Here is a 115,343-nt window from a genome sequence, read left to right as displayed (position 1 = left end):
TATTTGGAAATCTCCCCCTCCAAATGAACCAACTCTTCGATTTGTCGAAGAAACCACTTATCGATTTTTGTTAGGTCATGAATTGTCCGGAAAGAGATTCCGAGTTTGAAAGCATCATAGATATGAAACAATCTGTTCCAGCTCGGATTTGCAAGGGAGTAAAGAATCTGAGCTTGATCTTTAAGTTCTTTGCCGTCAGCTCCCAGTCCATTTCGCTTGATTTCAAGGGACTGACAAGCTTTTTGCAAGGCTTCCTGGAAGTTGCGGCCGATTCCCATCACTTCACCTACCGACTTCATCGACAATCCCAATTTGCGGTCGGAGCCTTTGAACTTGTCAAAGTTCCATCGAGGGATTTTCACGATCACGTAGTCGATCGTAGGTTCAAAGAATGCAGAGGTGGTCTTGGTGATCGAGTTGCTCAGCTCATCGAGGTTGTACCCGATAGCAAGCTTGGCAGCCACCTTGGCGATGGGATATCCGGTAGCTTTAGATGCCAAAGCTGACGATCTCGATACCCGAGGGTTAATCTCAATCCCGATGATGGTCTTGTTGTCAGGACTTACAGCAAACTGCACATTGCAACCACCGGCAAAGTTCCCGATGCTGTTCATCATCTTGATCGCGTGATTTCTCATTTGCTGATACACTGTATCAGGAAGGGTCAAGGCAGGCGCTACAGTGATCGAATCTCCCGTGTGCACTCCGCAAGGATCAAAATTTTCAATGGAACAGATCACAATCATGTTGCCGATATTGTCCCGCATCACTTCCAGCTCGTATTCCTTCCAGCCCATGATGCTTTGCTCGATTAGCACTTCATGAACGGGGGAAGCTTGAAGTCCCGCCACAAGATATTTCTCAAAATCTTCTTCTTTTTCAACAAATGCTCCACCTGCACCACCAAGGGTGTAAGAAGCACGAATAATCAGAGGAAATCCTATCTCCTGTGCGATTTCTTTACCCTGAAGGAAAGAAGTGGCTGTGTCTCCTTTGCACACCCCAACGCCGATCTCTTCCATCAGCGCTTTGAATTTTTCGCGGTTTTCGGCAGTATCGATCGCTGCGATATCCACACCGATCATGCGCACTCCAAACTTTTCCCAAATACCTGCCTTGTCGCAGTCGATGGCCAGGTTAAGAGCCGTCTGCCCTCCCATGGTAGGTAAAACCGCATCAATATCGGGATGATCAGTTAATATTTTCTTGATGGATTTCTTATCCAGAGGAAGCAGGTACACATTATCTGCGGTGACCGGGTCGGTCATAATCGTAGCCGGATTCGAGTTGATCAGCGTTACTATAATACCTTCTTCACGAAGGGAACGAGCTGCCTGAGAGCCTGCATAGTCAAATTCGCAAGCTTGACCAATGACGATGGGACCTGAACCGATGATGAGAACGTGCTTGATGCTACTGTCTTTAGGCATTTCGAGGTGGGATAGGGAGAGATAAAATACTTACGTCCAAATTGGCGCAAAATTAGAAAAATAATCCGAAGGGGGAAGGATTAACTTGGAGATTTGGGAAAAGAGCTAGGAAAAAAGTGAAAATCAACCATACAAATTCTCAGGTCGGAATTATCAATTTTGATTTAATAATTTCACAGAATGAACTGGAATACATTTGAGTTTTTTCCTGTAATGGGAGAAAAACTGACAACAGAAAATACACTTTCACTGGATTTTACAGCCGCTAATCAGGAGTTGGAGGCGGTTGATCTGAGTAACACATCAGCCTTCGACCGTTATGTTTTTGGAAAATTAAATCAGGCGAGAAAAAAGTATGGAATTGGGGGCTACCTGGAGAAAAGAGCGATCTACCGCCGGAGTGAGGTCTTCGCAACAGGAGAATCAAACTTTCGAAATATACATTTGGGAGTAGATATCTGGACTGAGGCAGGAGCAGAGGTTTTTGTTCCCTTTACTGGTAAAATCCATAGCTTTCAGGACAACGCAGGCTTTGGCAACTATGGACCGACGATCATTTTGGAGCATGAGATTCAAGGGAAAAAGCTCTTCTCACTCTTTGGACATCTTTTCCGTAGTGATCTGGAAAATCTGGAAGTCGGAAAATTTTTCCAAGCTGGAGAAATCCTGTGTCATGTTGGACCTTTCCCGGAAAACGGAGATTGGCCACCCCATCTCCACTTTCAATTGATGTGGGATATGGGCGGAAACTGGGGGGATTATCCGGGAGTGGCAGCGGAAAAGGATTTGGAGTTTTACCGAGAAAATTGCCCGGATCCGAATTTGATTCTTAATTTCTAAAACTAAACAGCCTTTCTGTTATTTTCTTCACCCTATTTTTTTAGCTTATATCCACTTTTAGCTATAGCATGAAAACGATTTTTGTAAAAAGCGGCATTTGGAAAAAGCAAGGGCTTGTCTTGCTAGAGTTTGGATTTGACCACCAATTGAAGGAGCTGGTCAAAACTCTCCCCGGAGCGGTATGGAATGGAAGGAGAAAAGCCTGGATTCTTCCCTACCAAGATGGCCTTCTGGTTCGGATAAAGCACCTTTTCCAAGGCAAAGCCAACTTGGATCTTTCGGGCTTTCGAAAGATTCTTCCTGAGGAGCTGCCAGCAAAATTCCCCGATTTGAGTCCGAATTTGGAACAGGAAATCCAAAAGTTTGGCGAATGGATGCAAAACCGTCGCTATGCCGAGTCGACCGTGAAGACCTATAGCCAAAGCCTCAGCCTTTTTTTCCGATTTATGAGGAATAAAAATCCTGAAGAAATCACAACTGAAGACTTGGAAAACTTTCATCAAAATTATATTCTTAGGAGAAAATACTCGGTTGCGTTTCAATCCCAGGTGATCAATGCTGTAAAGCTCTATTTTTCGACTAAACTGAAGCGAAAACTCGAGCCAACCCAGGTCGAACGGCCCAAGAAGCCGAGAATTTTACCCCATGTCCTAAGTAAAGAAAAAGTGAAAGCAATCCTTCAAGCCCATAAAAATATCAAACATAAGACTATGCTTAGCCTAATCTATGCCTGTGGACTCAGAAGATCAGAACTGCTCAACCTGAAACTTGCAGATGTGGATTCCAAGCGGGGACTCCTGCGGATCAACCAAGCCAAGGGAGCGAAAGACCGGCTAGTTCCAATCAGCGAAAAGACAATAGAAATGCTGAGAGCGTACTACAAATCCGAAAGGCCAAAGGTGTACTTGTTTGAAGGAAGCATGGAAGGAAAGCCCTACTCAGCCAAAAGTCTGGAGAATGTATTAAAACAGGCGGTGGAGAAATCAGGTATCAAAAGGAAACCGTCTTTACACTGGCTTCGTCATAGTTATGCCACTCATTTATTGGAAGGTGGAACCGATCTTAGATTTATTCAGGAACTTTTGGGGCACCAAAGCAGCAAAACAACTGAAATATATACCCACGTTTCTACAAGAAGCCTCCAACAAATCAAATCACCCTTCGATGAATTATAAAAAAATAACCGCCACTGATTTTGGCGTTTTATGGCGCTTAGCCATCCAAAATAGAATTATAAGCGCAAGTTTATGGCGCAAATAAACAAGTTAGCGGTCAGCTTAAAAGACGACAATGAAACAGATAATCTACATATTGACATTTTTAATTTTAACAGGTTGCGGACAAACCAATTCTGAACAGAATTCTAATATCTCTAAAGACACAATCACTGACAAAGTTTCGGACACAACCATTTTAGACAATAAACAAATTACGAGACAAACCATCACAGACGAAAATCAGACCGAAGAGTATAGAAAACAATCTTTAAATGGATTTGAAAAAGCAGCACTTTATAAACTGACAGACACAATAACTGCTGACTTTAACGGAGACGGAATTTTGGACAAAGCATTTTATAAGAAAGAAAATCAAAATTCAGGAATTATAATCAAACACGGACAGACAAACGAAGTAGTAAAGATTGGTTTCGGTAAACAATTCGCACATATGACAGAATTCGATTGGGTTGACTATTGGGGATTAGTTGAAGACAAAGAAACAAGTGAAACAACATTTACAGAAGATGGTGACGTTTTAGGAAGTAAAGATGTGAAACTTCAAAATCCTTCAATAGTTTTAGGTGCTGACGAAGTTGGTGGCGGACTAATAACATTCATAGATAGAAAATATGTGTGGATACACCAAGCTGACTAAAGAAGAAAGCCGAACCGCTAACACGGGTTTTGCGTCATGCGGGGTGAAGTGCAAACTTGGAGCTTTGTGCTTCTATTCAAGTGTAGTGCAGGTTGACAGTTTTGTGCTCCGAATCCATCCCGAACGCAAAGCCCGAAAACGTTAGCAGTAACCTTTCTACACGACTCAGAAAAAAAACTCATGAAAAAACACTATCTGATTTTTGCTCTTTTATTTTTAGCTAGTTGCAGCAATGATCATCGCTACACATTATATTCAAACGATAAAAAACAATCGATAACTATAATAAGTGATGGAAATATTAGATATATCATTAATGGAGATTGTGAAGAAGTTCCTGAAAAAAATTATGTAAAAGTTGATTTGAGTTCTACTCCTATGAACAACAATGATGAGCTTGTTGGACGCTGGAAAACTAATAAGTATGAATGGGAAATAATAAATGATGGTGTGACTGTTTTAGAAAACAAATTAGATTCAATAAGATTTAAATTTGGAACTAAGTTTCCTGAAGACAAGAATGGAATTCCAACCTTAATAGATTTTTATAATAAGCCAAATTGTTTTGACGTAGGGTTTGAATATAATAAGATTTTAAATATGCGTGGAGAAGTAAAAATAGAATAAAAAAGGCTACTGCTAACAGCCGTTTCTCGCAATTGCGAATTATGTGGTAAGTTCACGTTCACGTTTCGCAAGAATTTTTATCTTTAACAGAAAATAATTCGTTCCGAAGTTCGCAACTGACGAGAAGCGGCGGAACGTTGTGTCCAACCCTAAATAAAACCTGAACAACAAATATGAATAGGAATGCCAAAATATTAGGACTTTTGATTTTGGTAATAATCTATTCTTGTGGAAGAAAAGAATCAGGTAATAATATAGAAAAGGCAAAAGTTGAAATACCGAATGTTGTTTATAATCTGGGGAATGACTCTGTTAGAAATAAGTTATTTGAAATTGCCTACAAAAATGGAGATTCATCATCTCCTAGCTACCTTGTATTCATTGCGAAAAATTTAAACACGGGAGAAATAAAAGAAATTTGTTCCGAAGCCCCTCTTTTATCTGGTGCTATGCACCATGAATTTGGAATGGGTTACGACCTCAAAAGTTCACAGTTTATTGACAGTTTGATTTTGGGCAACTCAAAGAGAATTTTTGAATTTAAAGAAAGAAAAGCACTTGAAAACATAAGCTTTAACGAATACCCAAGTAAAGAAAGAATTGAAGTATTAGCTTCAAAGTTAGATTTGAAGGATTTCATGAAGGATTTCGGAAATAATGAAACTGTTAAGTATATGGAATTTAAAGAAGATGAATATTTTCTTCAATTGTCATTTTCGCATATAATGTTTAAGTGTGGAATAATAACGAGTAGAAGTAGTGTAGGAGGTAACACAATTTGGTTTGGCTATCCAAGCATAAGAGCACCTGAAATTCCAGATATAGATTAATGATTAAGTAAAGTAAAAGGGAAAGGCAGGACACAACATCACCTTGGATACAGCTGGCGGTTCCTAGTAAAAATGAAAATCAGAAACTTAAAGAAGCAAAGAGAAACCTTGAAGGGCACGGCTCAGAATGCCCGCCGTTTCCAAGCTGAATCACGTTGTGTGCAAGCATAAAGAACGACAATGAAAAGATTAACCATCATATTGACCTTAATATTTTTCTGCCAAGTTTCACTTGGACAGAATAAGTCTGAACAGACTTTTCAAAAAGTGATAAAAGAAGGGTTTTCAACAGCTCCTGATTTTGTTGTTCTGACAGTAAAGAATTCTAATACAGAACAAATTAAAGAGATAATAACCGATGTGACTTCCTTATTTGAAGCTTATAGAATAGAACAACAGATACAGGATTATGACAGAATTTCGGAGTATTTAATTAAAAATGCAGAATCAAGAGTATTTGAATTTAGAACAAAAGAAGCACTTGAACGGCTAAATTTTGACAATTACGAAATGAAATCAGCCGATAAAATTGAAAAGTTAATAAGTAAAGAAAATATCATTGATAGCCTTCCAAAAATAACTAAGCAAAGAGAATTGATTTCTGTAAAATTCTATGAATACTCAGACCAGAGAGAAGAGATACTTGAAGAGATAAAAGACAGTATTCAGACTAAGCGAGCGTTGACAAATGAAGAAATAAAAATCCTTTCAGACCTTACCGACCAATATTACGATTACCACTATAACGAATATGCTGAAATATCAAATCAAGGAAAAGCATTAATGAAAATATGGAATTCCAAAATAAAGCCCTATAATATGGAATATAAAAAACACACAGCCGAACTTGATAGACTTGAGAATAAGTTTTTTAGAAAACATTATGCAAAATACGGTCTGAATTTTTGTCATATAGTATTTAAATATGGCGTAATTTTCAACTCAAACTGTGAGAATGGAATGATGGAATTCAACCAAGTAATAGATTGAAAAGCGAGAATGCCAGCACACAACAGCGTATATAACTTATGGCGGAGAAAGTGGTAAATTCAAGTTTTGTGCTTTTAAGTAAATTTAGTACCAGCCGACAAGAAAGTGCTTCGAAAACCGCCACAAGTCATATACGCAAAACGTTATAGGTAAGTGTAAAAGACGACACAACGACAAATGAGTATAGACTTTGACAACATATTTCAACACGTAATTCCGATGGACGACTTTCGACTGAAATGGCGTTTTACAGAAGAGAAATATGACAAATTACCCGACCAACATCTTGACAAATTAAAGCCATTGGACAAAGAAGCCGCTAAATTTTTGTGGGACTATATTGCAAAGACAAATTTGCACAATGACACACCATTTAAAAAGGACTTCTTTCAGACAATTGACAAGGCAAGAATTTTAGATGGTAACAAAAAGGAAATTAAAAAGTGGCTTTACCATCGTGGACTTCCTTTTGACAAGCCCATTTTTCTATCTTGGGACGAGACAGACGCAATGATTGTTCCTTGGAAACTTTTAATAAAATACTTCGACAGTTTTTATTATGGCGGCTCAGACGACTTGACTATTATTGACCAAAGTTTGAACTGGGCATTACTATTTTTTCACGAAGACGAAATTTATTTTGGAACTAAAAAAGACTTTAAATCAAGTGAAACATTTACAGACATTGACTTTATATATTAATCATAACGACACGGTGGAAAGAACGCCTACCTATAACAAGCGTTTGGCAAAAAAGCGGGTTCAGTGCTTAAATAAAGCTTTGTGCTTCGTATCAAGTTCAGTGCTGGTAGACAGTTTAGTGCTTCGAAATCCGCTTCTTCGCCAAGCGCCAAAACGTTATGGGCAAGGATAACAGACGACACGACAATGAAAATAAATCTACTGACATTATTACTTTTAATAACTACACTAACAGCTTGCGGACAAAAGAAAATGGAAAATAAGTTTTTCACTTGGGACAACTTTGTAGACAATTTTGGAAAAGAAATGTTGTCAGCAGAAGACGTTCACAATAATATGGTTAAAAGCGGACTGAAAGATAACTGTCTAACAAAAATGGACTTCACTTTTATTTCTGACAAAAAAGAGAATTTGATAAAATTAGGAGAGTTTATAAAAGCTCATTATCCATATACAATTAAAGAAGTAAAAAAGTATGAAGACCTTTGGGAAATTAGCGGGGAGACTAACGAAATTCCGATAACAGCGGACAATTTGCTTTATTGGGCTTTGGATATGTATAAAAGAGGTTATGAGTTTGATGCAAAACTTGACGCATACGGTGGACCGTTCGACCCAAAAGACCAAAAGTTTCCAAACTTAGACACTTCAAAAGCGGACTATTATTTTGACAAAGGTGTTGAGTGTTACGAAAAAGGAGACTTAAGTGGTTCAATTATTAATTGGTCGCTAACCTTGAATATCAATCCAAAGGAACCTAATTCTTATTACTCAAGAGCAATTGTAAAAAACGAACTTCATACGTGGAAATCTGCACTGAGAGACTATGACAAAGCAATTGAAATCGCACCAGACTTTGTTAGTGCTTTGACAAATCGTGGTAGTTTAAAAGATGAAAACGGTGATTATTCAGGAGCAATTGACGACTACAATAAAGTCCTGTCAATGGACAAAGTAGATTTAGAAAATAAACAACAAGCGTATTTTAATCGAGGAAACTCAAAATTTAATTTGAAAGATAAAAAAGGAGCTTGTGAGGACTGGAAAAAAGCTCTTGAACTTGGAGCAGAATATGCAAAAGAACGACTTGATGAGAATTGCAAATAGAAAAAACCCAGCCCATAACAGCACCTACAAGAAATTGGCGGTTCAGTAGTTGAATGAAGCTTTGTGCTTCGTATCAAGTTCAGTGGTGGCAGACAGTTTAGTGCTTCGAAATCCGCTTCTTCGCCAAGCGCCAAAACGTTAGCGTGCATTGCATTGGACAAAGAAATCATGAATAAAGGACTTCTGACAATTTTCATATTCGTAGTGACAATTGGACAATCATTTGGACAAGTGAAACGCAATGACATTACCGGTGACTGGGAAACTGACAACAAGGACAGTCTATATTACAAGAGCGACACAATTGAATTTATTCAGGACGCTAATTGGCCGTACCGCAATCAGACCTGCGACATTGTAGTGTTAAGGATATCTAAGTCTGATTTCAAATTTATCAATTCATACTTGTGCACCGAACCAGGAAGAGAACGCTGGACAAATGGTAAACAATCAATAAAGATTAAAAAAAGTAAAACTGGACAAACAATTGAAATCAAAATTCTTAACAAAGTAGAAACCTTTGAAATTATAGACTACAAAGAGGAAAGAGTTGAGCGATATCCGTGGGACATTAAGAAACTTAAATTAAAGAGAGTGTAAATGCAACTAACGCTAACAGCACCTACCCAAAAGTGGCAGTTCAGTGGATAAAACAAGCTTTGTGCTTCTATCAAATTTTCTGCTTGGTTGACAGTGAAGCGCTTCGAAATCGCCACCTTCGGGTAGCTGCAAAACGTCATAGGCAATGTTAAACAACAAACAACTAAAAGACATTATCCAATGAATTCAAAACTCTTTTACCATTTTTTCTTTCATATCCTTGTATTGACAATATTGTTGTTTTTAGCATTTAACGAAAAAGAAAATGGCGATATGAATGTTGTGGTTTTTGGGACTTTTCTATACTTGCCATACATTTTTATATTGACAGCACTAAATTTGTTACTTATTACACTTGGATTGAAATGGATAACAAAAAAACCATTTGTATGGTTGACAACAATTTTTACAAGTATCGTTTTGACAATTTGGAGTCTGTTAAGTGGCGGACAAATAACAATAAGATATTGGACATTAGCTCTGTCTGAATTTGTAAAATTAAACATCGTAATTTTGACACTAAATATCTTGACGTTAATTTGGCTTATCAGGGAAAAAAAAAGTGAAATAAATTGACTTATAAAATAGAAAAAAACACATCCTATAACAGCGGTTTGGCACAATAGCTACTTTTAGTTTTAACAACAACGTTCGATTTTCCGCTGGAAAATCTTATATTAGCAAGAAAAAATACGTTCACGCAGCCGCTACTGCGCCAAGCCGCGGAACGTTAAATTCCCCTACTTCCTTGGATGAAATTCCGTCAGCACCTGCCTTAAATAATCCCGATCCAGGTGTGTATAAATCTCCGTGGTCGTGATGCTCTCATGCCCGAGCATTTCCTGTACGGCACGAAGATCCGCTCCTCCTTCGATCAGATGTGTCGCAAACGAATGCCGGAAGGTATGCGGACTGATGTTCTTTTTGATTCCGGCCTGCTCTGCGGTTTTCTTGATAATCAGGAAAACCATCACCCGGGTGAGTTTTTGCCCCCGCCGGTTTAAAAATACATATTCCTCATGGCCCCTCGCCGGAGTCTGATGCACGCGAACTTCCTCTTCATAGATTTTCAGATATCGCAAGGCATCCCTTCCGATAGGAACCAACCGTTCTTTATTCCCTTTACCCACCACTCTTAGGAATCCGACATCAGAAAAAATCTGTCCCTTTTTCAGTTCAACCAGTTCAGTCACCCGAAGACCGGAACTGTACAGCATTTCCAGCATGGCACGGTTGCGATGACCCTCGGATTCTCCTAGCGGAATCGCTTCCAGCAACTGCTCAATTTCGGTATAGCTCAGGGTGTCTGGAAGTTTACGGCCGAGTTTGGGTGCTTCGAGGAGTTGGGCGGGATCTTCCTTGATTCGGTCTTCATACATCAAAAAGCGATAGAATGCCTTGATCCCGGAAATGATTCTAGCCTGGGAATAAGCAGAAATTTCCAGCGCAGCAAGGGCATTGACGAAGCGACGCAAATGCTCCAATTCGAGCTCAAGCGGACCTTTACCGGCAAATTCTCTTTCGGCAAAAGCCGACAGCTTTTCCACGTCGCGGGTGTAGGCCTCGATGGAATTTTCGCTTAGTGATCGCTCCAGCTTGAGGTAATGACGAAATTGGCGGATAAGGGGACTCCACATGTAATTGGAAATGGAAAGCTTGCAAAGTGGAAAGGTTGCCCCAACTTTCCAATATTAAAATATTTCAACCTTTCAACTTTTTTAAATCCTTGTCATACATAAGCCTCACTTTCCCGATTAAGTAGTGTAAATGAACCGAAGCCAACTTGAAACTTTTCTACGACAGTATCACCGAGAAGCCTTTCTATGGGCCCGACAGTGCTGCGGATTTGATGGAGAATTGGCCAAAGATGTGATTCAGCAGGTTTATTTAAAAGTCTTGGAAGGGAAAGCCCGACTGAAAACCGAAGAGCATCCCAAAACTTGGCTGTTTTCTGTGGTCCGTTTCACAGCACTGGACGAGCTCCGAGGAAAAGGAAAATGGGTGGCAGTAGAAATAGAGGAAGATATGGTTTGGGAATCAGAACCTACGGAAATGGAAAGTCATGAGGACCTGATTCGCCGACTTCCCAAAATGCAGCAGGAAGTATTGCTGATGGTCTTTTACCACGACATGACACTGGAGGAAACCGCTAAAGTGCTCCAATTGCATATCGGCACCATCCGAACCCACTACGACCGGGGAAAGAAAAAACTGAAAGAGTGGATTGAACTCCGGCGATCCGTTGAGGTAACCAAGACCTCGAAGGATTCAAAATGAAAAAATCATCTGTGCTATCAGAAAGAAAAATGAACATCGATAAAGACCCCGAACTAAGCTCTTTTTTCCAAGAGCTAAAGGAAAATGATCAGAAAATCCCCACACCGGAGTTTCCGGAAATGGCTCGCCAAGGAAGCATTACTTGGTGGATTCCTTTGGGCATTGCCGCTTCTTTGGCTTTGGGATTTTTCCTTTGGCCAAGTGAAGAACCTTCACCGGATCCTCCTGCAGAGGTAATTATCATTACACTTCAAGAGGATGAAAACAAAGAACAACAAATCCTAATCGAGGAAAAAACCTACCTGGAAACCTGGGAATCTCCAACCGCTTCGCTTTTGGCGGAATATTGATTCAAGACATTTAAAAAACTAAATACTAGAAAGAATGATGAAACGAAGTCTTTTTCTGCTCCTATTCCTGACTTCAAGCCTGACCCAGGCGCAAGACATGTTTCAGGAATACCTCTATTCTGCCGACCTGGTAATGAAAAACCGGGACAAAATCTCCCTTTCGGATACTCAGGCAGACAAGATCAAGAAAATCCATAGCACCAATGCCGCCGACTTCAGTACCTTAAAATGGGATCTGGATGCCGCTACGGAGAAGTTGAAAAAGCTCCTCGAGCAGCCCAAGCCCGATGCGGCAGCCGTTTCCCGACAGATGGACGAAGTGCTGGAACTGGAAAATCAGCTGAAAAAAAAGCAACTCACTACACTGGTCGCCATAAAAAATGAACTGACCGAAAGCCAGCAAAGTGAACTCAAAAAAACCAAGGTAATGGGCAGAGTTACCTCTTGGGAATATGCTCCCGGAGGAACTACGGCAACTTTTCCCCAATCTTCTTTTCAATACAGAATCAGTAAAGAGTCACCAACAGCTACAATAAATGGGACAACAAGAGTCTACGGAACAGATAAATCAACGGTATATATCCAAAGCCCGAATTCCCCAGAATCAAGTCCTGCTTATTACATTAAAAAGGACACGCAATACATGAAAGTCCCAAGCGTCAGCGAGATTAAGCCAGAAGACATCGAGTCAATTGAAGTTTGGAAGGGCGAAAAGGCCATTGAAAAGTTCGGGCAAAACGGCAAAAACGGAGCGATCATCATCACCCTAAAACAGAAGCCAGGTGATGCACCTTTGGAATTCTGATCTTAAATTTAGACCTGATTGATAAAATCCCTGAGCTATGAACACGGAACTTTCTTTTACGGATCCAGGTGCCCTTCTTGGAAAAACTTTTCTCAAAATCGGTCAGGTATTTCTGGCGATTATGGCAATTGGAAGTGGTTACATAGCCTATTTGGCTTCTGAGGGATTGTTTTCAGATTGGGACATTGAAGTGGATTCCGACTTGACTTGGTTGTTTCCTAGCGTGAGACCTGATGAATGGATCTTTTACGTTGCTATTTCCTTAAGTCTTAAATTTCTCCTTTGGCTGGGAATCTTGGCTTGGCTCGAGCGAAAGATTTAGATTCTTCTTTTAGTTTGTTTCTATTTGAATAGCTTAACCACCCGATTGAGAACTTAAGCATTTGCCTTCAGGAGATTCATAAAAAAGCCCAAATCGAAAGATTTGGGCTTTTTCTTAATTCTACATTTTCAATTCTTCATTTTTTACTCTCCGCCACTGCGTGATGGGCTGCCCTTGCTGCAAAAGCCATGTAAGTAAGCGAAGGGTTTTGGGTGGAAGTGGAGGTCATGGAAGCACCATCTGTCACGTAGACGTTTGGAACGGCATGCAGCTGATGGTTAGCATTGAGCAGGGAGGTTTTTGGGTCCTTACCCATGCGTACGCCGCCCATTTCGTGGATATCCAAACCTGGCGCCTGCTTGCTGTCGTTGGACTGAATATTGGTAAATCCAGCCTTGGTGAACATCTCGGTCATCTGCTCGATGTAATCCTTGACCATCTTCTCGTCGTTGTCGTCGTAGTCCACACTGATTTTGAGCTGAGGCATACCCCATTCGTCCTTCAGATTTGGATCCAATGCCACGTAATTCGTTTCCTTCGGAATCGTCTCTCCCATCATGTGAGACCCTACCCTCCAAGGACCATATTTATCCGGGTTGAGCAGGCTGTTTTTCAGATCCATGCCGATTCCGCTGGTATCCGGACCTACGCCTCGACCAGCAGAAAATCCTGCTGCATAACCTCTGAGAAAGTCGGTTTCCTGCTTGTATACATTTCGGAATCTTGGGAAATAGCCGCTGGTTGGCCGGCCACCAGAGGTGGTGTATTCAGAGTGTCCTTCGTACTCTCCTGAAACTCTTGCCCGGTAATTGTGGAACGCCACATATTTTCCAAGCAATCCGCTGTCATTGCCCAAACCGTTGGGGAAACGGTTGGAAGTGGAATTCAGCAATAGCGCATTGGTATTGAGTGCTGCCGCATTGATGAAAATTACATCGGCATAAAACTCTTCCGTCTCTTTGGTCAATCGGTCGATGATCCTGACTCCGGTAGCCTTTCCTTTTTCCTCGTCATAAATGACTGATTGCACCACCGCATCAGGACGGATGGTCAGATTGCCGGTTTTCAAAGCCCATGGAATGGTGGAGGAATTGGAACTGAAATAGCCTCCAAATGGGCACCCTCGCTGACACAGGTTCCGGTTTTGGCACAAAGCCCGACCTTGTTGTGCATAAAATTCAGCGTTTCCGTGAATGTGAGCACAGCGAGAGGAGATCATGTGCCGGTCATTGCCATAGTGTTTTTTGAGCTGCTCGGCAAAATACTTTTCCACCACATTCAGCTCATAGCCTGGCAAGAACTCCCCATCAGGTAAGTGGGCCAAACCATCCTTGTTTCCGGAAACCCCGGCAAATTTTTCCACATGGCTATACCATTTTTCAATGTCTTTGTATCGGATCGGCCAGTCCACGGCGAATCCATCCCGGGCCGGACCCTCGAAGTCAAAGTCTGACCAACGCTGCACCTGTCTTGCCCAAAGTAGGGATTTACCGCCTACCTGATAGCCGCGAATCCAGTCAAAGGGCTTTTCCTGAACATAAGGATGCTCGGTGTCTTTGACGAAAAAGTGCATAGCGTCCTCCCGGAAGGCATAGCAACGGCTGATTACTGGATTTTCCTCCTGGATTTTCTGAGGAATTTGTCCCCGATGCTCAAATTCATATGGAAGAAGATTGGTCGTAGGGTAATCTTTGATATGCTCCACATTTCGACCGCGTTCGATCATGAGCGTTTTCACACCCAAGTCGCATAGTTCCTTAGCAGCCCAGGCGCCACTGATTCCCGAACCAACAACGATGGCTTGGTAAGTTCGTTCCTGTCTGCTGCGAATATTCAGATTAGCCATTGATTCGTGGTTTTTGTAGGTCAGAGATCAGGACAGCGCCATTGTATTCTCCGGGGATGAGGGAATAAGGAATAATTTCGGTTTGGATGTATTCGGAGGCCATGTAGCCTTGGATGGTGAATCGCTTGGTGGAATTCAGGAAGTACGAAAGATTGCCTCGCTCCTTTCCTTCCGGCGTGTCATCTCCTTCAAGTTTGGTTCCGTTGAGGATTAGTTCTTCTTTCTCTTTGGTGGAAAGGGCCTCAAATTTTTTGCCTGCGGTCTTCTGGACATAATCAGGGAATGCCGTGAGTCCTGCAGTAAATTTGTCCTGATTTTCTTTGGTAAAGCAGTCATTCACCATCACCAAAATAAAGTCAGGAACTTCCAAATTGAGTGCTCCTTTGATTTCTCCGGCCGGAATTATCGTATCAGAAATAGCCCCCAAAAGGGCTTTCTGGGATGCGGTTACTTTGAGGTTTTCGTAGGCGGCAAGGATGTCCTCTTTGCTGAAGTCGCAGGAAGGAATCAAAGCTAGTCCTCCGGAAATCAGCGCGATATGCCGCAAAGCATGGCGTCTGTTCATAGGTGTAAATTGGGTTTAAAGCAAATAGAGTTAGAAAGTAGGGAATTTTTCCTGAATTCCACAGCCGGAAATATAAATGGCAATAAAAGCGAATCAACGGGTTAAAATTCCAAATTCTCCAAAAGTTGAAGGATTTCCATCAGTGGTCCTCAGTCCCTTCAATTTGACAAAGCGAGCGGGAATCGGATCAAATCGGACTGTCTGCTCGATCGGGCTGTTTTGGATATTCGAAAACTCACCGCGTGCGGCTGATTTCCAGCTTTTTCCATCCAAGCTCACTTCCAGCCCATACTCGGCGATGTAGCCGCTTGGATATCTCGCTTGCATGGGCAGGTAGGTGAATCCTTTCAGCGAAATTTCTTTTCCCAGATCCAGAATCAGTTCATTTTTTGAAGAGGTCCAGTAAGACTGTGGATTTTCGTCAATGGATTTCACGGCGTTTGAGTCGGCTTGTACAGGTTTCCAGCTTCCTTTTGCCAGATCAAAATCCACCCTACCCAGCCCTGAACTTTTTCCAGTTTTGGGATCTACTGCAATAGCCTGCACGGTGGCGGCATCTGGAACGTCGAACTCACCGGAATAGCGATTTACTTCCGGTTTTGGAGCGCTTCCATCTGTGGTAAAGTAGATGTCGAGGTTTTCCTCGGCGGCAGTGAGGGTTACTTTTCCGGCCGGAGTTCGGCTTATTTTGGGAGGAAAAAGCAAGGCGGGGGCTGAATAAACTCCGATTTCTGAAATGACCGGAATTCCTTTTCCATCCAGAAAATTGACCCGGATTTTTTGCGCTTCGGTATCGGCAAATCTCAAAATCCGCTTATGGCCGATGGTGGTGCCTTCGGCTATTTTTTCCCAAGTGCCATTCACCTCTTTTTCCAAGGAGAAAGCCTTCACCCGCTGTCCCAGATTTACAAATTCCTGGAGCAAAAGCCGATTGAAGGAAACAGGTTTTCCAAAATCCAACTCGACTGAAGCCTGAATCTGACCATCCGGCGTAGTCCAGTAGGTATCAAAATTCCCATCGTTCAGATTTTCGACTTCGTAGCCATTTCCCCGATCTGAACTAGCCTCGAAAGAGGCTTCCTGGGCCAGATTTACTGAGAAATCTTCCTTGATTTTCGCCGCCAGTTGAAGAATAGCCTCCACATCTTTTTCATGAATCAGCCCACGACGATCCACCGGAAAGTTGATCAAAAGGGAGCTGTTTTGTCCGATGCTTTTGTAATAAATCTCCATCAGTTCAGGCAGCGTCTTCACCTTGTGATCTTCATAGGCATGATAATACCATCCCGGACGGATGCTGACGTCAGACTCAGCGGGAACCCAATGCGTTCCGTTTTCCTGACCGCTAGCCCACTTGTCAAAATCAGGCATACCGGCATAGACCGAATCCCGCATAAGATTGGACCAGGTGGTCTCGTACGCAAACCCGTGTTCATTTCCCACCCAGCGCACGTCCGGCCCGGCGTCACTGAACATCATCGCATTGGGCTGGAGTTTTCGGACCAACTCATGAGTCGCAGGCCAATCGTAATAGCTGAATTTGTCCACCTTCCGCTCTTCATTGGCTCCCCCGTACCAGCCGGTTCCGCCGTTTGCCCCGTCAAACCATACCTCATAGATTTCTCCATAGTTGGTCAACAATTCAGTGAGTTGATTGCGCATATAGGTGATGTATTCGGACTTTCCGTAGTCGGGGTGATTCCGGTCCCAAGGCGAATAGTAAATCCCTACTTTCAAACCATATTCCCGGCAGGCATCGACAAATTCCCTGATCAAATCGCCCTTTCCGTCACGCCAAGGGCTGTTTTTCACCGAATGCTCGGTATAGGCTGATGGCCAAAGTACAAACCCGTCGTGGTGCTTGGCCGTGATGATCAATCCTTTCATCCCAGATTCTTTGGCCACTCGGGCCCACTGCCTGGCATCAAGGGCTGTGGGGTTAAACTGCTCCGGTTTTTCGTCCCCAAATCCCCATTCCCGGTCGGAAAAAGTGTTCATGTTGAAATGGACAAAACCATAGAATTCAAGTTCCTGCCAGCCGATCTGGCGCTCGTGGGGAACAGGCAAAACAGGCTCAGGTGGAGCTACTTTCTCCTGGCAAAAACTAAGTCCCAATGCAAAAAAAGGCCAAACAAACTTCTTCATAAGCGGATAATTGGGGGAAAACCTACCGATTTTAAATCAGATTTTATAGAAAAAATTAAGGGAAGTGTATTGGGCTTATTGTAAATATTAAAAAAATCCGAAGGTTTCATTTTCCATTGGCTTCTGAAGATTAGCCGGATGAAAATGATCAGGTCTCAGAGTTTTAAATGGCTATTTCTTTTTTTGTTCAAACACAAAGATTCCTTTCTTGTTGGCAATGACCACATCGGTCAATCCGTCTTTGTTTATGTCCTCCGCTACCACATTCAGTCCGACACCTGAGTCGTCATCAATCTGATGAGCCAGCCATTGGGGTTCTTCGCCAGGGACAAATTCAAACCAATATAGATAGGCAGGTTCCAATGCTCCGGTTCCCTGACGCATGTGGGCATAGTAGCGCTTGCCTGTCACAAAGTCTTTTTTTTCATCACCATTAATGTCTGTAAAGGCTATTGCATGAGTCTCAGACATTTCTTCGGTAAGTGTATGCCGGTTGAATTTCTGGCTGGATCCATCCCCTTCATTTTCATGCCACCAGATTCCGCGCTCATGGGCAGAAGCAGTGAATACATCGAGATGCCCGTCCTGATTGAAATCAAACGTGTACATGTGGGAACTCGGTTCACCCAAGTTTGCTGGATGCCAAGTCCAATTCGCCTGGGAGGGATCTCCGGGATTTTCCCACCATCCTTCACGGATTATCACATCTGACCTATTGTCCCCATTGATATCGGCGTAGCCCAGTCCGTGGGAAAAGTTTTCAGATCCCGGTGTTCCGGGTTGGCTAATCGTGTACTTTTTCCAAGCTACCTCGCCCTTTACTGTAGGGGATTTCAGCCAGATCATTTGCTTGTTGGCTACGTCGCCGCAAAGGATGTCCTTTCTCCCGTCTCCGTCAACATCGACAAAATTGGGTGATTCATTACCCACTGTCTCGTGGATCAGGTGCTCCTTCCAGTGGTTGTCTTTTCCCTGAGGATTTTCATGCCAGTAAACAGCCTTGCCGGGGAAATCCACCCGGACAAAATCCACCCAGCCGTCCTGGTTGACATCCAGAGAAAAGTTGAGCATCGAGTTGCTCCATTCTTTTTCGGCCACGTAGAGCTTGGGGATATAGATTTCGTGACGCTTCCAAGTTGGTGCTTCAAACCAAAACGGACCTGCCATCACGTCGATTTTTCCGTCATTGTTAACGTCTCCCACAGCCACTCCCTCCGACACAAAATCAGAAAAGAGCACCGTTTTTTGAAATGGGATATCCTGGCTTTTGTCCCGATTGGCCATCATCTGCCCTTCGCAACTCAGGGAAAAGCCCAATCCAAAAATTTCAATCAGAAGGAAGGAAATGGAGGTTTTCATAAGGTTCAGGTCTAATCTATTGGTATGAAATTTATTTCTGGGTGAGTAAGTAACCGATCAGAGCATCGAAGTCTTCCTCCGAGAGCGTCTCGCCAAAATTGTCAGGCATTAGGGTGTACTGGGAAGCTTTTTTCTCTTTAATGTCTTCTTTGGCGACCGAAAATTCCTGTCCGGTGGTACTTGCATAGATTTCCAGTTCCCCTTCGCTTCTTCGGAATAAGCCATTCAGGACTTTGCCGTCATTCAGGGTCAAGGTGTAGGTTTTGAATGCCTGCGAAATGTTCCGGTTTGGATCCAGGATTTTTTCGGCAAGGGACCGCCGACCCCAATTCCCGATTCCATCCAGCTGAGGGCCGATGATTCCTCCCTGACCGTTGATTTGGTGACAGACCGTACAGGTATTTGCAAAGATTGCCTTGCCTTTTTCCACATCCGGCTTGGGATCAAATCTGGCCAATCGGGCTTCGATCAGTTTTTGTCGTTCTTCCAGCATGGTGTCCATCCCGGCAGTCAGTGCATCATATTCCTTCTTTTGTCCGGGTGTCAGTTTGGCCAGCAGCTGTTCATTGATTCTTCGGTCCATCAGGATTCTGGGTGACATATTGCCGTCTTTTGCGGCCCGGAGCAAATTGCTTCTACCTTCAGCCGAATTGACAAATACCGAGGCAATTGCCACTTGCAATCCACTCGGCGCATCCTTTAAAGATTGGTTGAGAAGGGAGGTCACTCCCGAATAGGTCGAGGTGCCAATGGTGCGGGCCAGTTCCTCCCGGAACGCCTGTTCCGATGTGTTATCATTAAGTTTTTCAGCTACCAGATCAAAATTTTTGGAAGGGTTGATGTCCAAAAGTGCTTTGGCAGCCATTGCCCTTGCCCTGTTTTTTGCCCACGTAGCATTTAGTAAGTTCTGCAATCCGCTTTCATAAGCCATTAATTTGTTTGCACTGGCAACGTTTGCGGCAAATACCTGCCGACGGGAAATTTCCTCAAAGAATTCGTACTCCTCGTCCACATGGGCGGTAGGCTTATCGGCAACAGGCTCAGGTTTGTTTTCCAGATTTTTCAGAAAATCTCCTGCGAAACTGATGGCCCAGTCAGTCATTTGTTTCTTGTTGACCGATCCACCCCGCTGACCAATTCCTGTTTCGATGGTTGTATAAAGGGTGTACTGTGCAGGAGCATCTGACTTAAATTTTTCTCGGATAAAATCAATCGCTTGAGTCAGTTGGTTTTCTGGAATAAACCTTCCCACATGCTCCAGGTAAACAACCGTTCGATCAGTTGGGGTCTGATATTTTTTCAGATTGGCAAACAGAAATTCTGAAGCAATTGGGGATTGCACATCCGTTAGTACATCCATGATGAGTTTGGTTTCCTGTTCTGTCCAAGTCTGTGCAACGGTCGATTTTAGAATATCCGGTTCCTTTAGGTGATCCCTCAAGGCAATCATCAGCGTATACTTCAGGTGAGTATCCGAGAGTGGTACACTCTGAGCCACAGAAACCATTGGCTTGATCTGATCGGAATGGTGATGCCTGACCAACACATCTGCTGCCGCCCGCTGGGTATGCGGGTCTGTATGCCGCATTCCTTCCAAAACCAAAGCCCGTTGTTTTGCATCCAGAGATTCGTATTCCGTCAAAATCCTATAAGCATGGACTCTCACTTCCTGGTCTTTTCCCTTGGCGGCTTGGGCAAGTTCTTCAAAACTCAGGGCATTCAATCTTTTGAGTACCCACAAGGCATGGGCTTTTTGGTGAGAAGAAGCCTTCGAGTCTTTGATCAGACTCTTTAGAGGAGCTACTGCCTCTTTTCCCTGGTAATCCACCAGTCGATTGGAAGCCATCATTCGCTGACTGAAGGTGCTGCTTCCCAAGCCCTTCAAAAGTTCATCCAGATTGGCTTTGGACCAATCGATCTTTTCATCGGTTTGGCCTTTGTAGGTTATCCTCCAGATACGGCCGCTTTTTCGGTCTCGTCCGGGATGGTCCAGAGGAACCTCATAATGCCCGATGATCCGGTTGTAAAAGTCGGCGATGTACAGCGCTCCGTCGGGACCGATTTTGATGTCTACGGGTCTGAACCAAGGATCTTCACTGACCAGAAAGTCTTTTTCTTGCTTGGCCTGAGGAGTAGATCCTGTGAATGAAACAGTATTTCTGCTTACCCTGGAAGCAACCACATCACCTGAATAGAAGCTGTTGCGGTACGCTTCGGGGAATGCAGGTCCGTTGTAATAGGCAAGTCCTGACAGAGCGGTGGAGCCGATTTGGTAGTCCATCATCTGTGGTCCAAAACCCAAACCGGGGGCTTTTTTTCCAAAATGTGGATAATCACCCTGATTAATCGTCTGATAAATCGGCATTGAATGGCAATCTGCGGAATAGAGATAGCCCAAATCATCCACCGCAAATCCAAAAGGATTGACCCGACCGTAGGTAGTTTGTTCCACATGACTTCCATCGATTTTAAATCGGAAGGTGTTTCCGGAGGTCATATTAATGGAGTCTTGGTCCGCGCCGGCTACATTCGAAGTATTTCTGAATCCGTGAGAGGAATATATCCACCCATCCAATCCTCTGAAAAAGTTGTTGATCATGCCATGGGTATCCTCGTGTCCAAAAGGCCCCAATAGGACACGCTTTTCGTCGTATCGGTCATCCCCGTTTTTATCCTCAAAAAAATAAATGTTTGGTATGCTGAAAGCCACGGCTCCGCCTTTTACGGGCATAATGCCAATGGGAATGTTTAAGTCGCTGGCAAAATCCGTGAATTTGTCTGCCTTCCCATCTCCGTCTGTATCTTCCAAGATGGTGATTTTATCCTGTCCGGACCCAGTCGAGGCTTCATAGGGATATTCAATGGAGTGGGTCACCCACAGCCTTCCTTGGTCATCAAACTCCATGTTGATTGGTTTGGTGATGTCCGGTTCGGAAGCGAAAAGGTTGATTTCAAAACCCGGAGGTAAATGAAAACCGGCCAATTCCTGCTCAGGAGTCTGAAAATCCGTGCTGCGGATATGATCCTTGAAAAGCTCGGGATTGATAAAAGCATCCGGGTCGTATTCGTCTTCCTTTGGGGTGTTTTTGCAAGAAATAATCAGAAAGGCTCCCAGGATTACAGGTATGAAATACTTCATAAAATTTCAGGATAGGTGATTATGGGATGGGCAAATCTTCTGTGAAATTTGATTCTTTCCATAGAAAATTTCACAGAAATTATCTTTTTAAATCGAATTCTCAAAACCAGACCATCGAGCTTTCTATATCTTTGGAGTGGATAATCCAAAAACCTTTTATTCCTAAAGAGCAAAAAGAAACCATTAAGAGTGTTTCTGGCTTTTGTCTGCAAGTTTCCTCTTAATTTTCCTGCATGAAAAAGACACTTACCCTGTTATTCCTTATAATCAGTTTCGGGCTTCAAGCCCAAATCCAGTTTAAAATCACCGATCAGGTTTCAGGTATTCCCTTGGAAAACGTTCGGGTAAAAGCCGGAAAAGACAAAATCCTACGCACCAATTCCTCCGGAATTATCGCCATTCCCGGCAGTGAACCGATCCGAGTTTCTTTTGCGCTGGAAGGGTATGAAAGCAGAGAAGAGGAATATGGACCGGGGGAGTATGAGGTGAAACTCAACCCGACCATTTTCAATCTTGGGACAGTGACCGTTTCCGCTTTTGAAAGCGAAAGACCGCTTTTGGAACAATCAGCTGCCATTGTTCAGGTTTCGGAGCGGGATTTCAATCGCTTCAACGAAACCTCCCCCGTCAATGCATTTAATACCAAACCAGGAATCCGAATTGAAGAACGGGCTCCGGCCAGCTACCGCGTGTCGATCCGGGGAAGCTCCCTTCGGTCTCCGTTTGGAGTGAGAAATGTGAAAGTCTACTGGAACGAGGTGCCTTTCACTTCTCCGGATGGAACCACCGCGCTCAATCTCCTTGACCTTGCCAACATCAAAACTTCCGAAGTAGTCAAAGGTCCCTCAGGAAGCATCTATGGCGCCGGAAACGGCGGAGCAATTTCCCTGTTCAGCCAGCCTGAAATCTCCGGAAACCGAATTTCCACCGATTACCTGGCGGGAGATTTTGGATTGAGTCGATTCAGACTGGGCCTTTCCCAGCAAGTCGGCGATGGCGGAATCGAAGCCTCCTTCGTCAGTCAAAAATCCGATGGCTATCGGGACCATTCTGCGGTGGATCGTCAGGTATTTCAATTGGGAGGGTTTTTTCCGGTTTCAGAAAAGCAGGAAATCCGAACCCAACTGTTGATTTCCGATCTGGATTACCAAATTCCCGGCGCACTGAATGCTGCCCAAGTTGCCGAAAATCCACGTCAGGCACGACCGGGTTCTGTTGCTCAAAACAGCTCCATTTCCCAGCAGGCAGTATTGCTTTCACTCGGGCATTTGTATCGGTTTTCGGAAAAAACCAGCAACAACACAACGATTTACCTCAACACCAACAACTTTGAAAATCCCTTCATCCTGGATTACAAAAAGGAACTGGGCTTTGGGTACGGCCTTAGAACAAAGTTTGTCCATGACGGAAAATTGGCTGGTAAAGCCCTTCGTCTGATCGCGGGAGCGGAGTACCAAAATGGCTTGACCGATGCGCAGAACTTTGGGAACCGGGCTGGAGTCGCGGATACGGTACGATTTTCTGACAAGCTGAGAGCCTACCAGGGATTCTTTTTCCAGCAGGCAGAATGGAATCTGAGTACCAAAATGCTTTTCACCCTCGGCTTGAGTGAAAACTTCTCCGGGTATGAAGTGGACCGACAGATCGATGCCACCGGAGGACCGACAGGACTTCAGACTCGAACCTTTGACCCAATCGTAGTGCCGCGGGTTGCGTTGAATTACAAGCTCAATTCCTTCAGTTCAGTCTATGGATCGCTCAGCAGCGGATTTTCACCTCCCACCATAGACGAAGTCCGCACCAATGAGGGAAGTCTAAATCTTGATTTGGAAGCGGAAAAAGGAGTCAATTATGAAGTCGGCTATCGTCTTGGCCTAGCGCGGCTAAATGTGGATTTGACTGCTTATTACCTCAAATTAAACGAGACCATTACGACTTACACCAATGAAAACGGCGTGGTGCTCTTCCGCAATGCTGGTTCGACTGATCAAAAGGGAATCGAAGCTGCTGTGGATTATGCCATTTTGAGAAACTCCGGCGGGTTTATCAAAGACCTCTTGATCGGAACTGCCTACACGGGTCAGTTTTTCAAGTTTGTGGATTATGCGAAGCAGACCAATGATTTTTCAGGAAATGACCTGACTGGTGTCCCTCCTCACAACCTGGTAAGCCGATTGGACTTGAGAACCTCAATTGGTTTCTACTTCAATTTTACTCATCAGTTTACAGACAAACTTCCGCTGAATGATGCCAATACGGTGTATCAAGAGGCTTACGATCTGGTCAATCTGCGATTTGGCTACGCCCGAACCTTTGGGAACTGGGATCTGGAGGCTTTTGCCGGCGTGGACAATTTGCTGGATGAAAGCTACTCGCTCGGAAATGACCTGAATGCTTTCGGTGGAAGATTCTATCAGCCGGCACCGACTCGAAATTGGTATGGGGGAATTAAAGTGGGATTTAATTACTAGATATTAGTTTAAAGACACAAGATATTAGCCTACCCAAAGAACGAGTTCGGAAATTAATCCTGACCTATCTCAGAAGATGGTTAGACCACCTTCTTTCACATTCAACAGCCGTTATGAAAAGACTTTTCCTATTTCCAATTTTAGTGTTCTTGCTTTCAACGGGAATCTCATTTTCCCAAGAGGAAAAAAGCGAAACAAAATGGGTCCCTCGGGAACCTCAAAAGTTTGAATCGGTACATACCGGCACCTTTAACGGGCAAAAAATCAGCTTCAAGGCCATTGTCGGAGAGACCTTTCTCAAGAACAGCAAAGGGGAAGTAACAGGATCGATGTGGTCAACGAGCTACCTCCGGGAAGGCGTCGACTCTTCCAAAAGACCGGTACTTTTCATTTTCAACGGAGGGCCTGGCTCGGCGTCCGTTTGGCTGCACATGGGATTCTTTGGTCCCAAGGTGGTCAAGACAGATTCAGAAGCCAAAACCGATGACGGTGCAGCGCCATACAAATTTGTGGAAAACAACCAGGCCTTACTGGACTTGACTGATTTGGTGTTTATCGATCCCATCGGGACGGGATTTAGCCAAGTCGAAGGAGTCGGGAAAACATCCGATTTCTGGGGATTGAATCAAGATGCGGAATCCATTGCCCAGTTTATGCGCCTATGGGTGACTAAAAACGGTCGCTGGCAAGCTCCAAAATTCATGGCAGGAGAAAGCTTTGGCACCACTCGAGCGGCCAAAGTAGCCGAAGTTTTGGAAGGCGGAGGCCAAAGCATGGCCCTGAATGGAATTATCCTGATTTCTCAGGCTTTGGATTATGCAGGATCCTCGAGTTGGGCGGATAACCTGACCTCCTTTTTTACCTACCTACCTTCTCAGGCTGTGACTGCGTGGTATCATGGCAAAGCCGGGCAAGGTAAAACCCTGGAAGTTTTTGTGCAGGAAGCGCGGGATTTCGCATATGGGGATTATTTGAAGTCGCTTTACCTCGGGGAAAAACAAACCCCGGCCCAGAAAGAGGCAATCGCCGAAAAACTGGCCTATTTCACCGGTCTGGATAAGAATTACATCCTTCACTCCGACAATCAGATCCTGATGCACCGGTTCAAAAAAGAGCTGCTGCGTGAAGAAGGGAAAGCCATAGGGACTCTGGATGGAAGATATCTGGCAGAGGAAACAGACAAAATCGCAGAAGGACCGGTCTTGGGTGATCCAGCGAGCTATATGACTGGCTCGGCCTACACGGCTGTATTCAACGATTACCTGATGCGGGAGTTAAAGGTGAATCTGGACAGGCCTTACTTTACCTCAGCCGAGGGAATGGGAGGGAGCTGGAACTGGAAGCCTGTGCCGGATGGGGCTTATTGGGAACCGACTTATGTGAGCACAGCAAGGTCTTTGAGCGAAGCTATGCACCGCAATACCAAACTTCAAGTCTTGGTTGCCAACGGGTATTACGATCTGATCACTCCCTTTTTTGATGCGGAATACACCTTTGCACGACATGACTTCCCACAGGAAAGGATTCAAATGACTTATTATGAAGCTGGCCATATGATGTACAACAGACAGGAAGATTTTGACGCGTTGGCGATAGATGTGCGGAAGTTTTTGGAGGGCATGTTGAAATAATATTTGTGGCTAAAGGAACAAAAACAAGGAAGAATTTACTTGAATGTAAAAATCAGAAATAATGCAAAGACCCGATTTCAATACCGAAGAAGTAACCAAAATCATCCGTGGACGTCGATCCATGTTTGTCGCCCAATTCAAAGAAAATGATCCTGTAGATGACTCCATCATCGAGGAAATTCTGGAAAATGCCAACTGGGCACCGACTCACAAAGTCACTCAACCTTGGAGATTCATCGTCTACACCGGTGCAGGCTTGAAGAAATTCGCGGATTACCAAGCGGAGATGTATAAAATGCGGGCTGAGAAAAACGGAACCCCTTTCATCGAGGCCACCTACCAGAAATTCAAGGAACAGCCATTGAAAGCTTCTCACGTGATTGCCATTCTGATGAAGCGAACGGAGGGTTCGGGCATTCCGGTGATGGAAGAAATCGCCGCCACAGCCATGGCTGTTCAAAACATGTACTTAACTGCCTGTGCGCACGGTTTGGCATGCTACTGGGGTACCGGCGGACCAACATTCTGGGGCGAAGCTAGAGAAGATTTCGGACTGGAAGGGGAGGATATGCTGATGGGATTCTTCTACGTCGCAAAGCCAGCTACCGATAACTGGCCGGAAGGCAAGCGCCAGCCGATTGCCGATAAAGTGGGGTGGATTAGGGAGTAGTCCTCATCGCGAGGTAGGAAGCGATCTTAATAAGGAATGTAAAAAGGAAGGTGAGAGCCTTCCTTTATTTTTGATTTACGAAGTACGATTTACGAGATCAAGTAAGATTTTAAGCTCCATACAATTTTTAATCGACAGGAGTCCTGAAATTTTCAAATTTTTCAATCTTCCAGTTTTTCAATTCACAAACTCCCCCACCCAAAATATCCCTGTTCCAAAAATCTCAGTGATCCCCTCCGGCACCTCCAACTGTGTCAGGTAAACAAGAGGAAGCATGAGTTTGCCGTTTTCATTGGAAATTTCCACAGGTAATCCTTCTTTTCCCAAAAGTCGAATGGTGCTTTCTGCAAACCACTTTTTGAATTTCCCACTTTTGACGGGATAGTATTTCCAACCTCCATCGATGACTGTCAGGTCAAACTGGTTCAGCTTTTCCTCCAAATTATGACAAGTCAAATGCGAGACACCCACCAAATGTGCCGCCGGATGCTTGGTGGCCAAAAGGTATTGCAGACCTTCTTCGAGTGGTTTTTCATTCAATAAAGTAAGAAACTTGACGGGATATTGGGACTCCAGCAGCTGGAGGTTTTCCTGTTGAAACTCTTCCGTGGTCAGGATCACATCGACCTTGATACCCCAACTCAGGACCTCGTCCAGGCATTCCTGCCAAACCAAGACCGTTGGCACCCACTCCAAAAGCGGTGCAACCGAATCGAAACTCAGGCCTTCCGTACCCAAAATGAATACGGCCGGTTCCTGCTGTTCTTTGACGAAATGATGACTGGACATCAGTTCCAGAGTTTTTGGTAAAAATTATAAACGTTTTCAAAGGCCAGTTTGCGGAGCTGGGATTCATTCAAATCATGACTCAAGGCTTCCAAAAGTGACGGGTATTTTCCGGCATTTTCGGCCAATGAGAAGTAGAAGGGATGTCTGCTTTTATCCGGAAAATTCTTCGTGTAAAAGAAATCTGCTCCAAAACAGATGGAATCCGCGCTTAGTTTGGCGCCATAGAGCAAGTGCTCGAATAGCCGCTCCGGCACTTCCCGGTCCAGAAATTCCCGCAGAAAATTCACACCGATGATTCCTCCCCGATGGATGATTTCCTGTGCAAATTCATCACTCAGGTTTCGCTTGTGATCCCAGATCGTCCGGAAATTCGAATGGCTGGCCATCACCGGAATCGGCAGGTGGTGGCGGTCGATGTGATTCAAAATCCCCGCCGCCAATGCGTCGGAAGTATGAGAGAGGTCAATCGGAATCCGCTTGCCGGCCATGTATTCCAGGAGTCGCTTTCCGTCCTCTTTAAGTCCGATGCCTTCTGTATAATTTCCTCCGCCAAAGCGGTTTCCGGTATGGTGGGTCAGACTGATGTAGGCTAAGTGCCCAACTTTATTGACCAGCGCGTCAAACTGGGCATAAATCTCCGGCCAAGTCGCTTTTTCATGACCGAATCCGGCCGCGTTTTCCACAGCGGCAATGATGCCGATTCGTGAGTCTGCAGTTGGATCTTTGAGGAATTTGGAATCGAAAAATCTGACCGTTTTTTCTTCTTTTTGAAGAAGATGGGAGAAAATCTCCGCCTGCCGGAGGGCTAGCTGCATACTTCCCGGCTCTACGGTCGTGTAGATCGCCATCACCTGCATCGACACTCCCCCTTCCTGCATCCAGGGAAAAGCACAAGGGATCTGTTCCTTGGAAAAAGGATTTGCACCAGGTACCACTGCCAAAAATGATAGGAGGTCACAGTGCAAGTCAGCGATGGGGAAATTCATGATTTTAAAGGGGATTTTGAGCAAAATAAGCCAAAAAAAGCACAGGTTTTTTAATACTTTTAGGCCCCTCAGGAGTTAAAACAAATCAAATTCATCCAAAATCTGATACAAATGGCCGTTGCAAAACCCTTCAATTTCAAAAAGTGGATTGACGATAACCGTCATTTGCTCAAGCCCCCAGTCGGAAATCAGCAGGTCTATAAAGGCAACGATGACTTCATCGTCATGGTCGTAGGTGGACCCAATAGCCGAAAGGATTATCATTACGACGAAGGCGAGGAGTTTTTCTATCAGTTGGAAGGGGACATCGTCCTGAAAATCATCGAAGACGGCAAGCCCAAAGACATCGAAATCAAAGAAGGGGAAATCTTTCTTTTACCCGCAAAAGTTCCGCACTCTCCCCGCCGTCCGGCCAATACCATCGGCTTAGTGATCGAACGATACCGAAGAGCGGGAGAAAAAGACGGCTTCATTTGGCACTGCGAAAACTGCGGTGAGCGTCTTCACGAAGAATATGTGGAACTCACCGACATTGTCACCCAACTTCCACTGGTCATGGAGCGCTTCTGGTCCAGTTTGGATCGGAGGACTTGCAAAAGCTGCGGTACGGTGATGGAAAAGTAAGGTCAACAGTCCACTGTCGACGGCAAGATAAATCAGAATTCAACATATATTTTCAAGGGCGGTGGACGGTAGTTCATTTACCCTTGACAAGAAAAATCATGAACCCAAATACATTCCAATACTCAGAATCTTTTGCCCGTGAAATGGATGCAAAAGATCCACTTTCAAAGTTCAGATCCCGATTTCACTTTCCCAAAGTAAACGGCAGGGAAGCCATTTACTTCTGCGGAAATTCACTTGGCCTCCAACCCAAATCAGTCAAAGATTACCTCGAAAAAGAACTGAATAACTGGGCGGATTTGGCAGTGGATGGGCATTTTCACGGGGAAGATGCCTGGTATCATATCCGCAAAAAGTCCAAACCGGCCCTGGCTGAAATCCTTGGGGCCCAGGAGCACGAGGTGGTGGCTATGAATAACCTTTCGGTCAACCTCCACCTGCTAATGGTGTCTTTTTATCAGCCGACCGAGGAGCGATACAAAATCATTGTGGAAGCGGGCGCATTCCCTTCCGACCAATACATGCTCGAGACCCAGATCAAATTCCATGGATTGGATCCCTTGGATGTGTTGGTAGAATTGGCGCCCAGACCGGGAGAATTCACCCTTAGGACAGAGGATATTCTGGAGGAAATTTACCGACAGGGTGAATCCTTGGCGATGGTCAATATGGCCGGGATTCAATATTACACCGGACAGTTTTTTGATCTGAAAGCCATCACAGAGGCTGCCCATGCTGTTGGAGCTTTGGCCGGGTTTGATTTGGCCCATGCCGCAGGAAATGCGGTCTTGAAACTTCACGATTGGGATGTGGATTTTGCCACCTGGTGCAGCTATAAATACCTGAATTCAGGTCCTGGGAATATTTCCGGGATTTTTGTGAATGAGCGGTACGCTGAGCGGCCTGACTTGCCCCGATTTGGAGGCTGGTGGGGACATGATGAGGGCGAGAGGTTCAAAATGGAAAAAGGCTTTGTTCCAATGTACGGAGCCGACGGTTGGCAATTGGCCAATACAAATGTTTTGGCCTTGGCTGCGCATCAGGCTTCATTGGATATTTTTCAGGAAGCCGGCATAGAAAATCTCCGTGAAAAAAGTGAAAAACTAACCGGCTATCTGGAGTTTCTAATCCGCCAAATCAGCGGAGAATCAGGAGTTTTGGAAATAATAACTCCCAAAAACCCCCAAGAAAGAGGCTGTCAGTTATCTTTGCTGATTCATCGGGGAGGCAAAGCCGTCTTCGATGAGTTTTACAAACATGGTGTAGTAGGTGACTGGAGAAATCCCAATGTGATCCGCCTGGCCCCTACTCCACTGTATAACAGCTTCTTGGATGTGTTCCGATTTGCGAAAATTTTGGAACAATCCCTGGAGAAATTCGCTTAAAGAAGCGTGGATAAACCTATCCGATGAAAAAAAACGAAATCACCATCTTGGGCGCCGGATTGATCGGAAGCCTGATGGCCATTTATCTCAAGCGCCAGGGTTTGGATGTGTCTGTATATGACAAGCGGCCCGATAAGCGCAAAAATCCCTATTTAGAAGCTGGTAGATCCATTAACATGGCCCTTAGCCATCGGGGATGGAAAAGTCTTGAGCAAGTCGGGCTGAAAGACAAGGTCATGCCTTTGGCTATTCCCATGTATGGAAGAAAAGTCCATGATGAGCATGGAGGAACCACTTTTATTCCTTACGGAAAGGCTAATCAGGCCATCTATTCCATTTCCAGAGGAAAATTCAACCAATTGCTTGCTGAGGAAGCCGAGCGATTGGGAGCTGAAATACACTTCGATCATAAGTGTGTTGAGGTGGATTTCAGAACTCATGAAGTAACCTTTGAAACTACCGAAGGAGAAAAGAAACTGAACCCAAAAGTGGTCATCGGAGCGGATGGAGCCTATTCCTCCCTGAGAATGGCGATGCAAAAGCAAATTCGGTTTAACTATAAGCAGGAGTATATTTCGCATGGGTATAAGGAACTGACGATTCCGGCTACACCTTCCGGTGAGTTTGCCATGGATCCAAATGCCCTGCACATTTGGCCTAGGGGAAAATTTATGTTGATTGCACTTCCCAATCCGGATAAGTCATTTACCTGTACGCTTTTCCTTCCTTTCGAAGGTTCAAAAATTTGCTTTGACAAAATCAAGGATGAAAAAGACTTGGAGACTGTCTTCAGGGCTTACTTCGACGATGCGTATCAGCTGATGCCGGATTTGAAGAACGAGTTTTTCAAAAATCCTACAGCAGCCCTAATCAATATCGAATGCTATCCTTGGGTTCAGGGAAATGCACTCCTGTTGGGTGATGCTTCCCATGCCATGGTACCTTTTTATGGTCAGGGCATGAATTGCGGCTTTGAGGATTGCTTTATTCTGAACGGACTCATTGAAAAACTGGGCACCAATGCTTGGGATTTGGTTTTTGAAAAATTTCAGAAAAAACGTAAGCCCGATACCGATGCCATTTGCCAGTTGGCAATGGAAAACTTCATCGAGATGCGGGATTCAGTTGCCGATCCAAAGTTTTTGCTCCGCAAAAAAATTGAAGCCAAACTTCATGAACTCTACCCAAAGGAGTGGATTCCGCTCTACACGATGGTGACGTTCACTGATATGGGTTATGCGGAAGCTTATGCTCAGGGCAAACTTCAGGAAGCAATCATGAACAAGGTGATGGCCGATCCGCTGATCACCGAAAACTGGAATAAGCTCGACTACGAGGATATTATCTATCAGATGGAAACCTCAAAAGCAGTATAGACCAATTAAAACTTATAATTAAAGGCCTGTCAGGATTTGAAAACCTGACAGGCCTTTATTTTTCCTGCCTCACAAATCAAACAACATTCCGCTGGCTCCTGTTGGTTTGATTTTCAAGTGTTTGTATGCCAATTCGGTAGCCATTCGCCCTCTTGAAGTGCGCTTCATATAGCCTTCCTGGATCAGAAATGGCTCGTAAACCTCCTCAATAGTCTCGGCTTCTTCCCCACAGGCTGTAGCGATGGTACTCAGGCCCACCGGTCCGCCTTTGAACTTTTCGATAATGGTCAGCAGGATTCGATTATCCATTTCGTCCAAGCCATTTTCATCCACGTCCAAGGCATTCAAGGCAATTTTGGCGATTTCGAGCGTGATGGTTCCATTGCCTTTTACTTCCGCAAAGTCACGGGTTCGGCGAAGCAGCATATTTGCAATTCGGGGAGTACCACGGCTGCGTCGGGCAATTTCAAAGGCAGCTACTTCATCGATTGGAGTTTGAAGGATTCCAGCTGATCGGGTAACGATATCCGTCAGCAATTTGGCATCGTAATATTCCAATCGGGAATTGATCCCAAATCGCGCCCGGAGCGGAGAAGTCAACAAGCCGGATCGCGTAGTAGCCCCGATCAGGGTAAACGGACTGAGTGAAATCTGCACTGAGCGGGCATTTGGCCCACTGTCCAGCATGATATCGATCCGAAAGTCTTCCATAGCGGAATAGAGATATTCCTCCACGATGGGATTCAGGCGGTGAATTTCATCGATGAAAAGCACATCGCCTTCTTCAAGATTGGTCAGCAATCCAGCCAAATCGGAAGGTTTATCCAATACAGGACCGGAGGTAATTTTGATCCCAGCTTGGAGTTCATTTGCGATGATATTGCTCAGGGTGGTTTTTCCCAGACCAGGAGGGCCGTGCAACAGAACATGGTCCAGTGGCTCTTTCCGCTTTTTGGCAGCATGCACGAAAACCTTGAGATTCTCAATGATTTTGGCCTGACCGGAAAAATCCTCAAAACTCAACGGCCTTAAGGCGCGCTCAAACTCCCGGTCTTTTGGGCTTAATTCTTCCTCATCTCCTCTCAGATAATCTTCTCTCATGACTTTTGGGGTACACACAAATATAAACAAAACCCCATGCGGAGATCTTTTCCATTTTACCTGTACTGACAAAAAATGACCTAAATTCGCCTGAAAATTGAGTTGAAATGAATTCCAACGCACGGAAAAACATCATCTATTCCCTTGTACTTTTTGCACTCGTGGTTTTGGTCTATGCCTACAGGACCAGGGAAGGGAAACCTGAAGCCGAAGAATTGCCAAAATCCGAATCAGGCAAGGTTTCATTTTCGGGCAAAACTATGGGGACGGATTATCAAGTCACCTATCTGGATGAGGAAAACCGAAACTTTCAAGCCTCAGTGGATTCGCTTCTGAAGGTCTTTAATCAGAGCATTTCCGTCTATGAGCCCACTTCGGAAATCAATCAACTCAATCTCAGGGACACCTTGCTCTCTCCTTCTCCAATCCTAGTAAGTGTACTCACTGAGGCTGACCGGATGTATGGCCTTACGAGTGGGGCGCTGGATCCAACTCAACAAGCCATTGAAAAAATCTGGACTTTTTCACCTTCCGGAGCTCGACTTCAGGACAGTACCGATGTGGGCAAGGTACTTTCTATGGTAGGATTGAAAAAAGTCATTGTGACAGACACGCTCATCCGAAAAACCAATTCGGGGATTTTTCTTGATTTTTCCAGATCAGGCAAAGGCTATGCGGTGGATCTGATCGCAGGATTATTGGAAAGAAAAGGGATTAAAAACTACCTGATTCAAATCGGCGGGGAAAACCTGGCAAAGGGACTAAACGAAAAAGATGAACTCTGGAAAATTGGGCTGCTTTATCTTGCAGACAGTATGGGTAAAAAGGCGGAGGGCGTTGTGGCACTTCAGGATAAGGCAATCTCGACGACAGGAAATTTTGAGCAATTCTACACCAAAGATTCAGTGCGGCTTTCTTTTACGCTTGACCCGCGAACAGGCTATCCTGTGACTCATGGATTGTTGGGAGCAACTGTCATCGGGCCGGATGCAAAAACCGCCGATGCAATGGCCGATGCACTTATGGTCTTGGGCTGGCGGGAGGCAGTACGATTGGATTCCAGCCGGACCGATCTGGAAATGCTGTTGATTTACAATGAAAAGGGCGGAAAATTGAAGCAATATGTCAGTCCTGAGCTCACCCGTTATTTATCTTTTCAGGTAAAGTAATAAAGCTAAATGCAACATTATTGAATTTTATTACCTTTGCGGAGGTTATCACCGACAAGAGCTGTTCCGATGACAAATAGGAATGGCTCAAATTCACAATGGGAATAAACTTTCTGCTTCTTTTTCTTACTGCAATGATTGCGGGCTTGTTGGTGTTTTTTGCCCCTGCTTTCAGAGAGCGCTATTTCAAATTGGTATTGGTATTTGCGGGATCTTACCTCTTTTCCATTACCATTTTGCACATCATTCCGGAGTTGTTCAGTACGGGATACGACCACGGCCGAATGGGATTATATATCCTATTGGGCTTTTTATTGCAGCAGGTGTTGGAATTTTGGTCCTCAGGAATCGAGCACGGACACATTCATAAGCACAGTTCGGAGACTTCCAAAGGCGTCATCACCCTCATGGTTGGGCTTTTCATCCATGCTTTTTTGGAAGGAACACTGCTGTCTCACGGCACGGTAGTGATTGGAGATGCCATCGCATCCACACATGCACACAGTGACAAGACGGTTTTGTTGGGAATTATTATGCACAAAGGACCGGCGGCATTTGCATTGACAGCAGTTCTCTCTGCCTCCTTGAGTAAGAAGTGGACAATTCTGCTGTTAACGGTTTTTGCTTTGGCTTCTCCGATGGGGATGCTGTCGAGCTCGTTCTTTATTTCACAGGGGGTACTCTCCAAAGAAGGAATCGGTTTGCTCTATGGATTGGTGACCGGAGGGTTTTTGCATATTTCCACAACCATCTTTTTTGAAAGCAGCCCACATCACAAATTTCAGATGAATAAGCTCATGGTTACTTTTTTAGCCGCTGCACTGGCTATGGCATCGGAGTATTTGGTGTGATTTCGTAGTCTTCAAGAAATCAAGGAGATTTTTTCAAATACCGAACTTATTCCGCTAAGTTTTTGAACATGCTTCGGGTTGTTTCTAAAAAAATTCGGTTTTTAATGGAAAAGAGTTTGGATTCTGTCTCCAGATTCAAGTATTTCATTTTTGATTTTGAAGTCGAAAAATTCTATGGTCAAAAAGTATTTTCGACCTTCAAATAAGTTGCTTTTTATATCCTAAACCCAAAATACTATGCCTCAAAAGACTGATAGAATGTCTGTCTATTGGAAGAAAAATCTGCGGACACTTCTGATTTTACTCCTGGTTTGGTTTGTGGTCTCCTTTGGGTTTGGAATCATATTAGTCGAGCCACTCAATCAAATCAAAATCGGTGGGTATCCTCTTGGTTTTTGGTTTGCCCAGCAGGGTGCTATTTATTCGTTCATCGTACTGATTTTCATTTATGTGGTTCGGATGAATAAGCTGGATAGGGAATTTGACGTTCACGAAGACTGATTCTCGGATATGGATATTCTTACTTGGACCTATTTACTTGTCGGGCTTTCTTTCGCTCTTTACATCGCCATCGCAATCTGGACCCGTGCGGGGTCAACAAAGGAGTTTTATGTAGCCGGTGGAGGAGTTTCCCCTTTGGCCAACGGCATGGCTACAGCGGCTGACTGGATGTCTGCAGCTTCTTTTATTTCGATGGCCGGTTTGATTTCTTTTGCCGGATACGATGGTTCAGTCTACCTGATGGGCTGGACTGGGGGCTATGTGTTACTCGCCTTGTTGCTGGCTCCTTATCTGAGAAAATTTGGAAAATTCACCGTGCCTGACTTTGTGGGTGATCGCTATTACTCGAATAAAGCGCGAGTGGTAGCGGTGATTTGCGCACTTTTCATTTCCTTCATCTATGTGGCAGGTCAGATGCGCGGGGTTGGTATTGTCTTTTCGCGATACCTCGAAATTCCGATTGAATGGGGGGTAGTCATCGGCATGGCGATTGTCTTTTTCTATGCGGTGATGGGCGGAATGAAAGGAATCACCTACACCCAAGTGGCTCAGTTTTGTGTGTTGATTTTTGCATACATGGTGCCTGCAATTTTCATCTCCATGCAGCTGACTGGCAATCCTATTCCTCAGTTGGGATTGGGAGGAGAAGTTGCAGACGGGACGCCTTTGCTGGAAAAGCTGGACGGTGTATTAGCCGACTTGGGATTCAGTGAATACACCTCCGGTCGGAAAGGAATGACTGATATGCTGATGATCACCTTGGCCCTAATGGTGGGTACAGCAGGTTTGCCACACGTCATTGTCCGGTTTTTTACCGTGCCCAAAGTAAAGGATGCTCGGCTTTCGGCAGGATATGCCTTGATTTTTATCGCGATTTTGTACACGACTGCTCCGGCGATGGCGGCTTTCGGAATTTACAATGTGATCAATTCGACCTCGGAAAAAAACATTTCAGAACTCCCGGCATGGGTTCAAAACTGGCAAAAAACCAACCTCATAAACGTAGACGATAAAAACGGAGATGGAAAGGTCCAATATTTGGCAGATCCTGTTGCAAATGAACTCACCATTGACAAAGACATCATGGTGCTGGCCACTCCTGAGATTGCGCAACTTCCCAACTGGGTAGTCGGATTGGTTGCGGCAGGCGCCATGGCGGCAGCCCTATCTACCGCCGCAGGTTTGCTATTGGTGATTTCCACTTCCGTTTCCCGTGATCTGGTCAAAAACTTCAATCCCGAAATTTCTGAAAAAAAGGAACTTCAGATCGCCCGGCTTTCTGCTGCAGGTGCAGTAATTTTTGCCGGGTATTTTGGAGTAAATCCTCCCGGATTTGTAGCAGAGGTTGTTGCATTCGCCTTTGGTTTGGCGGCTGCTTCCTTTTTCCCGGTAATCATACTTGGAATATTTTCGACGCGGATCAATAAAGAAGGGGCCATCGCAGGGATGATTACTGGTCTCATTTTTACCGTTTCCTACATCACCTATTTCAAGTTTATCAATCCGGGGATAAATTCTGAGGATCACTGGTGGTTTGGAATTTCTCCGGAAGGAATAGGTTCCATCGGGATGCTTTTAAATTTTCTGGTGTGCTATTTCGTTTCGAAATTTACTCCAGCACCACCGCAGCATGTACAGGACCTGATTCAGGAGATCCGGATTCCAAAAGGAGCCGGTGAAGCACAAGATCATTAGAACGAGAAGTACCCATAACCTTACCCTATCATGAGTGACCGATTACATACCCTCAGTGGCTATCTCTACGAATACCAAAAAAGCATAGCCCAGCCTGAAGAATTTTGGGCTAGAATAGCGGATTCCTTTCACTGGAGAAAGCGCTGGGATAAAGTCCTAAAATGGAATTTTGAAGGACCGGATGTCAAATGGTTTGTAAATGCAAAGCTGAATATCACTGAGAATATTTTTGAACGACATCTCTACACGATCGGAGACCGACCGGCGATTGTCTGGGAACCCAATGAACCGGGCGAAGCAACTCGAACCTTAACTTATCGGGAGCTTTTCAGGGAGGTTTGTCGATTTGCCAATGCGCTGAAAAGTAAAGGAATCCAAAAAGGTGACCGGGTAATTATCTACATGCCCATGGTGCCGGAGGCAGCCATTGCCATGCTTGCCTGCGCCCGGATAGGAGCCATTCATTCCGTCGTATTTGCTGGTTTTTCCAGTTCTTCCCTCGCGGATCGGATCATCGATTGCGAAGCAAAAGCTGTCTTGACCTCCGATGGAAACTTCCGAGGAAATAAAAAAATCGGAATAAAATCCGTTGTGGATGAAGCTCTTGAAAAATCTTCAGTGGAAACGGTCATCGTCTATCGCCGCACAGGTCAGGAAACTGAAATGAAATCAGGTCGGGATTTTTGGTGGCATCAGGTATTGGAAGGCCAATCCGATGTCTGCCCGGCTGAAGAAATGGACAGCGAAGACATGCTGTTTATCCTCTACACTTCCGGCTCGACAGGAAAACCCAAAGGGGTGGTTCATACCACTGGTGGCTACATGGTGTATACCAAGTATTCCTTTGACAATGTCTTTCAGTATTCCGCAGGAGATGTGTATTGGTGTACCGCCGACATTGGTTGGATAACGGGCCACTCCTACATCGTTTACGGTCCGCTTTTGGCGGGTGCCACCACGCTCATGTTTGAGGGAGTTCCCACTTACCCGGGTCCCGGCCGTTTTTGGGAAGTCATCGAAAAGCATAAAGTCAATATCTTTTATACAGCTCCAACCGCGATCCGCGCTCTGCAAGCCTTTGGTACAGATCCGATTCAAGGGTGTGATCTCAGTTCACTTAAAGTGCTAGGCTCCGTAGGCGAGCCGATCAACGAAGAAGCCTGGCATTGGTACCATACCCATATCGGAAAAGGGAAATGTCCGATTGTCGACACCTGGTGGCAGACTGAAACAGGTGGAATCATGGTTTCTCCTTTGGCGGGCATCACACCAACCAAGCCTGCTTATGCCACCTTGCCCCTGCCGGGGATTCAGCTTTGTATCGTGGATGCTGAAGGGAATGAGCTAACTGGTAACTCTGTGGAAGGCAATCTTTGCATCAAATTTCCTTGGCCGTCCATGATCCGAACTACCTATGGCGATCATGAGCGATGCAAACAAACCTACTTTTCGACTTATCAAAACATGTATTTCACCGGAGATGGGGTGAAACGCGATCACGATGGTTATTACAGAATACTCGGCCGAGTAGACGATGTGATCAATGTGTCAGGCCATCGAATGGGTACCGCTGAAGTGGAAAACGCGATTAACGAACATCCAAAAGTCATCGAATCTGCTGTGGTGGGCTATCCTCATGAGGTCAAAGGTCAGGGCATTTACGCCTTTGTGATTTGCGACATGACCAACCGTACTGAGGACAATTTGATCAATGAAATCAAGGATATGGTTTCCAAAATCATAGGTCCGATTGCCAAGCCGGATAAGATTCAGATCGTGCCTGGACTTCCAAAAACCCGCTCCGGAAAAATCATGCGACGGATTCTGAGGAAAGTAGCTGAAGGTCAGCTAGATTCCATGGGTGATACTTCGACCTTGCTCGATCCAGATGTGGTAGAGAAAATTGTCGAAGGAAGGAAGTAAGATAATAGTCAAAAAGAAGAGCCAAGATATCTTGGCTCTTTCCTATAATATCAGTCTTTTGGAGAAGAGTCTTCCTCCTCAGCATCTATTTCAATGGATGACACAATCGAATCTGGAGAATCCATTTCTTGCTTGTAAAAATTGTGAACACCAACCATAAAGGCTACAATCAAGGCCCAAATCACTTGGCGAATTGGTTGGAAAATTTTGGTAACCCTCATAGTTGTAATATCTTGATTATTAACTATTCAAGATGAATACCAAAAAGAAACTTGTCAAAATGGCAGGAAAATAAAATCCTGCTTTCTTTTAATGGCCAACGTCATCGTCAATCGGGTTGCGGAGTTCCTTCGCAGATTTCCTCCTTTTTCATTTTTGGGAAAGGACGACCTTGCCTCTGTGGCCAGAAGTGTGGAAGTACTATATCTGGAAAAGGGGGAAATCCTTTTTCGACAAGGGGAAGCTGCACAGCCCCATTTTTTTGTACTGAAAGAAGGGACCATTCATTTGGTACAAAACTCAGTTCAGGGAGAGGAAATCAGGGAGGTTTGTGACGAAGGTGATGTCTTTGGCGTGTTGGCCTTACTGGGTAAAAGGCCCTATTTGCTTACTTCCAAAGTCATCGAAAATAGCCTGATTTATGCCATTCCGGTAGCTGTTTTTGAAAAAATCCTGGAGGAAAACAGTCGCGTAGCACTCTTTTTCGCAGCCGGGTTTGCGGCAGGACAGGTAGTGGTTAGGCAGGATCTTTCCCATGGCCAAAAGGCTCGGGGAGAATTCAAAAATACCTCCGGTGATCATTCCCTGATGATTTTTTCGGACCAGTCTGAAGTCAAAGTATCTGAAAAAGTAGTGAGTTGTGCTCCGGAAGCTTCCATCCACCAAGCCTCAAAATTGATGGCAGAAGCTCAGGTCAGCTCCATCATCATCTGTGATGATCAAGGCTTTCCAAAGGGAATAGTGACTGACAAAGATTTGCGAAATCGGGTGCTGGCATCCGGTATTTCACCACAGCAACCTGTTTCATCGGTCATGACCAGCCCTGTCATTACCCGAAAAAAGCAGGATGGGTTTTCGGATTTATACCTCACGATGATCCGCAATCGACTCCATCATTTGGTATTGACCAATGATGGATCAGATCAAAGTCCGGTTTGTGGGATAATCTCTGATCATGACATTTTCCTGTCCATGGGCAATAGTCCTGCAGTGCTCATCCACGGGTTGATCAATACGGTGGAGGTAAGTGAAATGCGAAAAATCCGGGACCGTGCCGAACAAATGCTCCGGTATTACTTGGAAAATGAAGTTTCGATGGAGTTCGTCTCCTCTGTGATGACAGAAATCAACGACGTGATCATCCGTCAGGCTTTGGCATTAGTGCAAAACCAACTTCTATCGGACTATCCCGAAATGGCAACTGTCCGATTTTGCTTTTTGTCGATGGGGAGTGAAGGGCGTGAAGAGCAGCTGCTCCGAACGGATCTGGACAATGCGATTCTCTACGAAGATGTGACTGCAGAATTGCACGACAAGGCAGCAGAATACTTCCTCAAACTTGGGGAAGGAATTGTGGAAGTCCTTTTGGCCTGTGGTTTTGATCCATGTCCGGGTAAAATCATGGCTAGCAATCCGGAATGGGTTCAACCACTTTCCGTTTGGAAAAAATACTTTTCCGAGTGGATTCTTCATCCTTCTCCGGAAGCTTTGGTTAAGGTTTCGATATTTTTCGATTACAGGGCCGTGGCAGGAAGCAAGACATTGGCCGAAGAACTCACACATCATATCTATCAGGAAATCGGTAATAAGCAGATTTTCCTGAATTTCTTGGCTCAAAATGCCCTGACAAATCCTCCGCCGCTAGGGTTTTTCAAAGACTTCATGGTGGAAAAATCCGGTGAACATCGGGACCAATTTGATATCAAGGCGAGGGCGATGCTGCCATTGACAGACCTTGCCCGGTTGCTGGTGCTAAGCCATCAAGTCGTAGGAATCAACAATACCTTTCGCCGTTTTGAAAAGCTTGCCGAATTGGAACCGAATTATGCGGAGCTTTTTGCCCAAGCCGGAAAAGCCTATGAAATCCTCATGCGTATGAGAGCTCTGGAGGGACTTCAAAACCAAAACAGCGGAAGATACATCCAACCCAAATCTTTGGGCAAACTTCAACGTCAACTTCTGAAAAACACTTTTTCCCCGATTTCAGAACTTCAGGAGATTGTTAATATCCGGTTTCAGCTTGACTATTTCAGAAAATGAGTTGGTGGGAATTTTGGAAGCCAAAAAAAGAGAGGCTGGATTTCATCCGGCAATTTTTGGAACTGAATGCACAGTCTATTCCCGGAATTCGGGGAATTGACCAGCTGAATTTTACGGTTTTGGACACCGAGACCACCGGATTTGATCCGGTAAAGGATTCCATTTTATCCTTTGGAGCGGTTCAGATTTCCGGGATGAAAATTCAAATTTCAACAGCCGTCGAATGGTATCCACTGACAGAAAATACAAGTCGAAAAACTGCTCCGATTCATGGGTTGGTTGAAATCGCTCACCCGCTAGAAGTAGAGGATTTTTCAAAAAGACTTTTGGAATATTTCGGAAACTCCATTCTGGTAGGACATCATGTAAGCTTTGATCTCCAGATGCTCGGAAAGCTTTTGGCCCATTATGGGATATCCCAGTTTCCAAACCCTGTAATAGATACGCTTCGTTTGGCCATTAGATTGGAACATGGTCCGAATGCAGACTTAAGCAGAATCAACATGGAATCCTACAGCTTGGATGAGCTTTGCAAGCGCTACGGAATCGAGACCGATGACAGACACACTGCTGCCGGAGATGCATTTTTAACTGCACAGCTTTTTTTGAAATTGCTGAAAAACTGCTCCAAAAAAGGGATTTTTAATTTTAAAGATTTGATGAAAAATTACTAGCAGAAATAGAGCTTTAAGTAATAAATTTCACTTAAAGATGATTGATTTTTAATATTTTGTGATAAATTCAGGTAGTTTTTTGTTTCACATTTTTAAATTAGTCCTATGTCAAAACTCAAAATTGACCCCACTATTGTTAGGACAGACCTGAACCTGGAGGCAATCAAAGATTTGCTCAAAGTTCAGCATCCTATTACCCAGAAGTATCAATCTCTGGGTGGTTCCGGTGGCTGGTTAGGCCCAAGCACAACTCCAATCACCAAGTGTCCGGATGGAGTAGGCAGCTACCAGCATTATGCAAATGGATCGATTTACTATCATCCATCAACGGGAGCCCATGAAGTTCATGGGTTGATTCGAGCCCGCTGGCAGTCTTTAGGCTGGGAACGGAGCTTTTTGGGATACCCTCTTACCGATGAAACAGCCACTCCGGATGGAGTAGGCCGATACAATCATTTCCAGGGAGGGAGTATTTATTGGAGCCCTGCCACAGGAGCATGGGAAGTGCATGGTGCCATCCGAACGAAGTATTCCAGTTTAGGATGGGAGCGAAGTTTTTTAGGTTATCCTTTGACGAATGAAAATACCACTCCTGATGGGGTGGGTCGGTACAATCATTTTCAGGGAGGTAGCATCTACTGGACGCCAAGTACAGGAGCCTATGAAGTTCATGGAGCTATTCGCGAACAGTGGAAAAACATGGGATGGGAAAGGAGTAGCTTAGGATATCCCACCTCGGATGAATTGATTGTTTTTGGCGGAGCCGGGAGAATTTCACATTTCCAAAGAGGGAGTATCTATTGGTCACCGACAGCAGGAGTAAGAGTCCTTCAGGAGCGAGTTAGAGTTCATGTGAAGATTTTGGATAATCCAGTTTCTTTTACCTTGAATGAACAGTTTGCGGCCATGCAGGAAGTATTTTCAATTGCTGGAATCCGTGTGGATTGGGTCACCACAGAGAATCTTAATTTACCCTCTCTGGCCGATGTGGATGTTGGGGGTTGTTTCATGGGACAAACTACAACGGAGCAAAATTTACTTTTCAGAAATCGGAATTTCATGAGCGGAAATGATCTGGTCGTGTATTATGTCCGAAGTACAGTGCCCGGCTACAACGGTTGTGCAGCATTTCCAGCTGGAAGGCCAGGTTGTGTAGTGGTTCGGTCTGCAAGCAGATGGACTCTTGGTCATGAATTTGGCCATGTTTTGGGTCTTAGTCATGTGAATAACAATAACCAACTCATGACCGGTGGTGGGACTTTCAATATTACCAACCCCCCACCTGACCTTACTTCCGGTGAGTCCACAACAATGCGTAATTCTAATCTCAGCACTCCACTTTAATTCTTTCAATCATGGCACAAAATCGAACAACCGCCGGTAGTTTTTCAACTGATGAACTGCTGGCCTTTCTCAGACAGGATGAACTAGACTATCCTGCAGCTGCTTTGAAATTTGGAAAGGATTCTCTTTCTTTTCTAAAGGAATTGGTGGAAAGCAGTGATGAAAATCTCGCTACCAAAGCAGCTTATTTGGTAGGGTACATTGAAGGTGAGGAGGCGGATAAAATCCTCGAGGGAGCCGCATCAACTGGTCCCGCTCCAGTTCGTGTTGCAGCTGCTTTTGGAGCCCAAAAGCGAAACTCTCCTGTAGCAGAAAAAATCCTTCAGAGATCTTTGGAAGACAATGACCCCTCTGTGGTAAAATTTGCGCTGCTGTCAGTAAAGGTCAAAAAGCTGGAAAAAAACCTCAAATCCAAAATTGATCGAATCTCCAAAAACTTTATGGACGATACCATCAAAATGGCAGCAGGTGAAATGCTCAGAAAAATCAATTAATCAATTCTTCCAACAGTTCAGAGCGGTCCGAAAGGCCCGCTCTTTTTATTTCCAGCTAACGTCCACCTTTCCGGTTGCCTTAAGCTGAACTTCCAGGCCTGTGGCGGTTGGATAAAATCCGTCAGGATAGATTTCTAAATCTGCGATCTTCAAATCTGCAAAGGGAGTTTGAAGAGCAAGGCGCTCACGGATTCCTCCCAGACTTTCTTCCATTACTTCTGCCATCGGGAATCGGAGTTTCTGATTGAGTTGACGGATGATTTTTCCCTTTTTCAAAGCTGCAGCAGTTTTTGCTTTTGGGCTGTCACTTTCCAGGTGAAAATTGACCTGATCAAAAATCAAAACCTGTTGCTCAGTGTCATAAGTCGGTAAGCCAACCAAAAACAATTCCCCTTTGATTTCTTTTCCAGTTTCCTGAACGGCAACAAAATCCATTTGGATCGCCAGTCTTCCTCCATAGGCTTTTGACTTGAAATTTCCCGGCCGGAACACTGTTTTTTTGTTTACCCGGATTGCCTGATTTCCGAATTTTTCAAGAAGGAGTTGATCGATTTCAGCGTAGGTCAATCGAAGTGGAATTCGTATTTCGAGACCGTTTTCCGTACTCGAGTTTTCGCTCAGTTTCGGTAAGGGAAAAGGTCGGCTGGGAGCAGCACCAGCCGGGTGGGAATTTACTTTTCCACTCAGTCCAAGATTGAGGTTAAAGCTTTCGTTTGGAGTAAAACTTTCAGAAAGTTTTACCGAATCCGGCTGAATCGAAAAGGCCATCTTTTTGCCCTGAAAATCCACAAAAACCGGCTTTCCGACCTGATTCCACGCCTGGTCCACCAAAGGTTTGAGGGGAATGAGGTCCGGTTTGGATGTGAGGTTTCTTGATGCAAAATCCCGAATTTCTTTTCGGATCAACTGACTTAGGTCCAATTCCATTCCGAGCACATTAAAGCTCATTTTTCCACCCAAATCCATCAATTCAAATTCTGAAATGCCCAAAGACCAATTGGGATTCACTTGAGGATTGATCAGGAAAACAGGCGCAAAGGATTGATTCAATGGAATTTTTGATTGAAACAAATTTCGAAGTCCTCCCGGCTTGAGTCCCACTTCACCTTGTACCCTAATTGGAAGAGTGACTTGGATTCGTTGTGAATCCACTGCTTCGATTTTTGCCATTCCGTTTCTGGAAAAATTCAGATCCCCGATGATCCCGTTACCCATATCTATCCCGCTATCCTCGAAAAGAATAGGAGGAATTCGCTGATTGAGCAGGTAATCCAGCGTTTGAATCGGAATTTGGACAGGAACATTTACCTTGGAATATGCCAAAGGCACAGGTACAAGCGCCGGATTGAGTGTTGGATCCAGACTTTTACAGGCACCTGAAATTAAAAAAAGGACCAGAATCAGGTAAGAAAAAAAAGGACTTCGGACTTCAACAGGCATTTGCATAGCGGTAATTTCAGGAGGATAAAAGGAACTATTTTTCCCTTGCAACAATTGCCCCAAAAGTAAGCATTCACGATCATGAACTGGAAAAAACTGACTGAAGCATCTCAACTTGAGGAAATCAAGGAATTGAGCAAAACGAAGCCCGTTTTGATTTTTAAACACAGTACCCGCTGCTCTATCAGTAGTATGTCTCTTGACCGGCTACTCCGAAACTGGAAAACCGAGGATGGAGAGAAGGTAGTTCCGTATTTTTTGGATTTGATTGCCTACAGGAAATTATCCGATCAGGTCGAGGAGGAATTTGGTGTTCCGCATGAGTCGCCTCAAGTACTAATAATTCGGGATAGCAAAGCAGTATACGACAACAGCCATTATGGGATCTCCTATCCGGAAATAATGGCTCAGGTTTAGTGTCTCTTATTTTTATAAAAGATTTTTAGACCATCCATCCCCACTAATATCCATTCCAATTTTAAAGGAATTCGGACTTAAACCATTGACATTAGGATTCAGTCAAAGTGTTGAACTTTGCACTGATATGAAAAAAATCTACGTTTTTATTGTACTGATTTTTAGCCTTTTGCTTGATCATCAGGCTTACGGGCAGCGACCTACTGAGCAGGGAAGACCCGAGAGGAAATTTACCGGAAAGGTAATTGATGGAGTAGCCAATACTCCCATGATCGGAGCCAACGTGCTGATCAAGACGGTGACCGATTCGCTTCTTCGGGGTACGGTGACTGGCTCAAATGGTGAATTTGAATTGGCACGCCCCTCTATACCGGAAGTCAAGCTGGAAATAACCTTCCTAGGATACAAGACCATTACCAAAATTCACAGCTTTCGCGATCCGGTAGAATTGGGAGAGTTGATTTTGCTGGAGGACACCAAAGTTCTGGGTGAGGTCGTCATCGAAGGTCAAAATGTGACCGGTGAGCAAAAAGGAGATACCACTTCTTTCAATGCCAATGCCTTTAAAACGCAACAAAATGCCCAGGCAGAAGATCTGATCAGAAAGATGCCCGGCATTACCATGCAAAACGGACAGCTACAAGCCCAAGGCGAACAGGTTCAAAAAATCCTGGTCGATGGGCGTGAGTTTTTTGGAAGTGATCCAAGCATCGCTTTAAGAAATCTACCTGCAGATGCAATCGAGCGGGTGGAAGTGTTGGATCAGCGCTCTGACCAAAGTAGATTGACGGGCTTTGATGACGGAAACTACTCCAAGACCATCAACATCATTTTGAGGGAGGATCGCAAAAACGGTTCTTTCGGCCGAGCCTACGGAGGATACGGTACAGATGACCGATACTCCGCAGGAGGAAGTTTGAATTTGTTCAAAGGAGATCAGCGTTTTTCGATTCTTGGCCTGTTTAACAACATCAATCAGCAGAACTTTTCCAGTCAGGACCTTGCCGGTGTCACTGCCAATACCTCAGGAGGAGGAGGTGGAATGAGAGGAATGGGTGGAGGACGACCTGGAGGTGGAGGTGGTGGCGGCCAATGGGGTGGCGGAGGAAACAATAATTTCTTTGTGGGAAACACAGGAGGAATTGTCACCACCAATGCATTGGGCCTGAACTACTCCGATAAATGGGGCAAAAAAGTCAATTTCACAGGAAGCTATTTCTTCAACAATACCACCAATACACTTCAGCAAATCACCAATCGGGAGACTGTGGTGAATGAAAATATCCGCCAATACTATCAGGAAAACCTCATCAACACGGTAGACAATTACAATCACCGGGCAAATGCGAGAATTGAAGCGGATCTGAATGATAAAAATTCCATCATTTTGACGCCAAGTCTATCCTTCCAAACCAATAATACCTTCAGCGACCGGGATGCCTTGACCTTGGCAAGTACAGGGGATTCACTCTCTGCCTTGAGATCAATCACCAATGCCGAAACTCAGGCTTTCAATATTTCCAACAATTTGACCTACCGATATAAATTCGAGAAAAAGGGAAGAACTTTCTCTACCGATATTTTCACAGCATGGAACAACCGCGATCAGCTGTCGGATCTGTTGGCAGCCAGTAGGGATTTTCAACGAAATCTGATCGATACCACGCTTCAAGAGACCGATGCCTTGAACGACGGGTTCAATTACCGGATCAATGCCACCTGGACCGAACCCCTGGGGGAAAAGTCCATTGGTACTTTTGGCTATCAAGTCGGGAATAATAAGACCCGCGCTGACCAAAAGACTTTTGTTCTGGATGAGGAGCGCAGACCTATTTTGGATACCGCTTTGTCCAATGAATTTGACAACAAGTTCATCACGCAACGACTCCGGTCGGGTTATGCCTACAACAGCGGCAACTGGAACGTCAACCTGAATTTGGATTACCAATATGCCCGCTTGGACAACGAGGCCTTTTTCCCTGAAGAAAGAGTCTTTACCAGAGATTTTAACAATCTCTTGCCGAGTGCTAACGTCAACTTCCGAAACCGTGAAACAGGCCTGTCGTGGAGATTCAGATATCGGACAGACACGGACGAACCAAGTGTGACCGAACTGCAAAACGTGGTAAACAACCAGAACCCTTTGAATTTGAGTGTGGGAAATCCAACCTTGGCTCAAAGCTACAACCATAATTTCTTCGGAAATGTCAGCAAGGTCAATCTGGAGAAGTCGCGCACGCTGTTTATGTTTTTGAATTATTCTGCCACGAATAACTACATCGGAAGCAATACATTCATTACGGCAACCGATACCCTCATCAACGGACAGATTTTGCTCCGTCCGGGTGGACAAATCACCCAGCCGGTAAACTTGGAGGGGAACTGGAGAAGTTCATTTTTCCTGACCTATGGGGCTCCGATCAAAGGAATCAAAACCCAGTTTAATACGAATACCCGGGTAAGTTTCAACCGAATTCCGGGAATTATCAACGGAGAGAAAAACCTGAACGACAATTTGGGCCTTAGCCAAGGGCTGACTTTCAGCTCCAACATCAGCAAAAACGTGGATTTCTCCATTCAGACGACGGGTACTTACAACATTGTCAATTCGAGCCTGCAGCAGGATCTGGACAACAATTATTACCAGCAGGAATCAAATATCAGACTCTACCTCTCCTCACAAAACGGAAAAGTTTTTGTCGGAAACAATGTGGCCCACACGCTCTATACCGGACTTTCGGAAGGATTTAACCAGAATTTCTGGTTGTGGAACATCGAAGGAGGCTACCGCTTTGCAAAAAACAACAAGGCAGAATTGAAAGTGGTCGTCTTCGATTTGCTGAATCAGAACAACAGCATCAGTCGAACCATCTCCGATGTGGCGGTTACAGACGTCTTCACCAATGTCCTCACCCGTTATGGCATGCTGACGTTCACTTACATCATCGGCAACTTTAAGCAGCCGGCCGCCGAGCCTCAGCAGCCTTGGCAAATGGGAAGACCTCCGGGAGGAAGAACTTGGTAGAAGTTAAGCTGAAGCAGCCTGAAATAAGAAAAAGCCGCTTGAAATTGAATTCAAGCGGCTTTTGGGTTTTAAAAACAAGCGTTTTGCTTACATTTTAGGAAGCACTACCGTGTCCACCGAGTGAATTACCCCGTTGGATTGGAACACATCGGCAATGGTCACCTTGGATTTTCCTCCGTTTTCATCTGTGATGTAAAGGTCTTTGCCTTGCATCCAAGCTGTGAGTTTTCCTCCCTGCACAGTGGTAAGCACTGCCTTTCCGTTTCCTTTTTTGATCGCCTCGGCTATTTCTTTGGAGCCCATTTTTCCGGCCACCACGTGATAAGTTAGCACCGCTGTCAGTTGACCTTTGTTCTCAGGCTTCAGAAGGGTTTCAACAGTTCCGGTAGGGAGTTTTAGAAACGCTGCATTATCCGGTGCAAAAACGGTGAACGGACCTTTACCCTGAAGTGTCTCTACCAATCCGGCAGCTTTTACTGCGGCTACCAAAGTGGTATGATCTGCGGAATTCACAGCGTTTTCCACAATGTTTTTGGAGGGGTACATCGGTGCGCCGCCTACTTCCACGGTTTTTTCCATCTGAGCAAAAGCCAAATTGGCTGTCAAGAATGCGAAGGCTGCGAAAGCCACTTTAAATAGTTTGTTCATGTGATGTATTGTTTTGGTTTTTTTGATTTGGAGGCATTTACGAGGTGCTTTTGGAAGCTGGATTGACTCCGGATGAAAAAAAATCAGGAATTCTTTTTTGGGAGCAGAGTTGCATCCCGACCGTTACCCAAAAAAGCCCAAAACTCTTAGCTTTGTGACCTGATTAATTTTCAATCATGTACCAGGAAAAAATCGAATCGATCAAAGCAGCCATTGCAGCAGCAGATGCCACTACCCCGGATCAACTGGAAGCCTATCGCATGGAGTTCATCTCAAAGAAAAGTGTAGTAGGAGAGCTTTTCGCTGCCATGGGACAGATCCCCAACGAGGAAAAACGTGCCTACGGTCAGCTGGTCAATGCCGTAAAGCAATTGGCTGAGGAGAAATTTCAGGAGCTGATTGAAAAAGTAAATGCCTCAACCAAAAAGTCGAAATCCGCCGATATAGACTTGACCTTGCCTCCTTCCAACTATCCGTTGGGAGGCATTCATCCCTTGACTGCAACCCGTCAGCGGATCATCGAGATCTTTGAGCGAATCGGTTTCAACCTTTCCGAAGGTCCAGAAATCGAAGACGACTGGCACAACTTTACCGCACTGAATTTCCCGGAAAACCATCCAGCGCGAGAGATGCAGGATACGTTTTTTATCGAGAAAAATCCCGACATCGCCCTGAGAACCCACACTTCCTCCGTTCAGGTGCGGGTGATGGAAAATCAGAAACCTCCGATTCGGACGCTTTCACCGGGACGGGTTTACCGAAACGAAGCCATTTCTGCCCGCGCCCACTGCATCTTCCATCAGGTAGAGGGTCTTTACGTGGATGAAAATGTAGGCTTTGCTGATTTGAAGAATACCCTGTACCACTTCGCAAAGGAGATGTTTGGCAAGGAAACCAAGGTTCGGTTCCGTCCATCCTTCTTCCCTTTCACCGAACCAAGTGCTGAAATTGATATTTCCTGCTTGATCTGTGGGGGAAAAGGTTGCAATGTCTGCAAGCAAAGTGGCTGGGTTGAAATCGGCGGTAGTGGCATGGTTGACCCCAATGTGCTTGAAAACTGCGGAATTGACTCCAAAAAATACACTGGTTTCGCCTTCGGCATGGGAATCGAGCGAATCGCGATGCTGAAGTATCAGATCCGTGATCTACGCTTGTTTACCGAAAATGATGTGCGATTCCTGCGGCAGTTTAGGCCGATGTTATAGAAAAAAGAAAAAGGCTGATCGAAAGATTGGCCTTTTTTGATTTTTGAATTTCCCGCAGATTTTGACTGATTATTTTCGCGGATTGGCGCAGATTTTCCACTTGCCATGGATTGGTTCAAGTTTTCAAACTTGGACCAATCATAATGCAATCTTCGGACTGCCTAAAATTATTTTCAATACGGATTAGGTCCAAGTCAGGAGACTTGAACCATTTTTAAATCAGCGTTCAATTGCTGCTTTTTCTGCGGAGATCTGCGGGAGAAATAATCAAAAAGAAGCCCGATAGGACTCCAGTCCACTTACCTCCAACTTAACTAAAAAGACATCCCCGCTCTGCGGATTTTTTTTGAGATCATCAGGTGTCAGATTCTCCTGGGCTGTAGTAATCAGCATCAAATCTAGGTTTTCCCCTCCAAAACAGCAGGAAGTCACATGCGGAACGGGCAATTCGATTTTGTTTACTAGTTCACCAGTATTGGGATTCCATCGGTAAACCCCCGAACCCGCATAATGCGCAACCCATAGCATCCCTTCCAGATCGATGCACATCCCATCCGGAAAGCCCAAACCCTCCGAAATCTCGACTGCAATTCGTCGAAATTCAATGGCTCCGGTTTCCGGATCAAAGGCAAATTCCTGGATTTTCTTGGTTGGGGTATCGATAAAGTAATAGGTCTTCTGATCGGCTGTCCAGGCCATTCCGTTGGAAATGGTGAGGTTTTTAAGTGTGACTTCAGGCTTCAAATCAGTTCCGATCCGATACAGCGAACCCGCACCTTCGGTAAAAAGTGTACTCAGTGTTCCGATCCAGATTCGGCCTTGGGGATCCACTTTCCCGTCATTGAAGCGATTCAAAGTCAAATCTGCTTCCACCTCACAGAGTTCTTCGATCTCCTGAGTTTCCCAATCGTAACGCACCAGCTTCCGATCCAAACCCAAAATCAGCTTTCCGTTTTGCCCCTCTAAGACTACCGCCAATCGATGAGGAAAATGCCTGATTTCGAGTTTTTCAGTAGCCAAATGATAGCGATGCAGGTTGCCCTTTTCGATATCTACCCAGAAAAAACAACCGAGCTTTGCGATCCACAGTGGGCCTTCGCCAAGGAAGCATTGGGAGGGGATGGTTGTAAAGTTGGAAGTTTGCAAAGTTCGAAAGTTTAAATGTCAACGGTCCACAGTCCATGGACCACAGCCGCTTCGTTAAAATGGTTTAAGCTCAAATCCAATCGGTATTTTTTTGCGGTCGTCTGTCGACCGTGGACTACTTATGCCAATACTGCGCAATTTTCTTCTTCAAATAGGCCACACTGCGCTCCAGTTGATCCATGCCGTCCACTCCATCTTCGATGCTTATCCAATTGTCAAAACCAACCCGCTTGAGTTCGGTGAAAATGGCATCGTAATCATTCATCCCTTTGCCGATTTCCCCGTGGCTGAGTCGCTTGGCATAACCGACTGCGCCGCCTTCTTCTTTTCTCAGGTCTTCGATCGTTCCGTATTTCAAAAACCGGTCGCTCGCATGCATAGTCACCACCCGTTCAGACACGTCATACAATAAATCCAACGGATCCTCGCCTGCCAAGAAGGCATTGCTCGGATCGTAATTGACACCAAAGTTGGGGTGATGGATGGAGTTGACCAGCTTGGTGAAGATAGCCCGCTTCTGCGCAAACTCCGGAAATTCCCAAAAGTCGTCCTTGTAGTGATTTTCGATGATCAGGGTGATTCCAAGGCTTTGGGCATAGGGAAGACAAGCTTCAATGCAGTCTTTGGCGAGTTTGATACCTTCTTCTATGGATAGCTCAGGTCGGTATTGACCGGAAAGCACGCGGCAATATTTTCCTCCCAGCACATCGGTCATCTCGATCCAGCGCTTTTGCTTTTGGATTTCAATTTCCCGAAAAGCCTTATCTCTGTGGGTAAAATCAGGAGAGCAGCACATCATGGGGATAACCATACCTTCGTTTTCGACCATTCGGCGGAATTTGGGCCAGTTTTTTTCATCAGCCATCTCCAGGAATCCGGCATACCACTCCAATCCATCGAGCTGAAGCGGGGTGGCAAGCTTGACCCAGTCGGCAATTTTCATACTCCCATCCTTGCAGAGCTGCTGCATAAAAGCTTTGGGAAAGGCGGCTAATTTGGGCATAGATCAGTGAATGGTAGAGGTGTCTTTGGGGGCGTTTCGCCCGATCATGGGGTATTGCTCCAGATCAACGACTTGACCGGAAATTGGACCGGCTTCATCTGAAAGCCAATACATACATGCCGCGGCAATCTCCTCAGGCCAGAGAATCCGCCCGGCGGGGGCGTACATTTTGGGTAGGTCTTCATACCAGGTCTCGGATAGACCATGATCTTTTTTGCGTTCCTTTTCCCGCTCCGTCAGCACCCATCCCGGATTGATTTGATTGACCCGGACGCCGTGATCACGGATCAGGGAATCGCCCAAATTACGGGTCATGGTCATCAGGGCTCCTTTGGAAATTGAGTAGGCTAGAAGATTCGGTTCTCCGCTCCAGGCGTTGACCGAGCCGATATTGAGGACGCATCCTCTGGCTTTGGCAAGTTCTGGAAGAGCTGCCTGAATCAGGAGAAAAGGGGAAATGGCATTGATATCTAGGACTTTTTGGAGAAAAGCCCGGTCTGTGTTTTCGATATTGGACTGGATCACCCAAGCAGCATTGTTGACTACTGCATCGAGCTTTCCAAAGCGATCTACAGCCAACTTGACCAAACGCTCTGGACAGCCCTCGGCGGAAATATCCTCTTGATGAAAAACAGCATGTTCCGCACCGATCTCCTCCAATACTTCCTCACCCAGAAATCCTTCCAATCCGTGCAATACCACTTTGGCACCTTCAGCTGCACATCGCTTGGCGATGGCTTTGCCGATGCCTGTGGTGCTTCCGGTGACGATAATGACTTTGTCCTTGAGTCGCATGTTAGACAGGCTTTAAAACCGACTTCACCACCTGTCCGGAGTGCATTTTTTCAAAAGCGGTATGCCATTCGGTAATTGGCCAAACGCCTCCGATAATCGGTTTGACATTCAAGGCACCGCTTGCCAGCAAAGAAATCACACGCTCCCAGATGGGCCAGTTGTGACTGAAACTTCCCTGGAGACGTACATTTTTCTGAACGATCGGATCGATGGAGAAATTTAAAGGCTGCGGCCCCCACCCTACTTTGGTGATTTGACCGTTGGGCCGAACCAGCTTCATGGCGATTTTCAGTGTATTGCTATGTCCGGCTGCATCCACAATCAGATCAGCTCCCAATCCATCCCGCTTTTTTGCCCAAGCCTCTGCAGCATCTTCTCCGATCAGCGGATCGCATCCGTAGGCATTTCTGGCAATTTCCAATCTACCCTTGTCAGCTTCCAACCCAAGAATTGCCACCTCAGCTCCGCAAAGTCTGGCCATAGCCGCACACAAAATCCCGATTGTTCCCGGACCAATCACTACTACCCGATCGCCGGGTTTGATGCTTGAATTTCCTACGACCGAATTGTAGGCCACGCAGCAAGGTTCGGTCAGACAGGCTTCTTCGAAAGACAGATTTTCGGGGACCGTGTGCAAGCATCTGGCTGGCACTCTCACAAATCGGGTCATGGCTCCATTGACTCCATAGCCAAAGCCTTTACGGGTGGGATCTAGGTTATAGAGCCCCACTTTGCTCATGGGATTTTGGGTATCGATCACGGCTGCAGTTTCGGAAACCACTCTGTCCCCAACTTTCCAACCAGCCACCCGAGTCCCAAGAGCGGCGATTTTTCCACCAAACTCATGACCCAATACGACCGGATAGTTCACCGGCCAGCTGTGATCTGAGGTCCACTGATGGAGGTCGCTGCCGCAAACTCCCACATTTTCGACCTCAAGGAGAATGTCCTCCTCACCGATTTCAGGAATGGGAATTTCACGGATTTCTACCGAATGTTTTTGCTCGGAATAGTTGACTACTGCTGCTGATTTGGTGCTGGACATGGCTATTATCTTTTGGGTGAAATGGTTTCTTGGGCGTGAATGGCAGCGCAGATCATTCGAAGGGACTCCTCGAGATTACCGTCTGCGGTCTTGAAAGAATCCGCATCGATGGTCAAAGGCGCACCCAATACCACCAATGGGGCTCCATATTGAGGACATTTGATTGCCTGCTCGAGCGAAAGTCCACCCACTGCCTGTACAGGGATATTCACAGCTGCCACCACTTCCCGGAGTTGATCCAATGGACTTGGCATCCGATGTCCGGCAGCGGCAATTCCCCTTCGCTCGTCATAGCCGATGTGGTGTATGACATAATCACAGCCCAAGTCTTCCAAAAATTTGGCACCTTCGACCATATCCGGGCAGATCATATTGTCTCCCATGACTTGGACTCCGAAGTCCTTTCCGGCTTTGACTACACATTTGATCGTCTCGGCGTGGGCACGGGCCATGACCACGACATGGGTGGCACCTGCCTTGGCCATCATCTCGGCTTCAAGGTAACCGCCGTCCATGGTTTTAAGGTCGGCGACTATTGGAACTCCCGGAAAGGCCTCCCTGAGTTTTCTGACTCCATGCAGGCCTTCTGCCAAAATCAGGGGAGTGCCTGCCTCCAGCCAGTCTACTCCAGCCCGCATGGCCAGAGCGGCTGTTTCCAGCGCCTCATCGATATTCGTCAGATCAAGAGAGATCTGTACAATAGGTTTCATAGTTATGGGTTTAAGGTTGCTTTGAATATAAAATTTTTCCGGCCTTTTCTATTCAAATACTGGATGAAAGGACTACCAATTGATTGGACTGGCTTTAAATATTTGTACTTTCTGAACTGAAATAGAAACAACCCAAAAGTGCCAATCCCAATTAACCTTAGCTATGGCCGAAAAGCGAAAAATCACCCTTAAGGACATTGCCAGAGAATTAAAGCTTTCTCCATCCACAGTATCCCGTGCGCTAAATGGATATGCTTCCCTTTCTGAAGAAACCATACGCCAAGTCAAGGAATATGCTGAAAAACACAGCTATGTCCCCAATGCCCTTGCGGTCAATTTTCGGAAAAACAGAACTTCCATCATCGGTCTGATTGTCCCGGAAATCGTCCATCATTTTTTTTCAACCACAATCAGCGGGGCGCTGGAAACGGCAAAAAAACATGGCTATCATGTCTTAGTAGCCCAGTCCGGAGACATCCTAAGTGGGGAGGTCTTTGCCTGTCGGACCATGTTAGGATTGGGTGTGGATGGATTGTTGATTTCAATTTCCAATGAAACGGTAGAGGGTGATCACATTCAGGATTTTTTGGAAGAAGGTAAGCCCGTCGTGCAGTTTGACAAAATAACTGATCAGTTGGTGACGCCAAAAGTGGTTGTAGATGATTTCAACGGAGCCTATGAAGCTGTAAATCACCTGATTTCAGAAGGCTATCGTAAAATCGCCCACCTCAGCGGAAGAATGGAGGTCAAAAATGCGCACGAGCGGTTTTTGGGCTATAAAAAAGCCGTCGAAGATCACGGATTGGATTTCAGGGAGGATTGGGTTAAGAACTGCTCGGCTATTTCGGAGCAGGAAGGGTATGATTTTACCAAGCAACTGATGGAAAGCGCGAACCCTCCCGATGCGATCTTTTGTATCACGGACTTAGTGGCTCTGGGAGCAATGAACTACCTGAAATCAGCCAGATATGAGGTGCCAGGTCAGGTGGGCTTGATGGGATTCAGCAACTGGATGCTGTCAGAGTACACAAGTCCAAACCTCAGTTCGGTGGATCAACATGGCTTTGAAATGGGACAAAAAGCCACTGAACTTCTGATCGAATTGATCAAAAATCACGACTTGGGAGATAATGAAACGGTGGTGATGAAAACAGACCTGATGATACGGCAATCTTCACTTGGTAAATGAAAAAAGTCGGATGAGGATCCGACTTTTAGGTTTCATTTTGGTTCAAGAATTAAAAACGCGTAAGGCTCCAAAATCAGGTGTTCGTGATCCGGTCCGATCATAAACTCCCTCCCACTCCAGTGATCCACCAGTTTTTGTGCTCCCTCTCCCTGCTCCCGAAAAGCATACCAGGTAAGGTAAGCCGCTTTGTCCGAGAAGTTGAAAAGACAATACATCCGCTCGTTGCCCATTCGGCGGATAAATCCCGCCACATGAATGTTGTGCGGACTCATCCAGGAAATATTACTCAAGTCACTAAACACCCCATTGGCCTTTCGAATCGCAAGCAGTTTTTTGGTTCCGGCGAAAATCTGATGCTCTACAGTTCCTTCTACCTTTTTGCGGTTGACCTTTTCCCAATCGATCACCGGGCGGTGCATCCAGCGGTTGTCATAACTTTTGCCGGGATCATTTTGGTAGCTGTAGTCATTGGTATAGCCGACTTCATCCCCATAGAAGAGCATCGGCAAACCGCCCAAAAAAATCGAATGGGCCTGCATCATCAGGATTTTTTGGCTGCTTTGGTCGATGGCCGGACCATTGCCTTCGATCAGGGCTTTTTCCAATCCGCAAAGTGAGGCCAAAGTCCCGCTGATCCGGGCATCGCCTGTTTTGGGATTGGAAGAGAATAGTGCACCCCTCGCCGGGCTCATCCATTGATCGCCCGAGAACGAGTAGTATTCTTTCAGAAACTTCCGATGTTGAAAGGGATTTTTTCCAGCCTTAGCGATCATGTAGTCATCGTATCCGAGTCCGATATCGTCGTGACATCGCGTGTAGGTGATCCAAGAAGTCCCGTACGGTTTTTGCAAAATCTCATGTTGGGCATTGAGCATAACACGGGTTTCACCGGAAGCCAGCATGTCCCATTGAAGTGCCATTTGGGTGGCATTGTAAGCAAAATCACACTCCTGGGCGATGAATTCACCCGTACCAAAGTACTTCATGATTTCAGTTGGAGCCACGATGGCCTCCCCCAATAGGGCCATTCCGGGAGTGGCCACTTGGACACACTGCTTGATCAGGCGAAGCAGGGTATGTGCTTCCGGGAGGTTTTGCGAGGTGGTACCAGTCTTTTTCCAGATAAAAGCCGGCGCATCAATCCGAAGCAGATCCACTCCCAGATTTCCATAGAACAGGATGTTTTCCATCATTTCCCGAAAAACCACGGGATTGGTATAATTCAAGTCCCACTGATAGGTGTGGAATACAGTCATTACCCATTTTCCCATTTCCTCATTCCAGGTAAAATTACCCGGTGCACTCTCCGGAAAAATGTCCGGCATCGTCTCATCAAACTCGTTTGGAATCCAGCGGTTGTCGTAGGTGTAGAAGAAATTCTGGTAGTAAGGATCTCCTGCTTTGGCTTTTTGGGCCCATTCGTGGTGGTGGGAGGTGTGATTGAGCACGATGTCTAGCATGAGGTACATGCCTTGGTTGTGCATTTTTTTCCGAAGGGCTATCAAATCCTCCAAGGTCCCAAATCGCTCATCGACTTTTCGAAAATTGGATACGGCATAGCCTCCATCGCTTTCCCCGGCGGGGCTTTCGAAAATCGGCATCAGGTGGAGAAAATTTACCCCCAAATCCTCCAGGTAAGGAAGCTTTCCGGGCATATTTTTCAGACTACCACAAAAGCGATCCACGTAAAGACTCATTCCAGCCAGTTGGTTGGAAAGAAACCAAATTCCCTTATTGGCTTTTTCTTCATCTCTCTGGCGGAGACTTTTTTCCCGGTTTTGGTAGCCTTGGATCAGACTTCCGAGGAGTTGGTAAAACTGGGACTCTGCCTCCGGATGGGATGCGTAAATTTCTCCAAAAAGGCGATGAATAAGCGGCAAATGCCTGGAAAGTCGTTCGGTAAAAGCGTGGTCTTTTCCTGTGGGATCCAAGCCAGCAGCCTGCATAAGTCCAAGAGCTTTTTCCTGAAAATTGGATTCGGTTTTCATGACCGGAATTCTGAATATGTTGATTTTTGAAATTAATGTCCTACCGAAACCGGGGCTGCGTTAGGGTCGATGGATTTATTTTCCTTGATTCGAAGGGTAGCTAAGGCAGCGATCAGCAGAAGTACACCCCCAAAAATGATGGCCTGTCCGGCATCGTTGTTTAGGAAGTTTTTGGAGATAAATCCAAAGGTCAGTGTCTGGAGAATCATCGGGATCACAATCATCATATTGATGATACCCATGTAGACCCCATAGCGCTCCTTGGGGATTTCATTGACGACCAGAAGGTAAGGAACCCCCATCATACTCGCCCAAGCAATCCCAAAACCAGTCATGGGGGCAAAGAGCAGATACTTGTTTTCCAGCATCGGGAAAATGATCAATCCCACTCCTGCCATCAGCAAACAGATAAAATGCACCTTTTTCGGACCAAATCGTTGTGCCATTTTCGCGAGGAAAAAAGCAGACAAAAAGGTGACGATATTATACCAGCCATTGACCAGGCCTGCCCAACCGACAGCTTCCTCATACTTGGCAGGATCACTTGACGGGGTCGCATCCCAAACGGAAAGGGCAATACTTTTGGCAGCATTTTGCCAATAGCAGAAGAGCGCATACCACTGAAAGAGGTAGACCAGCGCCAACTTCCACATCACGGAAGGCATGTGAATAATAGACTCAATGATTTCCAGATTTTGGGCAAAAAGTACCCGGGTCGTAGGATTACTTTCTGCCCAATGCATGGTTTTCCGAATGAGTTGACGGTCAAAAATGGAAGGGATCAAGAGGAGCAAAAAAACCAAATAAGCTATCAGCGTAGTCAGGATCGAAAGGAAGAATTGAATTGCGGGATGGGGCATTCCTTTGTTTCGCTCCTTCAATGCCGCCAATTCCTGTGCTGAGGGTGGATATTCAGGTGTTTTGGAAATACTCCACATCACTGACGTAATCGAGCAAACCGTCCCGAGGAAAAAGGAAGCATATACCCACATCGGCAGCGAACCGATTGTTCCTTTGAAAAATATCTGAAAGACAAAAAGTGAAATATTGGCAAGCGTGATTCCAAGACCTGTAAAAAAGCTTTGGGTTAGGAATCCCTTACCATATTGTTCCTCAGGCAAGGTATCTGCGATCAATGCCCGATAGGGTTCCATCGCGGTGTTGTTGGCTGCATCCAAAACCCAAAGTAAGCCGGCTGCCATCCACAGGGAACTACTGAACGGGTAGAAAAAAAGGCAAATACTGCACATCAGGGCGCCGATGAAAAAGTAAGGCTTTCTCCTCCCATATTTTTCACTCCAGGTACTGTCACTTAGGGCACCGATGATCGGCTGAATCAGAAGTCCAGTCATCGGACCTGCTAAGTTCAGGAGAGGGATTTCATCAGGGGCAGCACCGAGCATATCATAGATCGGGTTGACCGCACTTTGCTGAAGGCCAAAGCTGTATTGGATCCCAAAAAAACCAACGTTCATGTTGATGATTTGGGAAAAAGAGAGATTGGGTTTTCGCATTGGGTTAGCTTGGGTTAATCAAAAAAGGAGCAGAAATCACTTTTGATTTTGAAAAAATACAAAGTTTCGGAATTGGAAATTCTCTCCAAAAAAGGGTAACACCAGCCTAAGCGCAGAAAACCTCAAGGAAATCGATTGATAACTCAAAAAAAAAATTTAAATATTTTTTCATGAAAAATTAAAAATGAAATTCACTTCGGTCTTCCCCTTCCTTACCACTTATGTCCATCATCCAATTAATCAAGAAAAACTACCGAAAGTCGAGACTAAAAAGATGGAATCGGCTCTACGACCAGAGTCATGTGACACGGGTGGAAAATGGATTGAAAGTATTGGCTAGTCAGGGAAGAACGCTGTCTCCGCAGGATTCAAAAAAAGCTGAAGAATACGCCAAGACAGTATTGGGGTCGATTGACTTTGCTCCCTGGCTGAAATTGTACACAGCTTATCGGGGAGAGTTTTTGGAGGGTTGGATTCCTGACAATTACCTGGGACGAGTAGTATGCCCAGCTGTCAATGGCAATTTGAGATCCTTGGGACAATACAAAACACTTTCAAAAAAAATCCTTCAAACCGAAAGCCTACCCGATTTAGCCTATTTTATCAAGGGAAGTTGGATCACGATAGCAGGCAACCCTTCTTCAAAAGAGGAGGTGAGATCCATTTGCTTTGACCAATACCCCTATGTTTTTCTGAAAAAGGATTTTTCATTTCAGGGAAACGGGGTGATCAAATTGGACCCCACAGGGTTCGCAACTTTCGACTTCTCCAATGCCGGTGATTTTGTCATTCAGGCCCCGATTTTCCAGCATCCCTTGCTGGAGGAATTCAGCCCAGGTGCGGTGGCCACCCTTCGTATTACAACGGTCAAGCCGCCGGGACAACTTGCCAAAAACCGACTATGTGCGTTACGGATTGGACGAAAAGGGATGGAATACATTTATACCAAAGATTGTATCCGAGTACCCATTTGGCCTGAAGATGGAAGACTTTTTCCGAATGCCACCTCGGCTGACTGGACAATTATGGAAAAACATCCCGACACCGGAGCCCATTTCGCAGGAAAGTCAATCCCCTCTTTTCACCAAGCTGTCCGACTTTGCGAAAATCTCCATGACCGGGTACCTCATTTTCAGTTGATCGGATGGGATGCCACCATCGATACCCATGGGGAAGTAAAATTGATGGAGTGGAATACCGATGAACCTGGTATCGTTTTTTCTGAACCCACCACAGGTCCTCATTTCAAAGGCTTGGGTTGGGAAGAACTCTGGAAAAATGCAACTAACCTCTCCCGGTAAAAATGGGCCTACTTTCTATCGCAAAAACACTTTTTCGCAAGAATCAAAAAGAAAAAAGAGATGCTGCCACCGATTTTTACTTCAACCAAAAAGCCGGGGAAGCCTATTCGGGAGTCATCGCCCAAAATCCGAAAAAAAAGCTCAGCCAATCGCAAGAGAAACAGGTAAAAGAATATGCTTTGGATGTTTTCGGAGCGGAGTCGTGCATCCCATGGCTTAGAGTATACACCGCCTTTAGAGGAGAGTTTCTGGAAGGGTGGATGCCTGTCAACTTTTGGGGTAGGGTGGTATGCCCATCACTTAATGGGGATTTGCAACTTCTTGGAAGGATAAAAACGCTCACCAGAAAGTTTCTTAGATCGGATGCTCTTCCCGATTTGATCTATTATGTCAATGGAACTTGGATCAGTGTGGAGGGAGAGTCTCTGGACAAGAAAAGTGCGGAGGACTTCGCTTTTGCAAACAGTGCAGTTGTTTTTTTGAAAAAAGACCATACTGGGCAGGGCCACGGACTAATTAAATTAAACAGGGAGGAGTTTCAGAAATTAGACTTTTCCAAAACAGGGGATTTTGTCCTTCAGGCCCCCATCACGCAGCATGCTTTTTTTGAAACACTTAGTCCGGGAAGTGTCGCGAGCTTACGGATTACGACATACAAGGTCCCGGGGAAAATGGCTAATACCCATCAGTCCAGCATCCGTGTGGGTCGCTTGGGAACTTCCTTTATTGTCGGAGACGATTGTGTGAGGTTGCCCATTTGGGAAAATGAGGGGCGTTTATACGATTTTGGGTTCAGCGGAACATGGGAACTGATGGACCGCCATCCGGATACAGGCGTTCGATTTTTTGGTTTGAAAATTCCAAACTTTGACTCTATCAAGCAATTCTGCCAAACCCTTCATGACCAAAATCCTCACTTTCCGCTTATCGCGTGGGATGTCATTCTAAATCAGGATAATCAAATTCAGATTATGGAGTGGAATACCGTAACCCCTACAATCGGGATTTCAGAGGCGGCAACAGGGCCCCATTTTAAGGGTTTGGGATTTGAGAACCTCCGGAAATAAAACTACCCCAGCCTCTGAGGGAAACTGGGGTAGTTTAGATATTGGTAGCTTTTACTGAAGTCTAGCCTGAATTTCCTGAATCAAGCCGTCGTACTTTTTCAGAATTCGGGCCCAATCTTCAAATTTTTCGTCATCCTTTACGGTCACCTGAGTTTGTCCATCAAGAAATGCCTCCTGACTGATCAACTTTACTGCGTAAGCCAACTGATCAGAATTTCCTCCACTGGAAACTATCACGCGGGTTCGGATGATACTGGACTGGAAATTTTGGACCTGCCATGAAGTGGTCAGGTATCCGGTATTGTAGTCCACTGTTTCCAGGATATCAAAGTAACCGGTGATAATTGAGCTAAGGATTTTCCAAGCCTCTTCAGGTGCAATTCCAGCTTTTACAGGAACGGTAATTCTTACGTTTGCCAAATCTGAAGAAACTGAAGATGTGTAGGCTTCATCCACCTGCAATTCAAGGAAGTCAGAAGCAGGTGGCTCCTGCATATTGGTCTGATTGCAGTAGTTTTTGATATAGCGAACAAACCCATCTTTGCTTACCCGGATTTCCACACAGGAATTTTTTGGCACTTTCAAATCATATGCCCCATTACCTACTCGCTTACCTCCGATCTCGATCGCGGCATCATTTGGTGCAGTGGTGATTTTAACTAGTCGGTCTTCCAAAAGCACCTTATCCCGTACCGGTGGTTCGGCATCTCCTTCTTTGTTGCAGATCACTTTTTCGTAATTGACAAAACCGTCCTTGGTAACCGTCACAGTAACGCAATCTCCGAATGGAATCTTGACGTCCTGATTGCCTTTTCCCAAAGTGATCCCATTAGCAGCAACCGTGGCATCAGCCGGGGAAACCTCAAGTCGAACTTGGCGGTCTTTCAGGATAAAATGGTCCTTCATCGGAGGGGTTTCCTTGTCAGGCTGATTGTAATACACTTTGGTAGCAGTGACAAACCCCGGTTTTTTCACCTCTACGGTAAGGAAGCGATCCTTTTGAATGTAGAGGTAAATCGCTTTAGTGCCAATCATCCGCCCGTCAACAAATATCTCGGCATCGAATGGTTCAGCTGTAATGTCTACCTGCCGGGTGTCGAGAACGATTTTTTGTTCCTTATCCCACTTGAGGTCTTTGTTATACTCCTTGATGACAGGCTGATAACCAGGTTTTGTGATTTTAACACGGTTTTTAGAGTCTTTTTCCAACTTCAGCTCTACAGTCCCAGTACCCAATTCCTGCAAATCCGAATCGTCATAGTCATTAAGCAAAGTAAACTTTGCATCGGAGTGATTGGCGTTTAACAGGATTTTTTGGGAGTAGGATGAAAAAGCAAAAAGGGTGAAAAAAGAGAAAAGAAGTAAATGTTTGTATTGCATATGCTTTCATTTGGGTAATTGAGATCGGCAAATAATTCAATAAGAATTATTTATGCAAATCAATATTTTCAGAATAGTTCAATAATTCTTAGGTCAGGACCAAGCCTTCTTCAAAAAGTTCAACCAGTTTTGGGACATGACTTTTTCAATGTCAGTTTCACTGTACCCTCTTTTTTGAAGGATATCAGGGATTTTCTGCAGGTCAGCTATGGTTTGGAGATCAGCGGGACTCTGCTCAGTGCCAAAAGCACCGTCCAAATCCGAACCAATTCCAATGTGGTTGGCATTGCCGGCAAGTTGACAAATGTGATCAAAGTGATCGATCACAGTAGCAATCGTCACATTTCGTTCCTGCGGAGTGGACTTTCCCCTGACCCATCCCGGACTAAGCATCCAGGCATCAAATGCTCCCCCAATCACTGCTCCCCGGTCAATCAGGGCTTTGATCATCTCATCGGAAAACTGCCGGTTGTGATCGACTAAGGCCCGACAGTTATTATGACTGGCCCACACAGGACCCTGGTAAATCTCCAAGGCATCCCAAAAAGCCAAATCGCAAAGATGAGTCGCATCCAGAATGATCCCGAGTTCGTCCATTTTCTTCACCAATTCTTTGCCTTGATTACTCAAAGGTGCTGAGGAATCTGTTCCGAAAGCATAGCGTCCCGGTCCATAATGCGCCGGACCCAAAGCCCGAAGTCCTCTTTCGTAGGCTTTTTCCAGATAATCGAGATTCACGATCGAGTCGGCTCCTTCCAGCGAAAGGATAAATCCTACGGGCTTTTGGCTTTTATCGTCTCCCTGATTCCAATGGGCCAAATGCGCCTCCAGCTCGGTCCAATTCCGGATTTGGGTCATTTCCCCTTTTTCGACCATGGCCTGGTACCAAGCCAATTGACCTTGAGTTTGTGCCCAAGCTTGTTCTGGAGAGTGCCAGCCCGGAAGTGGATTGTCAAGTGCAACATAGCGTCCGATCTGGGTAGCAACGACTAGACCGATGTTTCCTTTGCGAAGCTCAGGGAGAGATACAGTGGCATTTCCCCGATCGGGTTTGTCGGTCATCCCTTTTTCCCGGGAGTTTATTTCAGAGACAGGACGAGTTAGGTCACGGTTCCATTCGAGCGCATTCATGCTCAAATCAAGGTGGGCATCAACAGTAAACATGGCTTAGAAGGCTTGAAGGACAAAAACAGTTGGGATTTTATGAAGGTCGACCGGATAGTTTTTCCAATCGGCAACGGGCTTAGTTTGGATAAACTCATCCACTGAAGTGAGGTTTTTGGCGATACAGAGCTTGGTATGGGGTGCCAAAGTCGTTAGCAAATCCTCCAGGAGTTGATTGTTGCGAAATGGGGTTTCCATAAAAATCTGGGCACGTTTCTCTTTGATGGATTCTGCCTCCAGTTTTTTTAAAGCGACGGCACGGTCTTTTTTATCGATAGGCAGGTACCCATGAAAAGCGAAAGACTGCCCGGAAAAACCCGAACCCATCAGCGCCAAAAACATGGAGCTAGGCCCGGAAATCGGTACGACTTGAATTCCCTTTTGGTGGGCATAGGCTACGGCCAATGCTCCCGGATCGGCGATTCCGGGGCAACCCGCCTCCGAAATTACTCCGATATCTGCCCCATTCATAAGAGGCTGCATCAGGCGTGGAAGTTGCTCGGGTTTAGTTTCTTTGTCCAACACTTCCATGTGCACCTCTTCGAGATTGACACCAAGTTTAAGGCTGGAAATGTAGCGCCGGGCAGATCGGGGATTTTCAACCAAAAATATCTTGGTATGCGCGATGACCTCCTGAACTTGGGGCGAAATCACCCAATGGGCAGTGTTATCTGCCAAGACATTGGGGATTAAGAAAAGCTTTCCTTTTGGCATTTTGGGATCGTGGAGAATGGGGCGAAAGATAAAATTTAACATCCAAAATCATTACCTTTTTAGCGTTTATCACCATTCCTATTTCTTAGTATGAAAATTCGCCTTTCTATTTTAGGACTTCTGCTACTACTCTCAATCCAGACCATGTCCCAACAGGTCAAAGCTTTGGTCGGAGGTACCCTAATCGACGGCTTCGGAGGCACTCCCATCCGCAATTCCGTCATCATTGTTGAAGGGGAACGAATCAAAGCCATAGGCCAAGTGGGAAGCTTGGCCATTCCTGAAGGTGCAGAGGTCATTTCCACCGAGGGGATGAGTGTACTTCCAGGGCTCTGGGACATGCATGTGCACCTGATGCTGAACGGACACAGCGACTACACGCATTGGGACAGTACATATATCGATGTCTTTGAATCAGTCATCATGCCCTCCTCCGCACATCAGTTGCTGATGGCTGGTGTGACCAGCGCCAGAGATTTAGGTGCTCCACTGGAAGCGAGTATTAATGTTCGCGAGCGGATCAAGCGAGGGGAAATCCCCGGTCCGACGATCTATGTATCCGGTCCATTTATCCAAAAAGCACCCTATCCCGGCACGGAAGCCTTCCGCTGGGGAGTGAATGGGGCCGCCGATGCACGGGCGAAAGTCAAAAAACTCATAGACGCTGGTGTGGATGTGATCAAGCTGATCGATCAGGATCAAATGACCCTCGAGGAAGCCAAGGCAGTAGTCGATGAAGCGCATAAGTACGGGAAAATGGTCGTCGGTCACTCCCACCGGCCTGACGAAATCCGAATCGGATTGCAGATCGGCGTGGACAACTTTGAACATACAGGGCTGAGTTCAGCTCCGGAATATCCCGAAGATATCATGCTAATGATGAAGGAAAGAGCAGCCAAAATGAACTTGGGGCCACTCTTCTGGACCCCAACCGTAGAGGGGCTGTTCAACTACGAATATGTCCGGGACAATCCCGAAAAGCTGGACGATACTTCCTGGCACTTAGGTTTGCCGGATTCGATCATTCGGGATATCCGGGCTTCCCTTCGCTTTCCAGGACGGATGAGCTATTTCCAGTTGACTCCCGTGAGGAAGCCAACCTTGGATCGCAAGTTTGCCCAATTAAAGGAAAGCGGCGTGGTGATGTTGGTGGGTACGGACAGTGGCATACCCATGAAATTTCACAGCCAAAGTACCTGGAACGAACTCGATGTCTGGGTCAATCACTTCGGCATGGATCCGCTATTGACGATCAAAGCAGCGACTTACTGGCCTGCCGTGGCGATGAAAGTGGATAAAGACTATGGCACAATTTCCGAAGGAAAATACGCCGACATCATTGCCGTGCGCGGAGATGTCCTACGCTACATCAACCTATTACAGGATGTGGACATGGTGATGAAGCATGGAAAGAAAGTCAAGTGATCAGTAGACAGTCGAATTAAAGTAAAAGGGGTGAAATCCGATTGAGATTCACCCCTTGATTTTTTCACCCCAAAAATCTCCTCATTGCCTCCACTACCGCATGAGGCTGCTCAGCATGGAGCCAATGGCCGGCGTTAGGGATAAATTCCAGTTCATAGTTCGGAAAGTGGGACTCCAAATCGGGAAGGTCTTTTTGCTGGATGTAATTGGAATTGGCTCCAGCGAGAAATAGAGTCGGCCCCTTGAAAACAGCGCCCTCAGCCAAGGCTTCACCAACATTTTCAATCTTCTCGGTGATTACCTTCAGGTTAATCTTCCAGGCAAATCCCTCACTGTCCCGAGTAAGGCTTTTCAGCAAAAACTGACGGACACCGAGTTCCGGAATATAAGCAGCCAACTGATCATCGGCTTCTTTTCGGGATTTGATTTCTTTCAGATTTAGGGAATTCAATCCCTCCAGAATTGTCTGATGGTGGATGGGGTAAAACCGTGGTGCGATATCGGCCACAATTAATTTTTCCACTAGTTCTGGGTATTTCACTGCAAAGTTCATCACCGTTTTTCCACCCATGGAGTGACCCATAAGGTAGATATTTTCCAAACCTTCGGCATCGATAAGTTCCTTTAAATCCTCCACCATCACGGCATAGTTCCATTCTTCCGAATGCGCGGAATCCCCATGATTCCGCTGATCGATGAGGTATAGGGTGTAGTGCTCGACCAGTTCCTTGGCGATGGAAAACCAGTTGTCCAGCGAACCAAAAAGTCCATGGAGAATGACTAAAGGTGGGCCGGAGCCGGATTTTTTATAGTTGAGGTTCATAGTTTAGTTTGTCAACGGTCGACGGTCCACAGACGACAGCCGAGCAGCGATATTTTAAAATTTCGAATTGAGGATTAAAGTTTTTTATACTGGGCCGTGGACTGTGGTCTGTCGACCGTTGACTATATCTCAAGCTGCCTCCTATACATCTGAATCGTATTTTCCAATCCATAATAAAGCGCATCGCAGATCAGGGCATGGCCGATGGAGACTTCTTCCAGAAAGGGAATGCTTTGATGCAAAAAGGCCAAATTGTGCAAGTCCAAATCATGTCCTGCATTCAGACCCAAGCCCAATTCCCGGGCAAGATGGGAAACTTCCACATAAGGTTTCACTGCCTTTTCCCGATCTTGATGATAGTGGGAGGCATAAGGTTCGGTATAGAGTTCGACCCGGTCGGTACCTGTCCGCTTTGCCGGTTCGAAGTATTTCGCTTCGGGATTGATGAAGATGGACACACGGGTGCCAATTTCTTTGAGTTCAGCGACGATATCACTAAGGAGACTCTGATGGGTGATGGTATCCCAACCGGTATTTGAGGTAATCGCATCCGGCGGATCAGGTACAAGGGTAGCTTGTGCAGGTTTTACTTCGCGGATTAGTTGCATAAATCGCTGATCAGGATAGCCTTCGATATTGAATTCAGTGGTCACAACTTTGGAAAGATCCAAGACATCCTGATATCGAATATGCCGCTCGTCAGGACGGGGATGCACCGTAATTCCCTGAGCACCAAATCGCTCACAATCCAAGGCTACCTTGACTACATTGGGATTATTGGCTCCCCGGGCGTTGCGCAGGGTGGCAATCTTGTTAATATTTACGCTGAGTTGGGTCATATCCGTAGTGAAAAAGGGTATTTTTACCCCGTATTTTTGATATAACACAAACTTAGGACGAATGGCTTTAAAGCAGAAAGTAGAAGGCGAAATAAAATCCGCCATGATCGCAAAAGACAAGGTGCGACTGACCGCATTGAGAGCAATCAAATCCCTGATCCTGTTGGAGGAAACCAAGGAAGGATTTTCGGGAGAACTCAGTGCCGATGATGAAATGAAGTTATTGACCAAGGCAGCCAAGCAGCGGAAGGATTCGGCTGAAATCTATGAAAAGCAAGGCCGCGCTGACCTGCTTGAAGTCGAATTGGCAGAGCTTGCCGTCATTCAGGAGTTTTTACCTAAAGCCCTAACCGATGAAGAGTTGACTTTTGCAATACAGGAAATCATCAATGTCACCGGTGCTGCAGGTCCAAAGGACATGGGTAAAGTGATGGGTGTAGCCAGTAAGCAACTGGCAGGAAAAGCAGACGGAAAAGCAATTTCTGAAAAAGTAAAATCCTTGCTCAACAGCTAATTGGCACCGGTAGATATCATCATTCTGATTTTAATTGCATTGGGAGCCTATGAGGGCTACAAGAAAGGCCTGTTGCTGAGTATTGTGGGACTTATAGGCTTCGTTTTGGCGATTGCTTTGGGGGTCTACTTCATGGATCCCGTAAGTAAATTTTTGGCAAAGCATCTGGACGAAATCACATTTGCTTTTCCGATTATGGCTTTTTTGATCGTTTTTTTACTTACCCTAATGTTGGTTGGAGCTGCGGGGTGGGTTCTAAAGCGAGTAATGGATATGGTACTTTTGGGCGGACTGGATAGCATCGCAGGTGCGATATTGGGAATTGTTAAATCCGCCTTCTTCATCAGCTTGTTCATGTGGCTTTCTCTCCAGTTTGACATGAAAATGCCCCGGGAATGGCGTGCAAAAAGCGAATACCTGCAATACATTGAACCACTAGCTCCGAGCGTGATTGGGGTTTTGGAACCTGTATCACCCAAGTTGAAAGAATTGCAAAAGACGATGGAGGATATTGTGGAGGAGTTTAAGGATGCTGCTGCTGATTGACAATTTTGATTCCTTTAGTCATATCCTCGCCGATCTGATCCGACAAACGGGTGAAGAATTGACGATTCTGAGGAGTGACGCTACTCCTGAAAAAGTTGAGAAAATTGAATTCCAGGGACTAATTCTATCGCCGGGACCCGGAAAACCTTCCGATTCGGGGAATCTGATGCATATTTTTAAAGCGTACCATGATCGAATTCCTGTCCTCGGAATCTGTTTGGGGCATCAGGCCATCGGGGAATTTTTTGGGGCAGAGCTGGTGAAAAATCAAGTTCCAACTCATGGGAAGGTTCATCCTGTCCGAAAAACCAACCCTCACCATTTCACTCATAACCTGCCTGAACAATTCCAGGTGACCCGCTATCATTCCCTTCAGTTAAAAAATCTTCCAGACTTTCTTGAATCGATTTTAGAAACCGAAAGCGGGGAGATCATGGGAATTGCTCATCGGTCATTGCCCATTTTGGGAATTCAATATCATCCGGAGGCTTTTTTAACGGAATTTGGACTGGAAATCATCCAAAATTGGATCAAATCTGTGCACCACTTAAAGTATTGATCTCTAGAGGTTATTATAAAAAAGCTTACCTCAAGTCAATCACCTCGATACCCGGATATTTTTTGGGATCAAAGACAAAATAGGTCGCAGGCAGACTGGGTGCAGCTTTTAGATTTTTGAACGAGTAGGAAAACATGCCTCCTTGTCCGTCATACATCTCCCAACCCAACAAATCCTTGGTCGCTTTGTCCACCATCAGCTTCACTTGCTTGAAAGGGGCATTTGGCTTTTGGGCAGTCAACTCTACTACATTGACCACTTTTCCCTGGTAAGTTTTGTCTGCTAAAAGCTTGTAATTAAAGCCCGTCTGGTACATTTTGTAAATGTTGGAAGGAGTAAGTTCACCTTCCATCTGGGCCACGTCGTTTATGGTCACCTCTTTGTAGGTATCAGTTTGGATAAAAGTCCAGACCGTTTTACCGTCGTTGTAGATTTCCTGATCGGGAAGTTTGAGTCGGTATTTTTCCCCGCTGACAGCAATTTCTCCGGTTTGACGGTCCCCAGTACCTCCACCGTCTTGAAAGGTGTAATCAAAACTTGCCGTAAAACCCTTCATGCTTTGATACTTTTGGCTCATGCCATCTAGCACCACTTTGGCTTTGGGATCTTTCTGAGCAATCGCCTCAAAACCTATAAAAAACACGAAAAAAAGAAGAGAAACTAAGGAATTGAATTTCATGAAACCGGGCTGCGGGAACTACTAAAACAGCGATTACAAACTATTCAATAACCGTTCCAAACTGGCTTCATCCTGGATCAGGACTTCTCGTGCTTTGGAACCCTCAAAAGGTCCAACTATTCCTGCTGCTTCCAGCTGGTCTACAATTCTTCCGGCTCGGTTGTAGCCCAATTTTAACTTTCGTTGGATCAAAGAAGTGCTTCCCTGCTGATGCAAAACAATCAAGCGTGCTGCCTCATCAAACAGAGGGTCTCGGTCAGAAAGATCCACGGAAGACAAGGAACCCTCACCATCTTCTCCCACAAACTCGGGCAATAGATAGGCATCGGAGTATCCCTTTTGCTCACCGATCCAATCACAAATTGCATCTACCTCCGGAGTATCGAGGAAGGCACATTGGATACGTGTCATTTCAGAACCCAGGGAAAGCAGCATATCACCCTGACCGATCAATTGGTCAGCTCCCCCGGCATCCAGGATGGTTCGGGAGTCAATCTTGGAAGTGACACGGAAAGAGAGACGGGCCGGGAAATTGGCTTTGATAATACCGGTGATGACGTTTACTGAAGGTCTCTGTGTAGCCACCACCAAGTGAATTCCGATAGCTCGGGCCAACTGCGCCAGTCGGGCAATAGGAGCTTCGATCTCTTTTCCTGCAGTCATCATCAAGTCGGCTAATTCATCAATCACCAGGACGATGTATGGCATGAAATAATGGCCTTTGTCCGGATTGAGTTTACGAGCGATGAATTTCGCATTGTACTCTTTCAAATTTCGGCAACCCGCATCTTTAAGCAGATTATAGCGATTATCCATCTCAATGCAGAGCGAATTGAGCGTATAGATTACTTTTTTGGTATCTGTGATGATCGCTTCTTCCGAACCAGGGAGCTTTGCGAGGAAGTGCCGCTCGATTTTGTTGAAAAGTGTGAGTTCCACTTTCTTCGGATCAACCAGCACAAACTTCAACTGGGAAGGATGCTTCTTGTAAATCAAAGAAGCCAAAATCATATTCAGACCAACAGACTTGCCCTGACCGGTGGCACCTGCCATCAGGAGGTGAGGCATTTTCGCCAAGTCAGCCACAAAGACTTCATTGGAAATGGTCTTGCCCAAGGCAATCGGGAGATCTTTGTCGGACTTCATGAATTTTTCCGTTCCCAATACCGCACGGGCAGGCACAAGCTCACGGTTTTTGTTGGGAACTTCGATACCGATGGTTCCCTTTCCCGGGATTGGAGCAATGATTCGAATTCCTAGTGCAGCCAAACTTAGGGCGATGTCATCCTCAAGATTTTTGATTTTTGAAATCTTCACTCCAGGATCCGGGACGATTTCATACAAGGTGACCGTAGGACCGATTGTTGCCTGTATCCCCTGAATTCCAATCTGGAAATTCTTCAGGGTAGTCACGATTTTATCCTTGTTCTCCTGAAGTTCCTGCATAGACACGGTCACCTTTTTGATGTCGTATTCATTTAGCAAATCCAGAGTTGGATACTTGTATCTTGGCAAATCCAAAGTTGGATCGTAAGGATCCAGATTTTCTACTTCCTGAGCAGTTTTTTCTTCTTCAGGAGCCTTTTTTACAGAGAAATTCCCCTCCTTAACAATGGTCTTTCCTGGTCCTTCTTCCAATAAATTAACCTGAGGAACATCAAAAATATCCTCTTCCTCCTCGGGTAAATCAGAAGTAAGATCAAATGGCAATTCTGGCTCCAACTCATCTGGAAGGCTGCTTTTCACCTCCCAAGCACTTCCATCGTCATCAAATTCTTCCTCCTCTTCAGTTAAATCATCCTCCATCGCTTCATCCGAATTGAATGGATTGACCTGCTTGGTTTTTCGTCCTGAAACGGAAGAAAATTCAGATTCATCTTCAACTCCTGCCTTTGATGCAAACCAGTTGAGCTGCTCCAAGCCGAAGAAAAGAACCACAAAAATCAGAAACGCTCCGACAATGAGAATGAATGTTCCCATTCCCAAGAAATCACTCGATAGTTTGGCCAATTCATATCCAAATCCACCCGACAGGAAACTCCAGTAGGAATACCCTTCAACCAAAATCACAATGTATCCCGTGAGCAATCCAAGCCATGCCGTGAAAAAGAGTGCAAAAACCGAGTATCGGGTAAGTGAAATCAGCGAAAACTTAAATGTCCACCTGAATCCAACCAGAAAAAGAAAAGGAGGCAACAAAAAGGCAGCAATCCCAAACCATCGGTAAATCAACCAATGGGAGGCTTGAGCTCCTAAAAAACCAACCCAGTTTTGAGATTCACGTGCAGAATCACGGATTTCCTGATCCAGATTGTTCATCACGAGACTCTGGTCTTCAGGCCCGTTGATCAGGTAGCTGATGAAGGCAATTAATAGAAAAATACTTGCCGAAATCAAGATGATTCCCAAGGTAAGGGTCAGTTGCTTGGTTTTGATGCTACCAAACGAAAAACCCGGTCCCTTCGGAGCCGAGGGCGCCTTTTTAGGGTTTTCAGATTTCTTTCGAAAAGTATTTTTGCCGGGAGATTCTGATGCCATTTAAGCCTGAAAGTACAATTTTAATTTTAGCCAGAAGGCGATTGAAAGACAACTTACCGGGAAAAGTACTCCAGAAGTCCTTTTTTGATTTTTTTGATCAAACCTGGTCCCTCATAAATCATGCCCGAGTAAACCTGAATCAGACTGGCACCGGCTTCCAACTTTTCAATCGCATCTTCCGCTGAGAAAATACCACCCACACCGACAATAGGAAATGCCCCATTCGACTTCTGATGGAGATATCGGATCACTTCAGTGCTTCTTTTTGCCAAAACTTTCCCGCTCACCCCTCCTGCGCCGATCGCGTCCACCTCTGTTTTGGGAGTGCTCAAAACCGAACGGTCAATGGTCGTATTGGTCGCAATCACGCCGGAAATTCCGGTTTCCAGGACGATCTCCACGATATCATCCAACTGCCCGTCTGTAAGGTCCGGAGCGATTTTCAACAGAATCGGTTTTGGGTTTTGCTTTTTGTCGTTTGCCGATTTTACTGCTTGGAGGAGTTGTTTGAGCGGCTCTTTTTCTTGCAAATCCCGAAGATTGGGGGTATTTGGAGAACTCACATTCACTACAAAATAATCAACATAAGGATGCAGGGCCTCCAGGCAAAACAGGTAATCATCTACCGCATTTTCATTTGCTGTGACTTTGTTTTTGCCGATGTTTCCTCCGACAATCACTTGGGATTTGCGCTTTTTCAGTCGCTCCACTGCCGCCAGCACCCCGCCGTTGTTGAATCCCATGCGGTTGATCAAGGCCTCATCTTGGGGAAGTCTAAACAACCTCGGGAGTGGATTTCCTTCCTGCGGCTTTGGCGTCAGGGTTCCGATTTCAATAAATCCAAAGCCTAGCATCGCCATCTCATCGATGAGTTTGGCGTCTTTGTCAAACCCCGCAGCGAGCCCTACCGGATTTTTGAATTTCAACCCAAAAACTTCCCGCTCCAGTTTTGGATCTTCCAATTCAAACGTGGACTTCACCATCGAACTGACCACTGGAAGATTGAACGTCAACTTGGTCAGGTCAAAAGTTAGGTGGTGGGCATCTTCCGGTTTTTTGAGAAAAAGCAGAGGCTTAAGCAGGGATTTGTACACGTCGTCGAGGTTGGATTTCGGTTCCAAATTTAGACAATGCAGAATTGAAAAAAGGGGGAATGCAAAAATTGCGTCCCCTTTTCCTAAGATTCCTGACTGTTGGCCTCCGTGATCAATCTCAGTCCTTCCAAGGTCAGGTTTCGATCCACCTCATCGAAAGTTTTTTCCAAATTGGTCAAAATCGCGGACAGTCCGCCTGTCGCGATGATGGTGAATTTCAGCCCGGTTTCCTGTTCAATTGTTTCGATCATTCCCTTGACCAGGCCGGTGTAGCCATACAATACGCCCGCCTGGATGGCATGAATGGTGTTTTTCCCCAAGGCAGATTCCGGAAGCTTCAAATCCACTTCTGGAAGTTTGGAAGTATTCGAAAAAAGGGCCCGAATGGCTGTTTTCAGACCGGGGACGATATTGACTCCGAGGATTTCTCCGGTGGCATCAACCGCAGTGAACGTCAGTGCGGTGCCAAAATCCACAACCATGACCGGTCCGGCAGTTCTGGAAAAGGCCGCCATGACATTGCACATCAGATCGGATCCGATTTCATTGGGCCTGAGTGCCTTGATGGGTAGTTTGGCGTAGCTTTTTGGATTGATCAGGAAAGGAGACAGCCCAAAATAGCTGTGGCAAAACTGCTCAATTATGGAATTGATCTCTGGCACGACAGAACTGAATCCTATTTTTTCAATCTGGGAAACCTGGATATCATGTTCCAAAAAATAGAGCGGGACTTTTTTACTCAGCTGGGAGATCAGCTTGGGAGTTTTGGTTTCAAGGCGGAATTGATTGGTCCATCTTCCGCTTTTTTGGTCAAAAAGTGCAAAAACTACGTTTGAATTGCCTGCATCGATGGCTAAAAACATTTGGTGCTTAGGTTTTGACTAATTTAGGCCATCCTAAAAGGAAAAACCAAATCAACCTTTATACAATCTGCTTATGTACTCGCTTAGAGAAGGTAAACTTGAAGACTTGCCCCGTGTTTTGGAATTGATCAAAGAACTAGCGCATTATGAAAAAGCGCCTGAGCAAGTCACCAACACGCTGGATTTGATGAAAGAAGATGGCTTCGGGCCAAATCCAGTGTATGGTCTTTATGTATGCGAAAAAGACAGCACCGGAGAAATTATAGGAATTGCCATCTATTACTACCGATACAGTACTTGGAAAGGCAAGCGGCTCTATTTGGAAGACATTGTAGTCACAGAGTCCGAGCGGGGAAATGGTGCCGGTAAAATGCTGTTTGACCGGGTGATGGCCAAGTGCCTGGAGTCTAATTGCACGGGAATGATGTGGCAGGTGCTCGACTGGAATGAGCCTGCAATTAATTTTTACAAAAAATACGGTGCTACCCTTGAGGCCGGCTGGCTCAACGCTCACTTGCAGGATTATGAGATAAAGAAATTGCTGGGTGCATGATGTTCAATGACCGATGCGTCTTCCATACTACATCGGTCATCCCACATAATCCCCTACCTTTGTGATTCATTATGAGAAAGAAGCCATTTACCGTTGTCTATGAGGACAACCACCTCCTGATCGTCAACAAAGCAGCGGGCATCCTGGTACAGGGTGACAAAACCGGTGACAAAACGTTGACTGATTATTGCAAAGAATACATTGCCGAAAAATATGACAAGCCCGGAGACGTGTTTCTTCATCCTGTCCATCGGCTGGACCGTCCGGTGAGTGGATTGGTTGCTTTTGCCCGTACTTCCAAAGGATTGGAGCGGATGATGGAGCTGTTCCGTAAGCGGGATATTCACAAAGTATATTGGGCCATTGTCAAGCGCAGACCAAAAGAGGAGCAGGGAAAGCTTACCCATTGGCTCACCAAAGATGAATTCAAAAACGTGGTTACAGCTCATGAAAGAGAAGTTCCGGGTTCGCAAAAAGCGGAATTGAATTATAAGACCCTGGGCTACATGAATGACCACTGGTTGCTGGAAGTACGTCCGATTTCCGGTCGTCCCCATCAGATTCGGGTGCAGTTAGCATCCATGGGTTGTCCAATCCGGGGCGATGTCAAATATGGTTTTGCCAAGCCTAATCCTGACGGAAGCATCAACCTACATGCATTTCATTTGGTTTTTGTCCACCCGACCCGAAAAGAAAAACTCTTCATGAGGGCGGCACTCCCTGAAAATGAGTTTTGGGAGCAGTTCCTAGAATTCGAAGAGATCAAAGCCAAAGATCAGCATCTGGACAATACCTTTTCAGGGTAACCATATTTGATAGCTTCGCGGATGGAAAAAGATAGGTCTATCTCCAAGATAAGCCCAAAATCTGGCGAAGCTTATCTCAATCTCGCATAGCCTACACCGATAAACTATGAAAAACCTATTCCTTTTTTTTGGCCTCATCCTGATTCTTGGAGCCTGCACTTCCCAAAACTCCCCAAAAACAATCTACATCGTCCGTCATGCTGAAAAACAGCTTGAGGGCAATGACCCTGAATTGGCTTATGTCGGTGGCGTGAGAGCAAAAAAGCTGGCTCAGATCCTACAGGATCAGCAGATTAAGCATGTCTTTTCTACTGATTTCAAAAGAACAAGACTTACCGCGGAACCAACCGCCTTGGCTGCCGGAGTGGAAATTCAATCCTACGACCCGAAAAACAGCGAGGCATTTGCAGAACAGTTGAGAGGTCTGGAGGGGAATGTTTTAGTCGTGGGTCACAGTAATACTGTCAGCCAACTTGCCAATAGTTTTGTGGGAGATGGGGAAAAATACGCTGATCTGACCGATCTGGAATATGATTTCATCTACGTGGTCACACTAGAATCCAATTCTTCTTCGGTTGTACGGAAACTTTACAAGGATTTTTAACCTGAATTTTTATTTGGAGTGGCAATTCCTTTATCTTGAAAAGACAAGAACTGGAATGCATGAATCGGGAAGAAAATCTCAACCAACTCCAAAATTCTGATAAAATCTGGGACATCGCTGTCATAGGCGGAGGCTCCTCCGGATTGGGTGTTGCTCTGGATGCTGTTTCCAGAGGTCTTTCAGTTGCACTTTTTGAAAAAGCGGATTTTGCTAAAGGCACTTCCAGTCGAAGCACCAAACTGCTGCACGGGGGAGTGCGCTACCTTGCTCAGGGTGATATTTTTCTGGTGTTGGAAGCCCTTCGGGAAAGAGGGAGATTGCTCAAAAATGCACCTCACCTAACCCATAATCAGGCATTTATCATCCCTGTTTATAACCGATGGGACCGGATTCAATACAGTGCCGGACTCAAAATGTACGACTACATGTCGGCAAATCTTAGCTTGGGATCTTCCCGGTACATTTCCAAAGAAGAAACCCTTCTCCGGATGCCGGGGATCAATTCCACGGGGCTTTTCGGCGGAATAGTGTACCATGATGGGCAGTTTGACGATGCCCGATTGGCACTTTCGATTGCTCAAACAGCAGATCAGGCAGGAGCCTGCTTGCTCAATTACTCAAAGGTGGTCTCCTTGGAAAAAGACCCGGGAGGAAAGCTGAAAGGCTTAGTCGTTCAGGATATTTTTTCCAAAAAAAAATACTCTGTTTCAGCCCGAATGGTGGTCAATGCCACAGGTGTTTTTGCTGATAAAATCCTCCAAATGGACAATCCGGAGGCCCCAAAAACCATCCAGCCCAGCCAAGGAATCCATCTAGTGTTGGATTTGGATTTCTTGGGAGGACAAGATGCCCTCATGATTCCAAAGACTAGGGACGGACGCGTACTCTTCGCTGTGCCATGGCATGGCAAACTGGTCGTAGGCACAACCGATACCCTTCGGGAAAATGCCAAACTTGAGCCGGAGGCCCTTCAAAAAGAAATTGATTTCGTCTTGGAAACTGCCGCAGGATATTTGACCAGAAAGCCCACCCGGGAGGATGTCAAAGCGGTATTTGCAGGTCTTCGGCCCCTGGCAAGGCCTAAAGAGGGAAGCACCAAAACCAAGGAAATTTCCAGATCGCACAAAGTGATTGTCTCGGCAAGCGGCCTGGTATCCATCACCGGCGGAAAATGGACCACTTTCCGAAAAATGGGGGAAGACACCGTGGCCTATTTCCAAGAGATTACCGGACAACCGTTGGCAGAATCACGCTCCAAAGACATTTTGCTTCATGGATATACCAAAGCGATTCCTGAGGGACATTGGTCGGTCTATGGTTCTGACACCGTTTTGATTCAGGATATGGCAAAGATTGACCCCCGGCTTTCCGAAAAAATCCATCCCGATTTCCCAAATATTCTTGCTGAGGTGATCTGGGCAGTTCGAAATGAAATGGCCATGAAAGTGGAGGATGTACTCGCCAGAAGAATCCGGATGTTGATTTTAGATGCCAAAGCGGCTTCGGAATCTGCCGAAAAAGTAGCCCGGTTGATGGCTTCCGAGTTGGGAAAAGACGAATCATGGATACAAAACGAACTGGCTGATTTTCAAAAAACGGCCGAAAAATATGTGATAAAAAATAACCCAAAATGACCCAAAACAAACCCTACTTAATGGCTCTGGATCAAGGAACGACTAGTTCCAGAGCCATTGTTTTTAACAAACAGGGCCAGATCGTCTCAGTGGCTCAAAAAGAATTCAAGCAGTATTTTCCCAAGCAAGGCTGGGTCGAGCATGACCCCGACGAAATCTGGTCCAGTCAGTCTTCGGTGATGATTGAGGCCCTCCTCAATAAAGATCTACGTCCAGATCAACTTGCCGCAATCGGGATCACTAATCAGCGGGAAACCACCATCGTCTGGGAACGAAAAACAGGCAAGGCAATCTACAAAGCTATCGTGTGGCAAGATAGAAGGACAGCTTCTTATTGCAACGACCTGAAGGAAAAGGGCATGGCAGACCTAATCGCTGCCAAGACGGGGTTGATCATAGATGCCTATTTTTCCGCAACTAAGGTTCGATGGATTCTGGAAAATGTGAAAGGAGCCAGGGCAAAGGCAGAAGCCGGGGAACTGGCCTTTGGGACTGTGGACTCCTGGCTAATCTGGAAGCTTACCTCAGGTCAGTCACACTTGACCGACATCACCAATGCCAGTCGCACGATGCTTTTCAACATCCACACCCAAGAATGGGATCAGGAGCTTTTGGATTTGTTTGAAATCCCTACATCCATGCTGCCTGAGGTCAAAAGCTGCAGTGAAGTCTATTGCGAAACCGCCGGAGACGTCCTGAATGTCAAAATTCCAATAGCCGGAGTGGCAGGAGATCAGCAGGCGGCACTTTTTGGCCAACTTTGCATAGAGCCTGGTATGGCAAAAACGACGTACGGAACAGGCTGCTTTTTGGTGATGAATACTGGAAAAGAAGCCGTTCGCTCTCAAAATCAACTGCTGACAACTGTTGCCTGGAAGATCGGAAATGAGATTAATTATGCCTTGGAAGGTTCTGTTTTTATAGGCGGAGCTGCAGTCCAATGGCTTCGGGATGGCTTGGAGCTATTCAAAAAAGCATCTGAAACCGAAAAATTAGCCATGAGTCTGGAGGACAATGACGGAGTGTATTTTGTCCCTGCACTTTCCGGATTGGGTGCCCCGCACTGGGATCAGGATGCCCGAGGGGCTTTCTTTGGCATTACCCGAGGCACGACCATCGCACACATGACTAGGGCGGCTTTGGAGGCTATTGCCTATCAAGTCTATGATGTGCTCAAAGCGATGGAAAAAGACAGCGGTAAGCCAACTCAGGAGCTTCGGGTAGACGGCGGTGCCACTGCCAATAACTTTCTGATGCAATTCCAGGCAGACCTGCTGGGCTGCGAAATCAAGCGCCCAAAAATCATCGAAACCACCGCCATAGGAGCTGCTTTCCTTGCCGGATTGGCAGTAGGATTTTGGAAAAATCAGGAGGAACTTCAGGAGCTTTGGACAGCAGACCGAAGTTTCAGACCGGAAATGCCAGCAGAAAAACAGGAAAAATTGATACATTTTTGGCACAAAGCGGTAGACCGCTCAAAACACTGGGTAGAATAATTTGAAATGCCCATGAGAAAAATTTCTCGCACAGAGGAATGATTACTCAGGACATTCCATGTTGCCATTGAAAATAAAATTATAAACAGATGAATCCATATATCGCAGAATTTATCGGAACCGGAATCCTTATCCTTCTTGGAACAGGAGTGGTTGCCAATGTGCTATTACCTCAAACCAAAGGACACGCAGGAGGACTGATGGCCATAACCACAGCTTGGGCTTTGGCTGTTTTTTGTGGAGTTGTCGTAGCAGGTCCCTACAGCGGAGCGCATTTGAATCCGGCAGTTACCATCGGGCTTGGAATTGCAGGAAAATTTGATTGGGCTATGGCCCCTGGATATATGCTAGCGCAACTTGGTGGTGCGATGCTGGGCTCAAGCTTGGCCTGGCTGATGTACCGGGAGCATTTTGATTTGGAAAATGACCCCGGATTAAAGCGTGCCCCGTTTTGTACCGATCCAGCCATCCGGAATTTCAATACGAGTTTGATGTCTGAGATTATCGGAACCTTTGTTCTGATTTTTGTGATTCTGTACATCTCAGGCGCCAAACTGGAAAGTGCAGAAGCCACTCCTATTGGCTTGGGATCAATCGGAGGATTACCGGTAGCGTTATTGGTTTGGGTGATTGGTTTGGCTCTTGGCGGCACGACTGGCTATGCGATAAATCCTGCCCGTGACTTAGGACCGAGAATTATGCATCAGATTCTCCCGATCAAAGGAAAGGGGAGTTCGGACTGGGGATATGCTTGGGTTCCGGTAGTCGGGCCGATCATTGGCTGTGCTTTGGCTGCCATCCTGTATTTGGCTGTCGGAGCTTGAAAAAAAGAATTTTGGGAGTTAGTGAGTTTGATCTGATTCTGTCACTTAAAGCAAGAAAGCCCGAACTTCAGGTCCGGGCTTTCTTGATTCTTATTTCTTGTATGTCGTTTCTTAGGCAAACATCTCCTCGATCAGTTCAGTGTAGAATTCCTTGATGCTTTTACCTGTCGCTTTTACCTGCTGGGAAATCAAACTCGTTTCAGTCTGTCCTGGTACCGTGTTGATCTCTATAAAGTAAAATTTGCCAGTATCGTGTTGGAGGAAATAATCCACCCGAACTGCACCTTTGCAATTGAGCTTTTCATAGACTTTGGTCACGATCCGGCCGACACGCTCCATTTCTTCCAAGTTCATTCTACCGGGAGTGATCTCCTCACAGACGCCCGGAACGTATTTCGCTTCGTAATCGAAAAACTCCTTACTGCTGACAATCTCGGTTGCGGGAAGAACGGTGACGATTCCTTTCCCCTTGAAAATTCCAATGGAAAATTCCCTTCCTGACACAAACTCCTCCACAAGCACCTGCTTGTCCTCGGCAAATGCTTTTTCCAAAGCTTCAGGCAATTCTTCCCAAGTTTTTACCTTACTCATACCGATGGAGCTTCCGCCATTGTTGGGTTTGACAAAAAGGGGAAGGGTGAGTTCCGCTTGGATCTTTAATGCGTTTTCAGGAGAATTTTCAAAAAGTTGAATCGATCTCGCTACGTTCAACTCGGGAATATCCTGCACGATGGCCTTGGTGTAGCCCTTGTTCATCGTAATCGCTGAAGTCAGCTGATCGCAGGTGGTGTAGGGAATGCCTAGCATATCGAAGTAGCCGGCCAGTTTTCCATCCTCGCCCGGCGAACCGTGGAGGATGTTGAATACTCCGTCAAACTTCACTTTTTCGTCTCCAATCATGAGGCTGAAGTCATTCAGATCTACAGGAATTTTCTCTCCCGAAGCACAGATGAAATGCCAATCCCCGGGATAAATAAAAATTTTGTACACATCGTAACGCTCCCGGTCGATGGTCTTTTCGACGACAGCGGCACTTTTGAGGGAGATCACGGACTCACCGGTAAAACCTCCGGTGACCAAGGCGATTTTCTTCTTCATGGCGGGGAAAAGTTTAGGCTACGAAATAGCTTATTTTCCGTTTACCCTCCAAGGGTTTCAAATCCCTTAGGGGGTTTTATATATTCGCGCTCGTTTCAATCTGAAATTTTACCCAAAATCAAGCCAATATGATTAAAAGTTGGAAAGTGCTAGGCCTGGCCTGGATCGCGGTGGTCGGAATGGCTCTAAGCACGCAGGCGCAAAGCCTGAAAAAAGTAACCCTGGAAGACGTCTTCAAAAAAGGCACCTTCAACCAAAAGTCCGTCTATGGCATCAACTGGATGAAAGACGGGCAGTTTTACAGTTCGCTAGTGCAGCGTGGTGGAGCACCAGCCGTGGTCAAAATCAACCTTGCAACCGGTGAGGAAGCCGGAGTGCTATTGGATGGTGCCAAGCTAGGCCTGAATTTTTCCAGCTATTCATTCAATGCCGACGAATCGAAAGCACTCATCGCCACGGATGTAGAGTCCATCTACCGTCGATCTTCCAAAGGTATTTTCTACGTAGTGGATATGGCCTCCGGACAAAAGCAGCAGCTGATGAACGGTGAGAAAATCTCCTATGCAACGCTTTCTCCAGACAACGATAAGGTCGCCTTTGTCAAGGAAAACAACCTGTATATGATCGAGTTGGCCAGCAACAAACTGACTCAAATCACCAACGACGGAGAATGGAACAAAATCATCAACGGATCGGCCGACTGGGTTTACGAAGAGGAATTTTCCATGGCTCAGGCTTTCAAATGGTCTCCTGACGGAAAGAAAATTGCTTTCATCCGCTTTGATGAAACTCAGGTACCGGAATTCAATATGCAGACTTGGGGGCCACTGTATCCAAAAGATTACAAATTCAAGTATCCAAAAGCAGGCGAAAAGAACTCCCTCGTTAGCATTCATGTCTACGATTTGGCTACATCTAAAATCCAAAAAGTCGACGCGGGCTCCGAAACGGACATCTATTTACCGAGAATCTATTGGACTAAAGACGCTAATCAACTCGCGTTTATTCGTCTCAACCGTCTTCAAAATCAACTTGACCTTTTCCATGCCAATGCCACTTCGGGCGAAAGCAAACTTATCATCTCCGAGAAATCCAAAACGTACGTGGACCTTGACTACAACGATGACCTGCAATACCTGAGCGATGGCAAATCGTTCATCCGTACTTCTGAGCAGGATGGGTACAAGCACATCTACCATCACAATCTGGACGGAAGTCTGATCCGTCAGATCACTTCCGGAGCTTGGGAAGTAAGCTCCAAGGTAGGAATCGATGAAAAAGCTAAAAAAGTCTACTTCATCTCCACCGAAGCTTCTCCGCTGGAGCGCAATTTCTACGTGATCAATCTGGACGGAAAAGGCAAAAAGCTTCTCACCCCGGCCAAAGGAACACATACCATAAATATGAGTCCGGATCACAGGTTCTTTATTGATTACTACTCTACCACAGAAACTCCGGTCAAAGTGACCTTGAACGATGCAGCTGGAAAAGAACTGAAAGTCCTCGAGGATAATCAGGTACTTAAAGATCGACTGTCCGGGGTTGCTTTGGGCAAAAAAGAGTTTTTCACCTTCCCGACTGTGGATGGTACTGAGCTAAACGGCTACATCATCAAGCCGGCTGACTTTGACCCAAACAAAAAATATCCTGTCCTGATGTACGTCTACGGCGGTCCAGGTTCGCAAAATGTGCTCAACTCCTGGGGAGGGACCCGCGACTTCTGGCATCAAGCCTTGGCAGCAGAAGGTATCATCGTGGCCTGTGTGGACAATCGAGGCACCGGCGCAAGAGGCCGAGACTTCAAGCACTCCACCTATGCCAACCTGGGTAAATTGGAGACCATTGATCAGATCGAGGGAGCGAAGTACTTCGCTAAAATGCCTTTTGTCGATCCGGCTCGGATTGGCATCTGGGGTTGGTCCTATGGAGGCTACATGTCTTCCCTTGCCCTGATGATCGGAAATGACGTTTTCAAAACTGCTATCGCTGTGGCACCGGTTACCACTTGGAGATATTACGACACAATTTACACCGAGCGTTATCTCCAAACCCCTCAACTCAATCCGGCAGGATACGACGACAACAGCCCGATCACCCATGTAAATAAACTGAAAGGCAACTTCCTGCTAATCCACGGCACCGGTGATGACAATGTTCATTTCCAAAATGCGGTGGATCTGGTCAATGCCCTGATCGCTGCCGATAAGCAGTTTGAGTCCTTCTACTATCCGAATCGAAACCATGGAATTTCCGGTGGCAATACTACTTGGCATCTGTACACTCAGATGACGGATTTCCTGAAGCGAAAGCTGTAAAAATTCAGAGCATCCAATAATTAAAAACCCCGCAGAAGCCAACTTTCGCGGGGTTTTTTATGAGATTTTGATCTGATCCAAGTAGAACTTCATCCTACTGTGGTCACGCGGCAAAAAATCAATCTTGTCGATTTTATCCAGCTTGTGGTTGTAAAAAACTTCCACGTATTCATCCTCCAGTAAATAGAGATTTACCTTGTGTCGATAATAGCGGATACCGACCACAAACGTACCCTCTAGGTAGAGCGTCTTGACTTGTTGATGCAACGGCAAACTGATGAATTCCTCTCTACTCATGTTTTATTTCTACTCCGCTAAGACTTCAATTTAGCCAATTAGGTTTGCAATAATTGGGTGAGAATTTTTTGAAGTCAAAAAAAACCTCCGACTTTCCGCCGGAGGTGGGGTGTTACAACTTTTCTGCATTTAAAATCAATGCGCTACTAACTGGAATTCTTTGATGGCTTCGCTGAAATCCAAAACCTCAGCTCCTTTCAGGGCACCTGCAACAATACTTGAACCTGCGGCAGATCGATAACCTCCTGCGCAATGAATGAGTATCGGCTTTTCAGTGGGTATTTCCACTGCCCTTTCTCTTAACTCCTGAAGTGGAATATTTAAGGCCTCTTCGAAAATTGGAGCCGTTGCATGTTCGTCTCTGCTTCTAATATCAACGATGGTGTAAGCCATTTTATTGGCTTTGAAAGCCTCCAGGTCAAAGGAAGTTCCTTTTTCCGTCATTCCGGCAGGATTGACCACTGCGCCTTTGATCAATTGTTCGTAGCCGATTTTGGCAGCTTTATTGATCAAAATTTCCAACTCAGCTGCGGAATCAGAGACCAGAAAGAATCGCTCTTCCGGTCCTACGATCGATCCCAACCAGGTTTCAAATTTTCCACCGTTCATGATATTGATTGCTCCGGAAATATGTCCTGCGGCAAATTTGTCCTGCTTTCGTGTATCGATCACCAGAATTCCTTCCGGCAATTCTGAACTTTCGGCCCAAATACTTACCTGAGAAATGGAGCGCTGAAAAGCAGGCGCACCTTTCTTATTCATGTCCACATCATACCCGAAGTATTTTGGGATGTAGGGCTGGCCTTGAAGTAATGAACTAACAAAGGTCTTTTCATCCAGATCGGTGAACGCCCAGTTGGTTGCCCGCTGCTCCCCAATGGTGGACTGTCGGGCATCACTTAGGTTTTTACCACAAAGCGACCCTGCCCCGTGTGCTGGGAATACCAATACATCATCCGCCAAAGGCTTCAGCTTATTTTGCACCGTTTGGTACATCAACTTGGCTAATTCTTCGCGCTGTGCGGTCATGTTGCCCGCTTTTTCTCTCAGATCAGGACGTCCAACATCTCCAACAAACAAGGTATCTCCGGAGAAAAGCGCGTGGTCTTTGCCGGCTTCACCCTTTAGCAAAATGCTGATGGAATCCGGTGAGTGACCTGGTGTATGCAAGGCATGGAAAGTTACTTTACCGAGTTGGAATGAATCTCCTTCATCAAAAGCAGTATGCGGATATTCTGCTCCCACCAGTTTGGAAACGTAGATAGTAGCTCCTTCATTTTTATGAAATTCCAAGTGAGAGCTCACAAAGTCAGCATGCGGGTGTGTCTCGATCACTGCAACTATTCTAGCGGCATTTTTTTGAGCAAACTCATAATACTGCTGTGGATTCCTTCCTGGGTCAACCAATGCAACCTTACCTCCACTCAAAATGGCGTAGCTTGCATGTGCTAAACCTTCGTCATAAAACTGTTGAATATTCATAGTTATCCGTTATTGTTTCTAAATTTTGATACAAAGTTAAAATGAGCGCAGCTCGGGTTTCGGTGACGTTAATCACGGAAGAAAAAGATTCGGCAATCGATAATTCAAAATTTGACTAAACCGACCTTTGACCTTAAACTTGAAAAACCAAAAAAGTATTCCATTGTCAGTCCAAAAATCCCTTTTTAGATTCCTTCCAGTTTTTTTCATTTTAGGGATTATCCTGTTGGATGGTTGTAAATCCAAAAAAATACCCAAGGAATCTCCCGCATTTACTGTCATCGAAACGGCCAAAAGCTATCGGGGAACTCCCTATAAGTATGGAGGGACAACCAGAGCCGGAATGGACTGCTCAGCATTGGTCTTTCATTCATATTATGCCGTCGGGATCAACCTCCCCCGACGTTCCGAAGATCAAAGCAAGCTGGGACTTAAAGTAAATCAGAATGACCTTCAGCCTGGAGATCTGCTTTTTTTCGCTACCGGAAAGAAGAAGAATGCAGTGACCCATTCCGGTATCGTAACCGAGGTAGCAAAAGATGACATTCGGTTCATTCATGCATCCACTTCACTGGGTGTGACGGAAGACTTTCTCAGCAGCAAATACTGGTCAGAGGCATTTTTATTTGCCAAGCGGATTTTGGAAGATTAGATTATTGGAATGAGAGGCCCAAATACAATCATGCTGGGGATTAGGAAATTCTACAAGGATTTATTTTCCAAATATCCTTTGGTATTAGGCTTTAATGACTAATTTTGCGCTCGAATTAAAAAAGCGTATCCTTTTTACATTTCATACTACAAATGGCAAATATTGGAAAGATAACACAGGTAATCGGCCCGGTTGTGGACGTTTCCTTTGAAGGCGGAAAACTGCCTAACATCCTTGACGCGCTGGAAGTAACCAAAGAAAACGGTCAGGTGGTCGTAATGGAGGTTCAGCAGCACTTGGGTGAAGATCGCGTACGGACTATTGCAATGGACTCTTCCGAGGGAATGGTACGTGGCATGGAAGTGAGAGACATGGGTCAGCCAATCTCTGTACCTACCGGTGAAGCGATCAAAGGTCGTCTTTTCAATGTAGTAGGTGAAGCGATCGACGGTCTTCCTCAGGTACCTGCAGGAAAAAGACTTCCGATCCATAGAGCTGCTCCAAAGTTTGAAGATCTTTCTACTTCCACGGAAGTACTTTATACAGGAATCAAAGTAATCGATTTGATCGAGCCTTATGCAAAGGGTGGTAAAATCGGTCTTTTCGGTGGTGCCGGTGTAGGTAAGACCGTATTGATCCAGGAATTGATCAACAACATTGCCAAGGCTTATTCAGGTTTGTCTGTATTTGCAGGTGTAGGTGAAAGAACCCGAGAAGGAAACGACCTTTTGAGAGAAATGATCGAATCCGGCATCGTGACTTACGGTGAGGAGTTTATCCATAGCCTTGAAACTGAAGGTGGATGGGATCTATCTAAAGTAGATCTTAAGAAGCTTGAAGATTCCAAAGCAACCTTCGTGTTTGGTCAGATGAATGAGCCTCCTGGAGCCCGTGCTCGAGTAGCCTTGACCGGTTTGACTTTAGCCGAATATTACAGAGATGGGGATGGTACAGGTCAGGGAAAAGACATTCTTTTCTTCATCGACAACATCTTCCGATTCACTCAGGCAGGTTCTGAAGTTTCCGCATTGTTAGGCCGTATGCCTTCAGCTGTAGGTTACCAGCCTACCTTGGCTACCGAAATGGGTGCCATGCAGGAACGAATCACTTCCACCAAAAACGGTTCAATTACTTCAGTACAGGCAGTTTACGTACCTGCGGATGACTTGACTGACCCGGCTCCTGCGACGACTTTCGCGCACTTGGATGCTACTACAGTATTGTCTCGTAAGATTGCGGAATTGGGTATCTATCCTGCAGTGGATCCTTTGGACTCTACTTCAAGAATTCTTTCTCCGGACATCCTTGGTGAAGACCATTACAACTGTGCTCAGCGCGTGAAGGAAACCCTTCAGCGATACAAAGAACTTCAGGATATCATTGCCATCTTGGGTATGGAGGAACTTTCTGAGGAAGATAAGCAGGTGGTTCACCGTGCGCGTCGTGTGCAGAGATTTTTGTCTCAGCCATTCCACGTAGCAGAGCAATTCACAGGTCTAAAAGGAGTGCTGGTAGATATCAAAGATACCATCAAAGGCTTCAATATGATCATGGACGGTGAATTGGATCACCTTCCTGAAGGCGCATTCAACTTGGTAGGTAGCATCGAAGATGCCATCGCTAAGGGTGAAAAGATGCTTGCTGAAGTGAAGTAAGGGAGTTGGTTACTGGTTAATAGGCGTCTCAAGATTGTCACTAGCAACTCAGTAACTTTTTACTCAATAACTAATCAAAATATGCAGTTAGAAATCGTCACACCGGAGAAAAAAATATTCCAAGGAGAAGTATCCGAGGCCAGTTTTCCTGGTGCAACAGGTTCTTTTCAAGTCCTCAACAATCACGCTCCGATCGTATCTGCCTTGGCAAAGGGAACTGTTTCCTTCACTGCCAAAGATGGTGGAAAGCAATCCATGGTAGTGGAAGGCGGAGTAGTGGAAGTAAAAGATAACGTGATCGTCGTATTGGCTGAGAAAGTAATCAGTTGATAAAAATCCTATAAAATTGAAAGTCTGGTCCGAAAGGGTCAGACTTTTTTTGTTTTAGGCTATTGGAAATATTTTAGAATCAGCAACTTGAATTTTAAAAATATTCCCTACTTTTGCAGCCACGAAAGGGGGTGTATACTATGATCATTGTAAACGTAAAAGAGAACGAATCCATCGAAAAAGCGCTGAAGCGCTTCAAAAAGAAGTTTGACAAAACCGGTGCGGTTCGCGAACTCAGAGCCCGTCAGGCTTTCACCAAACCTTCCGTTAAAAGAAGAGACGAGATCATCAAGGCTGCTTACAGACAGAAACTTCGCAACGAAGAAATGAAGTAATCGGATTTGATTCCAATAATAGATGCACTTGCCCAAAAGCAAGTGCATTTTTTTGTTAATGTGCTAATGACAATTATCACCTTGACTTCTCCATTTTTCTTCTAACTTTTATTCCATGATTGAGTCTTTTATCAATTACCTGGAATTCGAAAAACGTAGCAGTACTCATACTGTACTTGCATATCGACACGATTTGGAGCAATTGCAGGATTTTGTGTCAGTTTCATTTGAAATTCAGGATATCGCCGATTGTACTCATTCCGAACTCCGCGCATGGGTGATTGATTTGGTGGAGCAGGGGTTAACTAGCACCTCCGTAAATCGGAAAATCGCTACCCTTCGGTCTTTTTACAAGTTCTTACTCCGTTCAAGGGTGATTACCCAAGATCCAACCTACAAGTTAAAATCCCTTAAAAACCCCAAAAAACTTCCTGAATTTATACAGGAAGTGACCATTGAATCCGTTCTAGAAGAAGACGTATATGCCCCTACTTTTGAAGGACAAAGGGATAGAATGGTGATGGAGTTTCTGTATTTGACAGGAGTCAGACTATCCGAACTTACAGGCTTGAAATGGTCAGCTATCAATCTGATAGAGGATCAGGTGAAAGTTTTGGGTAAACGAAAAAAAGAGCGGATTATCCCCATCACAAAAACGCTAAAACAGAATATCCTTTCGTACCAAAAAGTATTTGAAGAAAGGTTTCCTAAACTTGGAATGAATCACTACTTTATAGTGAGCAACAAAGGCGAGCAAAGCTATTCTATGATGATTTATCGGATTGTCAGACACTATTTGGATCTTTTTGCGCAAAACACGCGACGAAGCCCACATTTGCTCAGGCATACCTTTGCAACGCATCTGCTCAACAAAGGAGCTGATCTCAATGCTGTAAAGGACCTACTCGGGCATGCCAACCTGGCTGCGACCCAGGTGTACACCCACAACTCCATGGAAAAACTGAAGGCTGTGTTTGAACAGGCACATCCCAAAGCTTAAATAAAATCAATTGTTCAACAACTTAAATGCAAATCGTTATGAAACTGCAGATGCACTCCATCCACTTCGACGCCGATCAAAAACTGATCGATTTTATTCAGAAAAAAGCCGACAAGCTGGACACATTCTATGATCGGATCATAGACGGAGAGGTTTTTATGAGACTCGACAAACACGAGAAAAACGAAAATAAAATCGTTGAAATAAAACTCAATGTCCCGGGCAAGCAGTTTTTCGCCAAACATCAGAGTGATTCCTTTGAAGCCGCAGCTGACGAAGCAGTCGAAGGATTAAGAAGACAAATCAAAAAACATAAAGAAAAGGTGGTTTTGGCTAATCAGTAAGCCCTGACCAATTCGCATACTAGCCCCGGTAAACCGGGGCTATTTTTTTGTCAACAGAAAATATTTTTTGCTGTTTTCATCGAGTAGTTGATCGAATTGCTTGGATTTATAGCTCAGTAGAAGTTTTCCGATTTGGCGGGATTCCCAGTTTTTAGCCAACAGAATGACTTCATAATGAGCTGTATCCATTTCGGAAAGCCGCTTGTCTTCCAAGATCAGATAAGAAAAATTTGAGATTTCGTTTTCCCAATTTTCTATTGGCAAATCCGTCAAATTGAACTCGGGCCCAAGACTCATCCGAATCTTACTCCCTGCATGAAGGTTTCCAATAAATCCAATTGGGGAATTAGAAGGAATGCCTTTTTCAACAAAAACACGTTTTGCCTGCGCTCCTTGGTGTGGAAGAGAAATGTGAGCCGTGATCGAACTCATTAGAAAAATGATCAGCAAAAAGCTGTAAGCAATTACTTTGGGAAGCTTTTCTTCCTGACGAAAAAGTCTCCACAAATACCCAAAAATCAAGAGACTACAAACCAACTGTCCCCAGATCGTAAAACCCGAGTTACCTTGAATTGCCAGCCATCCTGATGCCAGCAATAGTATTGAAGAAATAATCAGGAAAAATAGAGAAGTGATTTTCAGGCTTTTTCTCCTCAACTCAAATTCTCCTCTTACCAATATCCACCCCAACCAAACCGCCAAAACCGGAGCTACAGGAAGTAAATAGCGTTCATAAAACTTGCTGGTCATCGCTCCCATTCCCAAGATTGCAAGTCCCCAAAGGATTGCAAATCCAAAGAAGGCGGGATTTTCTTTCCAAGTTTTAGCCAAAACTTCCTTGGAATAAGGTAAGACAAAAAATGTCCATGGGATAAATATGGCAATAAGAAGGACCAGCGCCAAAATGCCGTTTTGAACGATCAATAAAATTCTGGATGCCACTCGAATCCCTACCTGATCTTCCAGAAAGCTATCCAGGTATGTAGGTCCGTGGATTTTCCACATGGCAACAAACCAAAACAAAGCAATTAACAAGCTGACCGCCAAGGAAGGCAAATGCATGAGTGTTTTCCATGAAATACGCTGCCAGGGATTCGCCAGTAGATAAATTAGTCCAAGCCCACCCAATGCTGCCGCTGGTAGCCCTTTGATTTCAAATGCAATTGCCAAACTCAAATAAAGCAACCATAAGAATTTCCTGGGAACTTGATCCCCATACCGGATCAAACCAGCAAAACCAATGGCTGAAGCCGTTATGGCCAAAACCAACAGCACATCCGGAATCGACCGGGTAGCTGAAAAAATCAAAACCGGATTTGCAGCCATGATCAAGGCAGAGATTCCGGCTATTTTTTCATTTCTAAAAAGAACCTTGCCTAACCAAAAGGTCAATCCAACAGTAAGCGCTCCTGCCAGAAGGAAGAAAATCCGTGATCCAAATTCATTGACTCCAAAAAGCTTAAATCCAGCAACCACTGCCCAATAGGTTCCGATGGGTTTTTTGAAGCGCAGTTCCCCACTGCCCAAGTAGGTCGTGAGGTAGTCCCCGTTTTGAAGCATTTTGACAGCAGCATCCCGGTAGTAAATTTCATCGGGATAGTGCATGTGAAAATCCAACGCAAAAGGCCCAACCAACAAGGTAAAGGCGGCCATGAGTATCCAGGGATTGATTTTCAATTCAGATGACTTCGAAAAAAGCATGTGCAAAGATAATTCGAATGGAGGTAGTGAATCCAAATTTCCTTCTGAACCAGAAAGGCTTTTCGTCGAATTTTGCCCTAGGAAGGATTTTAGCGTATTTTTGCCCAAATTTTATATCATGAGCAAGCCTCTTTTATCCGTAGTGATTACCGTTTACAACGAGGAAGATAACATCAAGCCTTTATTGGAAGCTACCTATGCTGCCCTATCGGAAATTGACTACGAGGTGATTTTGATTGAAGACGGATCTACAGATAAGACTGTCTCTGAGGTAAAAAAGTATGCTAACGACAGGACCAAGCTCATCATTTTCAACAGAAACTACGGTCAAACTACGGCCCTGGCAGCAGGTATCGATATGGCTACAGGCGAATATATCGCCACAATGGATGGGGATCTTCAAAATGACCCTACTGATATTCCGGACATGCTCCATAAAGCTATCGGGGAAGAATGGGATGTCGTAGCTGGTAGAAGAGCGAATCGAAAAGACGGTTTTGTGCTCCGAAAAATTCCCAGCAAAATTGCCAATTGGATGATCCGAAATACAACCAAGGTTTATTTGAATGATTACGGCTGTACGCTTCGGGTTTATAAAGCAGAAATAGCCCAAAACATGGGGCTATACGGCGAACTTCACCGGTTCATTCCGGTGTTGGCCAAGCAGCAGGGGGCTAAAATGACTGAAGTGGATGTGAAGCACCATCCGCGAATACATGGAACCTCAAAATATGGACTGAGCAGGACCTTCAAGGTCATGGCGGACTTGATCCTGATGCTGTTTTTTCAGAAGTACTTTCAGCGTCCGATCCATTTATTTGGCGGGCTTGGCTTGGTTGCGTTTTTGCTCGGTTTCCTGATAAATTTTTACCTGCTGATCCTCAAAATTCTCGGCGAAGACATTTGGGGCCGACCAATCATGATTTTGGGATTTATTCTGATTTTGGGAGGCATTCAATTAATCACAACGGGAATCATTGCAGAAATCATTGTTCGAACCTACTTCGAATCTCAGGACAAAAAGACCTACCGAATTAAGGCGGTCTTTCAGGGGAAGGCTGAAAAAGTTGGCAGTCTTCAGTCAGAATTGGAAGCAAAAAATTCGAATTAAGTAGCCCGAAAGGTTAAACTCTCCGATATCAATAAAAAAATAATCATCCTCCCTTGTCCCAATTGAAAAACCAACTCAAAACCGCCCTGAAACTTTTGCTGACGGGTTTGGCTTTGTACCTGGTTTTTCGGAAGATCGATACAGCCCAACTTTTAGAACTCTCCAAAGCTATCCATTGGCTATGGTTGATTCCTGCAGCTTTGCTGTTTATTCTAAGTAAAGTGGCCACAGCCATCCGCCTCAACCGGTACTTCGAAAATATCGGCATTCAGCTCTCTGAGCTTCAAAACTGGAGGCTGTACCTCATCGGGATGTTTTACAATCTCTTTCTTCCGGGGGGAATCGGCGGAGATGGATACAAGGTCTATTTGCTCAACAAAGCCTTTAAAACTCCTGTCAAAAAACTCCTTCAGGCAGCTCTTTTGGATCGCTTGGGTGGCTTGGTGGCCATTGTGTTTTTGCTTTTTGGATTGTTTCTCTTCGTAGATATTCGAATCGATTTTTTGGAAAGTTCCGCTTGGGACGGATTGATGGTAGCAGGGTTGATATTGACAATTCCCGGCTTTTGGATGGTGCAGAAAGTACTATTCAAGGACTTTGTTCCTTCGTTTTGGTCAGGAAATGCCTGGTCTTTTACCGGACAAATCGCCCAGCTTATTTGTGCTTGGTTTATTCTAAAGTCTCTCGGCATATCTGAGAATATTCTTGCTTATCAATTGGTGTTCTTACTGTCTTCCATTGTGGCAGTACTTCCCTTGACCATTGGTGGTGTTGGTGCAAGAGAGCTTGTCTTTGTCTATGCCCATACCTATTCCGGAATTGAGGAAACCGCTGCGGTTGCTTTCAGCTTGATTTTTTTCCTGATTTCAGCAATTGTTTCTTTGGCTGGAGTTTTTGTAAAAGCTGATTTAACCGAAAAATCATAACTCGATAGAAATCCTGATTTTTAAAGGTTACCACCACCTAACATTCGGGATCTTCATTTTTAATCTTGATAGATCAGCTCAAGGCAAAATTTTAAACTTCCTATTAATCCTTACTTTTGCCAAAATCCATAAACCATGACCCGTTCAGAGCTTTTCTCCCAAATCCAGCAAAAATCCTCTTTTCTATGTGTTGGACTTGATCCGGATTTGGAGAAAATTCCAGCTCACTTGCTCAGTGAGCCTGATCCGATCTTTGCTTTCTGCAAGCAAATCATTGAGGAAACTGCGGACTATGCCGTAGCCTATAAACCGAACATTGCTTTTTTCGAAGCGCTGGGAGCAAGAGGCTGGGAGACCTTAGCCAAAGTGGCTGAAATTATTCCAAAAGACATCTTCACCATCGCCGATGCCAAGCGAGGAGATATCGGAAATACCTCAAAACTTTACGCCAAGGCCTTTTTTGAATCCATGAATTTCGATTCGATTACCGTTGCTCCCTACATGGGAAAGGATTCGGTGACGCCATTTTTGGAATTTGAAAACAAGTGGGTAATCCTTCTGGCTTTGACTTCCAATGTGGGTTCTTTGGATTTCCAACTGATTGAAGACAAAACTGGGAAGCCACTTTATCAATCTGTTTTGGAAAAAAGCCAAGAATGGGGAAGTCCTGAAAACTTGATGTATGTGGTAGGTGCTACCCGAGGCGAACTGATTGGCGAAGTTCGAAAATCAGCTCCGGAGCATTTTTTCCTGGTCCCAGGGGTAGGAGCACAGGGAGGAAGCTTGGCTGAGGTAGCAAAATATGGAATGAACTCCACCTGCGGACTCTTGGTCAATTCCAGTCGCGGGATTATCTACGCTTCAGGAGAAAAAGACTTTGCAAAAGCCGCTCGGAAAGAGGCGGAAAAACTGCAGGTAGAAATGAAGGAGTTGTTAGAGAGATATCTTTGAATCCTTTACGGGAAGAGGTCCATAGGAGGCTTGTGACATTAATCGGAATTTTTTAAATTCCATAAACTTTTAGTCATCAACTTTTTATGGATTTCAGAGAAGACTTTTTACAACTGGTCTGGAAGTATCAATACTTCGATCGCAAAGGACTGAAGACGCTTGAGGGTCAATCTGTCCAAATCCTCAATGTGGGTTTTCACAATCAAGGCGAAGGTCCTGACTTTCGGGATTCCACGGTGGTTCTGGATGGGGTGACACTTCATGGACATGTGGAGGTTCACCGCTTTGCGTCTGAATGGAAACAGCATGCACACGGAGGAGATCCTGCCTACAATTCCGTAATCCTTCATGTAGTCTGGGAAAACGATAGGAATGTGCTACGAAACGACGGAACACCACTTCCAACTCTGGAACTCAAAGGCAAAATTTTCCTTGACGTATGGAGAAATTATGAGAATCTTCTCGACTTCAAGTCCGATCTTCCATGTGCCCATGCCTTGCATACAGTTCCTGATATCATTCGTTTTTCAGCATTGGAAAAAGCCCTGGTAGAGCGACTTCTGGAAAAGTCCAAACTTATTTTGGAAATCCTCGATCAGACCAAAGGCGATTGGGAAGAAACCGCATACCGTTGGTTGTTTACCTGCTTTGGATTTAAAGTCAACAGTCGTCCGATGAGTGAATTGGCTGTTTTGGTTCCCTATAAAATCCTCCAAAAACATCGAACCCAAGTCTCTGCCCTGGAAGCCATGCTCCTGGGGCAGGCTGGACTTTTACCTGAAAAATCCGATGAACCCTATGTCCAGCATCTGATCAGGGAGCATGATTTTTATCAGAAAAAATTCAATTGGCAGCAGAAGCTAAGCAGGCAGCATTGGTCCTTCATGGGCGCTCGGCCTACCAATTTCCCCACACTTCGGATCGCACAATTGGCTGCTATTCTTTCCCAGGCTCCCAATCTGCTACAGGCCGTAATGGAGGAAAGCCGGGAGTTTTGGACATTCAAAAAACTCCTTCAAGTCAAGCCCTCGGACTATTGGCAGTATCATTACAGTTTTGGAAAGCCCACTGAAAAAACCGCTTCCAGAGGCATTTCAGGCCAAACTTTGGAACTGTTGATCATCAATTTTGTAATCCCTTTGTGGTTTTCTTACGGCAGATATTTCCAGCAGCCCGAATGGCAGGAGCGCTGCTTTGACCTGATGCAGACGATTCCTGCAGAGAATAATTTTATCATTCGGACGTATGGCGAGAAAGGCTGGAAGGCAGAAAATGCCTTCGATTCACAGGGAATGATCGGACTTTTCCGGGGATATTGCCAGCCTCAAAAGTGCCTTTCCTGCAAAATTGGACAAAGCCTCCTCAAGGGGCAATCCAAATGAAACTTTGCGCAAGCACTGCATTTCCTGTACTTTTGCAGTCCAAAACCAACGAACTCTCATGGACAAACCGGTGATTATTCTGGGTGCAAAAGGAATCGCCCACCCTGCGCTCGAGATCTTCAACAGCAATAAGGTCATCGTATATGGCTTCTTGGATGAGGACCAGAGTCTTTATGGGACAGAGATCAACAATATTCCCGTGCTCGGAAATCCCGAAGATGAAGGTTTTCTAAAGCTCATCGGTAAGAAAACAGAAGCATTCGTCGCCGTGGATGACAGCAAATACCGGAAGTTTCTGGTAGAAATGCTGATTGAGAATCGAAAGGTTCAGCCAATCAACGCCATCCATGAGCGAGCGTACATTTCAACAGATGCTGTCTTGGGCCATGGTAACTTTATCAATGCCAATGTGGCCGTCGGCGCTGCCGCTAAAGTTGGCAGTTACTGCATTTTTCACTCCGGAGCAATCATTGATCATAAAGCAGTGATTGGAGATTTTGTCCAGATCGGTGCTGGATCTATCATCAATGCGGAGGCGATTATCGAAGAGGGGGCCTTTATTGGTTCCGGAGTGACAGTCGTTGGAGGGGTGACCATCGGCAAAGGTGCCCGTGTGGGAGCCGGATCGGTAGTCATTGCTTCTGTCGGAAAAAATGAGACTGTCTTCGGTAACCCGGCAGCGAAGATAAAGTAGGAAGTAAGATTTACGAAGTACGCGGCCAAACTAGAATCAAAGGCTCTAACCTTTGTCTGTAATATTAAAAAAAAGTAAATATCGAACGCTGAATCCTGAACACCGAATGATGAAGTAAAACATCGGTCATTCAGAATCGGTCATCAAACAAAACCCAAACACCCTGCCGAAACAGGGCTCTCGTTATGGAAAACACACAAAACAAACCCTACAGCATCCTGCTGTACTATTGCTACGCCAAAATCGACAACCCGGAAGAGTATCGCGAGCAGCACCATCTTTTCTGCGTTGAGAACAACATTCGTGGCCGAATCATCATTTCCGATGAAGGCCTTAATGGAACCGTATCCGGTTTAATTGAGGACTGCGAAAAGTACATGGCATACATCCAAGCGGATCCTCGATTTGCCAAGACGGAATTCAAAATCGATTATCACGACAGCCATGCTTTTGCAAAAATCCACGTGCGCTACAAACCGGAAATCGTCCATTCTGCACTCCGTCACTTGGATCCCAATGTAAAGACCGGAAAGCATCTCGAGCCCGAGGAATTCAAAAAACTCAAAGATCAGGAAGACGTAGTGATCCTCGACGTGAGATCCAATTACGAACATGAGCTCGGACGATTCAAAAATGCAATCACTTTGGACATCGACAACTTCCGGGATTTTCCGGAGAAAGTGAAAGAGCTTGAGCACCTGAAAAACAAGAAGGTCCTCACCTACTGCACCGGTGGAATAAAATGTGAAAAAGCCTCAGCTTTCCTTTTGGAGCAGGGATTTGAAGACGTTTATCAGCTTCACGGAGGAATCATCAAATACGGCATGGAAGCCGGTGGAGAAGATTTCGAAGGCAAATGCTACGTGTTTGACAACCGAATCGCTGTCGAGGTAAACAAGGTGAACCCCACCATCATCTCCAAGTGTCATGTCTGTGGCACGCCAAGTGACCGAATGGTCAACTGCGCAAACCCAAGTTGCAATGAGCACCTGGCCATCTGCGAAAATTGCGGTTGGGAACTGGAAGGTGCCTGCTCAGTCGAGTGCAAAGAGCACCCTGAAAAACGGCCTTACGACGGCACAGGCTATTACCAAAAAAACACCAACGGGTATAATCCTTACAAGGGACTTCACCGTAAGCCAAGTAAAGAACTAATCCAAAAGCTCCATGGAGAATCGGCAAATTCCTGCGTCTGAACTGATCATCAATTCTGACGGGAGTATTTATCATTTGCATTTGAAGCCAGAACACCTGGCTTCAACTGTTTTCACCGTAGGTGATCCGGATCGGGTGGCATTGGTTTCCAAGTATTTTGATCAGATCGATTTCAAGCTGCAGAAGCGGGAATTTATCACTCATACCGGTTGGAAAAACGGAAAGCAAGTCACCGTCATGAGTACGGGAATGGGAACAGACAACATTGAAATCCTGATGACCGAACTCGATGCCTTAGTCAATGTCGATTTGGAATCCCGTCAAATCAAGGCGGAAAGGACCAGCCTTCAGATCATCCGAATTGGCACCTCAGGAAGTATGCAGGAAGACTTGCCGGTTGGGACATTACTGGCCTCTGAAATCGGTATCGGAATGGATACATTGATGGCTTATTACCCTGATTTAGGTGGATCTCAAAACATCGCCGAGGCGATTCAAGCTGAATTGAAACTCCCCTTTCTCCCATATCAAGCCTCAGCTTCAGCCCAACTTTTGGGGAAATTGGACCAACGGATTGTTAAAGGGATTACGCTTACCTGTCCGGGATTTTATGCACCTCAGGGAAGAGAAGTCAGACTCACCCCCAGATTTGATCGAATGATCGAGCGATTGGCAGGGATCAGCGTAAATGGAGAGCGATTGACCAACTTTGAAATGGAAACGGCCGGGTACTATGCTTTGGGAGAGCTCCTGGGCCACGAAATGCTGAGCCTAAACGCGATCGTAGCCAATCGCCCGTTGAAGAAATTTGATACGGACGCTGAAAAAACTGTTGACAGGCTGATCCAAACTGCATTGGACTGTTTTACCAAATGAGCCAGTTGACGGAGCAAATAATCCAATCCTTGAAGGATCGATCGATTCCTGAAAAAGCAGCTTTTTTACCCGGATTTTTCAAGGCATTTCCCGGTGGATATGGGGAGGGAGACCAATTTCTAGGAGTCACCGTTCCTGATCAACGAGAGATAGCCAAACAGTTTTTTAAGGAAATCAGCCTGGAAGAATTATCCCAATTGATCGAAAATCCTTTCCATGAGGCAAGACTCACGGGTTTAATGTCATTGGTTTATCGGTATGAAAAGACCAAATCCGAGTCCGAGCATGGAGTTTTGGTCGATTTTTACTTGAATCACCTTGATTTTATCAACAACTGGGATTTGGTAGACAGCTCTTGTTCTCAGATTTTGGGGCATTTTTATTGGAAAAAGGGGAAAAAGCTCTTCTATGAACTGGCGGACTCCGGTCAGCTTTGGCGTCAACGGATCGCTATGATCAGCAGCTATTTTTGGATCAAAAAAGGGGAATTCAATGATGCACTTGCTTTGGCCGAAAAGCTCAAAAACCATCCTCACGATCTCATGCACAAAGCAGTCGGCTGGATGCTTCGGGAAATCGGAAACCGGGATTTTGAAGTTGAAATGGAGTTTCTGAAAAAGCACTATCACACCATGCCGAGGACGGCTTTGCGCTACGCCATTGAGAAATTTCCGGAGGAATTGAGGCAGGATTTTTTAAAGGGAAGGATTTAAGTTTTGCATCAAAGGCGGGAAGGCGGCGCTAAGATTTTTTCCTCTTTGCACCTCTCCACCTTGGCGAGACATCTATCAGTCTTCAATCCCGTCCAATTCACTCAAATCCAGCCAAGCCAGTTCCAATTCTTCCAGTTCTGAATCGATCGCCTGAAGTCGACTTGTCCAAGTCATCAATTGGTTGACATCTGAGGTACCGGCAGTGATTTGGTCGTTCAGCGTTGACTTTTCTCCTTCCAGTTTGACGATGGTTTCGTTTATCTTCTTGAACTCCTGCTTTTGCTTGTAACTCGCCTTGATTTTTGGTGCCGTATCCACCTTGCTTTGACTGGTTTCTGACTTCCCGCTTTTGACTTCTGCCTTCTGTTGGCTGGCGTCATCCGTCTTAGGTCTTCGGTCTTCAGTCTCTTTCTCCCACTCTCTGAAATCCGTATAATTCCCCGGGAAGTCCTTGATTTTACCTTCTCCTTCAAACACAAACAGGTGCTCGACCAGGCGATCCATAAAGTAACGGTCGTGGGAAACGATGATCAGACAACCCGGAAACGTATCCAAAAACTCCTCCAGGATATTCAGGGTCATCAAGTCCAGATCATTGGTCGGTTCGTCGAGGATCAGGAAGTTTGGGTTCTTAATCAGGACCATCAGCAATTGCAATCGGCGTCGTTCTCCTCCACTCATCTTACCGATTGGGGTGAATTGCTGCTTGGGCGGAAAGCCAAATTGTGTCAAAAACTGACTCACCGTAATCGTCTGTCCTTTGTCCAGCACTACGACTTCGGCCACTTCCTTCACCACATCGATGAGGCGTTTCTCCTCATCAAATCGGTCTTCTTCCTGGCGATAATAGCCAAATGCGGTCGTTTGACCGACAGAGATTTTTCCGGAATCGGGTTGGATCAGTCCGGTAATCATTTGCAGGAAAGTGGTCTTTCCGGCGCCGTTTGGTCCGACTATGCCGATGCGGTCTTTCTTTTTGAAGATGTAAGAAAAGTCCCGAATCAGAGTTTTTTCCCCGTAAGATTTACTGATTTTGTCAATCTCCAGGATTTTGTTTCCCAATCGCTGAGTAGATACGGTGAGCTCAATATCCCGCTCCTCGCGCTTGGTAAATGCTTTTTCCTTGGTTTCCTCAAAGGCATCCACGCGGTATTTTGCTTTGGTACCTCGGGCTTTGGGCTGACGGCGAATCCAGTCGAGTTCCTTTTTGTACAGACTTTTGGCCTTTTCGATTTCGATGTCCTCGATTTGCATCCGTTCGGCTTTCTTGTCGAGAAAATAGCCGTAGTTCCCTTGGTAGCGGTGAATTTTCCCTTGATCGAGTTCGAGGATTTCATTGGTTACTTTCTCAAGGAAATAGCGGTCGTGAGTTACCATGAAAATGGCGAGATTAGCCTTGGCCAGGTAATCTTCCAGCCATTCGATGGTTTCCAGATCGAGGTGGTTGGTCGGTTCGTCCAGCAAGAGTAAGTCCGGTTTTTCGAGAATGGCTTTTGCCAAAGCGACCCGCTTCCGCTGACCTCCTGAGAGACTTCCCACCGGAAGATCGGTGTCGTGAAGGCCGAGTTTTCCCAAGACTTCTTTCACCTGATATTCAAAATCCCAAGCCTGCAGCGCGTCCATTTTTTCAAACAGTTTGGACATTTGGTCGGAGTTGTCGATGCCCCGCTCAGAGTCGAGCATGGCTTTGTGGTAATCCTCAATCACCCGAAGCACTTCCGAATTACTCTGGTCAAAAATGGTTTGGTAAATACTCAGGTTGGCCTCGAACACCGGGTTTTGATGGACATAGGCAATTTTCACTGACTGATTGATGGCCACTTGGCCGGTGTCTGGAATTTCCAGTCCCATGATGATTTTCATGAGGGTGGACTTGCCTGCGCCATTGATGCCCACGAGAGCGATTTTTTGGCCCTGGGAGATGCCAAAGGAGATATTGGAAAAAAGCTTCCGTTCCCCGAAAGCTTTACTGAGATTTTCAACCGAAAGGTAATTCATGGCGCAAAAGTAAGGGAAATAGGCCAGATAAGACTTTTGAGATTCAAATCTTAAAAAAGATAGGTGCTCAGGTTGGATCAAGACAGGTTGATGATTTTACCTTGAGAGGTATATTTAGCGCAGCATCCCGTATTTTCAACCCATGAAAACCATCCACGATATCCTCAAATTAGGCGATCCACGGCTCTATGAAGTCTGCGAACCTGTCCTGAAATCTGACCTTCCTTTAGTCCCCGAATGGACGCTGCAGCTTCACGAAGCAATGGAAGATATCCGTCGGGTGTATGGATTTGGAAGGGGAATCGCTGCCCCGCAGTTGGGGATTATGAAGCGGATGTTTTACCTCAATCTGGACCGGCCCTACATCATCCTCAATCCGGAACTGAAGGGACTCAGTCAGGAGCTTTTTGAGCTTTGGGACGACTGCATGAGTTTTCCAAATCTGCTGGTGAAAGTAAATCGCCATCAAAGTTTAACTCTGGAATACCTGGATGAAAACTGGGAAACCCAAAGCTGGACTGTGGAGGGAGCAATCTCCGAACTGATCCAGCACGAGTATGACCACCTCAACGGTGTGCTGTGTACGATGCGGGCGATTGATGAGAAATCGTTTCGGTGGAAAGAATAAAGAAATCCTCAGCAAAATTATCTTTGACCTATGAATTTCCCGACCCTTGCCGATATCCGAGCGGCACATGCCCGCATCCAGTCATTTATCCACCGCACGCCGATCCTCACTTCCACCGCGATCAATCAAATCGCCGGTTGCGAGATCTACTTCAAGTGTGAAAACTTCCAGAAAGTCGGGGCCTTCAAAGCCCGCGGAGCTGCAAATGCCGTAATGAAGCTGAGCCCTGAAGAAAGAGAAAAAGGAGTTGCGACACATTCTTCCGGAAATCATGCAGCCGCCCTAGCCAGGGCAGCAAGCGTGGCAGGAATACCATCCTACATCGTCATGCCGTCCAATGCTCCCGAGATCAAGAAGAAAGCGGTAAAAGGCTATGGAGGAGAGATCATCGAGTGCGAACCCAATCTTAAAGCCCGGGAAACTACCCTCGAAGCAGTGGTGGAGCGAACCGGTGCGACATTCATTCCTCCTTACGATTACATGGACGTGATCGAAGGTCAGGCTACTTGTGCACTCGAACTCCTCGAGGACCAGCCTGATCTCGATATCGTCATGGCCCCGGTGGGCGGAGGAGGATTGCTCGGCGGCACTGCACTCACGGCCCATTACCTGAATCCTGAGATCGAAGTCATCGCCGGCGAACCTGCCGGAGCGGATGATGCCTATCGCTCTTTTCATGCGGGACACATCATACCCCAAACCGGCCCAAATACCATCGCCGACGGGCTTTTGACTTCGGTGGGCAAGTTGAACTTTGAGTTGATTCAAGCCTATGTGGATGACATCCTGCTTGCCACCGATCCTCAAATCATCGAAGCCATGCGGCTGGTCTATGAGCGGATGAAGATCGTGATCGAACCATCCTGTGCGGTTCCTTTGGCGGCCCTGCTGGCTAACAAGGAGCGCTTTGCCGGGAAAAAAGTCGGAATCATTCTATCCGGCGGCAATGTGGATTTGGGGAAATTGCCTTTTTGAAAATGGCCTAGATACTGGCAAGAAAACTTCTTAGGCCTCTCCATTTTGATTGGTTACTATCCAGGAAGAAAGCTCACCAAATCACTAGAATGGAAAGTGAGGAAGTATTTTTCAACCTTTCGTTTTTTGGATCAGGTAACCGATCAGACTTTTGAGGTTGCTGGTTTTACCATAATCTTCTTCCGGAATGTCCACCTTGAGCTTTTCACAGAGGGAGACAATAAACTGAAGCGCATCAAAGGAATCAATATTTAGCGCTTCCCGAATATTTTCTTCCGGCATCAAAAGTGATGGATCTGTTTCCGGGGCGATATTTTTCAGCAGTTGGAAAACCGTTTTCTTGATTTCTTCCTCATTCATAGGGATTCCGGGTTTTGTAAGTGTTTATTTAATGCGGCTAAAAATCGGCTTCCAATCAATCCGTCCGTAGCCCGGTGATCCGCGGATAAAGTCACATCGACCACTGGGCGGATTCCAAGCATCCCCTCCTCCGCAAAAGGCTGCTCGCTGATCTCCCCAAAACCCACAATACCAACCTGCGGAGGATAGATCAGTCCAAACACCTTATCTGCCCCGCCTTCTCCAATGCTGGTTATCGTAAAGGTAGACTGGCTGAGTTCTGAGCTTCTCAACTTGAACGCCCGGGCTCTTGGAATAAGATCATTCAGCGTTTCCATGATTTCCTCCACAGTTTTGGAATCAGCCTGCAAAATGGCAGGAACCATAATCCCCCCCGATCTGAGGGAAACCACAAATCCGATATTGATCTCATTTTTTCGCTGAAGTCCATTTTCCCAAGTTGCATTCAGGTCAGGAACTTCATCCAAAGCTTTTGCCACTGCCTTGATCAGCATAGCTACCGGCAATATCCTTTTTTGTACCGGTCTGGTCTTATTTGACTCCTTCATCCACTCCAGGGCTTTGGACATGTCCATTCGCTTTTCCAGGAAGTAATGCGGGATTTCCCGGTTTGATTTGCTCATAGCAGCAGCCACCGCCATCCGAATGCTGTCCGAAGTGGTCCGGCTTACGTTGACCGATTCTTCAGGTGCCTCTTTAGTTTTTTCTTCAGGTTGCGGTACTGGCTTATTAGCAATCCGCTCTGAAATGGCTTTTTCCACATCCTCTTTTACGATCGATCCCTCCGGACCGGTTCCTTTCAACAGGGTAAGGTCAATACCATTCGATTCAGCTATTTTCCGCGCCAAAGGCGAAATTTTGATTCGGTGTTCTTCTGTGGACTTGGTTTTAGCCTGTTCCTGAGGTTCCAAAATTTTGGGTACTTCCGGTGTTGGGTTATCACCGGATGATTCACGGATTTCCTCTCCCTTCCCGTCATTGATCAGTGCCAAAACAGATCCGACCGGAACTTTTTGGCCCTCTTTTACCAGGATTTTCTCCAAAACTCCTTCATCAAATACCTCTATTTCGATGAGTCCCTTTTGGGTATCGATATCGGCAATGATGTCTCCCTTTTGAAGAAAATCACCGGGCTGTTTTCTCCATTCCACCAAAACCCCGTCCTCCATATCCGCCCCGAGATTAGGCATCAGAAACTTGATCATGGCTTTATCATTTTTTTGACTTTTTCTACAATGTCCGAAACCTGAGGTACGGAGGCGTCTTCCAAATGCTTGGGGTAGGGAATGGGAACCTCTACCCCGCAGAGCCTTTCCACGGGAGCATCCAGATCGAAAAATGCCTTTTCCATTATTCTGGATACGATTTCCGAAGAGATGCTTACGGACTTCCATGCATCCTCCACCACCAAGGCACGGTGCGTTTTTCGTACAGAAGCAAGAAAAGTGGCCTCATCCAAAGGTCTCAAAACTCTTAAATCGATGACTTCTGCCTTTATCCCCTCTTTCTCAAGAGCCTCAGCTGCTTCCAGGCATTTGTAAACACCTGTGCCGTAAGTGATCAGCGAAATATCGGTTCCTTCCCGCCTTACCTTACTTTTGGAAATATCCACCACTCCGGAATCTTCCGGAATCTCTTTTTCCAAATTCAGCATCGAGGTGTATTCAAAGAGAATCACCGGATCAAGACTCTCTAAAGCTCCCAGCAACATTCCTCGGGCATCTTCATGGGTGCCAACAGACAAAACGATCAAGCCGGGGACATGCGCAAAAAACGGTTCCCAACTGTGAGAATGCTGTGCGGCAAGCTGACGACCGATGCCGGAACCCATCCGAATGATGACCGGGACATTCAACTGACCTCCGGACATGTGGAGTAGAGTAGCGGCATTGTTGAACAGCTGATCCATCGCCAAAAGGCTGAAATTGACAGTCATCACTTCCACAATCGGGCGCATTCCGGCAAGCGCTGCCCCGATTCCCGCTCCGGTAAACCCCGATTCCGAAAGTGGAACATCCATAATCCGATCCGGACCAAATTCCTGAAGCAAGCCTTTGCTTACTGCAAATGCACCTCCATACCGGCCCACGTCTTCCCCCATCAAAAACACCCGTTCGTCTTTGTGAAGAGCTTCCCGAATGGCCATTTTCAAGGCCTCTCGGTAGGTAAGGCTGACGTTCTTTGTCATGGCTGCTTCAGTTCAGAATAAACAAATCGGGTTAGGTTGCTAGCCTCTTCCCAGGTTCCGTTTTCTGCGAAGGCTACTGAATTTTCAATTTCCTGCTCCACGTCCCGTTCGAGCTCATCGACTAGAGCTTGGGAAATGAGATTTTCCTTCAGAAGATATTCCTTGAATTTCGGGATAGGGTCTTTCTTTTTCCACTCCTCCACCTCGGATTTTTCCCGGTATAATTCCGCGTCAAACATGGAATGTGCCCGAAATCGGTAGGTCTTGCAAACCAGAAAAAAGGGCTTTCCAGTTTCTCTGATAAACTCAACCGCCTCAGCGGCAGCCTGCATTACAGCCAACAAATCCATGCCATCCACTGCAACAGAACGGATTCCGTAGGCCTCTCCTTTTTTCTCCAAATCCTCCATGGAATGCGTGTATTTCAAGGCGGTGCCCATGGCGTAGCGATTGTTTTCACAAACAAATAGAACCGGGACCTCCCATAGTGCAGCCAAATTGAGAGATTCATGAAATTCCCCTTCGGCAGCGGCACCCTCACCAAAAAAGCAAGAGGTGATGTTCTTTTTGTTTTGCTTTTTGGACGCCAAAGCCATACCCACAGCCAAGGGAAGATGGCCTCCCACGATGGCATTACCTCCAAAAAAATTTAATGAAGAATCAAACAAATGCATCGAGCCTCCTCTTCCCTTGCTGCAGCCTTCCTGCTTTCCGTACATTTCGGCCATGATGACGTTGGGGTTCATTCCTCTGGCCAAAGCATGACCATGTTCCCGATAGGTACTCAGCAAATAATCCTCCTGGTTTAAGGCTTGAACGACACCCACAGCAACGGCTTCCTCCCCGACATACAAGTGCAGAAAACCTCTGATTTTTGATTTGGTGTATTCCTCTGCTGCCCGCTCTTCAAATCTCCGGATTAAAATCATCTGCTTAAGCAGGTTTTGACCAAGGTTGGCATCGAGTGATGAATTGGCTTTTGTTCCCATGATCTCAGTCTTTTTCTAAGGTGGATAGATCCCCTTCAGGCAATCCCAATTCCCTGGCTTTGAGCAGCCTGCGTAATATTTTTCCACTTTTGGTTTTGGGAAGGCTTGTTACAAATTCGATTTCTTTCGGGGCTACGGCAGGTCCCATGGTTTTCCGGGCAAATCCGATCAGCTCCAGTCTCATTTCTTCGTTGGGATCGAAGCCCTCTTTTAAGACCACAAAAGCTTTGACCAGCTCTCCAATGGAAGGTTCGGGCTTGCCGATCACAGCCGCTTCCGCTACAGAAGAGTGTTTCATCAGCGTACTCTCCACTTCAAAGGGGCCAACCATGTGGCCTGAGGTTTTGATGATGTCATCCGCCCGCCCAATAAACCAGAAATATCCATCCTGATCAATTTTAGCGAGGTCACCGGTGATGTACCAATCGCCTCGGAAGCATTTTTGGTAGCGTTCCTCCTCATGGAGATATCCTCTAAACAGGGAAGGGAATCCCTTTTTCAAAACCAAATGTCCTTGATTCCCAATCTGATCAAGAATCCTGAATTCGTTACCTTCAATTTCAGCCACAGCGGCCACCACTCCTGGGAGAGGCTTCCCCATGGACCCGGGCTTGACAGGTAGCGATCGATAGTTGGCAATCATGATCCCGCCGGTTTCGGTCTGCCACCAATTATCCAAAATTGGAACACCGAATGCCTTTTCCCCCCAGATCACTGCCTCGGCATGCAAAGGTTCACCCACGCTGAGGACCAGGCGAAGGTGGGATAGATCAAATTTTTCTTTCGGAATAAAGTCCATTCGCATCAATCGCCGGATGGCTGTGGGTGCGGTGTACCAAACGGTCACTTTTTCTTTTTCCAGAATTTGGTACCATCGCAGCGCATCAAATTCCTCTTCATCTACGATAGTTGTGACTCCATTCACCAAGGGGGCAATGATTCCATACGAAGTCCCCGTAACCCATCCAGGATCGGCAGTACACCAAAACACATCTCCAGGGGAAAAATCCAACACGTATTTACCAGTGAGGTAATGGGTCAGGACTGCCTGATGCACATGGAGTGCTCCTTTTGGCATACCGGTGGTGCCACTTGTAAAATGCAACAGCGCCGGATCCTCGGGCTGAGTGGGCTGGATTTCAAAATCAGCCGGACTCAAACGCATCAGGTTTGGAAGGGAACGGACCTGATCCGAAAGATCCTCTTCCGAATCCGTTAAAAGGATATATTTGAGAGTCGGCAGTCGATCCAACAGTCCCTTGACTTTCTTTTCAAAAAACTGGGAGTTGGTGATCAGGACTTTTGCATCCCCTTTACTTAATCGCTGAAAAATGGGTTCGGGACCAAAAACTGAAAACAGGGGACAAAAAACCGCCTTGAATTTCAAAGAGCCCAACGCAGCTATGTACAACTCAGGAACCCGGCCTAACAAACTGAAAACCCGTTCTCCCTCACCCAATTCAAGATTCTTCAGAACATGGGCAAATTGGGATGTGAGATTTTTTAGCTTTCCATAACTGAAGTCCTCCCGGCTTAGATCTTTTCGGATCAACCGTAAGGCCAGGGATTCTCCTTTTCCTGCCAAAACATGTCTATCCACTGCCTCATGCGCAATATTTAGCCCTCCTCCATTTGGAAGCCCATCCAGATTTTTCTGTTCGCGCTGCCAGTCAAATTTGGAATAGGCATCGGAGTAATTTATCAGGTTCGGGGTTTTCATGGGTTTATTTGGGTCACCAAACTGATCAGGAAATGATTTGAAAATCAATCCTTTCTATACAGTATAATTTACAAGTTTTATCCTTTCATGAAGCGTTTTCATTGGAATCCTTTTTCACCCAATGAATCCTTTTTGACTTAAGGCAAACCCTTTCTCTGTCTAAGGTTTTTTTTAACCGGAGAAGCCCGACAACTTTGCCTTCCGTTGGCTTCGCTAACCCGAATTTCCCTATCTTTGCCCCCTGATTTTCACCAAACCAAGGCCCGTTTTTAGGGTTTTAAGCAGAGAAAACTATCCCTATGAACAGAGAAGTTCGCGTACGATTTGCTCCCTCACCCACTGGCGCATTGCACATCGGTGGCGTGCGTACCGCCCTATACAATTACCTTTTTGCCAAAAAAATGGGAGGGAAATTTCTCCTCCGCATCGAAGATACCGATCAGACACGCTTTGTGCCCGGAGCAGAGGAATACATCAAAGAATCCTTGGAATGGCTGGGCATCTCTCCCGAGGAGAGTCCTTGGCATCCAGGTGACTGTGGACCCTACCGTCAGTCGGAGCGTAAGCCAATGTACATGCAGTACGCACTTGACTTAGTCGAAAAAGGGCACGCTTACTATGCCTTTGATACATCTGAAGAACTTGAGGCAATGCGTGAGCGCCTGACTGCCGCACGCGTAGTACAGCCCCAATACAACAGCATCACCCGAACCCAAATGAAAAACTCCCTCACGCTATCCGAGGATGAGGTGAAGACACGTTTGGCTTCCGGTGATCCTTATGTGATCCGTGTCAAAATGCCCCGAAAGGAAGAAGTTCGGCTCAATGATATGATCCGCGGCTGGGTAATGGTACACTCCAGCACCTTGGATGACAAGGTATTGATGAAGTCAGACGGGATGCCAACTTACCACTTGGCAAACATCGTGGATGACCACCTGATGGGCATCACCCATGTGATCCGTGGGGAGGAATGGCTTCCTTCGGCACCGCTTCACGTATTGCTTTACCGGTTTTTCGGATGGGAGGATACTATGCCTCAATTTGCGCACCTGCCCCTATTGCTCAAGCCGGACGGAAACGGAAAGCTTTCCAAACGTGATGGCGACAAGTTGGGATTTCCTGTTTTCCCGTTGAATTGGACAGATCCTTTTTCCGGAGAGAAATCTTCAGGGTTTAGAGAGCAGGGCTATCTGCCTGATGCGTTTTTGAATTTTCTGGCATTTTTGGGCTGGAATCCAGGAGATGAACGAGAGATCTTTTCGCTAGAGGAATTGGCAGAGGCATTTTCCATTGACCGAATCGGGAAGTCCGGAACGAAATTCGACATTGCCAAGGCCAAATGGTACAATGAGCAGTACCTTCGGTTGAAAACCAACCCGGAACTTATGCAGTATCTGATCGCTGATGCCAAAGCCGACGGAGTCGATATCCCTATTGAGAAGGCAAATGCAATGATCAGCTTGCTGAAAGAAAGAGTAACCTTCCCGAGCGATTTCTGGAGAGACAGCAAATTCATCATGGCTGCACCAAAGGAATTTGATCAGGAGGTGGCCTCTAAAAAATGGAATGCCGATGCGGCCAAAGTTCTTGGTGCTTATGCCACTGTGTTGGATGGATTTGACAGTCCTTTTGATGCAGTTGCGGCCAAGGCTTTGTTGGAAAGTACTGCTGAAGCTGAGGGAATCAAGCTGGGAAAAGTGATGCAGGCAGTTCGACTTGCAGTGACAGGATCCGGTGCAGGACCTGATTTGATGGAGGTTTTTGCTATCTTAGGTACTGCTGAAGTATCCAAGCGAATTCGATTTGCGTTAAACAACTTGACAGTCGTAGCCTAACATGACCAAGAAAAAGAAAAAAGAAGAAGAGCCCCGGGTTCATGAAGAACTCAAAGGCTTCAAGATGGAAATCAATTCCTTTGGAGAGATTTCCTCCAGTTTTCCGATTGACAAGATCAATGAGTTTCTCAACAAAAATGTAGAGGATAAAAAACTGAAAGATCGGGATGATCAAAACAAGCAAGGTTGATCCTCTTCGAATGTTAAAAAATAAAACTAAAAGCTCCTGATCGGGGCTTTTTTAATATACTTGATCTCAATTTGACGGACCAATGAAACAATCGCTGCTTTTGATTTTTAGTTTTCTGGTATTTTCAATGGGACTTTTTGCCCAGTCCGGCACCATCACCGGAATTGTCAAAGACTCCGAAACCGGTGAAACACTTCCGTTTTGCAGTGTATTCATTAACAATACCACCATCTCCACAGTCACTGACATGGATGGCAAATTCGTGCTTTCCGGCCTGACTCCGGGTCCTGTGGAAATCGGGTTTTCCTTTTTGGGCTACGAGGCACAGACCAAAACCGTAACCATCAATCCCGGAGGCACGCTCACCCTCAACCTGAGCATGAAGCCCTTTGCGCAGGAACTGTCCGATGTCGAGATCAAGGCCTCAAGGGATAAAAACTGGGAGCGGGAACTTCGGAAATTCGAAAACCTATTTTTGGGAATCGATGAGGCAGCAAGCCAAACCCAGCTACTCAATCCCTGGGTGATTGATTTCCCTACACCCACTGAAAAAGGGGCCTTTGTAGCATCAGCAGCGCTACCGATCGAGATCGAAAACCGCTACCTAGGCTATAAAATTACCTTTAACCTCAAGGAGTTTTTTGACTCTCCGACCAATTACCGGATTGTGGGCGCGGCAAGATTTGAAGAGCTAAAACCCGAATCCGAAGCACAAAAGTCTATTTGGGAGAAAAATCGCGCCGAGGTCTATCGGAAATCTCCAATGAATATGTTTCGCTCGATTCTGAGAGGTACTCAGGAGCGGGAGGGATTTTACCTTTACGGAGACAAGGCAGGAGGCTCTGCATCCCGAAACATGCGCTCGGATATTTTTGCCAATGAACTGGGCAAGTCTGTGGTCCCCTACAAAGTGGACAGTCTAGTGAAGCCTGCTCCTGCACCAGGGCAGTTTTTGATCTCGATGAAGGGCCGGATTGAGATTCACTATCAGAAGGGCTTTGCCCAAGCCAATACCTACCGGGATGCACCCTATCCCATTTCCTGGTTGGAAGTGGAAGGAGGGCAAGTCAGGGTTCGGGCCAATGGCATGGTGCTCAATCCTGAAAAGCTGGTCTTTTCAGGGGATATGGACCGCAAGCGGATTTCCAATCTGCTCCCCTTGGACTACAATGCGGAGAAGGCGATCCAATTGATGGACTTGGCCAAAACTGCCAAAAACTATCAGGAAAAAGTCTACCTCCATACCGATAAACCCTATTACTATGCAGGAGATCAGGTTTTTTTCAAAGGGTATTTTGTCTACGGCAATCCCTATTTAAGAGATGAGTTGAGCAAAGTGATGCATCTTGAATTGATCTCAGGTGATCGGGATTTTGTCATTGAGAAAAAATTCCAGATTCGGGATGGAATTGTAGTGGGGGATTTTTACCTGCCGGATACACTTTCAGGAGAAAAGTATTTCATCCGTGCCTATACCAACTGGATGCGAAACTATGGGCCAAATCACTATTTTCTCCTGCCACTGAGTATCCTTGACCCTTATAAGCGGGTTGCCCCGGAGGAGACCGTCACCTCGTGGGAAAACACCGGAGCCACTATTCAGGCAGATCCAGAGCAATTTGGTCGTCGGGAAAAAGTGACCGTCACCATGAAAGTCAGTGGTTCTAAAGGTCAGGCAGTTCCGGCTACACTTTCGGTGGGGGTATGGGATGCCCGACAGATCGTTCCGGTGAAAAGGACCCTGGAAATGGGAAAAGCCCTTGATTTACAGACGGTCCCTGAAAATCTTGGTTTGGATCGTTTTTCCTTTCCTATTGAAAAAAGTCTCTCGCTCTCCGGAACAGTCCTGGATGATAAAGGAAAAGGGGCATCGGCACCGGTGACAGCTTTTGTGAATAATTTTCAAGGAATGATTGAACTGGAATCTGCAAGCGACGGGACATTCAGTTTGGACAATATGGAGTTTTATGGTCCGATGAAACTGGCATTTTCCGCCTCGGACAAAAAAGGGAAGCCCTTAAAAATCGACCTGACCACACCCTTGAAAGCTCCCGTGGCCCTACCTATGGAGGCTTATTTTCCAAAGCTCATTACTCTGGCTAACCCACTGAGGATCAAAGAGCTCATGGAGCCAGAAGAAGAACCAATAGAAAAGCCAAATCCTGATGAAAAAAAAGCGATCTACGGAAATCCTGATTTTGTGGTCAAGGGAGAAGACCTGACCAAAACAGGAGTTAATGCCGATTTGGTCACTAGTTTGTCAGGAAAAGTACCGGGCATGCAGGTGACCCTGGTCGGAGCCACAGGACAGCAACAGATTCGAATCAGAGGAGGAGCAATCTCATCCAGAGGATCGATGGAGCCTATTGTGATGGTCAATGAATCGATCATGAATGGAGGCGCCGGTTCCAATGCGGCAGATAATCTGCGCAGCATCAATCCCTTCGACATCGACCGAGTAGAGGTGGTCACCCGAATGGCCCCCATGCTGGGAGATCAGGGACGAAACGGCATCATCGCCGTCTACCTAAAAGACAACCTGGAAATGGGAACGGGGGATATTCCGGGAATTAAAGAATACCTCGTGCAGGGATACCAGCCAACAGGTAGCTTTATCCCGGTCGATTACGAGCAGGAATCCGAAGTGGTGGAGAAGGACGATCGACAGACACTTTACTGGAATCCGTTTATGGTTGCTGATGAAAAAGGGACTGTGACCTTTTCATTCTTTACCAACGATTCGGAAGGACCGGTGGTGGTTGAGGTGAGAGGATTGAGTATCGACGGAGAAATCATCTCGGGTACGTTTATCCTCAATCAGAAGTAAGACAGGTAAGCCTATTTCCTTTATTTTTGGCCATGCAAAAATCCCTTGTCTTTCTGTTCCTATTCGTTTTACCGGTCAGTGTATATGCACAGCTGAGTGTCGGAATCAGAGGAGGATATGCCACCTCTTCTTACAGTTACCAGCCTACTGCATCGAATCGGAGTACCAATGTGGATGGAATCGGAGCCCCGACTTTTGCATTCGTGGTGGAGTATTTTAACTCAAAAAATGCCGGCGTCGAACTCAACATTCAACAGATAACGTTGGGATTTCGCCAGTTTAACGGAGAAGGGGAATTGAACCACAGCGAACTCACCTACCTGAAAGTGCCTTTTTTAGCCAGTTTTTTTGCTGGAAGATCCGGGCGGTTTCAGATTAAAGCCGGGCCTCATTTGGGATATCTGGTCAAAGCAGAGGATCTCACCCGAGAATACTCGGGAGCAACTCCCCCTGAATTGCCGACTTATGGTGGAGCAGCCGATAATCCGAACAAGTTTATGTACGGCATCACAGCCGGTGCGGGAATTTCCAAGCTTTTTGGGAAAAGTACTCTTTCAGCAGAGGCCCGATTTGCTTATGATTTCACCAACCCGGAATCCCAGGATCGGGTTTTTGATATGAGATCCACCAATATCGAGTTTACCCTGGCCTATCTTTTCCGCATAAAAGAGCGAAAAGAGTAGTACCCAATCCCCTTTGAATTCATCTTCGCATTTGGGAATTAACCCTTTGGCATTGACTTGCTAACATTTACCTTTGAAATTCCACTTCGGAACCTAAACCTATTTTACCTTGAAAATTCAAATTATCAACGGACCCAACCTCAATTTACTCGGAAAGCGGGAGCCCGAAATCTACGGAAGTGAGACTTTCGAGGATTTCTTTGAGCATTTGCAAAAACGCTTTCCACAGGTAGAACTCCACTATTTTCAAAGCAATGTAGAAGGAGAGTTGATTTCCAAAATCCATGAAGTAGGCTTTGATTACGATGCCATTTTGCTCAATGCAGGAGGCTACACACACACTTCCGTGGCCATTTCGGATGCCATATCAGGCGTGACTACCCCAGTTTTGGAAGTTCACATTTCCAACATTTACAAGCGGGAAGAATTCCGTCACAAAAGCATCATTTCCAAATCCTGCGTCGGAATGATTTCAGGCTTAGGCCTGAAAGGCTATGAACTCGGTGTCATGTATTTTCTCAACTCCCCAGACTTATGATCACTTTTGCTCCCGGGCCATCCAAAGTTTACGACGCCCTTCCAAAATACATGCAGGATGCCTACAATCAGGGAATCCTCAGCGCAAATCAC

General features: G+C 45.7%; 106 protein-coding genes (2 of these 106 running past the window's edge). 67 read left to right on the top strand and 39 right to left on the bottom strand.

What is annotated here, in order from left to right:
* Nucleotides 1–1,430 carry the 5' portion of a carbamoyl-phosphate synthase large subunit gene (carB, locus tag D0X99_RS03160; RefSeq protein WP_119476175.1) on the bottom strand. The gene continues 1,390 nt to the left of window position 1, outside the view, so 1,430 of the gene's 2,820 nt are visible here — the first part of the coding sequence; it begins with the start codon at nt 1,428–1,430; its stop codon lies beyond the left edge, outside the window.
* A 180-nt stretch (nt 1,431–1,610) separates the two neighbouring features.
* On the opposite strand from carB, the gene D0X99_RS03155 reads away from it, so the two are divergent.
* The 9 genes from D0X99_RS03155 to D0X99_RS03115 all read left to right on the top strand — a co-directional run bounded on the left by D0X99_RS03155 (nt 1,611) and on the right by D0X99_RS03115 (nt 9,001).
* Nucleotides 1,611–2,270: a peptidoglycan DD-metalloendopeptidase family protein gene (locus tag D0X99_RS03155; RefSeq protein WP_119476174.1), complete on the top strand. Its 660-nt coding sequence runs from the start codon at nt 1,611–1,613 to the stop codon at nt 2,268–2,270.
* 68 nt (nt 2,271–2,338) lie between these two features.
* Complete coding sequence (locus tag D0X99_RS03150) at nt 2,339–3,445, top strand: tyrosine-type recombinase/integrase (RefSeq protein ID WP_119476173.1); 1,107 nt, start codon at nt 2,339–2,341, stop codon at nt 3,443–3,445.
* A 115-nt stretch (nt 3,446–3,560) separates the two neighbouring features.
* A complete protein-coding gene (locus D0X99_RS03145) occupies nt 3,561–4,145 on the top strand; it encodes a hypothetical protein (protein WP_119476172.1) in 585 nt (194 codons plus the stop codon).
* Between the two features lie 180 nt (nt 4,146–4,325).
* Nucleotides 4,326–4,772, top strand: a complete 447-nt coding sequence (locus tag D0X99_RS03140; RefSeq protein WP_119476171.1) for a hypothetical protein — start codon at nt 4,326–4,328, stop codon at nt 4,770–4,772.
* Nucleotides 4,773–4,945: 173 nt separating this feature from the next.
* Nucleotides 4,946–5,602, top strand: coding sequence for a hypothetical protein (locus tag D0X99_RS03135; protein WP_119476170.1), 657 nt, complete (start codon nt 4,946–4,948; stop codon nt 5,600–5,602).
* 180 nt (nt 5,603–5,782) lie between these two features.
* Complete coding sequence (locus D0X99_RS03130; protein WP_119476169.1) at nt 5,783–6,592, top strand: hypothetical protein; 810 nt, start codon at nt 5,783–5,785, stop codon at nt 6,590–6,592.
* Nucleotides 6,593–6,811: 219 nt separating this feature from the next.
* Nucleotides 6,812–7,294 carry a hypothetical protein gene (locus D0X99_RS03125; protein WP_119476168.1) on the top strand — a complete coding sequence of 161 codons (483 nt, stop codon included), beginning with the start codon at nt 6,812–6,814 and terminating at the stop codon, nt 7,292–7,294.
* Between the two features lie 81 nt (nt 7,295–7,375).
* On the top strand, nt 7,376–8,401 hold the full coding sequence (locus D0X99_RS03120) for a tetratricopeptide repeat protein (protein ID WP_199707971.1): 1,026 nt from the start codon (nt 7,376–7,378) through the stop codon (nt 8,399–8,401).
* Between the two features lie 168 nt (nt 8,402–8,569).
* On the top strand, nt 8,570–9,001 hold the full coding sequence (locus D0X99_RS03115; RefSeq protein WP_147392178.1) for a hypothetical protein: 432 nt from the start codon (nt 8,570–8,572) through the stop codon (nt 8,999–9,001).
* A 740-nt stretch (nt 9,002–9,741) separates the two neighbouring features.
* Here D0X99_RS03115 and xerD read toward each other — a convergent pair.
* Nucleotides 9,742–10,638, bottom strand: coding sequence for a site-specific tyrosine recombinase XerD (xerD, locus tag D0X99_RS03105; protein ID WP_119476165.1), 897 nt, complete (start codon nt 10,636–10,638; stop codon nt 9,742–9,744).
* A 130-nt stretch (nt 10,639–10,768) separates the two neighbouring features.
* Here xerD and D0X99_RS03100 point away from each other — a divergent pair, with 130 nt between their 5' ends.
* From D0X99_RS03100 to D0X99_RS03085, 4 genes are read left to right on the top strand one after another with little or no spacing between them, the layout of a single operon-like run.
* Nucleotides 10,769–11,278, top strand: coding sequence for an RNA polymerase sigma factor (locus D0X99_RS03100; protein ID WP_119476164.1), 510 nt, complete (start codon nt 10,769–10,771; stop codon nt 11,276–11,278).
* The gene (locus tag D0X99_RS03095; protein WP_119476163.1) at nt 11,275–11,628 is read left to right on the top strand and encodes a hypothetical protein; all 354 of its coding nucleotides are present in this window, start codon (nt 11,275–11,277) and stop codon (nt 11,626–11,628) included. The genes D0X99_RS03100 and D0X99_RS03095 overlap by 4 nt, the downstream gene beginning before the upstream one ends.
* Before the next feature lie 34 nt (nt 11,629–11,662).
* Nucleotides 11,663–12,433, top strand: coding sequence for a Spy/CpxP family protein refolding chaperone (locus tag D0X99_RS03090; protein WP_119476162.1), 771 nt, complete (start codon nt 11,663–11,665; stop codon nt 12,431–12,433).
* Nucleotides 12,434–12,470: 37 nt separating this feature from the next.
* The gene (locus tag D0X99_RS03085) at nt 12,471–12,755 is read left to right on the top strand and encodes a hypothetical protein (protein ID WP_119476161.1); all 285 of its coding nucleotides are present in this window, start codon (nt 12,471–12,473) and stop codon (nt 12,753–12,755) included.
* A gap of 136 nt (nt 12,756–12,891) precedes the next feature.
* Here the strand turns inward: D0X99_RS03085 and D0X99_RS03080 are convergent, their stop codons facing one another.
* From D0X99_RS03080 to D0X99_RS03060, 5 genes are all read right to left on the bottom strand, one after another.
* A complete protein-coding gene (locus D0X99_RS03080) occupies nt 12,892–14,601 on the bottom strand; it encodes a GMC oxidoreductase (RefSeq protein WP_119476160.1) in 1,710 nt (569 codons plus the stop codon).
* The gene (locus D0X99_RS03075) at nt 14,594–15,166 is read right to left on the bottom strand and encodes a gluconate 2-dehydrogenase subunit 3 family protein (protein WP_119476159.1); all 573 of its coding nucleotides are present in this window, start codon (nt 15,164–15,166) and stop codon (nt 14,594–14,596) included. Before D0X99_RS03075 ends, D0X99_RS03080 begins: the two co-directional genes overlap by 8 nt.
* Before the next feature lie 93 nt (nt 15,167–15,259).
* Entirely contained in the window at nt 15,260–17,311 is a 2,052-nt protein-coding gene (locus D0X99_RS03070; protein WP_119476158.1) for an alpha-L-fucosidase, read from the bottom strand.
* Between the two features lie 171 nt (nt 17,312–17,482).
* Nucleotides 17,483–18,670: an FG-GAP repeat domain-containing protein gene (locus D0X99_RS03065; RefSeq protein WP_119476157.1), complete on the bottom strand. Its 1,188-nt coding sequence runs from the start codon at nt 18,668–18,670 to the stop codon at nt 17,483–17,485.
* Nucleotides 18,671–18,701: 31 nt separating this feature from the next.
* Nucleotides 18,702–21,809: a PVC-type heme-binding CxxCH protein gene (locus tag D0X99_RS03060; RefSeq protein ID WP_119476156.1), complete on the bottom strand. Its 3,108-nt coding sequence runs from the start codon at nt 21,807–21,809 to the stop codon at nt 18,702–18,704.
* A gap of 233 nt (nt 21,810–22,042) precedes the next feature.
* On the opposite strand from D0X99_RS03060, the gene D0X99_RS03050 reads away from it, so the two are divergent.
* The 3 genes from D0X99_RS03050 (at nt 22,043) to D0X99_RS03040 (ending at nt 26,581) form a co-directional block, all read left to right on the top strand.
* Complete coding sequence (locus D0X99_RS03050; RefSeq protein WP_119476154.1) at nt 22,043–24,280, top strand: TonB-dependent receptor family protein; 2,238 nt, start codon at nt 22,043–22,045, stop codon at nt 24,278–24,280.
* A gap of 113 nt (nt 24,281–24,393) precedes the next feature.
* Entirely contained in the window at nt 24,394–25,911 is a 1,518-nt protein-coding gene (locus tag D0X99_RS03045) for a S10 family peptidase (protein WP_119476153.1), read from the top strand.
* A 61-nt stretch (nt 25,912–25,972) separates the two neighbouring features.
* Nucleotides 25,973–26,581 carry a nitroreductase family protein gene (locus tag D0X99_RS03040; RefSeq protein WP_119476152.1) on the top strand — a complete coding sequence of 203 codons (609 nt, stop codon included), beginning with the start codon at nt 25,973–25,975 and terminating at the stop codon, nt 26,579–26,581.
* 177 nt (nt 26,582–26,758) lie between these two features.
* Here D0X99_RS03040 and D0X99_RS03035 read toward each other — a convergent pair whose 3' ends face one another.
* On the bottom strand, nt 26,759–27,370 hold the full coding sequence (locus D0X99_RS03035; RefSeq protein WP_119476151.1) for a thiamine pyrophosphokinase: 612 nt from the start codon (nt 27,368–27,370) through the stop codon (nt 26,759–26,761).
* Nucleotides 27,370–28,356, bottom strand: a complete 987-nt coding sequence (locus D0X99_RS03030) for a dipeptidase (protein ID WP_119476150.1) — start codon at nt 28,354–28,356, stop codon at nt 27,370–27,372. The genes D0X99_RS03035 and D0X99_RS03030 overlap by 1 nt, the downstream gene beginning before the upstream one ends.
* Nucleotides 28,357–28,467: 111 nt before the next feature.
* Here D0X99_RS03030 and D0X99_RS03025 point away from each other — a divergent pair, with 111 nt between their 5' ends.
* From D0X99_RS03025 to D0X99_RS03015, 3 genes are all read left to right on the top strand, one after another.
* Entirely contained in the window at nt 28,468–28,980 is a 513-nt protein-coding gene (locus tag D0X99_RS03025) for a 3-hydroxyanthranilate 3,4-dioxygenase (protein ID WP_119476149.1), read from the top strand.
* 98 nt (nt 28,981–29,078) lie between these two features.
* Nucleotides 29,079–30,365, top strand: coding sequence for a kynureninase (gene kynU, locus D0X99_RS03020; RefSeq protein ID WP_119476148.1), 1,287 nt, complete (start codon nt 29,079–29,081; stop codon nt 30,363–30,365).
* A gap of 23 nt (nt 30,366–30,388) precedes the next feature.
* Nucleotides 30,389–31,741: an FAD-dependent oxidoreductase gene (locus D0X99_RS03015; protein WP_119476147.1), complete on the top strand. Its 1,353-nt coding sequence runs from the start codon at nt 30,389–30,391 to the stop codon at nt 31,739–31,741.
* A 69-nt stretch (nt 31,742–31,810) separates the two neighbouring features.
* Here D0X99_RS03015 and ruvB read toward each other — a convergent pair whose 3' ends face one another.
* A complete protein-coding gene (gene ruvB / locus D0X99_RS03010) occupies nt 31,811–32,842 on the bottom strand; it encodes a Holliday junction branch migration DNA helicase RuvB (RefSeq protein WP_119476146.1) in 1,032 nt (343 codons plus the stop codon).
* A gap of 107 nt (nt 32,843–32,949) precedes the next feature.
* Between ruvB and D0X99_RS03005 the strand changes: the two genes are divergently transcribed.
* The 5 genes from D0X99_RS03005 to acs all read left to right on the top strand — a co-directional run bounded on the left by D0X99_RS03005 (nt 32,950) and on the right by acs (nt 38,981).
* On the top strand, nt 32,950–34,011 hold the full coding sequence (locus D0X99_RS03005) for an FAD:protein FMN transferase (protein ID WP_119476145.1): 1,062 nt from the start codon (nt 32,950–32,952) through the stop codon (nt 34,009–34,011).
* 98 nt (nt 34,012–34,109) lie between these two features.
* The gene (locus tag D0X99_RS03000; protein ID WP_119476144.1) at nt 34,110–34,862 is read left to right on the top strand and encodes a ZIP family metal transporter; all 753 of its coding nucleotides are present in this window, start codon (nt 34,110–34,112) and stop codon (nt 34,860–34,862) included.
* A gap of 237 nt (nt 34,863–35,099) precedes the next feature.
* Nucleotides 35,100–35,363, top strand: coding sequence for a DUF4212 domain-containing protein (locus D0X99_RS02995; protein WP_119476143.1), 264 nt, complete (start codon nt 35,100–35,102; stop codon nt 35,361–35,363).
* 9 nt (nt 35,364–35,372) lie between these two features.
* Complete coding sequence (locus tag D0X99_RS02990) at nt 35,373–37,058, top strand: sodium:solute symporter family protein (RefSeq protein WP_119476142.1); 1,686 nt, start codon at nt 35,373–35,375, stop codon at nt 37,056–37,058.
* A 30-nt stretch (nt 37,059–37,088) separates the two neighbouring features.
* Nucleotides 37,089–38,981, top strand: coding sequence for an acetate--CoA ligase (gene acs / locus D0X99_RS02985; protein ID WP_119476141.1), 1,893 nt, complete (start codon nt 37,089–37,091; stop codon nt 38,979–38,981).
* A gap of 50 nt (nt 38,982–39,031) precedes the next feature.
* Here the strand turns inward: acs and D0X99_RS20505 are convergent, their stop codons facing one another.
* Nucleotides 39,032–39,202: a hypothetical protein gene (locus D0X99_RS20505; RefSeq protein WP_199707969.1), complete on the bottom strand. Its 171-nt coding sequence runs from the start codon at nt 39,200–39,202 to the stop codon at nt 39,032–39,034.
* Nucleotides 39,203–39,293: 91 nt separating this feature from the next.
* Here D0X99_RS20505 and D0X99_RS02980 point away from each other — a divergent pair, with 91 nt between their 5' ends.
* The 4 genes from D0X99_RS02980 (at nt 39,294) to D0X99_RS02965 (ending at nt 43,752) form a co-directional block, all read left to right on the top strand.
* The gene (locus D0X99_RS02980; protein ID WP_119476140.1) at nt 39,294–41,240 is read left to right on the top strand and encodes a DUF294 nucleotidyltransferase-like domain-containing protein; all 1,947 of its coding nucleotides are present in this window, start codon (nt 39,294–39,296) and stop codon (nt 41,238–41,240) included.
* On the top strand, nt 41,237–41,914 hold the full coding sequence (locus D0X99_RS02975) for a 3'-5' exonuclease (RefSeq protein ID WP_119476139.1): 678 nt from the start codon (nt 41,237–41,239) through the stop codon (nt 41,912–41,914). Before D0X99_RS02980 ends, D0X99_RS02975 begins: the two co-directional genes overlap by 4 nt.
* A gap of 105 nt (nt 41,915–42,019) precedes the next feature.
* Nucleotides 42,020–43,258, top strand: coding sequence for a hypothetical protein (locus tag D0X99_RS02970; RefSeq protein ID WP_119476138.1), 1,239 nt, complete (start codon nt 42,020–42,022; stop codon nt 43,256–43,258).
* 11 nt (nt 43,259–43,269) lie between these two features.
* A complete protein-coding gene (locus D0X99_RS02965) occupies nt 43,270–43,752 on the top strand; it encodes a HEAT repeat domain-containing protein (RefSeq protein WP_119476137.1) in 483 nt (160 codons plus the stop codon).
* A gap of 45 nt (nt 43,753–43,797) precedes the next feature.
* Here D0X99_RS02965 and D0X99_RS02960 read toward each other — a convergent pair whose 3' ends face one another.
* Entirely contained in the window at nt 43,798–45,198 is a 1,401-nt protein-coding gene (locus D0X99_RS02960) for a DUF4403 family protein (RefSeq protein ID WP_147392175.1), read from the bottom strand.
* Between the two features lie 75 nt (nt 45,199–45,273).
* Between D0X99_RS02960 and ytxJ the strand changes: the two genes are divergently transcribed.
* Nucleotides 45,274–45,609, top strand: coding sequence for a bacillithiol system redox-active protein YtxJ (gene ytxJ / locus D0X99_RS02955; RefSeq protein WP_119476135.1), 336 nt, complete (start codon nt 45,274–45,276; stop codon nt 45,607–45,609).
* 127 nt (nt 45,610–45,736) lie between these two features.
* Nucleotides 45,737–48,634 carry a TonB-dependent receptor gene (locus tag D0X99_RS02950; protein WP_119476134.1) on the top strand — a complete coding sequence of 966 codons (2,898 nt, stop codon included), beginning with the start codon at nt 45,737–45,739 and terminating at the stop codon, nt 48,632–48,634.
* A gap of 87 nt (nt 48,635–48,721) precedes the next feature.
* On the opposite strand, the gene D0X99_RS02945 is transcribed toward D0X99_RS02950, so the two are convergent.
* Nucleotides 48,722–49,282, bottom strand: a complete 561-nt coding sequence (locus D0X99_RS02945; protein WP_119476133.1) for a fasciclin domain-containing protein — start codon at nt 49,280–49,282, stop codon at nt 48,722–48,724.
* Between the two features lie 176 nt (nt 49,283–49,458).
* Here D0X99_RS02945 and D0X99_RS02940 point away from each other — a divergent pair, with 176 nt between their 5' ends.
* Nucleotides 49,459–50,487: a phenylalanine--tRNA ligase subunit alpha gene (locus tag D0X99_RS02940; RefSeq protein ID WP_119476132.1), complete on the top strand. Its 1,029-nt coding sequence runs from the start codon at nt 49,459–49,461 to the stop codon at nt 50,485–50,487.
* 267 nt (nt 50,488–50,754) lie between these two features.
* Here D0X99_RS02940 and D0X99_RS02935 read toward each other — a convergent pair whose 3' ends face one another.
* The 5 genes from D0X99_RS02935 to D0X99_RS02915 all read right to left on the bottom strand — a co-directional run bounded on the left by D0X99_RS02935 (nt 50,755) and on the right by D0X99_RS02915 (nt 55,186).
* Nucleotides 50,755–51,633, bottom strand: coding sequence for an SMP-30/gluconolactonase/LRE family protein (locus D0X99_RS02935; RefSeq protein WP_119476131.1), 879 nt, complete (start codon nt 51,631–51,633; stop codon nt 50,755–50,757).
* Between the two features lie 115 nt (nt 51,634–51,748).
* Complete coding sequence (locus D0X99_RS02930) at nt 51,749–52,636, bottom strand: sugar phosphate isomerase/epimerase family protein (protein WP_119476130.1); 888 nt, start codon at nt 52,634–52,636, stop codon at nt 51,749–51,751.
* Nucleotides 52,637–52,639: 3 nt separating this feature from the next.
* A complete protein-coding gene (locus D0X99_RS02925; RefSeq protein ID WP_119476129.1) occupies nt 52,640–53,431 on the bottom strand; it encodes an SDR family NAD(P)-dependent oxidoreductase in 792 nt (263 codons plus the stop codon).
* Nucleotide 53,432: 1 nt separating this feature from the next.
* Complete coding sequence (locus D0X99_RS02920; RefSeq protein ID WP_119476128.1) at nt 53,433–54,476, bottom strand: zinc-binding dehydrogenase; 1,044 nt, start codon at nt 54,474–54,476, stop codon at nt 53,433–53,435.
* Between the two features lie 5 nt (nt 54,477–54,481).
* Nucleotides 54,482–55,186, bottom strand: coding sequence for an orotidine 5'-phosphate decarboxylase / HUMPS family protein (locus tag D0X99_RS02915; protein ID WP_119476127.1), 705 nt, complete (start codon nt 55,184–55,186; stop codon nt 54,482–54,484).
* 163 nt (nt 55,187–55,349) lie between these two features.
* Here D0X99_RS02915 and D0X99_RS02910 point away from each other — a divergent pair, with 163 nt between their 5' ends.
* Nucleotides 55,350–56,375: a LacI family DNA-binding transcriptional regulator gene (locus tag D0X99_RS02910; RefSeq protein ID WP_119476126.1), complete on the top strand. Its 1,026-nt coding sequence runs from the start codon at nt 55,350–55,352 to the stop codon at nt 56,373–56,375.
* Between the two features lie 32 nt (nt 56,376–56,407).
* Here the strand turns inward: D0X99_RS02910 and D0X99_RS02905 are convergent, their stop codons facing one another.
* Nucleotides 56,408–58,363, bottom strand: coding sequence for an alpha-amylase family glycosyl hydrolase (locus D0X99_RS02905; RefSeq protein WP_119476125.1), 1,956 nt, complete (start codon nt 58,361–58,363; stop codon nt 56,408–56,410).
* Between the two features lie 32 nt (nt 58,364–58,395).
* On the bottom strand, nt 58,396–59,877 hold the full coding sequence (locus D0X99_RS02900) for an MFS transporter (RefSeq protein WP_119476124.1): 1,482 nt from the start codon (nt 59,875–59,877) through the stop codon (nt 58,396–58,398).
* Between the two features lie 221 nt (nt 59,878–60,098).
* On the opposite strand from D0X99_RS02900, the gene D0X99_RS02895 reads away from it, so the two are divergent.
* Entirely contained in the window at nt 60,099–61,178 is a 1,080-nt protein-coding gene (locus tag D0X99_RS02895; RefSeq protein WP_119476123.1) for a sugar-transfer associated ATP-grasp domain-containing protein, read from the top strand.
* A 2-nt stretch (nt 61,179–61,180) separates the two neighbouring features.
* Nucleotides 61,181–62,245 (top strand): sugar-transfer associated ATP-grasp domain-containing protein, encoded by a 1,065-nt coding sequence (locus D0X99_RS02890; RefSeq protein ID WP_119476122.1) that lies wholly within the window; start codon nt 61,181–61,183, stop codon nt 62,243–62,245.
* 51 nt (nt 62,246–62,296) lie between these two features.
* Here the strand turns inward: D0X99_RS02890 and D0X99_RS02885 are convergent, their stop codons facing one another.
* The 3 genes from D0X99_RS02885 to D0X99_RS02875 all read right to left on the bottom strand — a co-directional run bounded on the left by D0X99_RS02885 (nt 62,297) and on the right by D0X99_RS02875 (nt 65,503).
* Nucleotides 62,297–63,625 carry a hypothetical protein gene (locus D0X99_RS02885; RefSeq protein ID WP_119476121.1) on the bottom strand — a complete coding sequence of 443 codons (1,329 nt, stop codon included), beginning with the start codon at nt 63,623–63,625 and terminating at the stop codon, nt 62,297–62,299.
* A 93-nt stretch (nt 63,626–63,718) separates the two neighbouring features.
* On the bottom strand, nt 63,719–64,789 hold the full coding sequence (locus tag D0X99_RS02880) for a dipeptidase (RefSeq protein WP_119476120.1): 1,071 nt from the start codon (nt 64,787–64,789) through the stop codon (nt 63,719–63,721).
* Between the two features lie 3 nt (nt 64,790–64,792).
* A complete protein-coding gene (locus D0X99_RS02875; RefSeq protein ID WP_119476400.1) occupies nt 64,793–65,503 on the bottom strand; it encodes an SAM-dependent methyltransferase in 711 nt (236 codons plus the stop codon).
* Between the two features lie 144 nt (nt 65,504–65,647).
* On the opposite strand from D0X99_RS02875, the gene D0X99_RS02870 reads away from it, so the two are divergent.
* Nucleotides 65,648–66,928 (top strand): amidohydrolase family protein, encoded by a 1,281-nt coding sequence (locus D0X99_RS02870; RefSeq protein WP_233553634.1) that lies wholly within the window; start codon nt 65,648–65,650, stop codon nt 66,926–66,928.
* Between the two features lie 64 nt (nt 66,929–66,992).
* On the opposite strand, the gene D0X99_RS02865 is transcribed toward D0X99_RS02870, so the two are convergent.
* The gene (locus tag D0X99_RS02865; protein WP_119476118.1) at nt 66,993–67,751 is read right to left on the bottom strand and encodes an alpha/beta fold hydrolase; all 759 of its coding nucleotides are present in this window, start codon (nt 67,749–67,751) and stop codon (nt 66,993–66,995) included.
* A 122-nt stretch (nt 67,752–67,873) separates the two neighbouring features.
* Nucleotides 67,874–68,590: a pyridoxine 5'-phosphate synthase gene (locus D0X99_RS02860; protein WP_119476117.1), complete on the bottom strand. Its 717-nt coding sequence runs from the start codon at nt 68,588–68,590 to the stop codon at nt 67,874–67,876.
* 61 nt (nt 68,591–68,651) lie between these two features.
* On the opposite strand from D0X99_RS02860, the gene D0X99_RS02855 reads away from it, so the two are divergent.
* Genes D0X99_RS02855 through D0X99_RS02845 form a run of 3 tightly spaced genes read left to right on the top strand, consistent with a single transcriptional unit; the run spans nt 68,652 to nt 70,209 of the window.
* Entirely contained in the window at nt 68,652–69,104 is a 453-nt protein-coding gene (locus tag D0X99_RS02855; RefSeq protein ID WP_119476116.1) for a GatB/YqeY domain-containing protein, read from the top strand.
* Entirely contained in the window at nt 69,105–69,650 is a 546-nt protein-coding gene (locus tag D0X99_RS02850; protein ID WP_119476115.1) for a CvpA family protein, read from the top strand.
* The gene (locus D0X99_RS02845; RefSeq protein ID WP_119476114.1) at nt 69,634–70,209 is read left to right on the top strand and encodes an anthranilate synthase component II; all 576 of its coding nucleotides are present in this window, start codon (nt 69,634–69,636) and stop codon (nt 70,207–70,209) included. The genes D0X99_RS02850 and D0X99_RS02845 overlap by 17 nt, the downstream gene beginning before the upstream one ends.
* A gap of 25 nt (nt 70,210–70,234) precedes the next feature.
* On the opposite strand, the gene D0X99_RS02840 is transcribed toward D0X99_RS02845, so the two are convergent.
* The 4 genes from D0X99_RS02840 to D0X99_RS02825 form a co-directional block, all read right to left on the bottom strand.
* Complete coding sequence (locus tag D0X99_RS02840) at nt 70,235–70,888, bottom strand: LolA family protein (protein ID WP_119476113.1); 654 nt, start codon at nt 70,886–70,888, stop codon at nt 70,235–70,237.
* Between the two features lie 33 nt (nt 70,889–70,921).
* The gene (locus D0X99_RS02835; protein WP_119476112.1) at nt 70,922–73,426 is read right to left on the bottom strand and encodes an FtsK/SpoIIIE family DNA translocase; all 2,505 of its coding nucleotides are present in this window, start codon (nt 73,424–73,426) and stop codon (nt 70,922–70,924) included.
* Between the two features lie 53 nt (nt 73,427–73,479).
* Nucleotides 73,480–74,520, bottom strand: coding sequence for a quinone-dependent dihydroorotate dehydrogenase (locus D0X99_RS02830; RefSeq protein ID WP_119476399.1), 1,041 nt, complete (start codon nt 74,518–74,520; stop codon nt 73,480–73,482).
* Nucleotides 74,521–74,603: 83 nt separating this feature from the next.
* Nucleotides 74,604–75,383 carry a type III pantothenate kinase gene (locus tag D0X99_RS02825; protein ID WP_119476111.1) on the bottom strand — a complete coding sequence of 260 codons (780 nt, stop codon included), beginning with the start codon at nt 75,381–75,383 and terminating at the stop codon, nt 74,604–74,606.
* A 73-nt stretch (nt 75,384–75,456) separates the two neighbouring features.
* Here D0X99_RS02825 and D0X99_RS02820 point away from each other — a divergent pair, with 73 nt between their 5' ends.
* The 6 genes from D0X99_RS02820 to D0X99_RS02795 all read left to right on the top strand — a co-directional run bounded on the left by D0X99_RS02820 (nt 75,457) and on the right by D0X99_RS02795 (nt 81,300).
* Complete coding sequence (locus D0X99_RS02820; protein ID WP_119476110.1) at nt 75,457–75,936, top strand: GNAT family N-acetyltransferase; 480 nt, start codon at nt 75,457–75,459, stop codon at nt 75,934–75,936.
* A gap of 71 nt (nt 75,937–76,007) precedes the next feature.
* A complete protein-coding gene (locus D0X99_RS02815) occupies nt 76,008–76,742 on the top strand; it encodes an RluA family pseudouridine synthase (RefSeq protein ID WP_119476109.1) in 735 nt (244 codons plus the stop codon).
* A 106-nt stretch (nt 76,743–76,848) separates the two neighbouring features.
* On the top strand, nt 76,849–77,346 hold the full coding sequence (locus tag D0X99_RS02810) for a SixA phosphatase family protein (protein WP_119476108.1): 498 nt from the start codon (nt 76,849–76,851) through the stop codon (nt 77,344–77,346).
* 59 nt (nt 77,347–77,405) lie between these two features.
* Entirely contained in the window at nt 77,406–78,980 is a 1,575-nt protein-coding gene (locus D0X99_RS02805; protein ID WP_119476107.1) for a glycerol-3-phosphate dehydrogenase/oxidase, read from the top strand.
* Nucleotides 78,977–80,476, top strand: coding sequence for a glycerol kinase GlpK (glpK, locus tag D0X99_RS02800; RefSeq protein WP_119476106.1), 1,500 nt, complete (start codon nt 78,977–78,979; stop codon nt 80,474–80,476). The genes D0X99_RS02805 and glpK overlap by 4 nt, the downstream gene beginning before the upstream one ends.
* A gap of 89 nt (nt 80,477–80,565) precedes the next feature.
* Nucleotides 80,566–81,300, top strand: coding sequence for an MIP/aquaporin family protein (locus D0X99_RS02795; RefSeq protein WP_119476105.1), 735 nt, complete (start codon nt 80,566–80,568; stop codon nt 81,298–81,300).
* A 111-nt stretch (nt 81,301–81,411) separates the two neighbouring features.
* On the opposite strand, the gene D0X99_RS02790 is transcribed toward D0X99_RS02795, so the two are convergent.
* Complete coding sequence (locus tag D0X99_RS02790) at nt 81,412–82,398, bottom strand: D-alanine--D-alanine ligase (protein WP_119476104.1); 987 nt, start codon at nt 82,396–82,398, stop codon at nt 81,412–81,414.
* A 179-nt stretch (nt 82,399–82,577) separates the two neighbouring features.
* Between D0X99_RS02790 and D0X99_RS02785 the strand changes: the two genes are divergently transcribed.
* Nucleotides 82,578–84,713, top strand: coding sequence for a S9 family peptidase (locus D0X99_RS02785; protein WP_199707991.1), 2,136 nt, complete (start codon nt 82,578–82,580; stop codon nt 84,711–84,713).
* Between the two features lie 57 nt (nt 84,714–84,770).
* Here D0X99_RS02785 and D0X99_RS02780 read toward each other — a convergent pair whose 3' ends face one another.
* Together D0X99_RS02780 and D0X99_RS02775 are read right to left on the bottom strand one after the other, a co-directional pair.
* On the bottom strand, nt 84,771–85,010 hold the full coding sequence (locus D0X99_RS02780) for a hypothetical protein (protein ID WP_119476102.1): 240 nt from the start codon (nt 85,008–85,010) through the stop codon (nt 84,771–84,773).
* Nucleotides 85,011–85,145: 135 nt separating this feature from the next.
* Entirely contained in the window at nt 85,146–86,492 is a 1,347-nt protein-coding gene (locus D0X99_RS02775; protein WP_119476101.1) for an MBL fold metallo-hydrolase, read from the bottom strand.
* 139 nt (nt 86,493–86,631) lie between these two features.
* On the opposite strand from D0X99_RS02775, the gene D0X99_RS02770 reads away from it, so the two are divergent.
* From D0X99_RS02770 to hpf, 6 genes are all read left to right on the top strand, one after another.
* A complete protein-coding gene (locus tag D0X99_RS02770) occupies nt 86,632–87,144 on the top strand; it encodes a C40 family peptidase (protein ID WP_394336575.1) in 513 nt (170 codons plus the stop codon).
* A 152-nt stretch (nt 87,145–87,296) separates the two neighbouring features.
* Nucleotides 87,297–88,799 (top strand): F0F1 ATP synthase subunit beta, encoded by a 1,503-nt coding sequence (gene atpD / locus D0X99_RS02765; RefSeq protein WP_119476100.1) that lies wholly within the window; start codon nt 87,297–87,299, stop codon nt 88,797–88,799.
* Between the two features lie 81 nt (nt 88,800–88,880).
* Nucleotides 88,881–89,129: an ATP synthase F1 subunit epsilon gene (atpC, locus tag D0X99_RS02760; RefSeq protein ID WP_119476099.1), complete on the top strand. Its 249-nt coding sequence runs from the start codon at nt 88,881–88,883 to the stop codon at nt 89,127–89,129.
* Between the two features lie 140 nt (nt 89,130–89,269).
* The gene (rpsU, locus tag D0X99_RS02755) at nt 89,270–89,464 is read left to right on the top strand and encodes a 30S ribosomal protein S21 (protein WP_119476098.1); all 195 of its coding nucleotides are present in this window, start codon (nt 89,270–89,272) and stop codon (nt 89,462–89,464) included.
* Nucleotides 89,465–89,579: 115 nt separating this feature from the next.
* Complete coding sequence (locus tag D0X99_RS02750; RefSeq protein ID WP_119476097.1) at nt 89,580–90,464, top strand: tyrosine-type recombinase/integrase; 885 nt, start codon at nt 89,580–89,582, stop codon at nt 90,462–90,464.
* 38 nt (nt 90,465–90,502) lie between these two features.
* Complete coding sequence (gene hpf / locus D0X99_RS02745; RefSeq protein ID WP_119476096.1) at nt 90,503–90,808, top strand: ribosome hibernation-promoting factor, HPF/YfiA family; 306 nt, start codon at nt 90,503–90,505, stop codon at nt 90,806–90,808.
* Between the two features lie 39 nt (nt 90,809–90,847).
* On the opposite strand, the gene D0X99_RS02740 is transcribed toward hpf, so the two are convergent.
* Nucleotides 90,848–92,509: an ArnT family glycosyltransferase gene (locus tag D0X99_RS02740; protein WP_119476095.1), complete on the bottom strand. Its 1,662-nt coding sequence runs from the start codon at nt 92,507–92,509 to the stop codon at nt 90,848–90,850.
* Nucleotides 92,510–92,627: 118 nt separating this feature from the next.
* Here D0X99_RS02740 and D0X99_RS02735 point away from each other — a divergent pair, with 118 nt between their 5' ends.
* From D0X99_RS02735 to D0X99_RS02700, 8 genes are all read left to right on the top strand, one after another.
* On the top strand, nt 92,628–93,620 hold the full coding sequence (locus D0X99_RS02735) for a glycosyltransferase family 2 protein (RefSeq protein WP_119476397.1): 993 nt from the start codon (nt 92,628–92,630) through the stop codon (nt 93,618–93,620).
* Between the two features lie 53 nt (nt 93,621–93,673).
* Entirely contained in the window at nt 93,674–94,546 is an 873-nt protein-coding gene (locus D0X99_RS02730; protein WP_233553633.1) for a lysylphosphatidylglycerol synthase transmembrane domain-containing protein, read from the top strand.
* Between the two features lie 135 nt (nt 94,547–94,681).
* Nucleotides 94,682–95,497 carry an orotidine-5'-phosphate decarboxylase gene (gene pyrF, locus D0X99_RS02725; protein WP_119476094.1) on the top strand — a complete coding sequence of 272 codons (816 nt, stop codon included), beginning with the start codon at nt 94,682–94,684 and terminating at the stop codon, nt 95,495–95,497.
* 86 nt (nt 95,498–95,583) lie between these two features.
* Entirely contained in the window at nt 95,584–96,879 is a 1,296-nt protein-coding gene (locus D0X99_RS02720) for a DUF2851 family protein (RefSeq protein WP_119476093.1), read from the top strand.
* Between the two features lie 58 nt (nt 96,880–96,937).
* Complete coding sequence (locus D0X99_RS02715; protein WP_119476092.1) at nt 96,938–97,573, top strand: NeuD/PglB/VioB family sugar acetyltransferase; 636 nt, start codon at nt 96,938–96,940, stop codon at nt 97,571–97,573.
* Between the two features lie 185 nt (nt 97,574–97,758).
* Nucleotides 97,759–98,769 (top strand): oxygen-dependent tRNA uridine(34) hydroxylase TrhO, encoded by a 1,011-nt coding sequence (gene trhO, locus D0X99_RS02710; RefSeq protein ID WP_119476091.1) that lies wholly within the window; start codon nt 97,759–97,761, stop codon nt 98,767–98,769.
* Nucleotides 98,741–99,604: a nucleoside phosphorylase gene (locus tag D0X99_RS02705; protein WP_119476090.1), complete on the top strand. Its 864-nt coding sequence runs from the start codon at nt 98,741–98,743 to the stop codon at nt 99,602–99,604. Before trhO ends, D0X99_RS02705 begins: the two co-directional genes overlap by 29 nt.
* Complete coding sequence (locus D0X99_RS02700) at nt 99,601–100,317, top strand: DNA alkylation repair protein (protein ID WP_199707966.1); 717 nt, start codon at nt 99,601–99,603, stop codon at nt 100,315–100,317. Before D0X99_RS02705 ends, D0X99_RS02700 begins: the two co-directional genes overlap by 4 nt.
* 75 nt (nt 100,318–100,392) lie before the next feature.
* On the opposite strand, the gene D0X99_RS02695 is transcribed toward D0X99_RS02700, so the two are convergent.
* On the bottom strand, nt 100,393–102,315 hold the full coding sequence (locus tag D0X99_RS02695) for an ABC-F family ATP-binding cassette domain-containing protein (protein WP_119476089.1): 1,923 nt from the start codon (nt 102,313–102,315) through the stop codon (nt 100,393–100,395).
* A 142-nt stretch (nt 102,316–102,457) separates the two neighbouring features.
* Between D0X99_RS02695 and D0X99_RS02690 the strand changes: the two genes are divergently transcribed.
* Nucleotides 102,458–102,943, top strand: a complete 486-nt coding sequence (locus D0X99_RS02690; RefSeq protein ID WP_119476088.1) for a peptide deformylase — start codon at nt 102,458–102,460, stop codon at nt 102,941–102,943.
* Between the two features lie 30 nt (nt 102,944–102,973).
* On the top strand, nt 102,974–103,918 hold the full coding sequence (locus tag D0X99_RS02685) for a pyridoxal-phosphate dependent enzyme (RefSeq protein WP_119476087.1): 945 nt from the start codon (nt 102,974–102,976) through the stop codon (nt 103,916–103,918).
* Between the two features lie 111 nt (nt 103,919–104,029).
* Here the strand turns inward: D0X99_RS02685 and D0X99_RS02680 are convergent, their stop codons facing one another.
* The 5 genes from D0X99_RS02680 to acsA are packed head-to-tail and all read right to left on the bottom strand — an operon-like array spanning nt 104,030 to nt 109,175.
* On the bottom strand, nt 104,030–104,278 hold the full coding sequence (locus D0X99_RS02680; protein WP_119476086.1) for an acyl carrier protein: 249 nt from the start codon (nt 104,276–104,278) through the stop codon (nt 104,030–104,032).
* A complete protein-coding gene (locus D0X99_RS02675) occupies nt 104,275–105,483 on the bottom strand; it encodes a dihydrolipoamide acetyltransferase family protein (protein ID WP_119476085.1) in 1,209 nt (402 codons plus the stop codon). The genes D0X99_RS02680 and D0X99_RS02675 overlap by 4 nt, the downstream gene beginning before the upstream one ends.
* A complete protein-coding gene (locus D0X99_RS02670) occupies nt 105,480–106,466 on the bottom strand; it encodes an alpha-ketoacid dehydrogenase subunit beta (RefSeq protein ID WP_119476084.1) in 987 nt (328 codons plus the stop codon). Before D0X99_RS02670 ends, D0X99_RS02675 begins: the two co-directional genes overlap by 4 nt.
* Nucleotides 106,463–107,455: a pyruvate dehydrogenase (acetyl-transferring) E1 component subunit alpha gene (gene pdhA, locus D0X99_RS02665; RefSeq protein ID WP_119476083.1), complete on the bottom strand. Its 993-nt coding sequence runs from the start codon at nt 107,453–107,455 to the stop codon at nt 106,463–106,465. Before pdhA ends, D0X99_RS02670 begins: the two co-directional genes overlap by 4 nt.
* A gap of 4 nt (nt 107,456–107,459) precedes the next feature.
* Entirely contained in the window at nt 107,460–109,175 is a 1,716-nt protein-coding gene (acsA, locus tag D0X99_RS02660) for an acetate--CoA ligase (protein ID WP_119476082.1), read from the bottom strand.
* A gap of 299 nt (nt 109,176–109,474) precedes the next feature.
* Here acsA and gltX point away from each other — a divergent pair, with 299 nt between their 5' ends.
* The 6 genes from gltX to D0X99_RS02630 form a co-directional block, all read left to right on the top strand.
* On the top strand, nt 109,475–111,013 hold the full coding sequence (gltX, locus tag D0X99_RS02655) for a glutamate--tRNA ligase (protein WP_119476081.1): 1,539 nt from the start codon (nt 109,475–109,477) through the stop codon (nt 111,011–111,013).
* A 1-nt stretch (nt 111,014) separates the two neighbouring features.
* The gene (locus D0X99_RS02650; RefSeq protein ID WP_119476080.1) at nt 111,015–111,203 is read left to right on the top strand and encodes a hypothetical protein; all 189 of its coding nucleotides are present in this window, start codon (nt 111,015–111,017) and stop codon (nt 111,201–111,203) included.
* A gap of 82 nt (nt 111,204–111,285) precedes the next feature.
* On the top strand, nt 111,286–114,030 hold the full coding sequence (locus tag D0X99_RS02645) for a TonB-dependent receptor (RefSeq protein WP_119476079.1): 2,745 nt from the start codon (nt 111,286–111,288) through the stop codon (nt 114,028–114,030).
* 32 nt (nt 114,031–114,062) lie between these two features.
* Nucleotides 114,063–114,713, top strand: a complete 651-nt coding sequence (locus D0X99_RS02640; RefSeq protein ID WP_119476078.1) for an outer membrane beta-barrel protein — start codon at nt 114,063–114,065, stop codon at nt 114,711–114,713.
* Nucleotides 114,714–114,822: 109 nt separating this feature from the next.
* Nucleotides 114,823–115,251 (top strand): type II 3-dehydroquinate dehydratase, encoded by a 429-nt coding sequence (gene aroQ, locus D0X99_RS02635; protein ID WP_119476077.1) that lies wholly within the window; start codon nt 114,823–114,825, stop codon nt 115,249–115,251.
* Nucleotides 115,248–115,343, top strand: the start of a protein-coding gene (locus D0X99_RS02630) for an aminotransferase class V-fold PLP-dependent enzyme (protein WP_119476076.1). Its footprint extends 960 nt past the window's final position; the window shows 96 of its 1,056 coding nt (coding positions 1–96); it begins with the start codon at nt 115,248–115,250; its stop codon lies off the right edge, out of view. Before aroQ ends, D0X99_RS02630 begins: the two co-directional genes overlap by 4 nt.

It is taken from the genome of Algoriphagus lacus, from assembly GCF_003583985.1.
Classification (GTDB): domain Bacteria; phylum Bacteroidota; class Bacteroidia; order Cytophagales; family Cyclobacteriaceae; genus Algoriphagus; species Algoriphagus lacus.
This window is presented reverse-complemented; position numbering and strand designations above follow the sequence as displayed.

What these genes read in the sequence shown, in the direction of transcription:
- D0X99_RS03155 (WP_119476174.1), top strand. Translation starts at nt 1,611, where the DNA reads ATGAACTGGAATACATTTGAGTTTTTTCCTGTAATGGGAGAAAAACTG.
- D0X99_RS03150 (WP_119476173.1), top strand. Translation starts at nt 2,339, where the DNA reads ATGAAAACGATTTTTGTAAAAAGCGGCATTTGGAAAAAGCAAGGGCTT.
- D0X99_RS03145 (WP_119476172.1), top strand. Translation starts at nt 3,561, where the DNA reads ATGAAACAGATAATCTACATATTGACATTTTTAATTTTAACAGGTTGC.
- D0X99_RS03140 (WP_119476171.1), top strand. Translation starts at nt 4,326, where the DNA reads ATGAAAAAACACTATCTGATTTTTGCTCTTTTATTTTTAGCTAGTTGC.
- D0X99_RS03135 (WP_119476170.1), top strand. Translation starts at nt 4,946, where the DNA reads ATGAATAGGAATGCCAAAATATTAGGACTTTTGATTTTGGTAATAATC.
- D0X99_RS03130 (WP_119476169.1), top strand. Translation starts at nt 5,783, where the DNA reads ATGAAAAGATTAACCATCATATTGACCTTAATATTTTTCTGCCAAGTT.
- D0X99_RS03125 (WP_119476168.1), top strand. Translation starts at nt 6,812, where the DNA reads ATGGACGACTTTCGACTGAAATGGCGTTTTACAGAAGAGAAATATGAC.
- D0X99_RS03115 (WP_147392178.1), top strand. Translation starts at nt 8,570, where the DNA reads ATGAATAAAGGACTTCTGACAATTTTCATATTCGTAGTGACAATTGGA.
- xerD (WP_119476165.1), bottom strand. Translation starts at nt 10,638, where the DNA reads ATGTGGAGTCCCCTTATCCGCCAATTTCGTCATTACCTCAAGCTGGAG.
- D0X99_RS03100 (WP_119476164.1), top strand. Translation starts at nt 10,769, where the DNA reads ATGAACCGAAGCCAACTTGAAACTTTTCTACGACAGTATCACCGAGAA.
- D0X99_RS03095 (WP_119476163.1), top strand. Translation starts at nt 11,275, where the DNA reads ATGAAAAAATCATCTGTGCTATCAGAAAGAAAAATGAACATCGATAAA.
- D0X99_RS03090 (WP_119476162.1), top strand. Translation starts at nt 11,663, where the DNA reads ATGATGAAACGAAGTCTTTTTCTGCTCCTATTCCTGACTTCAAGCCTG.
- D0X99_RS03085 (WP_119476161.1), top strand. Translation starts at nt 12,471, where the DNA reads ATGAACACGGAACTTTCTTTTACGGATCCAGGTGCCCTTCTTGGAAAA.
- D0X99_RS03080 (WP_119476160.1), bottom strand. Translation starts at nt 14,601, where the DNA reads ATGGCTAATCTGAATATTCGCAGCAGACAGGAACGAACTTACCAAGCC.
- D0X99_RS03075 (WP_119476159.1), bottom strand. Translation starts at nt 15,166, where the DNA reads ATGAACAGACGCCATGCTTTGCGGCATATCGCGCTGATTTCCGGAGGA.
- D0X99_RS03070 (WP_119476158.1), bottom strand. Translation starts at nt 17,311, where the DNA reads ATGAAGAAGTTTGTTTGGCCTTTTTTTGCATTGGGACTTAGTTTTTGC.
- D0X99_RS03065 (WP_119476157.1), bottom strand. Translation starts at nt 18,670, where the DNA reads ATGAAAACCTCCATTTCCTTCCTTCTGATTGAAATTTTTGGATTGGGC.
- D0X99_RS03060 (WP_119476156.1), bottom strand. Translation starts at nt 21,809, where the DNA reads ATGAAGTATTTCATACCTGTAATCCTGGGAGCCTTTCTGATTATTTCT.
- D0X99_RS03050 (WP_119476154.1), top strand. Translation starts at nt 22,043, where the DNA reads ATGAAAAAGACACTTACCCTGTTATTCCTTATAATCAGTTTCGGGCTT.
- D0X99_RS03045 (WP_119476153.1), top strand. Translation starts at nt 24,394, where the DNA reads ATGAAAAGACTTTTCCTATTTCCAATTTTAGTGTTCTTGCTTTCAACG.
- D0X99_RS03040 (WP_119476152.1), top strand. Translation starts at nt 25,973, where the DNA reads ATGCAAAGACCCGATTTCAATACCGAAGAAGTAACCAAAATCATCCGT.
- D0X99_RS03035 (WP_119476151.1), bottom strand. Translation starts at nt 27,370, where the DNA reads ATGTCCAGTCATCATTTCGTCAAAGAACAGCAGGAACCGGCCGTATTC.
- D0X99_RS03030 (WP_119476150.1), bottom strand. Translation starts at nt 28,356, where the DNA reads ATGAATTTCCCCATCGCTGACTTGCACTGTGACCTCCTATCATTTTTG.
- D0X99_RS03025 (WP_119476149.1), top strand. Translation starts at nt 28,468, where the DNA reads ATGGCCGTTGCAAAACCCTTCAATTTCAAAAAGTGGATTGACGATAAC.
- kynU (WP_119476148.1), top strand. Translation starts at nt 29,079, where the DNA reads ATGAACCCAAATACATTCCAATACTCAGAATCTTTTGCCCGTGAAATG.
- D0X99_RS03015 (WP_119476147.1), top strand. Translation starts at nt 30,389, where the DNA reads ATGAAAAAAAACGAAATCACCATCTTGGGCGCCGGATTGATCGGAAGC.
- ruvB (WP_119476146.1), bottom strand. Translation starts at nt 32,842, where the DNA reads ATGAGAGAAGATTATCTGAGAGGAGATGAGGAAGAATTAAGCCCAAAA.
- D0X99_RS03005 (WP_119476145.1), top strand. Translation starts at nt 32,950, where the DNA reads ATGAATTCCAACGCACGGAAAAACATCATCTATTCCCTTGTACTTTTT.
- D0X99_RS03000 (WP_119476144.1), top strand. Translation starts at nt 34,110, where the DNA reads ATGGGAATAAACTTTCTGCTTCTTTTTCTTACTGCAATGATTGCGGGC.
- D0X99_RS02995 (WP_119476143.1), top strand. Translation starts at nt 35,100, where the DNA reads ATGCCTCAAAAGACTGATAGAATGTCTGTCTATTGGAAGAAAAATCTG.
- D0X99_RS02990 (WP_119476142.1), top strand. Translation starts at nt 35,373, where the DNA reads ATGGATATTCTTACTTGGACCTATTTACTTGTCGGGCTTTCTTTCGCT.
- acs (WP_119476141.1), top strand. Translation starts at nt 37,089, where the DNA reads ATGAGTGACCGATTACATACCCTCAGTGGCTATCTCTACGAATACCAA.
- D0X99_RS20505 (WP_199707969.1), bottom strand. Translation starts at nt 39,202, where the DNA reads ATGAGGGTTACCAAAATTTTCCAACCAATTCGCCAAGTGATTTGGGCC.
- D0X99_RS02980 (WP_119476140.1), top strand. Translation starts at nt 39,294, where the DNA reads ATGGCCAACGTCATCGTCAATCGGGTTGCGGAGTTCCTTCGCAGATTT.
- D0X99_RS02975 (WP_119476139.1), top strand. Translation starts at nt 41,237, where the DNA reads ATGAGTTGGTGGGAATTTTGGAAGCCAAAAAAAGAGAGGCTGGATTTC.
- D0X99_RS02970 (WP_119476138.1), top strand. Translation starts at nt 42,020, where the DNA reads ATGTCAAAACTCAAAATTGACCCCACTATTGTTAGGACAGACCTGAAC.
- D0X99_RS02965 (WP_119476137.1), top strand. Translation starts at nt 43,270, where the DNA reads ATGGCACAAAATCGAACAACCGCCGGTAGTTTTTCAACTGATGAACTG.
- D0X99_RS02960 (WP_147392175.1), bottom strand. Translation starts at nt 45,198, where the DNA reads ATGCAAATGCCTGTTGAAGTCCGAAGTCCTTTTTTTTCTTACCTGATT.
- ytxJ (WP_119476135.1), top strand. Translation starts at nt 45,274, where the DNA reads ATGAACTGGAAAAAACTGACTGAAGCATCTCAACTTGAGGAAATCAAG.
- D0X99_RS02950 (WP_119476134.1), top strand. Translation starts at nt 45,737, where the DNA reads ATGAAAAAAATCTACGTTTTTATTGTACTGATTTTTAGCCTTTTGCTT.
- D0X99_RS02945 (WP_119476133.1), bottom strand. Translation starts at nt 49,282, where the DNA reads ATGAACAAACTATTTAAAGTGGCTTTCGCAGCCTTCGCATTCTTGACA.
- D0X99_RS02940 (WP_119476132.1), top strand. Translation starts at nt 49,459, where the DNA reads ATGTACCAGGAAAAAATCGAATCGATCAAAGCAGCCATTGCAGCAGCA.
- D0X99_RS02930 (WP_119476130.1), bottom strand. Translation starts at nt 52,636, where the DNA reads ATGCCCAAATTAGCCGCCTTTCCCAAAGCTTTTATGCAGCAGCTCTGC.
- D0X99_RS02925 (WP_119476129.1), bottom strand. Translation starts at nt 53,431, where the DNA reads ATGCGACTCAAGGACAAAGTCATTATCGTCACCGGAAGCACCACAGGC.
- D0X99_RS02920 (WP_119476128.1), bottom strand. Translation starts at nt 54,476, where the DNA reads ATGTCCAGCACCAAATCAGCAGCAGTAGTCAACTATTCCGAGCAAAAA.
- D0X99_RS02915 (WP_119476127.1), bottom strand. Translation starts at nt 55,186, where the DNA reads ATGAAACCTATTGTACAGATCTCTCTTGATCTGACGAATATCGATGAG.
- D0X99_RS02910 (WP_119476126.1), top strand. Translation starts at nt 55,350, where the DNA reads ATGGCCGAAAAGCGAAAAATCACCCTTAAGGACATTGCCAGAGAATTA.
- D0X99_RS02905 (WP_119476125.1), bottom strand. Translation starts at nt 58,363, where the DNA reads ATGAAAACCGAATCCAATTTTCAGGAAAAAGCTCTTGGACTTATGCAG.
- D0X99_RS02900 (WP_119476124.1), bottom strand. Translation starts at nt 59,877, where the DNA reads ATGCGAAAACCCAATCTCTCTTTTTCCCAAATCATCAACATGAACGTT.
- D0X99_RS02895 (WP_119476123.1), top strand. Translation starts at nt 60,099, where the DNA reads ATGTCCATCATCCAATTAATCAAGAAAAACTACCGAAAGTCGAGACTA.
- D0X99_RS02890 (WP_119476122.1), top strand. Translation starts at nt 61,181, where the DNA reads ATGGGCCTACTTTCTATCGCAAAAACACTTTTTCGCAAGAATCAAAAA.
- D0X99_RS02885 (WP_119476121.1), bottom strand. Translation starts at nt 63,625, where the DNA reads ATGCAATACAAACATTTACTTCTTTTCTCTTTTTTCACCCTTTTTGCT.
- D0X99_RS02880 (WP_119476120.1), bottom strand. Translation starts at nt 64,789, where the DNA reads ATGTTTACTGTTGATGCCCACCTTGATTTGAGCATGAATGCGCTCGAA.
- D0X99_RS02875 (WP_119476400.1), bottom strand. Translation starts at nt 65,503, where the DNA reads ATGCCAAAAGGAAAGCTTTTCTTAATCCCCAATGTCTTGGCAGATAAC.
- D0X99_RS02870 (WP_233553634.1), top strand. Translation starts at nt 65,648, where the DNA reads ATGTCCCAACAGGTCAAAGCTTTGGTCGGAGGTACCCTAATCGACGGC.
- D0X99_RS02865 (WP_119476118.1), bottom strand. Translation starts at nt 67,751, where the DNA reads ATGAACCTCAACTATAAAAAATCCGGCTCCGGCCCACCTTTAGTCATT.
- D0X99_RS02860 (WP_119476117.1), bottom strand. Translation starts at nt 68,590, where the DNA reads ATGACCCAACTCAGCGTAAATATTAACAAGATTGCCACCCTGCGCAAC.
- D0X99_RS02855 (WP_119476116.1), top strand. Translation starts at nt 68,652, where the DNA reads ATGGCTTTAAAGCAGAAAGTAGAAGGCGAAATAAAATCCGCCATGATC.
- D0X99_RS02845 (WP_119476114.1), top strand. Translation starts at nt 69,634, where the DNA reads ATGCTGCTGCTGATTGACAATTTTGATTCCTTTAGTCATATCCTCGCC.
- D0X99_RS02840 (WP_119476113.1), bottom strand. Translation starts at nt 70,888, where the DNA reads ATGAAATTCAATTCCTTAGTTTCTCTTCTTTTTTTCGTGTTTTTTATA.
- D0X99_RS02835 (WP_119476112.1), bottom strand. Translation starts at nt 73,426, where the DNA reads ATGGCATCAGAATCTCCCGGCAAAAATACTTTTCGAAAGAAATCTGAA.
- D0X99_RS02825 (WP_119476111.1), bottom strand. Translation starts at nt 75,383, where the DNA reads ATGTTTTTAGCCATCGATGCAGGCAATTCAAACGTAGTTTTTGCACTT.
- D0X99_RS02820 (WP_119476110.1), top strand. Translation starts at nt 75,457, where the DNA reads ATGTACTCGCTTAGAGAAGGTAAACTTGAAGACTTGCCCCGTGTTTTG.
- D0X99_RS02815 (WP_119476109.1), top strand. Translation starts at nt 76,008, where the DNA reads ATGAGAAAGAAGCCATTTACCGTTGTCTATGAGGACAACCACCTCCTG.
- D0X99_RS02810 (WP_119476108.1), top strand. Translation starts at nt 76,849, where the DNA reads ATGAAAAACCTATTCCTTTTTTTTGGCCTCATCCTGATTCTTGGAGCC.
- D0X99_RS02805 (WP_119476107.1), top strand. Translation starts at nt 77,406, where the DNA reads ATGAATCGGGAAGAAAATCTCAACCAACTCCAAAATTCTGATAAAATC.
- glpK (WP_119476106.1), top strand. Translation starts at nt 78,977, where the DNA reads ATGACCCAAAACAAACCCTACTTAATGGCTCTGGATCAAGGAACGACT.
- D0X99_RS02795 (WP_119476105.1), top strand. Translation starts at nt 80,566, where the DNA reads ATGAATCCATATATCGCAGAATTTATCGGAACCGGAATCCTTATCCTT.
- D0X99_RS02790 (WP_119476104.1), bottom strand. Translation starts at nt 82,398, where the DNA reads ATGAAGAAGAAAATCGCCTTGGTCACCGGAGGTTTTACCGGTGAGTCC.
- D0X99_RS02785 (WP_199707991.1), top strand. Translation starts at nt 82,578, where the DNA reads ATGGCTCTAAGCACGCAGGCGCAAAGCCTGAAAAAAGTAACCCTGGAA.
- D0X99_RS02780 (WP_119476102.1), bottom strand. Translation starts at nt 85,010, where the DNA reads ATGAGTAGAGAGGAATTCATCAGTTTGCCGTTGCATCAACAAGTCAAG.
- D0X99_RS02775 (WP_119476101.1), bottom strand. Translation starts at nt 86,492, where the DNA reads ATGAATATTCAACAGTTTTATGACGAAGGTTTAGCACATGCAAGCTAC.
- atpD (WP_119476100.1), top strand. Translation starts at nt 87,297, where the DNA reads ATGGCAAATATTGGAAAGATAACACAGGTAATCGGCCCGGTTGTGGAC.
- atpC (WP_119476099.1), top strand. Translation starts at nt 88,881, where the DNA reads ATGCAGTTAGAAATCGTCACACCGGAGAAAAAAATATTCCAAGGAGAA.
- rpsU (WP_119476098.1), top strand. Translation starts at nt 89,270, where the DNA reads ATGATCATTGTAAACGTAAAAGAGAACGAATCCATCGAAAAAGCGCTG.
- D0X99_RS02750 (WP_119476097.1), top strand. Translation starts at nt 89,580, where the DNA reads ATGATTGAGTCTTTTATCAATTACCTGGAATTCGAAAAACGTAGCAGT.
- hpf (WP_119476096.1), top strand. Translation starts at nt 90,503, where the DNA reads ATGAAACTGCAGATGCACTCCATCCACTTCGACGCCGATCAAAAACTG.
- D0X99_RS02740 (WP_119476095.1), bottom strand. Translation starts at nt 92,509, where the DNA reads ATGCTTTTTTCGAAGTCATCTGAATTGAAAATCAATCCCTGGATACTC.
- D0X99_RS02735 (WP_119476397.1), top strand. Translation starts at nt 92,628, where the DNA reads ATGAGCAAGCCTCTTTTATCCGTAGTGATTACCGTTTACAACGAGGAA.
- pyrF (WP_119476094.1), top strand. Translation starts at nt 94,682, where the DNA reads ATGACCCGTTCAGAGCTTTTCTCCCAAATCCAGCAAAAATCCTCTTTT.
- D0X99_RS02720 (WP_119476093.1), top strand. Translation starts at nt 95,584, where the DNA reads ATGGATTTCAGAGAAGACTTTTTACAACTGGTCTGGAAGTATCAATAC.
- D0X99_RS02715 (WP_119476092.1), top strand. Translation starts at nt 96,938, where the DNA reads ATGGACAAACCGGTGATTATTCTGGGTGCAAAAGGAATCGCCCACCCT.
- trhO (WP_119476091.1), top strand. Translation starts at nt 97,759, where the DNA reads ATGGAAAACACACAAAACAAACCCTACAGCATCCTGCTGTACTATTGC.
- D0X99_RS02705 (WP_119476090.1), top strand. Translation starts at nt 98,741, where the DNA reads ATGGAGAATCGGCAAATTCCTGCGTCTGAACTGATCATCAATTCTGAC.
- D0X99_RS02700 (WP_199707966.1), top strand. Translation starts at nt 99,601, where the DNA reads ATGAGCCAGTTGACGGAGCAAATAATCCAATCCTTGAAGGATCGATCG.
- D0X99_RS02695 (WP_119476089.1), bottom strand. Translation starts at nt 102,315, where the DNA reads ATGAATTACCTTTCGGTTGAAAATCTCAGTAAAGCTTTCGGGGAACGG.
- D0X99_RS02690 (WP_119476088.1), top strand. Translation starts at nt 102,458, where the DNA reads ATGAAAACCATCCACGATATCCTCAAATTAGGCGATCCACGGCTCTAT.
- D0X99_RS02685 (WP_119476087.1), top strand. Translation starts at nt 102,974, where the DNA reads ATGAATTTCCCGACCCTTGCCGATATCCGAGCGGCACATGCCCGCATC.
- D0X99_RS02680 (WP_119476086.1), bottom strand. Translation starts at nt 104,278, where the DNA reads ATGAATGAGGAAGAAATCAAGAAAACGGTTTTCCAACTGCTGAAAAAT.
- D0X99_RS02675 (WP_119476085.1), bottom strand. Translation starts at nt 105,483, where the DNA reads ATGATCAAGTTTCTGATGCCTAATCTCGGGGCGGATATGGAGGACGGG.
- D0X99_RS02670 (WP_119476084.1), bottom strand. Translation starts at nt 106,466, where the DNA reads ATGACAAAGAACGTCAGCCTTACCTACCGAGAGGCCTTGAAAATGGCC.
- pdhA (WP_119476083.1), bottom strand. Translation starts at nt 107,455, where the DNA reads ATGGGAACAAAAGCCAATTCATCACTCGATGCCAACCTTGGTCAAAAC.
- acsA (WP_119476082.1), bottom strand. Translation starts at nt 109,175, where the DNA reads ATGAAAACCCCGAACCTGATAAATTACTCCGATGCCTATTCCAAATTT.
- gltX (WP_119476081.1), top strand. Translation starts at nt 109,475, where the DNA reads ATGAACAGAGAAGTTCGCGTACGATTTGCTCCCTCACCCACTGGCGCA.
- D0X99_RS02650 (WP_119476080.1), top strand. Translation starts at nt 111,015, where the DNA reads ATGACCAAGAAAAAGAAAAAAGAAGAAGAGCCCCGGGTTCATGAAGAA.
- D0X99_RS02645 (WP_119476079.1), top strand. Translation starts at nt 111,286, where the DNA reads ATGAAACAATCGCTGCTTTTGATTTTTAGTTTTCTGGTATTTTCAATG.
- D0X99_RS02640 (WP_119476078.1), top strand. Translation starts at nt 114,063, where the DNA reads ATGCAAAAATCCCTTGTCTTTCTGTTCCTATTCGTTTTACCGGTCAGT.